105 protein-coding genes and 2 tRNA genes are annotated in these 114,016 nt (G+C 39.9%); 37 read left to right on the forward strand and 70 right to left on the reverse strand.

Translation table 11 applies throughout. The annotated features are described in order from the left end of the window. Positions 1-193 precede the first annotated feature (193 nt). The 6 genes from CWC30_RS09980 to seqA all read right to left on the reverse strand — a co-directional run bounded on the left by CWC30_RS09980 (position 194) and on the right by seqA (position 7,592). Positions 194-1,762, reverse strand: a complete 1,569-nt coding sequence (locus CWC30_RS09980; protein ID WP_138627007.1) for a dihydrolipoyllysine-residue acetyltransferase — start codon at positions 1,760-1,762, stop codon at positions 194-196. Positions 1,763-1,770: 8 nt separating this feature from the next. After that, on the reverse strand, positions 1,771-2,748 hold the full coding sequence (locus CWC30_RS09985) for an alpha-ketoacid dehydrogenase subunit beta (protein ID WP_013464999.1): 978 nt from the start codon (positions 2,746-2,748) through the stop codon (positions 1,771-1,773). Next, on the reverse strand, positions 2,748-3,962 hold the full coding sequence (locus CWC30_RS09990; RefSeq protein ID WP_138627008.1) for a thiamine pyrophosphate-dependent dehydrogenase E1 component subunit alpha: 1,215 nt from the start codon (positions 3,960-3,962) through the stop codon (positions 2,748-2,750). The genes CWC30_RS09985 and CWC30_RS09990 overlap by 1 nt, the downstream gene beginning before the upstream one ends. A 265-nt stretch (positions 3,963-4,227) precedes the next feature. Continuing rightward, on the reverse strand, positions 4,228-5,280 hold the full coding sequence (astE, locus tag CWC30_RS09995; protein WP_138627009.1) for a succinylglutamate desuccinylase: 1,053 nt from the start codon (positions 5,278-5,280) through the stop codon (positions 4,228-4,230). 80 nt (positions 5,281-5,360) lie between these two features. Further along, positions 5,361-6,998, reverse strand: coding sequence for a phosphoglucomutase (alpha-D-glucose-1,6-bisphosphate-dependent) (pgm, locus tag CWC30_RS10000; RefSeq protein WP_013465002.1), 1,638 nt, complete (start codon positions 6,996-6,998; stop codon positions 5,361-5,363). Positions 6,999-7,007: 9 nt separating this feature from the next. After that, positions 7,008-7,592, reverse strand: coding sequence for a replication initiation negative regulator SeqA (seqA, locus tag CWC30_RS10005; protein ID WP_138627010.1), 585 nt, complete (start codon positions 7,590-7,592; stop codon positions 7,008-7,010). Between the two features lie 226 nt (positions 7,593-7,818). Here seqA and CWC30_RS10010 point away from each other — a divergent pair, with 226 nt between their 5' ends. From CWC30_RS10010 to fur, 5 genes are all read left to right on the forward strand, one after another. Beyond that, the gene (locus CWC30_RS10010; protein WP_138627011.1) at positions 7,819-8,586 is read left to right on the forward strand and encodes an alpha/beta fold hydrolase; all 768 of its coding nucleotides are present in this window, start codon (positions 7,819-7,821) and stop codon (positions 8,584-8,586) included. 95 nt (positions 8,587-8,681) lie between these two features. Further along, positions 8,682-8,903, forward strand: coding sequence for a DUF2788 domain-containing protein (locus tag CWC30_RS10015; protein ID WP_008113777.1), 222 nt, complete (start codon positions 8,682-8,684; stop codon positions 8,901-8,903). 2 nt (positions 8,904-8,905) lie between these two features. Next, positions 8,906-9,184: a LexA regulated protein gene (gene ybfE, locus CWC30_RS10020; protein ID WP_008113775.1), complete on the forward strand. Its 279-nt coding sequence runs from the start codon at positions 8,906-8,908 to the stop codon at positions 9,182-9,184. Positions 9,185-9,197: 13 nt separating this feature from the next. After that, on the forward strand, positions 9,198-9,725 hold the full coding sequence (gene fldA / locus CWC30_RS10025; RefSeq protein ID WP_008113772.1) for a flavodoxin FldA: 528 nt from the start codon (positions 9,198-9,200) through the stop codon (positions 9,723-9,725). A gap of 182 nt (positions 9,726-9,907) precedes the next feature. Beyond that, positions 9,908-10,351 carry a ferric iron uptake transcriptional regulator gene (gene fur, locus CWC30_RS10030; RefSeq protein ID WP_013465004.1) on the forward strand — a complete coding sequence of 148 codons (444 nt, stop codon included), beginning with the start codon at positions 9,908-9,910 and terminating at the stop codon, positions 10,349-10,351. A gap of 72 nt (positions 10,352-10,423) precedes the next feature. Here fur and glnS read toward each other — a convergent pair whose 3' ends face one another. After that, the gene (gene glnS, locus CWC30_RS10035) at positions 10,424-12,088 is read right to left on the reverse strand and encodes a glutamine--tRNA ligase (protein ID WP_138627012.1); all 1,665 of its coding nucleotides are present in this window, start codon (positions 12,086-12,088) and stop codon (positions 10,424-10,426) included. A gap of 214 nt (positions 12,089-12,302) precedes the next feature. Here glnS and CWC30_RS10040 point away from each other — a divergent pair, with 214 nt between their 5' ends. Continuing rightward, complete coding sequence (locus CWC30_RS10040; protein ID WP_138627013.1) at positions 12,303-13,373, forward strand: DUF3083 family protein; 1,071 nt, start codon at positions 12,303-12,305, stop codon at positions 13,371-13,373. Positions 13,374-13,451: 78 nt separating this feature from the next. Here CWC30_RS10040 and sucD read toward each other — a convergent pair whose 3' ends face one another. The 8 genes from sucD to sdhC form a co-directional block, all read right to left on the reverse strand. Further along, complete coding sequence (gene sucD, locus CWC30_RS10045) at positions 13,452-14,324, reverse strand: succinate--CoA ligase subunit alpha (protein WP_138627014.1); 873 nt, start codon at positions 14,322-14,324, stop codon at positions 13,452-13,454. Beyond that, a complete protein-coding gene (gene sucC, locus CWC30_RS10050) occupies positions 14,324-15,490 on the reverse strand; it encodes an ADP-forming succinate--CoA ligase subunit beta (RefSeq protein WP_008464053.1) in 1,167 nt (388 codons plus the stop codon). Before sucC ends, sucD begins: the two co-directional genes overlap by 1 nt. A 176-nt stretch (positions 15,491-15,666) precedes the next feature. Next, positions 15,667-17,184, reverse strand: a complete 1,518-nt coding sequence (gene odhB, locus CWC30_RS10055; RefSeq protein ID WP_138627015.1) for a 2-oxoglutarate dehydrogenase complex dihydrolipoyllysine-residue succinyltransferase — start codon at positions 17,182-17,184, stop codon at positions 15,667-15,669. Between the two features lie 3 nt (positions 17,185-17,187). After that, on the reverse strand, positions 17,188-20,007 hold the full coding sequence (gene sucA / locus CWC30_RS10060) for a 2-oxoglutarate dehydrogenase E1 component (RefSeq protein WP_138627016.1): 2,820 nt from the start codon (positions 20,005-20,007) through the stop codon (positions 17,188-17,190). 87 nt (positions 20,008-20,094) lie between these two features. Next, positions 20,095-20,811 carry a succinate dehydrogenase iron-sulfur subunit gene (locus CWC30_RS10065; protein ID WP_008112091.1) on the reverse strand — a complete coding sequence of 239 codons (717 nt, stop codon included), beginning with the start codon at positions 20,809-20,811 and terminating at the stop codon, positions 20,095-20,097. Positions 20,812-20,821: 10 nt separating this feature from the next. Next, the gene (gene sdhA / locus CWC30_RS10070; protein WP_138627017.1) at positions 20,822-22,594 is read right to left on the reverse strand and encodes a succinate dehydrogenase flavoprotein subunit; all 1,773 of its coding nucleotides are present in this window, start codon (positions 22,592-22,594) and stop codon (positions 20,822-20,824) included. Further along, entirely contained in the window at positions 22,595-22,942 is a 348-nt protein-coding gene (gene sdhD, locus CWC30_RS10075) for a succinate dehydrogenase, hydrophobic membrane anchor protein (RefSeq protein WP_013465012.1), read from the reverse strand. Next, positions 22,933-23,310, reverse strand: a complete 378-nt coding sequence (sdhC, locus tag CWC30_RS10080) for a succinate dehydrogenase, cytochrome b556 subunit (protein ID WP_138627018.1) — start codon at positions 23,308-23,310, stop codon at positions 22,933-22,935. The genes sdhD and sdhC overlap by 10 nt, the downstream gene beginning before the upstream one ends. Before the next feature lie 406 nt (positions 23,311-23,716). On the opposite strand from sdhC, the gene CWC30_RS10085 reads away from it, so the two are divergent. From CWC30_RS10085 to CWC30_RS10095, 3 genes are all read left to right on the forward strand, one after another. Beyond that, complete coding sequence (locus CWC30_RS10085) at positions 23,717-25,003, forward strand: citrate synthase (RefSeq protein ID WP_036982594.1); 1,287 nt, start codon at positions 23,717-23,719, stop codon at positions 25,001-25,003. A 111-nt stretch (positions 25,004-25,114) separates the two neighbouring features. Continuing rightward, the gene (locus CWC30_RS10090; RefSeq protein WP_138627019.1) at positions 25,115-26,341 is read left to right on the forward strand and encodes an aminotransferase class V-fold PLP-dependent enzyme; all 1,227 of its coding nucleotides are present in this window, start codon (positions 25,115-25,117) and stop codon (positions 26,339-26,341) included. A 12-nt stretch (positions 26,342-26,353) separates the two neighbouring features. Then, positions 26,354-26,770, forward strand: coding sequence for a SufE family protein (locus CWC30_RS10095; RefSeq protein WP_036982589.1), 417 nt, complete (start codon positions 26,354-26,356; stop codon positions 26,768-26,770). A 36-nt stretch (positions 26,771-26,806) separates the two neighbouring features. On the opposite strand, the gene tcdA is transcribed toward CWC30_RS10095, so the two are convergent. The 7 genes from tcdA to CWC30_RS10130 are packed head-to-tail and all read right to left on the reverse strand — an operon-like array spanning position 26,807 to position 34,267. Continuing rightward, positions 26,807-27,604, reverse strand: a complete 798-nt coding sequence (tcdA, locus tag CWC30_RS10100; protein ID WP_069439505.1) for a tRNA cyclic N6-threonylcarbamoyladenosine(37) synthase TcdA — start codon at positions 27,602-27,604, stop codon at positions 26,807-26,809. Further along, positions 27,605-28,285 carry a TIGR01621 family pseudouridine synthase gene (locus CWC30_RS10105; RefSeq protein WP_058154677.1) on the reverse strand — a complete coding sequence of 227 codons (681 nt, stop codon included), beginning with the start codon at positions 28,283-28,285 and terminating at the stop codon, positions 27,605-27,607. Then, positions 28,278-29,042 carry a 3-deoxy-manno-octulosonate cytidylyltransferase gene (gene kdsB / locus CWC30_RS10110; protein WP_069439506.1) on the reverse strand — a complete coding sequence of 255 codons (765 nt, stop codon included), beginning with the start codon at positions 29,040-29,042 and terminating at the stop codon, positions 28,278-28,280. The genes CWC30_RS10105 and kdsB overlap by 8 nt, the downstream gene beginning before the upstream one ends. Further along, entirely contained in the window at positions 29,030-29,227 is a 198-nt protein-coding gene (locus CWC30_RS10115; RefSeq protein WP_008112074.1) for a Trm112 family protein, read from the reverse strand. Before CWC30_RS10115 ends, kdsB begins: the two co-directional genes overlap by 13 nt. Beyond that, entirely contained in the window at positions 29,217-30,197 is a 981-nt protein-coding gene (lpxK, locus tag CWC30_RS10120) for a tetraacyldisaccharide 4'-kinase (protein ID WP_138627020.1), read from the reverse strand. Before lpxK ends, CWC30_RS10115 begins: the two co-directional genes overlap by 11 nt. Then, on the reverse strand, positions 30,194-31,939 hold the full coding sequence (msbA, locus tag CWC30_RS10125; protein ID WP_138627021.1) for a lipid A export permease/ATP-binding protein MsbA: 1,746 nt from the start codon (positions 31,937-31,939) through the stop codon (positions 30,194-30,196). The genes lpxK and msbA overlap by 4 nt, the downstream gene beginning before the upstream one ends. A 60-nt stretch (positions 31,940-31,999) precedes the next feature. Next, complete coding sequence (locus CWC30_RS10130; RefSeq protein WP_138627022.1) at positions 32,000-34,267, reverse strand: DNA internalization-related competence protein ComEC/Rec2; 2,268 nt, start codon at positions 34,265-34,267, stop codon at positions 32,000-32,002. Here CWC30_RS10130 and CWC30_RS10135 point away from each other — a divergent pair. Then, positions 34,247-34,753, forward strand: a complete 507-nt coding sequence (locus CWC30_RS10135) for a DUF2062 domain-containing protein (protein ID WP_013465022.1) — start codon at positions 34,247-34,249, stop codon at positions 34,751-34,753. The two genes, CWC30_RS10130 and CWC30_RS10135, sit on opposite strands and share 21 nt — an antisense overlap. Positions 34,754-34,850: 97 nt before the next feature. Here CWC30_RS10135 and CWC30_RS10140 read toward each other — a convergent pair whose 3' ends face one another. From CWC30_RS10140 to CWC30_RS10240, 21 genes are all read right to left on the reverse strand, one after another. Continuing rightward, positions 34,851-36,590 (reverse strand): DUF3466 family protein, encoded by a 1,740-nt coding sequence (locus tag CWC30_RS10140; protein WP_138627023.1) that lies wholly within the window; start codon positions 36,588-36,590, stop codon positions 34,851-34,853. 11 nt (positions 36,591-36,601) lie between these two features. Then, on the reverse strand, positions 36,602-38,512 hold the full coding sequence (gene uup / locus CWC30_RS10145) for an ATP-binding cassette ATPase Uup (RefSeq protein WP_138627024.1): 1,911 nt from the start codon (positions 38,510-38,512) through the stop codon (positions 36,602-36,604). 15 nt (positions 38,513-38,527) lie between these two features. Then, positions 38,528-38,767: a glutaredoxin family protein gene (locus tag CWC30_RS10150; RefSeq protein ID WP_016900376.1), complete on the reverse strand. Its 240-nt coding sequence runs from the start codon at positions 38,765-38,767 to the stop codon at positions 38,528-38,530. Continuing rightward, positions 38,760-40,877, reverse strand: a complete 2,118-nt coding sequence (rlmKL, locus tag CWC30_RS10155) for a bifunctional 23S rRNA (guanine(2069)-N(7))-methyltransferase RlmK/23S rRNA (guanine(2445)-N(2))-methyltransferase RlmL (RefSeq protein ID WP_036982576.1) — start codon at positions 40,875-40,877, stop codon at positions 38,760-38,762. The genes CWC30_RS10150 and rlmKL overlap by 8 nt, the downstream gene beginning before the upstream one ends. A gap of 90 nt (positions 40,878-40,967) precedes the next feature. Then, positions 40,968-41,498, reverse strand: coding sequence for a cell division protein ZapC (locus CWC30_RS10160; protein WP_138627025.1), 531 nt, complete (start codon positions 41,496-41,498; stop codon positions 40,968-40,970). A gap of 131 nt (positions 41,499-41,629) precedes the next feature. Then, positions 41,630-42,640, reverse strand: a complete 1,011-nt coding sequence (gene pyrD / locus CWC30_RS10165) for a quinone-dependent dihydroorotate dehydrogenase (RefSeq protein ID WP_138627026.1) — start codon at positions 42,638-42,640, stop codon at positions 41,630-41,632. A 106-nt stretch (positions 42,641-42,746) separates the two neighbouring features. Then, the gene (locus CWC30_RS10170; RefSeq protein ID WP_013465030.1) at positions 42,747-47,588 is read right to left on the reverse strand and encodes an NAD-glutamate dehydrogenase; all 4,842 of its coding nucleotides are present in this window, start codon (positions 47,586-47,588) and stop codon (positions 42,747-42,749) included. A 210-nt stretch (positions 47,589-47,798) separates the two neighbouring features. Continuing rightward, complete coding sequence (locus tag CWC30_RS10175) at positions 47,799-50,120, reverse strand: efflux RND transporter permease subunit (RefSeq protein WP_138627027.1); 2,322 nt, start codon at positions 50,118-50,120, stop codon at positions 47,799-47,801. Next, entirely contained in the window at positions 50,120-51,115 is a 996-nt protein-coding gene (locus tag CWC30_RS10180) for a WD40/YVTN/BNR-like repeat-containing protein (protein WP_013465032.1), read from the reverse strand. Before CWC30_RS10180 ends, CWC30_RS10175 begins: the two co-directional genes overlap by 1 nt. Positions 51,116-51,239: 124 nt before the next feature. Further along, complete coding sequence (locus CWC30_RS10185; RefSeq protein WP_008112052.1) at positions 51,240-52,604, reverse strand: DUF1329 domain-containing protein; 1,365 nt, start codon at positions 52,602-52,604, stop codon at positions 51,240-51,242. Between the two features lie 13 nt (positions 52,605-52,617). Continuing rightward, on the reverse strand, positions 52,618-54,714 hold the full coding sequence (locus CWC30_RS10190) for a DUF1302 domain-containing protein (RefSeq protein ID WP_138627028.1): 2,097 nt from the start codon (positions 54,712-54,714) through the stop codon (positions 52,618-52,620). A 253-nt stretch (positions 54,715-54,967) separates the two neighbouring features. After that, positions 54,968-55,189 carry a DUF2835 family protein gene (locus tag CWC30_RS10195; protein ID WP_016900377.1) on the reverse strand — a complete coding sequence of 74 codons (222 nt, stop codon included), beginning with the start codon at positions 55,187-55,189 and terminating at the stop codon, positions 54,968-54,970. A 3-nt stretch (positions 55,190-55,192) separates the two neighbouring features. Then, positions 55,193-57,787 carry an aminopeptidase N gene (gene pepN, locus CWC30_RS10200; protein WP_138627029.1) on the reverse strand — a complete coding sequence of 865 codons (2,595 nt, stop codon included), beginning with the start codon at positions 57,785-57,787 and terminating at the stop codon, positions 55,193-55,195. Between the two features lie 50 nt (positions 57,788-57,837). Then, positions 57,838-59,322 (reverse strand): Na+/H+ antiporter NhaC, encoded by a 1,485-nt coding sequence (nhaC, locus tag CWC30_RS10205; protein WP_016900378.1) that lies wholly within the window; start codon positions 59,320-59,322, stop codon positions 57,838-57,840. A 158-nt stretch (positions 59,323-59,480) separates the two neighbouring features. Further along, positions 59,481-61,505, reverse strand: a complete 2,025-nt coding sequence (prc, locus tag CWC30_RS10210; RefSeq protein ID WP_016900379.1) for a carboxy terminal-processing peptidase — start codon at positions 61,503-61,505, stop codon at positions 59,481-59,483. 27 nt (positions 61,506-61,532) lie between these two features. Further along, entirely contained in the window at positions 61,533-62,171 is a 639-nt protein-coding gene (gene proQ, locus CWC30_RS10215) for an RNA chaperone ProQ (RefSeq protein ID WP_008112041.1), read from the reverse strand. A 16-nt stretch (positions 62,172-62,187) separates the two neighbouring features. Then, positions 62,188-62,466, reverse strand: coding sequence for a hypothetical protein (locus CWC30_RS10220; RefSeq protein ID WP_008112039.1), 279 nt, complete (start codon positions 62,464-62,466; stop codon positions 62,188-62,190). Next, entirely contained in the window at positions 62,466-62,924 is a 459-nt protein-coding gene (gene msrC, locus CWC30_RS10225; RefSeq protein WP_008112037.1) for a free L-methionine (R)-S-oxide reductase MsrC, read from the reverse strand. Before msrC ends, CWC30_RS10220 begins: the two co-directional genes overlap by 1 nt. 128 nt (positions 62,925-63,052) lie before the next feature. Next, a complete protein-coding gene (locus CWC30_RS10230; protein ID WP_008112036.1) occupies positions 63,053-63,433 on the reverse strand; it encodes a hypothetical protein in 381 nt (126 codons plus the stop codon). Between the two features lie 174 nt (positions 63,434-63,607). Continuing rightward, positions 63,608-63,698 (reverse strand) — tRNA-Ser (locus CWC30_RS10235). Positions 63,699-63,749: 51 nt separating this feature from the next. Beyond that, positions 63,750-63,840, reverse strand: a tRNA-Ser gene (locus CWC30_RS10240). Positions 63,841-64,092: 252 nt separating this feature from the next. Here CWC30_RS10240 and CWC30_RS10245 point away from each other — a divergent pair. The 6 genes from CWC30_RS10245 to CWC30_RS10270 are packed head-to-tail and all read left to right on the forward strand — an operon-like array spanning position 64,093 to position 66,793. Beyond that, positions 64,093-64,758, forward strand: coding sequence for a Bax inhibitor-1/YccA family protein (locus CWC30_RS10245; RefSeq protein ID WP_008112034.1), 666 nt, complete (start codon positions 64,093-64,095; stop codon positions 64,756-64,758). 55 nt (positions 64,759-64,813) lie between these two features. After that, entirely contained in the window at positions 64,814-65,167 is a 354-nt protein-coding gene (tusD, locus tag CWC30_RS10250) for a sulfurtransferase complex subunit TusD (protein ID WP_036954613.1), read from the forward strand. Continuing rightward, positions 65,164-65,520: a sulfurtransferase complex subunit TusC gene (gene tusC / locus CWC30_RS10255; protein ID WP_008112028.1), complete on the forward strand. Its 357-nt coding sequence runs from the start codon at positions 65,164-65,166 to the stop codon at positions 65,518-65,520. Before tusD ends, tusC begins: the two co-directional genes overlap by 4 nt. Next, positions 65,517-65,783: a DsrH/TusB family sulfur metabolism protein gene (locus CWC30_RS10260; protein ID WP_028835169.1), complete on the forward strand. Its 267-nt coding sequence runs from the start codon at positions 65,517-65,519 to the stop codon at positions 65,781-65,783. Before tusC ends, CWC30_RS10260 begins: the two co-directional genes overlap by 4 nt. Before the next feature lie 3 nt (positions 65,784-65,786). Continuing rightward, positions 65,787-66,116, forward strand: a complete 330-nt coding sequence (locus CWC30_RS10265) for a TusE/DsrC/DsvC family sulfur relay protein (RefSeq protein WP_008112024.1) — start codon at positions 65,787-65,789, stop codon at positions 66,114-66,116. Continuing rightward, complete coding sequence (locus tag CWC30_RS10270; protein WP_138627030.1) at positions 66,116-66,793, forward strand: pseudouridine synthase; 678 nt, start codon at positions 66,116-66,118, stop codon at positions 66,791-66,793. The genes CWC30_RS10265 and CWC30_RS10270 overlap by 1 nt, the downstream gene beginning before the upstream one ends. A 57-nt stretch (positions 66,794-66,850) precedes the next feature. On the opposite strand, the gene CWC30_RS10275 is transcribed toward CWC30_RS10270, so the two are convergent. Next, entirely contained in the window at positions 66,851-68,125 is a 1,275-nt protein-coding gene (locus CWC30_RS10275; RefSeq protein ID WP_138627031.1) for a sensor domain-containing diguanylate cyclase, read from the reverse strand. A gap of 467 nt (positions 68,126-68,592) precedes the next feature. Here CWC30_RS10275 and mnmA point away from each other — a divergent pair, with 467 nt between their 5' ends. The 5 genes from mnmA (at position 68,593) to CWC30_RS10300 (ending at position 73,388) form a co-directional block, all read left to right on the forward strand. Further along, positions 68,593-69,693, forward strand: a complete 1,101-nt coding sequence (gene mnmA / locus CWC30_RS10280) for a tRNA 2-thiouridine(34) synthase MnmA (RefSeq protein WP_008113585.1) — start codon at positions 68,593-68,595, stop codon at positions 69,691-69,693. Further along, a complete protein-coding gene (gene hflD / locus CWC30_RS10285) occupies positions 69,693-70,295 on the forward strand; it encodes a high frequency lysogenization protein HflD (protein ID WP_096038467.1) in 603 nt (200 codons plus the stop codon). The genes mnmA and hflD overlap by 1 nt, the downstream gene beginning before the upstream one ends. 31 nt (positions 70,296-70,326) lie before the next feature. Continuing rightward, a complete protein-coding gene (gene purB / locus CWC30_RS10290) occupies positions 70,327-71,697 on the forward strand; it encodes an adenylosuccinate lyase (protein WP_138627032.1) in 1,371 nt (456 codons plus the stop codon). A gap of 80 nt (positions 71,698-71,777) precedes the next feature. Then, positions 71,778-72,920 (forward strand): ribosomal protein uL16 3-hydroxylase, encoded by a 1,143-nt coding sequence (locus CWC30_RS10295; RefSeq protein WP_028835166.1) that lies wholly within the window; start codon positions 71,778-71,780, stop codon positions 72,918-72,920. Between the two features lie 9 nt (positions 72,921-72,929). Further along, complete coding sequence (locus CWC30_RS10300; protein ID WP_013465047.1) at positions 72,930-73,388, forward strand: GNAT family N-acetyltransferase; 459 nt, start codon at positions 72,930-72,932, stop codon at positions 73,386-73,388. A gap of 33 nt (positions 73,389-73,421) precedes the next feature. Here the strand turns inward: CWC30_RS10300 and CWC30_RS10305 are convergent, their stop codons facing one another. Together CWC30_RS10305 and CWC30_RS10310 are read right to left on the reverse strand one after the other, a co-directional pair. Further along, positions 73,422-74,639: a pyridoxal phosphate-dependent aminotransferase gene (locus tag CWC30_RS10305; protein ID WP_016900382.1), complete on the reverse strand. Its 1,218-nt coding sequence runs from the start codon at positions 74,637-74,639 to the stop codon at positions 73,422-73,424. A gap of 128 nt (positions 74,640-74,767) precedes the next feature. Continuing rightward, positions 74,768-75,112 (reverse strand): Hpt domain-containing protein, encoded by a 345-nt coding sequence (locus tag CWC30_RS10310; RefSeq protein WP_013465049.1) that lies wholly within the window; start codon positions 75,110-75,112, stop codon positions 74,768-74,770. Between the two features lie 132 nt (positions 75,113-75,244). On the opposite strand from CWC30_RS10310, the gene CWC30_RS10315 reads away from it, so the two are divergent. After that, a complete protein-coding gene (locus tag CWC30_RS10315) occupies positions 75,245-75,838 on the forward strand; it encodes a tRNA-uridine aminocarboxypropyltransferase (RefSeq protein WP_138627033.1) in 594 nt (197 codons plus the stop codon). Between the two features lie 25 nt (positions 75,839-75,863). Next, entirely contained in the window at positions 75,864-76,649 is a 786-nt protein-coding gene (locus CWC30_RS10320) for a CLCA_X family protein (RefSeq protein WP_138627034.1), read from the forward strand. Between the two features lie 17 nt (positions 76,650-76,666). On the opposite strand, the gene dcd is transcribed toward CWC30_RS10320, so the two are convergent. Continuing rightward, complete coding sequence (gene dcd, locus CWC30_RS10325) at positions 76,667-77,251, reverse strand: dCTP deaminase (RefSeq protein ID WP_013465052.1); 585 nt, start codon at positions 77,249-77,251, stop codon at positions 76,667-76,669. A gap of 2 nt (positions 77,252-77,253) precedes the next feature. Beyond that, positions 77,254-78,330 (reverse strand): iron-sulfur cluster carrier protein ApbC, encoded by a 1,077-nt coding sequence (gene apbC / locus CWC30_RS10330; RefSeq protein ID WP_138627035.1) that lies wholly within the window; start codon positions 78,328-78,330, stop codon positions 77,254-77,256. Positions 78,331-78,507: 177 nt separating this feature from the next. Between apbC and metG the strand changes: the two genes are divergently transcribed. Next, positions 78,508-80,532 carry a methionine--tRNA ligase gene (gene metG / locus CWC30_RS10335; protein ID WP_138627036.1) on the forward strand — a complete coding sequence of 675 codons (2,025 nt, stop codon included), beginning with the start codon at positions 78,508-78,510 and terminating at the stop codon, positions 80,530-80,532. A 113-nt stretch (positions 80,533-80,645) separates the two neighbouring features. On the opposite strand, the gene CWC30_RS10340 is transcribed toward metG, so the two are convergent. Further along, positions 80,646-81,287 (reverse strand): hypothetical protein, encoded by a 642-nt coding sequence (locus CWC30_RS10340; RefSeq protein WP_249929850.1) that lies wholly within the window; start codon positions 81,285-81,287, stop codon positions 80,646-80,648. Positions 81,288-81,511: 224 nt separating this feature from the next. Next, a complete protein-coding gene (locus tag CWC30_RS18390) occupies positions 81,512-81,685 on the reverse strand; it encodes a hypothetical protein (RefSeq protein WP_013465056.1) in 174 nt (57 codons plus the stop codon). Between the two features lie 135 nt (positions 81,686-81,820). Here CWC30_RS18390 and CWC30_RS10345 point away from each other — a divergent pair, with 135 nt between their 5' ends. Beyond that, entirely contained in the window at positions 81,821-82,363 is a 543-nt protein-coding gene (locus CWC30_RS10345) for a Tll0287-like domain-containing protein (RefSeq protein ID WP_138627037.1), read from the forward strand. A gap of 14 nt (positions 82,364-82,377) precedes the next feature. Here CWC30_RS10345 and CWC30_RS10350 read toward each other — a convergent pair whose 3' ends face one another. From CWC30_RS10350 to CWC30_RS10360, 3 genes are all read right to left on the reverse strand, one after another. Further along, positions 82,378-82,899: a DUF2937 family protein gene (locus CWC30_RS10350; RefSeq protein WP_138627038.1), complete on the reverse strand. Its 522-nt coding sequence runs from the start codon at positions 82,897-82,899 to the stop codon at positions 82,378-82,380. A gap of 91 nt (positions 82,900-82,990) precedes the next feature. Next, positions 82,991-83,467: a nucleoside deaminase gene (locus tag CWC30_RS10355; RefSeq protein ID WP_138627039.1), complete on the reverse strand. Its 477-nt coding sequence runs from the start codon at positions 83,465-83,467 to the stop codon at positions 82,991-82,993. Positions 83,468-83,525: 58 nt separating this feature from the next. Continuing rightward, a complete protein-coding gene (locus CWC30_RS10360) occupies positions 83,526-84,056 on the reverse strand; it encodes a GlcG/HbpS family heme-binding protein (protein WP_138627040.1) in 531 nt (176 codons plus the stop codon). A 240-nt stretch (positions 84,057-84,296) separates the two neighbouring features. Between CWC30_RS10360 and CWC30_RS10365 the strand changes: the two genes are divergently transcribed. Then, the gene (locus tag CWC30_RS10365) at positions 84,297-84,797 is read left to right on the forward strand and encodes a fasciclin domain-containing protein (protein WP_138627041.1); all 501 of its coding nucleotides are present in this window, start codon (positions 84,297-84,299) and stop codon (positions 84,795-84,797) included. Positions 84,798-84,952: 155 nt separating this feature from the next. Then, positions 84,953-85,666, forward strand: a complete 714-nt coding sequence (locus CWC30_RS10370; RefSeq protein WP_013465062.1) for a flagellar brake domain-containing protein — start codon at positions 84,953-84,955, stop codon at positions 85,664-85,666. 73 nt (positions 85,667-85,739) lie between these two features. On the opposite strand, the gene lepB is transcribed toward CWC30_RS10370, so the two are convergent. The 4 genes from lepB to aceK form a co-directional block, all read right to left on the reverse strand. Continuing rightward, positions 85,740-86,390: a signal peptidase I gene (lepB, locus tag CWC30_RS10375; protein WP_138627042.1), complete on the reverse strand. Its 651-nt coding sequence runs from the start codon at positions 86,388-86,390 to the stop codon at positions 85,740-85,742. A 123-nt stretch (positions 86,391-86,513) separates the two neighbouring features. Beyond that, positions 86,514-86,768, reverse strand: a complete 255-nt coding sequence (locus tag CWC30_RS10380; RefSeq protein WP_008113615.1) for a DUF2999 family protein — start codon at positions 86,766-86,768, stop codon at positions 86,514-86,516. An 86-nt stretch (positions 86,769-86,854) separates the two neighbouring features. Next, positions 86,855-87,817 carry a zinc-binding dehydrogenase gene (locus CWC30_RS10385; RefSeq protein ID WP_028835153.1) on the reverse strand — a complete coding sequence of 321 codons (963 nt, stop codon included), beginning with the start codon at positions 87,815-87,817 and terminating at the stop codon, positions 86,855-86,857. A gap of 395 nt (positions 87,818-88,212) precedes the next feature. Beyond that, the gene (gene aceK / locus CWC30_RS10390) at positions 88,213-89,994 is read right to left on the reverse strand and encodes a bifunctional isocitrate dehydrogenase kinase/phosphatase (protein WP_138627043.1); all 1,782 of its coding nucleotides are present in this window, start codon (positions 89,992-89,994) and stop codon (positions 88,213-88,215) included. 117 nt (positions 89,995-90,111) lie between these two features. Here aceK and CWC30_RS10395 point away from each other — a divergent pair, with 117 nt between their 5' ends. Together CWC30_RS10395 and CWC30_RS10400 are read left to right on the forward strand one after the other, a co-directional pair. Then, positions 90,112-91,059: a LysR family transcriptional regulator gene (locus CWC30_RS10395; protein WP_138627044.1), complete on the forward strand. Its 948-nt coding sequence runs from the start codon at positions 90,112-90,114 to the stop codon at positions 91,057-91,059. Between the two features lie 109 nt (positions 91,060-91,168). Then, positions 91,169-91,615 carry a hypothetical protein gene (locus tag CWC30_RS10400; RefSeq protein ID WP_013465068.1) on the forward strand — a complete coding sequence of 149 codons (447 nt, stop codon included), beginning with the start codon at positions 91,169-91,171 and terminating at the stop codon, positions 91,613-91,615. An 11-nt stretch (positions 91,616-91,626) separates the two neighbouring features. Here the strand turns inward: CWC30_RS10400 and icd are convergent, their stop codons facing one another. From icd to CWC30_RS10430, 7 genes are all read right to left on the reverse strand, one after another. Further along, on the reverse strand, positions 91,627-92,877 hold the full coding sequence (gene icd / locus CWC30_RS10405; RefSeq protein WP_029610006.1) for an NADP-dependent isocitrate dehydrogenase: 1,251 nt from the start codon (positions 92,875-92,877) through the stop codon (positions 91,627-91,629). 262 nt (positions 92,878-93,139) lie between these two features. Continuing rightward, on the reverse strand, positions 93,140-93,880 hold the full coding sequence (locus CWC30_RS10410) for a glycosyltransferase family 2 protein (protein ID WP_013465070.1): 741 nt from the start codon (positions 93,878-93,880) through the stop codon (positions 93,140-93,142). Positions 93,881-93,977: 97 nt separating this feature from the next. Next, positions 93,978-96,662 (reverse strand): 7TM diverse intracellular signaling domain-containing protein, encoded by a 2,685-nt coding sequence (locus CWC30_RS10415; protein WP_013465071.1) that lies wholly within the window; start codon positions 96,660-96,662, stop codon positions 93,978-93,980. 15 nt (positions 96,663-96,677) lie between these two features. After that, entirely contained in the window at positions 96,678-98,948 is a 2,271-nt protein-coding gene (locus tag CWC30_RS10420) for a TonB-dependent receptor (protein WP_138627045.1), read from the reverse strand. Between the two features lie 87 nt (positions 98,949-99,035). After that, the gene (locus CWC30_RS10425) at positions 99,036-100,853 is read right to left on the reverse strand and encodes a hypothetical protein (protein ID WP_349654451.1); all 1,818 of its coding nucleotides are present in this window, start codon (positions 100,851-100,853) and stop codon (positions 99,036-99,038) included. A 219-nt stretch (positions 100,854-101,072) separates the two neighbouring features. After that, positions 101,073-101,282, reverse strand: a complete 210-nt coding sequence (locus tag CWC30_RS19130; protein ID WP_069439537.1) for an NAD(P)-binding protein — start codon at positions 101,280-101,282, stop codon at positions 101,073-101,075. 20 nt (positions 101,283-101,302) lie between these two features. Continuing rightward, positions 101,303-101,551 (reverse strand): hypothetical protein, encoded by a 249-nt coding sequence (locus tag CWC30_RS10430; RefSeq protein WP_069439538.1) that lies wholly within the window; start codon positions 101,549-101,551, stop codon positions 101,303-101,305. Between the two features lie 413 nt (positions 101,552-101,964). Here CWC30_RS10430 and CWC30_RS18395 point away from each other — a divergent pair, with 413 nt between their 5' ends. Then, positions 101,965-102,132 carry a hypothetical protein gene (locus tag CWC30_RS18395; RefSeq protein ID WP_007375427.1) on the forward strand — a complete coding sequence of 56 codons (168 nt, stop codon included), beginning with the start codon at positions 101,965-101,967 and terminating at the stop codon, positions 102,130-102,132. 122 nt (positions 102,133-102,254) lie between these two features. Beyond that, a complete protein-coding gene (locus CWC30_RS10435; RefSeq protein ID WP_069439539.1) occupies positions 102,255-103,088 on the forward strand; it encodes a transporter substrate-binding domain-containing protein in 834 nt (277 codons plus the stop codon). A gap of 50 nt (positions 103,089-103,138) precedes the next feature. Here CWC30_RS10435 and CWC30_RS10440 read toward each other — a convergent pair whose 3' ends face one another. From CWC30_RS10440 to rnm, 5 genes are all read right to left on the reverse strand, one after another. Beyond that, a complete protein-coding gene (locus CWC30_RS10440; protein WP_069439540.1) occupies positions 103,139-103,720 on the reverse strand; it encodes a YceI family protein in 582 nt (193 codons plus the stop codon). A gap of 1 nt (position 103,721) precedes the next feature. Further along, positions 103,722-104,273, reverse strand: coding sequence for a cytochrome b (locus CWC30_RS10445; RefSeq protein WP_024603087.1), 552 nt, complete (start codon positions 104,271-104,273; stop codon positions 103,722-103,724). Between the two features lie 147 nt (positions 104,274-104,420). After that, positions 104,421-105,263 (reverse strand): segregation and condensation protein A, encoded by an 843-nt coding sequence (locus CWC30_RS10450; RefSeq protein WP_036982487.1) that lies wholly within the window; start codon positions 105,261-105,263, stop codon positions 104,421-104,423. A gap of 2 nt (positions 105,264-105,265) precedes the next feature. Then, the gene (locus CWC30_RS10455; RefSeq protein ID WP_013465078.1) at positions 105,266-105,886 is read right to left on the reverse strand and encodes an L-threonylcarbamoyladenylate synthase; all 621 of its coding nucleotides are present in this window, start codon (positions 105,884-105,886) and stop codon (positions 105,266-105,268) included. Beyond that, positions 105,883-106,737, reverse strand: a complete 855-nt coding sequence (rnm, locus tag CWC30_RS10460) for an RNase RNM (RefSeq protein WP_013465079.1) — start codon at positions 106,735-106,737, stop codon at positions 105,883-105,885. The genes CWC30_RS10455 and rnm overlap by 4 nt, the downstream gene beginning before the upstream one ends. Before the next feature lie 445 nt (positions 106,738-107,182). Here rnm and CWC30_RS10465 point away from each other — a divergent pair, with 445 nt between their 5' ends. From CWC30_RS10465 to trpA, 6 genes are read left to right on the forward strand one after another with little or no spacing between them, the layout of a single operon-like run. Further along, positions 107,183-108,751, forward strand: a complete 1,569-nt coding sequence (locus CWC30_RS10465; protein WP_013465080.1) for an anthranilate synthase component 1 — start codon at positions 107,183-107,185, stop codon at positions 108,749-108,751. Between the two features lies 1 nt (position 108,752). Then, positions 108,753-109,355, forward strand: a complete 603-nt coding sequence (locus CWC30_RS10470) for an aminodeoxychorismate/anthranilate synthase component II (RefSeq protein ID WP_013465081.1) — start codon at positions 108,753-108,755, stop codon at positions 109,353-109,355. Between the two features lie 10 nt (positions 109,356-109,365). Then, on the forward strand, positions 109,366-110,403 hold the full coding sequence (trpD, locus tag CWC30_RS10475) for an anthranilate phosphoribosyltransferase (RefSeq protein WP_013465082.1): 1,038 nt from the start codon (positions 109,366-109,368) through the stop codon (positions 110,401-110,403). Next, positions 110,396-111,760: a bifunctional indole-3-glycerol-phosphate synthase TrpC/phosphoribosylanthranilate isomerase TrpF gene (trpCF, locus tag CWC30_RS10480; protein WP_013465083.1), complete on the forward strand. Its 1,365-nt coding sequence runs from the start codon at positions 110,396-110,398 to the stop codon at positions 111,758-111,760. The genes trpD and trpCF overlap by 8 nt, the downstream gene beginning before the upstream one ends. A 7-nt stretch (positions 111,761-111,767) precedes the next feature. Beyond that, positions 111,768-112,952 carry a tryptophan synthase subunit beta gene (gene trpB, locus CWC30_RS10485; RefSeq protein WP_010390233.1) on the forward strand — a complete coding sequence of 395 codons (1,185 nt, stop codon included), beginning with the start codon at positions 111,768-111,770 and terminating at the stop codon, positions 112,950-112,952. Then, positions 112,949-113,770: a tryptophan synthase subunit alpha gene (gene trpA, locus CWC30_RS10490; protein WP_013465084.1), complete on the forward strand. Its 822-nt coding sequence runs from the start codon at positions 112,949-112,951 to the stop codon at positions 113,768-113,770. The genes trpB and trpA overlap by 4 nt, the downstream gene beginning before the upstream one ends. Positions 113,771-113,843: 73 nt before the next feature. On the opposite strand, the gene CWC30_RS10495 is transcribed toward trpA, so the two are convergent. Continuing rightward, positions 113,844-114,016: DJ-1/PfpI family protein (locus tag CWC30_RS10495; protein WP_171034708.1), on the reverse strand; the 173-nt coding region annotated here is incomplete at its 5' end.

The following is a 114,016-nucleotide window of genomic DNA, read 5'->3' on the forward strand; positions in this document are numbered from 1 at the left end:
TATTCATTACGATGAGTTACTGACAACACTTAGATTGTTTATCTTACCCGATAGGTTACCAGATAGGCATTATCCAAGGGTGATAAGAAAGAAGCCGAATAAGTACCCCTATAAAAGAAAATGCCAGTCAGTTCTTAACTGACTGGCATTAAGCTAGTTGCTGGTTTTTTAATTTATAAATGAATATGAAGAGTTAGCGCATTGCCATCATCATTTTAGCTGGCTGCTCTAGGTATTCTTTCCATAAATTATTAAAGCGCGCGATAGTGCCGCCATCAATTACGCGGTGATCCCCTGACCAACTTACTTGCATAATTGCACGCGATACCACTTGCCCTTGCTCGTCAAAGCGCGGAAGGTGCTGTAATTTACCTAAGGCAACAATCGCCACTTCTGGCTTATTAATAATTGGCGTAGCTATAGTGCCACCAATCGCACCAATATTGGAAATACTAATAGTACCGCCTTTTAAATCATCTTGTGCTACGCGGCCTTCTCGAGCTGAGTCAGTTAATTGCGTTAAATTATTAGCTACCTCTACAATACTTTTAGTTTGGCAGGCTTTAATATTTGGTACTAATAAGCCCACTTTAGAATCCACTGCAACCCCAATATTGTGATCATCGTAGTAGGTAATTTCACTGCAATCATCGTTTACTTTTGAGTTAAGTACCGGGAATTCAGTCATTGCCAAGGATAACGCCTTAATAAAAAACGGCATCATCGTAAGTTTAACGCCCTGTGCTTTATATTGCTCTTTAAGATCAGTTCGAAGTGCAATTAAAGCAGTTAAGTCAATTTCATCACTGTAGGTAAAATGTGGAATAGTAGAAACCGACGCCACCATTTGTTTTGCCATGGCCGCTTTAATCCCTTTAATTGCTTCTGTTCGCGTTCCACCCGAACTAGTTGCGTGTCCAGTACTACGAGTGCTTTTACTCTGAGTCGTTTGTGGCTTGTTAAGCTCAGAGGTATCCATGCCCGATGGCACTTCATTTTTTATAAACGCTTCAATATCTTCTTTATAAATACGGCCATTTTTACCACTACCTGGTACGCAGGTTAAATCAACGTCAAGCTCACGCGCTTTACGCCTAACCGCCGGTGATGCAACCGCTTTTTCGTTAACTATAGCAGTTTGCGTTTGCTTAGCGGGTGAGTCTGACGTTGCGTTACTTTGTGCTTTTACAACAGCTTGGTTAACATCAACATCTTCTTTTGCTGCTTGCCCTGCAATCGTCATTTGAAATAGTGGGCTATGCACCTTTGCAATTTCACCTTTTTGATAATACAGCTTTTGCACTGTACCTGTGTATTTAGCCGGTATTTGTACTAGCGCTTTATCGGTCATTACATCACAAACGGCTTGATCTTCTTCTATTTCATCACCCTCTGCCACTAACCATTCAACAATTTCACACTCAACAATACCCTCACCAATGTCGGGTAAAATAAAGTCTTCTAAGTGTTCACGAGCACTTGTTGGTGAAGAAGATGTTTCAGCCTCTTCACTGGGTGCTTCTCCAGCCACATCCATTGCAAATAACGGCGCATGTACTTTAGCTATATCGCCTTTTTTACAATGCAGCTTAGTGATCACCCCATCGTGTACCGCTGGAATTTGCACTAAGGCTTTATCTGTCATCACATCACAAATAGGCTGATCTTCTTTTACAGTGTCGCCCTCTTGTACCAGCCATTCGACTACTTCGCATTCAACTATGCCTTCACCAATGTCGGGTAATATAAAATCTTTAGCCATGGAAACCCCTAAAAGTTCACTGATTGTTTAATTGCGGCCATTACTTTTAATGCATCTGGAACATATTCTTTTTCGAGCGCCAGCGGGTATGGCGTATCTAGACCACACACACGTAAAATAGGCGACTCTAAATGCAGAAAACACTCTTGAGCGATGGTTGCGGCTATTTCTGCGCCAAAGCCGTTGGTAATAGGTGCTTCATGACTAACAATAAGTCGGCCTGTTTTAGTGACTGATTTAGCAATCGTTTCAACATCCCACGGTAAAATACTGCGAAGGTCAATTACTTCACAGCTAATGCCCTGTTCACTGGCTTGTTTTGCCGCTGCTTCTATAATTTCCATTTGTGCACCCCACGCTAATAAAGTAACGTCAGTACCCTCTTGAACCACTTCAGCTTTACCAAGTTCAATGCTGTAATCTTCTTCAGGCACTTCACCAGTTGAAGCGCGGTATAAACGTTTGGGCTCAAAAAATAGCACCGGGTTGTCGTCTTTAATACACGCACGCAGTAAGCCTTTAGCTTGGTACGGGTTACGCGGCACGACAATTTTTAACCCTGGCGTGTGAGCAAAGTACGCTTCTGGCGATTGCGAGTGATACAAACCACCAGCAATACCGCCACCGTAAGGTGTACGAATCGTTAGATTACCCACATTAAACTCATTACCACTACGATAACGAAACTTAGCCGATTCATTCACTATTTGGTCAAACGCAGGAAAGATGTAATCAGCAAATTGAATCTCTGCCAATGCAGGTGCACCAAAGGCAGCCAAACCATTAGCAAAGCCTAAAATACCTTGCTCTGTGAGCGGAGTATTGAATACGCGATGCTTACCGTACTTTTCTTGTAACCCTGATGTTGCTCTAAAAACACCGCCAAAATAACCCACGTCTTCACCAAAAATACACGCTTGAGGATGTTCATTCATGGTGATATCTAAAGCAGAATTAATTGCATGTAGCATGTTCATTTTAGCCATTACTTAATTCTCCCTGCTGTTGTGGGGTAGGCGTCTGGATGTGCTTTTATATGCGTTTTAAGTTCATCATATTGACGTTGTAAAGATGGAATTGGCGTATCGTAAACATCTGAAATTAGCTCTTCTAACGCCGGCTTATCAATTACTTCAGCGCGTTTTAGTGCCGCTAAAATATCATCACGAATTGTTTCTTTCGCTTTGATATCTTCTGCGTCATCTAACCAATTTTGTTTTACTAACCATTTTCTAAAGCGCTCAATTGGGCATGTTTTATAGTTTACTTCTTCATCTTTTGAACGGTAACCGCTTGGATCATCTGATGTTGAATGCGCACCTAAACGATACGCTATCGATTCAATTAATACCGGTTCACCTTGTGTTGCAGCAATTTCGCGGGCTTTTTTAGTAGCCGCGTAAACGGCGAGCGCATCACTGCCATCAACACGAATAGTTTTAATACCATAACCCACACCACGCGATGCAATCCCATCGCCTTTAAATTGCTCATCGGCTGGGGTTGAAATAGCATAACCATTGTTACGTGCAAAAAAGATAACCGGTGCTTTATGTACTGCAGCCATATTTAAGCCTGCATGAAAATCACCTTCTGAAGCAGCCCCTTCACCAAAATAACAAATAGTAACGTTATCAATAGTACTTGCTAGTTCACCTGTTTTAGCATCAATGTGTTTTACTTTTTGACCATATGCGTAACCCGTAGCCTGTGGAATTTGTGTTCCCAAAGGTGATGAAATGGTCATGTAGTTAAGTGCATTAGAGCCATAATGGATCGGCATTTGACGGCCTTTACCTAAATCTAATTCATTAGAAAACATTTGGTTCATAAATTGATCAAGGGTAAAACCACGATAGTGTAAGGCTGCTTGTTCACGATATTGCGCCATGATCATGTCATCTTGTTCAAGGGCTGCAGCAGAGGCTGTTACCGCCGCTTCTTCTCCTAAACACTGCATGTAAAAGCTAACACGCCCTTGGCGTTGAGCACCCTGCATACGTTCATCCAATAAACGAATAAAACGCATGGTTTCGTATAATTTAATAGCGGTCTGTTTAGAAATATCAGGTGCAGGAGCACTAGGATGAATGTCGCCGTCCTCAGTTAAAATACTCAGGGTTGGAATATTAAGTGCGTGGCCGTCAATAAACTCAAGCTCATGATTAATATTCAGCGATACGTTATTGGGATTACTCATAACCTACCTTCTTTTGTTGTCGGTATCACAGCGCCCCTTTGGATTATTATTATGGGTGATAGTTGCTGAATAAACTTTGCAACATCTGCACTGTATTTAATTAAAGCTGCCAACACTTTACGTTAACGTAAAGTGTTATTCAACAAAACTGTGACCAAACAAAAGTAAATAATGAGCAAAAAACTGGCAAGTTAACTATACATATAATTAACCACTTATTAATCAATTGGTTAAATTTTCACAACAAGTGGTCTGATGTGTTGATTTAGCTAAAGCGGCTATCCACTTGCATAGGGACTACTGTAAGTAATGCACGTTGCCCAATGGCAACCTGTGCGTTAGGAAAAATAATTGCTTCCCCTTCTACGTCGGCATATATGGCATTGTCGCCATCGGTGGCTAAAAGCTCACCCTTTGCAAACCCTGTAAAATTCTCGGCATCGTTAGAAAACGGAAAACTAAAGTTTTGCGCTGTGCGGTTAATAGTACGATGAACAGAAAACAACTCAAAGTCGCTTGCATTAAATTCTGGGTATTTTACTTCTTTTTGGCTAATTAATGCAGTTAGAGTTTGTTTTGTTTTTGCAAAACGTGACATGTCGTTTTCACCAAAGGGTTTCACTTGCCCAAGCTCTACAGTAAATGAGTCAGCCCCATGCACAAACGACGAATAGTAGCTAAACGTGGTGGCTGGAGACTTCATCATCAATACTGTATTTACACCACAGCTTAATAAGAACTGCAGTTGCGACTTTTTCCAAGGCTTGCCATGTAAGAATGGGTAAACAGCAAATTTTTCGTTTTTAGAACCGCGAATAGCGGTATGTAAATCATAATGACAGCGATACGTACCCTGCTCTGAACGGGCGTAAAAATCGCTAACATATTGCTCAAGTTTATCAGCGCGAACGCGTTCGTCGTTCATCGCTATACCATCAACAGTGTGGTGGCCGTTAAACAAGCGGTTTAAGTTCTCTTCTACAAATCGTTTACCAATATTAATTGACTTAGGATTACCAAAAATAAATAAAACACGTTGTTGTAATTCAAGTTGCCCACTAATAATGTGTTTAATGAGTTCATCGCAAATTTCAATGGGGGCTGTCTCATTGCCATGAATGGCACTGGATAGCACCACATCTTTTGAGGTAACACAATCAGGCTCAAACTCAATCACACCGGTGTCATGCACGGTTACTTTAGTCTGGTTGTTAAGCGTAAACTGACCTGCCTCTAAATGCCATTCATGGTTTCGCGAAAGCGTTAAAAAATCACCATCTTGTTTTAATTGATTAATATATTCTGCAGTGGCTGACATACCGATAAAAGCCCTTTTTTTGTAAATTATAGATACAAAAACGGCTGATAAAATCAGCCGTTTTTAGTTGTAATTGCATATTAGCTAATCACTGAATCAACCAGTTTTTTAGCTTCTTTTTCTAATAAGGCTAAGTGCTCTTCGCCTTTAAATGATTCTAAGTAAATTTTATAAATATCTTCCGTACCTGACGGACGCGCCGCAAACCAGCCGCTTTCAGTTACCACTTTTAGCCCACCAATAGCTGCATTATTACCTGGCGCATGAGTTAGCTTTTGTAAAATAGGCTCACCCGCTAAGGTATCTGCTTTTACGTCATCAGCACTGAGTGCTTTTAATCGCGACTTTTGCTCAGGCGTTGCTGGCGCATCTAGGCGTTTATAAAGTGGCGCACCAAACTCTTGCTCTAGTTCTTTATACAGCGCAGACGGGGTTTTACCCGTAACTGCAAGAATTTCAGCAGCAAGTAGCCCCATAATAAAGCCATCTTTATCTGTACACCAAACCGTGCCATCAAAACGTAAGAAAGCCGCACCTGCGCTTTCTTCACCACCAAAGGCCAATTTGCCTTTGTTTAAACCCTCAACAAACCATTTAAAGCCAACGGGTACTTCTTTTACTTTACGCTTGTTGCGCTCAGTTACCTTGTCAATCATTGAGCTAGAAACAAGGGTTTTACCGATTTCAACACTGGCATCCCAATCACGATGCGTTAGTAAATAGTCAATCGCTACGGCTAAAAAGTGATTAGGATTCATTAACCCATCTGGTGTTACTATGCCGTGACGGTCATAATCAGGATCATTACCAATCGATAAATCAAAATCATCTTTAAGGGCAATTAAATTAGCCATTGAATAAGGTGATGAGCAATCCATACGAATTTTGCCATCTTTATCAAGCGGCATAAATGCAAAACGTGGATCAACACTGTCATTAACGACCGTTAAATCTAAATTATATTTTTGCGCAATCACTGGCCAAAAGTTAATGCCTGAGCCACCTAATGGATCAATACCAATCTTGATGCCTGCATCGCTAATCGCTTTTAAATTAATAATGTTTTTTAAATCATCAATATAAGGCGTCATTAAATCTTCGTAGCGAATAAAACCAGAACGTGAAGCTTTAGCAAAAGGAAACAGTTCTACTTCAACTAAGTCTTCTAATAATAATTGATTGGCTCTGTCTTCAATCCATTTTGTAACGTCTGTATCTGCAGGACCGCCATTGGGCGGGTTATATTTAAAACCGCCATCTTCTGGTGGATTATGAGATGGAGTCACTACAATGCCATCGGCAAGCTCGTTAGGATGATTTTTATTATAACTAACAATAGCATGGCTAATAACTGGCGTTGGAGTAAAGTCACCATTTTCTTGGGTGATCACTTGCACTTCATTAGCAACCAACACTTCAATTGCTGAGTTAAAGGCCGCCTCGCTCAGTGCGTGGGTATCTTTACCTAAAAATAACGGACCAAATATATCGTTCTGTTTTCTGTAATCACAAATAGCTTGGGTGATTGATAATATGTGCGATTCGTTAAATTTTACATCGTAGGCACAGCCTCGATGCCCTGAGGTGCCAAAAGCAACACAATGCTCGGGGTTTTGCTCTAAGTCAGGCTCATTTAAATAATACGCAGACACTAACTTTGGTACATTCACTAAAGCCGATTGTGGTGCAGTTTTACCTGCGCCGGAATGAATTGCCATGGTCTTTCCTTAAAGATAATCACGAATTTTTTCAGCTTGCTCGTTGCTATAGCCTAAACTAAGTGCAACTTCATGCAGCATCATTTTTTTACGCGTGGTATTAGAATTGGTCATCACCCAATATTCACTGTCAGTGATATTTTTTGGGTTCATACTACTACCGCTATTCACTAAGTCTTCTTTACTGGTCGCGAAGTAAACACGATCTCGACCTTTAATATCTAGCACCACAGAGAAGTCTGTTTTATGCGTTCGATAAAATGCACTTAAAATAAATAAGAAACGACCTACAACGCCTTTTTGCATTGCCAGCTCTTCTTTATTTAAAATATTAAATACGTTTGCATTTTTTTTATTTACCGGCGGTTTTGCTACTTGGGTTGGCTGTTCAACGTCTGCTATAGGTTGTTCTAGTGATGAATTAGACACACTAACGGTTTCATTTTTATGATCAGTGTCTAATTTAGTGGTGTTAATTTTTTCGCCGTTGAGATTTAATAAACGACGTAAAATAGTGGATGCACTCTCACCAATACTCTGTGTATTGCTTGCAATGTACTGATATAACTCGTCGTCTATGTCGATTTGTTTCATGTTCTTCCTGTCATTACGGGTCACATTTTTCTTTCTAGCTGATTATACCCAATCCAGTTAGAAATGCGAGTTACAACCCACGCGACTCTAAACATAGTAGTAATTAATAATGACCAAATAATCAGGAAGCTAGGTATTTTTGAGTCCAACATACAAATAATATCTGTATTTTTTGCTTTTTAGGGTAATGCTCGGCAAACTATGCGCAAAATTGAAGGAGACGTCTATGCAATTAAATTACAAACAAATTGGTCAAGGTCCAAATGTTATTTTGATCCATGGACTGTTTGGCTCTTTAGAAAACCTTAATGTGATTGCAAAGCCATTAAGCGAGCATTTTTGCGTAACCAATGTTGATTTACGTAATCATGGCCTTTCGCCCCACAGCGATGAAATGGATTATACTGCAATGGCCAATGACATTGTGGAATTAATGGCGAAATTAAAAATACAAAAAGCCCACCTTGTAGGGCATTCCATGGGCGGCAAAGTGGCGATGCAAATAGCACTGAGCCATACTGATTTAGTCGATAAACTAGTGGTTCTTGATATTGCGCCTGTGAGCTACCCTGCGCGCCATACTCAAATACTTGAGGCTTTAAATGCAGTAAAAAATGCAGATATTAATGATAGAAAGCAAGCTGATTTAATAATGCAACCGTATATAGAGGAGTTAGGTGTACGTCAGTTTTTATTAAAAAGTTTATATAAAAATGATGATGGGTACTTTGTTTGGCGCTTTAATTTACCTGTGCTCGATGATAAATATTCAACTATTACCGCAAACATTAATGCAAATAATTCTTGTTTGTGCGAAACTCTGTTTATTAAAGGTAATGACTCTGACTACATTTTAACCGAGCATCGCGAAGCGATTAATGCGCTGTTTAAAAACGTCAGTGCAAAAATCATTCATGGTGCGGGTCATTGGTTACATGCTCAAAAACCACAGGCTGTAAACAAAGCAATCAATGATTTTTTAACTGCAGTTTAATGTTATTTTTATGGCGTGTTTTTGATTTATCACACTAAATAATTAAAGATTTATGTGCTATAGTACGCGCCGTTTAATTTAAAGGTTATACGTCGATGGTCAGTCAGTTTATTAACGAATTTGATACCTTAGGGTTGTATTTTGGCTTAGCAGGTATTTTTATTTTTATCGGCTTGGCAATTAAAGACGTACTGAAAAGCGGCAATGTGCCTAAATTTGGTCGTTATATTGTGTGGCTGGTACTCTTTTTAGGTTGCTCTGGCTTTATTGCCAAAGGACTTATTCAGGTATTTTGGCAAGGTGCGGGTGTAGGTTAAGCATGGCCAAGTCAGAAACAGATAGAACAACGCTTGATTTATTTGAATACGAGAAACGTCCAGGAAGACCTAAAACAAATCCCCTTCCTCGGGATATGCAGTTAAAGGTTAATAAACGTAATCAAATAAAAAGAGATAAGGCACGTGGTTTAAAGCGTGTTGAATTTAAAGTTTCGTCACAGCTGTATCAGGCACTGAGTGATATGGCAGATGCACAAAATATTAGCCGCAGTGCGTTGATCGAAACAATTTTACAAGAAAGATTGGCTATTGATAGATAAAAGGTTTAAATCCATGGCAAGTGTAGGCATTTTTTTCGGAAGTGACACAGGTAACACAGAACACGTAGCAAAAATGATCCAAAAAGAATTGGGTAAAAAGCTCGTTGCTGTGCATGACATTGCAAAAAGCTCTAAAGAAGAGATTGCTGAGTTTGATCTGATATTATTCGGTATTCCAACTTGGTATTATGGTGAAGCGCAATGTGATTGGGATGATTTCTTTCCTGAGCTTGAAGAAGTAAGCTTTGAAGGTAAACTAGTGGCTATTTTTGGCTGTGGCGACCAAGAAGACTATGCAGAATACTTCTTAGATGCTATGGGCATGATCAACGATATCGTAACAGAACGTGGCGCTATTGTTGTAGGCCATTGGCCTACAGACAGTTATGATTTTGAAGCATCAAAAGGCATGGCTGATGACAAGCATTTTGTTGGTTTAGGTATTGATGAAGACCGTCAGCCAGAATTGACTGAGCAGCGTGTTAAACAGTGGTGTGCTCAGGTGTATGATGAAATGTGCTTAAGTGAGTTAGCAGATTAATCCCCCCTTTTTAATGCTAACTGTTTAAAATATTATCAAACAGTTAGCATTTTCCGCGTTAATATTGATATAGATCAATTGTTCTTTGCACTTCCTGCTAAGGCACGTTATCCTAACTGTTATTGTGACGAGTACATCTTGCAAGATGTCTAGTATAACTAAATAAAATTGAGACAGATTTAATGACTGATCATAACTTGGAACTTAAAAAAGCCGGGCTAAAGGTAACTTTACCGCGTATTAAAATTTTAGAGATTCTTCAATCTCCAGATAACCAACACATAAGCGCTGAAGATGTTTACAAGGTTTTATTAGATCTAGGCGAAGAAATTGGTCTTGCGACTGTTTACCGTGTTTTAAATCAATTTGATGATGCAGGAATTGTAAGCCGTCACCACTTTGAAGGCGGTAAGTCAGTATTTGAACTTTCTGGCAGCACTCACCATGACCACTTAGTGTGTTTAAAATGTGGCAAAGTTGTTGAGTTTGAAGATGATTTAATTGAACGTCGTCAACTTGAAATAGCTGAAGAAAACGGTATTAAGCTGACCAATCACTCTCTTTACCTATATGGCGAATGTGAAGATAAAGACGCGTGTAAAGCGTTTGCGCAAAGCAATAGTTAAAAGCCTATTTAGTTTAATAAAAAAAAACCTGCGATTAAGCAGGTTTTTTTATAACTAAAAAATAGAGCAATATTATTTGTGCTCTATTTTAGCCCACGAATCACGTAAGCCTACCGTTTGGTTAAATACCAGGTTTTCTGATTTAGTATCACGTGAGAAATAACCGGTACGCTCAAACTGAAAACCTTGTGCAGGTACAGAATTAGCCAATGAAGGTTCAAGTTTAGCATTAGAAATAACCACTAATGAGTCTGGGTTTAACGTGCTTTCAAAGTCCTCTGCGGCTGCAGGGTTAGGCACACTGAATAAACGGTCATATAAACGTACTTCAGCTGTCACTGACTCAGGCGCAGATACCCAATGAATAACCCCTTTTACTTTACGACCATCGCTTGGATTTTTACCCAATGTTTCAGGATCGTAAGTACAGTAAATAGTGGTAATTTCACCATTGTCGTCTTTTTCAACACGCTCTGCCTTAATCACATAAGCACCACGTAAGCGTACTTCTTTATCAAGCACTAAACGTTTAAATTTATTGTTCGCTTCTTCACGGAAATCTTCACGTTCGATAAAAATTTCACGCGTGAAAGGCACTTCACGGCGACCCATTTCTTCTTTATTTGGGTGATTAGCCACAGAAAGTGTTTCTACTTTATCGGCTTCATAATTCTCAATCACAATTTTCAGTGGATCAAGTACAGCCATTGCACGCGGAGCATTTTCGTTTAAGTCATCACGGATACACGCTTCAAGCATGCCCATTTCAACCATATTTTCCTGCTTAGTAATACCGATACGCTGACAGAATTCACGCACAGATGCCGGTGTATAACCACGACGACGCAGACCCGCAATGGTTGGCATACGCGGATCATCCCACCCTTCTACGTGCTTATTAACTACTAAGTCATTAAGCTTACGCTTTGACATAATTGTGTATTCAAGGTTTAAACGTGAAAACTCAATTTGTTGCGGGTGACATTCAAGGCTGATGTTATCCAATACCCAGTCATATAAACGACGGTTATCTTGGAACTCTAGCGTACATAATGAATGAGTAATGCCTTCAAGTGCATCAGAAATACAATGCGTGAAGTCGTACATTGGGTAAATGCACCACTTATCCGCTGTTTGATGATGATTAGCAAAACGTATACGGTATATAATTGGATCGCGCAGCACCATAAATGAGCTGGCCATATCTATTTTAGCGCGAAGGACACATTCACCTTCTTTAAATTCACCGTTACGCATTTTTTCAAATAATGCGAGGTTTTCTTCAGGTGATGTTTCGCGGTATGGGCTGTTTTTACCAGGCTCTTTTAATGTACCACGGTATTCGCGAGCTTGATCAGCAGTTAAGAAACAAACATACGCTAAGCCTTTATTAATAAGCTCTACCGCATAACCATAAAGTAGATCAAAATAGTTTGACGAATACTTAATCTCACCATCCCAATTAAACCCTAACCACTGTACGTCTTCTTTAATTGAATTAACGTAGTTAATATCTTCTTTTTCTGGATTTGTATCGTCAAAACGAAGGTTACATAAACCGTTATAGTCTTTGGCGATACCAAAATTTAGGCAAATTGATTTTGCATGGCCAATATGTAAAAAGCCATTAGGTTCAGGTGGAAAACGGGTATGCGTTGTGGCATGTTTTCCACTTGCTAAATCTTCATCAATTCGGGTTCTAATAAAGTTATTTGGGCGATTCTCGATTTCCGCCATAGGATTATAAACCTCTGTATATTGCGTGATAACAAAACTACTGCATTATTACAAAAACCAACCTTAACATACAGTAATAGATGCGGGTTTATGCAGTTATTACCAAAGTTTGTTAGATAAGGGATAGTTTATGAGCAAAATTTGTTTTAGCGCAATATTAAAGTCATTAAAGCGATTTATAGTAAACGAATAACCCCAACTTAAAGGAACGAAGATGGCCTCATTAAATCAACACCGCATATATATTCCAAGTAATGCACGTGCAAATCATTACTTATTAGCCGAAATTACACCTAATGAAGATTTTTATAAAAACTTCAGTAATATTAATGCTTGCTATGAACGAATTGCGCGTCAGTTATTTGCATTATGTGATGAATATGAACTGCATAATGTCCATTTACTTGCAAATGATAAACTCCCCGTGGTGAGATTTCATGATGAGTCTTACCAACTTGAAACCGATAAGCAAATGTTGTTTTTTTATAACCCTCGTTACCATGAAGCGCATAAACTACATCACACACAAAATCAGCAAAGTAAAAAAATACGCCTATTGTTTTTAGCTACTGGTGAAGATATACGTGCCCACTCTGCGCAATTTCATACCAATGTACAAAAAGTATTGAGTCATTTACAAGATCAGTTATTTTTAGACCAGCCAAGCTTTAAGCTGCGCGATCATCAACATTTAACCTATGATTTATTCGCTAAAGAAAAAGCTAATAAAGAAAGCTATGGATATAAACTAAGAAGTTTATACCCTCGTTATCAATCCAGACAATGCGCGATACCTAGTAGCCATGCTGAAATGACTTATGTCACCTTCTCTATTCCCGTGTCACGTAATATTAAAACGCAGTTTCAGAGTGAAATTAACAGCCAGACTTACCAGCCATTCTACTCTCACTTTTCAAAACTATTTACCCAGTTATGTGAAGATAATAAACTCACGCACGCTGCGATGGTTGCTAATGGCGCAATGCCAATAATTCGCAACAGCCAAGTAGATCGGAATGAGGGAAATGTGGAACTACAAAAAATTAGTTTTGATATAGAAGATTCAGCGCCACAAATGAAAGTATTTTTTGATGAAAATAAACTAGTAGAGACGCTGCATTTTGTCATTGTGGCAGCTGAGCATAATAAACATGAAATTGGCTATGGTCGCTTTATGAACCAAGTAGAAAAAACTATTCATGGCTTATGTGATGAGCTAGCAATTAATAAACAACGCCAAGATTTAGCTGTACGCTTTTTTCAGCATATCAGTTACCCGTTTTAAAATTAAGGGCTTTATACTCTTGCTATAAATAACAAAAAGGCTCGCAATTGCGAGCCTTTTTTAAAGAATAACCGCTGATTACCAGCCTGTTTTTTCTTTAAGTGCTTTACCGATATCAGCAAGTGAACGTACAGTTTTTACGCCCGCAGCTTCTAATGCAGCAAATTTCTCATCAGCAGTACCTTTGCCGCCTGCGATGATTGCGCCAGCGTGACCCATACGCTTACCTTCTGGTGCAGTAACACCAGCAATGTAAGAAACAACAGGTTTAGTTACGTTAGCTTTGATGTACTGTGCAGCTTCTTCTTCTGCAGTACCACCAATTTCACCAATCATTACGATTGCTTCAGTTTGGTCGTCTTTTTCGAACATTTCTAAAACGTCGATAAAGTTAGTACCTGGGATTGGGTCGCCACCAATACCAACACACGTAGACTGACCAAAACCAGCATCTGTAGTTTGCTTAACCGCTTCGTACGTTAAAGTACCAGAGCGAGAAACAATACCTACTTTACCAGGCTTGTGGATGTGACCAGGCATGATACCAATCTTAGTCTCACCAGGAGTGATAACACCTGGACAGTTAGGACCGATCATACGTGTACCTGTTTGATCTAGTTTAACTTTAACGTCAACCATATCAAGTGTAGGAATACCCTCAGTGATACAAACAATTAGCTCGATGCCAGCATCGATTGCTTCTAAGATTGCATCTTTACAAAAAGGTGCTGGTACGTAGATAACTGATGCAGTTGCGCCAGTTGCTTCTACAGCGTCACGTACTGTGTTAAATACTGGAAGACCAAGGTGCGTTTGACCTCCTTTACCTGGGCTTACACCACCAACCATTTGTGTACCGTACTCAAGCGCTTGCTCTGAGTGGAAAGTACCTTGACCACCAGTGAAACCTTGACAGATAACTTTTGTATCTTTATTGATTAATACAGACATTATTTGCCCTCCGCAGCAGCAACAACTTTTTCAGCCGCGTCTGTTAATGATTCAGCAGCGATGATGTTTAGATCAGACTTAGCAAGTACTTCACGACCTAGTTCAGCATTAGTACCTTCTAAACGTACAACTACTGGTACTGTTACACCTACTTCTTTAACTGCGCCAATGATGCCTTCTGCAATCATGTCACAACGAACGATACCGCCGAAGATGTTAACTAAAACAGCTTTAACGTTGTCATCTGAAAGGATAATTTTGAATGCTTCAGATACACGTTCTTTCGTTGCACCGCCACCAACATCTAAGAAGTTAGCTGGCTTGCCACCGTGTAGGTTTACGATGTCCATAGTACCCATTGCTAGGCCTGCACCATTAACCATACAACCTACGTTACCATCAAGGGCTACGTAGTTAAGCTCGAAGCTTGCTGCGTGAGCTTCACGCGCATCTTCTTGAGATGGATCGTGCATTTCACGGATTTTAGGTTGACGGTAAAGTGCATTACCATCGATACCGATTTTACCATCTAGACAATGAAGGTTACCTTCATCTGTGATTACTAGCGGGTTGATTTCAAGTAATGCAAAATCGAAATCGTTGAACATATTACCAAGACCCATGAAGATCTTAACAAACTGTTTCATTTGCGTTGGGTTAAGACCCAATTTAAAACCAAGCTCACGTGCTTGGTAAGCTTGAGGACCTACTAATGGATCGATCTCAGCTTTGTGGATAAGTTCTGGTGTTTCTTCAGCAACAGTTTCAATTTCAACGCCGCCTTCAGTAGACGCCATGAACACAACTTTACGAGAAGCACGGTCAACAACAGCACCTAGGTACAGTTCGTTAGCGATGTCAGTACAGCTTTCTACTAAAATTTTAGCAACTGGCTGGCCTTTCTCATCTGTTTGGTAAGTAACTAGGTTTTTACCTAACCAGTTAGCTGCAAACGCTTTAACTTCGTCGATAGTTTTAACTAGCTTTACACCGCCAGCTTTACCACGTCCACCTGCGTGAACCTGAGTTTTAACAACCCACATATCGCCGCCAATCTTTTCAGCAGCTGCTGCAGCTTCTTCAGGTGTATCGCAAGCGAAACCTTGAGAAACTGGTAAACCATATTCGGCAAAAAGTTGTTTTGCCTGATACTCATGCAAATTCATGATGCTTTATCCAATTTTTTATATTAAAAGAGTTGAATATTTATGCAAATAAACAACTATCCCAAATTGCATGCCTAGTATAGATCTCATGGCGCTACATGAAAACCCCAGTATGACCATAGGCACAAAAAAAAAGCTGTGATTTTAACTCACAGCTTATATTTCATACTACTTAATTAAACATCCAGCAGTAAACGTGTTGGATCTTCAAGTAACTCTTTAATTGTTACTAAGAAACCAACTGATTCTTTACCATCGATTTGGCGGTGATCGTACGATAACGCTAAGTACATCATAGGTAAGATTTCAACTTTACCGTTTACAGCCATTGGACGATCTTGGATTTTGTGCATACCCAAAATTGAAGACTGCGGTAAGTTAATAATTGGAGTAGATAGTAACGAACCGAATACACCACCGTTAGTAATAGTGAAGTTACCGCCGGTCATATCGTCAAGCGTTAGCTTACCATCACGGCCTTTAAGCGCTAACTCACGAATCCCCTTTTCGATTTCTGCAACAGATAGCTTGTCACAGTCTTTAAGTACAGGTGTTACTAAGCCACGAGGTGTAGAAACAGCAATGCTGATGTCAAAATAGTTGTGGTAAACAATATCATCGCCATCAATTGATGCATTTACATCTGGGAAACGCTTTAACGCTTCAGTCACTGCTTTCACGTAGAAAGACATGAAACCTAAACGGATACCGTGGCGCTTTTCAAATACTTCTTGGTACTGCTTACGAAGATCCATGATTGGCTTCATGTTAACTTCGTTAAATGTAGTTAACATTGCAGTAGAGTTTTTCGCTTCAAGAAGGCGATTCGCAATGGTTTTACGTAAACGTGTCATAGGCACACGTTTTTGCGTACGGTCACCCATAGGTGCTGCTGGCGCTTCTTCAGCTTTTGCTGCTGGCGCAGGTGATTTTAAGAATTGATCAACATCTTCTTTAGTCACACGACCATTTTTGCCTGAACCTTTGATTTTTGATGCATCAAGGCCTTTCTCAGCAATTAAACGACGAACAGATGGCGTTAACACATCTGAACTGTCGCTTGAGCTTTCTTCTTTGGCAGCTTTAGCATCTGCTTTAACGTCAGATTTAGCGGGTGCAGCGCCTGCTTTTACTTTACCAATTACTTGCTCACCAAGAACAGTGTCGCCTTCGTCATGAATGATTTCACCCATAACGCCGTCTTCTTGGGCAACCACTTCAAGTACAACTTTATCTGTTTCGATATCTACCAAGTTTTGATCGCGTGTTACCGCGTCACCTGGTTGAACATGCCAAGTAGCAATTGTTGCATCTGCAACTGATTCTGGAAGTACAGGTACTTTAATATCCACTTCTTTACCTTCTGATGCTGGTGCTGATTGCGCCGCCGGCGCGTCTTCTGATTTTTCTGATGCTGAGCTATCTTCTTTTGGCTCTTTATTAGGTGATGCTTCTTGCGCATCACCAATTAAACCGATCACTTGGTCACCAAGTACCGTAGCACCTTCTTCTTGTGAAATTTCAGTGATCACACCGTCATTTTGTGCAACCACTTCTAAAACCACTTTGTCTGTTTCAATATCTACTAAGTTTTGGTCACGGCTTACTTTGTCGCCAACACTTACATGCCATGTAGCAACGGAAGCATCTGCAACCGACTCAGGAAGAACAGGAACTTTAATTTCTGTGCTCATTGCTTATCCTTTCTTTTCTATAGTAAGCGCGTCGGCAACGAGCGCTTGTTGTTCTTTAGTATGTACTGACATATATCCACATGCAGGAGATGCTGACGCCTTACGACCTGCATATTTCAATTTTGCACCTTGAGGTATTGCATCAACAAAGTGATGTTGTGAGCAGTACCAAGCGCCTTGGTTTTGCGGCTCTTCCTGACACCACACAAAATCAGTAACGTGCTGGTAACGTTCAATAATTGCTTTCATTTCGTCATGTGGGAACGGATAAAGCTGTTCAACACGAACAATTGCAATATTGTCTTGCTCAAGTTTACGACGCTCTTGTAATAGTTCGTAATAAACTTTGCCGCTACAAAATACAACACGTTCTACTTTCTTAGCATCAATCTCATCAATTTCATCAATGATATTGTGGAACACACCTTGAGATAACTCTTCAAGTGTCGATGTTGCTAATGGATGACGTAATAACGATTTCGGTGTCATTACAATCAGTGGACGACGCAGTGGTCTAACTGATTGACGACGTAACATTGCGTACACTTGCGCCGGTGTTGATGGCACACATACTTGCATATTGTGATCAGCACAAAGCTGTAAAAAGCGTTCTAGACGAGCCGAGCTGTGCTCTGGACCCTGACCTTCATAGCCATGAGGTAACAAGCAGGTTAAGCCACATAAGCGACCCCACTTTTGCTCACCTGAACTTAAGAACTGGTCAAATACCACCTGTGCACCATTAGCGAAATCACCAAATTGTGCTTCCCACAATACTAATGAAGTCGGCTCTGCAGTTGCATAACCATATTCAAATGCTAATACCGCTTCTTCAGACAGTACCGAATCAAAAACTTCAAACGTACCTTGGTCTTCACTAAGGTTCTGTAATGGTAAATACGTTGCACCATCTTTTTGACTATGAACAACCGCATGACGGTGGAAAAAGGTACCACGGCCTGAATCTTGTCCAGTTAGACGAATATCAGTGCCTTCAGCTGCAATAGTTGCATACGCTAAAGTTTCTGCCATACCCCAATCAAGTGGTTTTTCGCCAGCAGCCATTGCTTTACGATCATCGTATATTTTTTTAACACGAGATTGTGCTTTGTACTCTTCTGGGTAACTTGCAACTATGTTACCAAGCTCTTTAAGCTTTTCTACCGAAACGCTAGCATCGTAATCAACACTCCATTCATGGCCTACATACTTAGCCCAATCTGAAGAGTGTGATGTTTCTGGCTGTATTTCTTCAACAACACAGTTGCCATCGTCTAAACCATTACGGTAATCGTCTGCAAGCGCTTTCACTTCATCTTCTGTGAAAGAACCTTCAGAAATCAGCTGATCCGCGTAGATTAAGCGAGGTACTGGGTGTTTTTTAATTTTTTGGTACATAATTGGCTGTGTAGCGTTAGGCTCATCAGCTTCGTTATGACCATGGCGACGGTAACAAACAAGGTCAATCACAACGTCACGTTTAAACTGATTTCTAAAATCAAGCGCGAGTTGCGTTACAAAAGCAACCGCTTCAGGATCGTCAGAGTTTACGTGGAAAATTGGTGATTGAACCATTTTCGCGATATCAGTACAGTAATCAGTTGAGCGTACGTCGTCTTTTTTGCTTGTTGTAAAACCAACTTGGTTATTAACAACAATACGGATACTACCGCCACAACTAAATGCATTAGTTTGCGATAAGTTAAACGTTTCTTGAACAACACCCTGACCTGCAATTGCTGAGTCGCCGTGGATAGTGATTGGAAGTGCTTTGCTACCTGTTTTGTCATTAAGACGATCAAGACGTGCACGCACAGAGCCCATAACCACCGGGTTTACGATTTCTAAATGCGACGGGTTAAACGCAAGTGCCATGTGCACGTTGCCACCTTTAGTCGCAAAATCTGATGAATAACCCATGTGGTATTTAACATCACCTGAGCCTAACGTTTCTTTGTGCTTGCCAGCAAACTCATCAAAAAGTTCTGATGGATTTTTGCCTAGCACATTAACAAGAACATTTAAGCGACCGCGGTGAGCCATACCAATAACGGCTTCTTTCTGGCCACTTTCACCGGCACGGTGAATAAGCTCTTTTAACATAGGCACTAACGCATCGCCACCTTCAAGTGAGAAACGCTTAGCACCCGGGAACTTAGCCCCTAAATATTTTTCAAGACCGTCAGCCGCTGTTAATCCCTTGAGGATTCGTAGCTTTTCATTTTTATCAAATTTTGGCCTAGACTGAACAGACTCTAAACGCTGTTGTAACCAACGCTTTTCTTCTGTTGATGTGATGTGCATATACTCGGCGCCAATAGAACCACAATAAGTGGTTTTTAGTGCTTGGTATAACTCACCTAAAGGCATAGTATCGCGGCCAACGGCAAACGATCCTACGTTAAATTCGCGGTCAAAGTCAGCATCCGATAAGTCGTGGTACTCTAGCTCTAAATCTCGTACACGTTCTCGTTGCCAAATACCTAGTGGATCTAGGTTTGCATTTTGGTGTCCCCGAAAACGGAAAGCATTAATAAGTTGCAGTACTTTAACCTGTTTAAGGTCGCCACCACTGCCCTCTGCTACCACTACTTCTCTATGCTTGTTTTTAGCAAGCGCCGCAAATTGTGAACGAACTTCTGAATGTTTTACTTCAACATCCACACCATCTACTTTTGGTAACTGTTCGAACACTTCTCGCCATTCTTCTGGCACCGAAGTCGCATCGTCTAAATACGCTTCATAAAGCTCTTCAACATAAGCAACGTTACCGCCGTTTAAATGTGAAGATTCTAGCCATGCCTTCATCACACCTTCGTGCATTTATAAGCCCTTTTTTTTAGCGCAGAAATTAATAGTTATATAACAAGATGGCTAATAAATTATTAGCCATCTTTCGTCTACTAGAAATTAAACCGAGCGGTTTAATAACATAGATTTTATTTGTCCAATTGCTTTGGTCGGATTAAGACCCTTAGGACAAACGCTAACACAGTTCATGATACTGTGGCAACGGAACACACTGAATGCATCGTCTAAGTCAGCTAAACGCTCTTCTGTTGCTGTGTCTCGGCTATCAGCTAAGAAACGGTAAGCATGAAGAAGGCCTGCTGGACCTATAAACTTATCTGGATTCCACCAGAAAGAAGGACACGATGTAGAACAACATGCACATAAAATACACTCGTAAAGCCCATCTAATTTATCACGTTCTTCGATAGATTGAAGACGTTCACCTGCAGCAGGCTCATCATTAATTAGATACGGTTTTACTTTTTCGTATTGAGTGTAGAACTGACTCATGTCAATAACAAGGTCACGAACAACAGGAAGTCCAGGTAATGGACGCACTACGATTTTACCTTTGCCATTTTTTTGCAGCGTAGATAAAGGAGTAATACATGCTAAACCGTTCTTACCATTCATGTTTACGCCGTCTGAACCACACACGCCTTCACGGCATGAACGACGAAACGATAGTGTAGGATCTTGCTCTTTTAATAGTAAAAGTGCATCCAATACCATCATGTCTTGGCCTTCCTCAGTTTGCAAAGTGTAATCTTGCATACGAGGTGCATTATCAACATCCGGATTGTAACGATAAACTGAAAATTGTACTTGTGCCATCGTCTCGCTCCTAGTAGGTACGTGCTTTAGGTGGGAAAGCTTCACGTGTTTTAGGCTCGTAGTTTACTTTACGCTTGCTCATTTCATCCGATACCGGATTAAATATTGAGTGACATAACCAGTTTTCGTCATCACGATCTGGGAAGTCAAAGCGAGAGTGTGCGCCACGGCTTTCAGTACGGAAGTTTGCAGCTACTGCAGTTGAGTAAGCTGTTTCCATTAAGTTGTCTAGTTCTAAACATTCAATACGCATGGTGTTAAAATCTGATGATTTGTCATCAAGACGCGCGTGCTGTAAACGTTCACGGATTTCTTTAAGTTCAGTAAGACCTGTAGCCATTGAATCACCTTCACGGAATACCGAAAAGTTAAGCTGCATACATTGTTGTAGGTCTTTCTTGATTTGAACTGGGTCTTCGCCTTGACCAGTTGTTGAGTTTTCCCAACGGTTAAAGCGCGCAAGAGACGCTTCTAGGTCAGACTCTGAAGCCGCTTTAGAAATTTCAACGTCATTTAGGTATTCACCTAAGAAGTTACCTGCTGCACGGCCAAATACAACTAAATCAAGTAATGAGTTACCACCTAAGCGGTTAGCACCATGTACAGATACACAGGCGATCTCACCAACAGCAAATAAACCTTGTACTACTTTTTCGTTGCCAGCAGCATCGATGTTAAGTACTTGACCATTTACGTTTGTTGGAACACCACCCATCATGTAGTGACATGTTGGGATAACTGGAATCGGTTCTTTTGCAGGGTCAACGTGAGCAAATGTTTTAGCAAGATCACATACACCTGGAAGACGTAAGTTAAGCGTTTCTTCACCTAAGTGGTCAAGTTTCAACTTGAGGTGAGGACCCCAAGGACCATCACAACCACGACCTTCACGAATTTCTGTCATCATTGAACGAGCAACAACGTCACGAGACGCTAAATCTTTAGCATTTGGTGCGTAACGTTCCATGAAGCGTTCGCCATCTTTATTTAAAAGATAACCACCTTCACCACGACAACCTTCAGTTACTAGCGTACCAGCGCCAGCTATACCTGTCGGGTGGAACTGCCACATTTCCATGTCTTGCATAGAAATACCAGCACGTGCAGCCATACCAACACCGTCACCGGTATTAATGTGAGCATTGGTTGTTGATGCGAAAATACGACCTGCACCACCTGTAGCTAACACAACTGCTTTTGATTTGAAGAAGGTGATTTCACCTGTTTCAATTTCAATCGCTGTACAGCCTACTACATCGCCATTATCGTTTTTAACTAAATCAAGTGCATACCATTCTGAGAATACATTGGTTTTGTTTTTAACGTTTTGTTGATAAAGAAGGTGTAATAATGCATGACCCGTACGGTCAGCTGCTGCTGCAGTACGCGCAGCCTGTTCACCACCAAAGTTTTTCGATTGACCACCGAAAGGACGTTGGTAAACACGGCCATTTTCAAAACGCGAAAATGGTAAGCCCATGTTTTCTAATTCAGTAATAGCTTCTGGGCCAGTTTGACACATGTATTCGATAGCGTCTTGGTCACCGATAAAATCGGAACCTTTAACGGTATCATACATATGCCATTCCCAGTTATCTTCATGCGAGTTACCTAACGCGACTGTAATACCGCCTTGAGCAGATACAGTGTGTGAGCGTGTCGGGAAAACTTTAGAGATTAGCGCACATGTTTTGCCAGATTCAGTAATAGCAAGAGCAGCGCGCATACCTGCACCACCGGCACCAATTACTACGGCGTCAAATTCACGAACAGAATATTTCACTTAAACACCCCATAAAACGATTAAACCCACAGCTACGTAAGCAACAGCCATTAGGTTTAGTACAAAGCCTAAAAAAGCACGCAATTTAGCGTTCTTTACATAGTCGGTAAGAACCTGCCAAAGGCCGATACGGGTATGAACCATAATGCAAACTAGGGTGATTAACGTTGCCCCTTTCATTGCTAGGTTTGAGAATAGGCCTGTCCAGGCTTCATATGTGACTTCTGGCATTGCTAAAAAATAGCCAATAATAAAGATTGCATACGCGCTTATTATTAATGCCGTTGTGCGTAAAGATACAAAATCTTGTACGCCATCACGTTTAAGAGTTGCTTGATTTAAGACCATATCCACACCCCTGCCAATACAGCAAACACAACGCCAAGTGCCATCGCAATTTTAGCGCTAGTATTGCCTGATTCAAGTTCTTCCCAATGTCCCATATCCATAATAATGTGACGGATACCACCGATAAGATGATAACCCAATACAGAAAGGGTGGCCCAAGCTATAAATTTGGCAATGAATCCGTTAAACAGACTCTTGACGAATTCAAAACCTTCAGCTGAAGAAAGAGACTCTGACCAAGCCCAAATGACAAACGTTAAAGCAAAAAATAATGCAACACCGGTGACGCGGTGAAAAATTGAAGCTTTAGCCGTTGCCGGCATAGATATAGTTGTTAGATCTAGATTTACAGGTCTTTGCTTTTTCACAGTTACTTGCCCATCTTGCCCACAGTGGGGCTCATCTACTTGTTTTTCTAAAACCCACCAAATGTTTCTGGTGGAACTATCAAAATAAACGTATTGATACTAATAAAGTTCACTTTTTATGAAAATTATTATGTAAAAAAAAGTTTACCCAAATACAAATTGGTTAAAAACCTCCATTAGTATATATAGCCGGAGACTCTTTTACAATTCTTGTTTACTTTGAATCGTTTGCGAATTAGCCAATGGTATAATATTCAATCTATACCGAATATTTATTATACATATGTGCATAATACTTATAAAAATTGACTTTATACCCCTCTTTCACGTTAAAATGTAGGGATGTGCTTAGAATAGATTTTAGAATATAAAAATCAGAATAGTTATCTTAATAGGAGATACATAGATGGCAGATAAGAAAGCCACGGTCCATATTGATGGGCTAGATCCAATCGAACTTCCAATTTATCAAGGTACTGCTGGCCAAGATGTAATTGACGTACGTACACTCGGCTCACATGGTCACTTTACTTATGACCCAGGTTTCATGTCGACTGGTTCTTGTGAATCTACCATCACTTACATCGATGGTGGCAAGGGTGTTTTATTACACCGTGGTTACCCAATCGAACAGTTAGCAGAAAGCTCTAACTACGTTGAGTTATGCTACTTACTATTAAATGGTGAGTTACCAACTAAAGAGCAATACGATGATTTCGCTACAAAAATCACTCGTAGCACTATGCTAGATGAAAAAATCGCAAACTTCTTCCAAGGTTTCCGTTTTGACGCTCACCCTATGGCGATGCTATGTGGTGTGGTTGGTGCTTTATCTTCTTTCTACCATGAAGATCTGGATATCACTGATGCAGTTCAACGTAAAACAAGCGCTATTAAATTAGTTGCTAAGTTACCAACAATTGCAGCAATGGCGTACAAAACAAACATCGGTCAACCATTTGTATACCCACGCAATGACTTAAGCTATGCAGAAAACTTCTTACACATGATGTTCTCTGTGCCTGCTGAAGAATACAAAGTAAACCCTGTCACAGCTAAAGCAATGGATAAAATCTTCATGCTTCATGCGGACCATGAGCAAAACGCATCAACCTCTACAGTACGTTTAGCAGGTTCTTCTGGTGCTAACCCTTATGCATGTATTGCTGCGGGTATTGCATCACTTTGGGGCCCTGCTCACGGCGGTGCTAACGAAGCATGTTTAAACATGTTAGAAGAAATTGGCTCAGTTGATCGCATTGACGAATACGTAGCAAAAGCTAAAGATAAAGCGGACCCGTTCCGTCTTATGGGCTTTGGACACCGTGTTTACAAAAACTTCGATCCTCGTGCAACAGTAATGCGTCAAACATGTCATGAAGTGTTAGCAGAGCTAAACATTCAAGATCCATTGCTTGATATCGCAATGAAACTAGAGCAAATTGCACTTGAAGACCCGTACTTTGTTGAGAAGAAACTTTACCCTAACGTAGATTTCTACTCAGGTATTATCTTAAAAGCAATCGGCATCCCTACCAGCATGTTCACTGTAATCTTTGCAATGGCACGTACTGTAGGTTGGATCTCACACTGGGACGAGATGCTTTCTCAACCTGGCCACAAGATCAGCCGTCCACGTCAGCTTTACACAGGTAAAACACACCGTGATTATAAAGCAACTGACAAGCGTTAAGCATTAAGTTAGTTTAAAAGGCCGCCTCTGCGGCCTTTTTTATTAACTGCTACTTGAGAATTATCTTAAACAGATTACAATTCCTGCCCACTTGATTAACTTTATGAGCCTATGTCTGTGTCCTCGTTTGATCCTAAAACAATCCGTAATGATTTCCCTACCCTAAATCAGACAATTAATGGCTACCCTCTTGTTTATTTAGACTCAGCAGCAACAACACAAAAACCACAATGCGTGATTGACGCTACGTCACAGTTTTACACCTCGCAGAATGCAAATGTTCACCGTGGACGTCATACGCTGAGTGAGCAAGCTACAGCGGCTTATGAGCAAGTACGTCAACGCGTTGCCGATTATTTTCAGGTAACCAGTAACGAAATTGTCTGGACCAAAGGTGCCACTGAAGCGATTAACTTAGTTGCTCATGGCTTAAGAAATACATTAACAGCTGCTGACACTATTTTAATTAGCCCAATCGAACATCACGCTAATATCGTGCCGTGGCAAGAACTGGCAGCGCAAACCGGGGCAACATTAAAAACTTTACCACTTAACGCAGATGCTACGTTTGATATAGCACAGTGTTGTGAAGTGATTAAGCGCACCGACCCTGCACTACTGGCTATTACTCACGCTTCTAATACGCTAGGCAATATTACTGATTTAGTCCCCTTAATAGCCTCAGCGAAGGCGGTAGGCGCGCTAACCTTAGTCGATGGCGCACAAGGGGCGCTGCATTTAAGACCGAATTTAAAAAAGCTCGATTGTGATTTTTACGTGTTTTCTGCTCATAAAATGGTGGGGCCAACAGGGCTAGGCGGTTTATATGGCCGTTATACAGCCCTTAATGCACTATCGCCTTATCAAACAGGCGGTGAAATGATTGAAAAAGTAACCTTAACGCACAGTACTTATCGTAATGCACCGGCTAAATTTGAAGCAGGAACGCCAAATATAGCCGGTGTTTTAGGTTTTGGCGCTGCACTTGAGTATTTAATGGCGCTTGATCTGCAAACATTACAGCACTATGAACAGCAGTTGTTTATTTATGCAGCGAACGCATTGAGCAAAATAGACGGTATTATTATTTACAGCGACCTCAAATCGAATATTGGCACACTTTGCTTTAATTATAAAAATGAACATCCTTATGATCTGTCAACTTTACTTGACGGCTATGGTGTTGCTGTACGAAATGGTCATCATTGTACCCAACCTTTAATGAGTCATTTAAACCTAAATGGCTCATTGAGAGCGAGTTTTGCTTTTTATAATACGACTAAAGATGTAGACCAATTTATTGCCGCACTCAAAGAATGTATTGCTTTATTAGACTAATTTGGATAAATAATGACACACACATATCAACTCGTAACTAAAAGTATTCAAAGCAGTAGTAACTGGCAACAAAAGTACCGTGAAATTATGTTACTCGGTAAAACGCTGCCACCTTTAGCCGATATATTAAAAACAGATGATGCGTTAGTGCCAGGCTGTGAGAGTAAAGTATGGATGTTTGTCGAGTTTGACCTAACCGAGAATGCACTGGTTGTAATTGGAGACTCTGATACTCGCATAGTAAAAGGTTTATTGGCGTTAATTTTAGCCCTTTATAACGGTTTAACACCCGAGGAAGTGTTAGCAGTAAATGCTTATGATGAATTTGAAAAGTTAGGCTTAATCAGTCATTTGAGTGCGTCAAGGGGCAATGGAGTAAAAGCCATGGTTGAAACAATACAAACCATGGCCAAACAAAAAGCGCTTTAAGCGCTTTTTAAATACTATTAAACCAAAACACTTTATCTAAGTATTTAGACGCACACGCTTGTCTAAGTATTTTTGAACCGCTTTAGCGGCAACAAAAAAACCAAAACTACCGGTGATCATCGTCACTGAGCCAAAGCCATTATTACAATCCATGTTCATACTGCCATCAGCATTTTGCTTCGCATGACACACACTGCCGTCACTACCTGGGTAAACAAGCTGTTCAGTGGAATATACACAGTCAATATTAAATTTACGTTTTGGGTTTGAACTAAAATTATATTGTTTACGCAAAATGTAACGCACTTTTGCAAGTAATGGATCTTGAGTGGTTTTTGCCACATCGCCAAAGGTAATTTGACTCGGATCGGTTTGACCACCTGCACCGCCAGTTGTAATTATAGGCATTTTATTACGTTTACAGTGAGCTATTAACGCCGCTTTTTCTTTAACCGCATCAATACAATCTATTACATAATCAAAACCTTGAATATGTTCTTGAATATTATCAAGGCTAATAAAGTCATCAATTACATTCACCACACACTCAGGGTTGATAAGCTTGCAGCGAGTTTTCATCGCATCAACTTTAGCTTCCCCTATTGTGCCTGTTAAGGCATGAATTTGACGATTTACATTAGTTGCACAAATATCATCTAAATCTATTAAGGTGATTTTACCTACGCCGGTACGCGCTAGTGCTTCAGCAGTCCAACTGCCTACACCACCAATACCCACAACACAAAAATGTGCTTGCTGTAACCACTCAAATTGCTGTTGACCATACAGTCGTTTAATACCACCAAAGCGGATATCAGTTACTTGTTCACTCATTTACCAATCCAGTTTCCACGGCGTTTGCCAAGAATTAAAATCTTGATGTTTTATCAATTGCGCATACTCTTCACCAGATTCTGGCAACAGGGTATGTTGTATTTTTTGCCCTTTCCATAAAAAATCCAGCGCAAATGCATGTAAATAGGTACGCTCTGCGGGGCTGCCTGCATAACTCGCATCACCCATTATGGGGGCACCCAAACTCTTTAAAGCAACTCTGAGCTGATGGGTTTTACCCGAATAGGGTTTTAATAGGTAAGCTCTAAAACCACTTTTAAAACTAAATGAATAAAACCGCGTAATTGCGGGGTTTATTTGCGAGTTTAATAGTTTAAAAGTACCCCGACGTGACTTCGCCATGTCTCCTTTAACCCAACCTTGCTTTTTTTTAGGCTTAGAATCACTTACAGCTAAATAAAATTTATTAATAGTATGCTCAGTAAACATCTGGGTAAACTTTGCCGCAGCGTCTTTATGCCGCGCTAATATGATCAGCCCTGAAGTCACTTTGTCTAGACGGTGAACCGCAAACAACTTTTCGTTTAGTTGTTGCTCAGCAAGAAACACAAAACCAGGGCTTTCTTCTGAATGAAAATTAAGCCCTGCAGGTTTAGTTATAATATAAAAATCATCGTGCGTGTATTGCACCTTTAACACAGGCGTATCTGCTTTATTCACGCGCTTTACTTTGAATATGCGCAACGACTTTAGCTAAATCCTCTGGTGTATCAACCCCAGCATGAGGGGTCACCACCGCTTGCTCTATTTTAATCGCATAGCCATGGTAAAGCACCCTTAGCTGCTCTAGTGATTCTAAAACTTCTAATGGTGATACCGATAATTGAATATATTGCTTTATAAAGCCAGCGCGATACGCGTAAATACCCACATGGCGTTGAAAAGGCGCTAAATTAAGTGGTTGCTGCTCTGCCATCATGGCGCTTCTATCAAATGGAATGCTGGCTCTTGAAAAATATAAGGCATTTTTATTGATATCGCTGACCACTTTAACCGCATTAGGGTTAAACACCTCTTCACGCTCTTCAATGGCAACACTGAGGGTTGCCATTGGCGCGGTTGATTGCGCTAATAATGTTGCTACTTGTGACACGTTATCAGGGGATAATAACGGTTCATCGCCCTGCACATTAACCACGATAGTATCATCTGATAAATCAAGTAAATCAACGACTTCTGCTAACCGTTCAGTCCCTGATTGATGATCTTCTCGAGTCATCAATACATCATTGGTAAAGTGTTTAGCCGCATCAAATACTTTTTGATGATCGGTGGCTATAACCACTTTACTCGCTCCCGACAAACACGCTTTTTCATAGACATGTTGGATCATTGGCTTGCCACAAATATCAGCAAGTGGTTTACCTGGCAAACGAGTAGAAGCGTAACGTGCAGGAATAACTACTACGAATTCCACTTTTCTACCTCTTCAAGAGACAATTCTCGGGCTTCATTTTCAAGTAATACCGGAATATCATCGCGTACCGGGTAAGCAAGCTTTGCAGCTGTACTGATCAGCTCTTGGTTTTCTTTATCAAAGCGCAACTTACCTTTACACACGGGGCAAGCAATAATTTCGAGTAACTTCGTATCAAAGGCCATGATGGATCCCTTTTTCTTTTAATAGTAAATTTAATGTGTTTATTACCGCCGCTGTTGGTTGAGCATCAACAGGCAGGTAATACCAATTAGGCTTTGCAAAATCACGGCATTTAACCGCATCTTTTTCTGTCATTAATACACAGTCATCGCCAAATTGAGCGAAATCATCAGCGCTATAAGCATAATGATCGCGAAAATGATGTGTAGACAGTAATTTAATACCTTGTGCTTGCAGTGAAGCCTCAAAACGACCTGGGTTACCAATAGCACTCACCGCATGCGCAGCCTTTAAAGGCGTCGCTATATCCGTGTTATCGGCAACGCGTTTAATAACCGATGGCTGCAAGCGATAACTAAACTCATCCTCAGAGCCATTTTCAATTACTAGGTCTACGCTCTTTAATCGAGAGACGGTTTCGCGCAGTGGCCCTGCGGGCATTAGCAAACCATTACCAAATTTTCTTTCGCTATCAACAATACAACATTCTATGCTGCGTGCCATTTTGTAATGCTGCATGCCATCATCAGAAATGATCACATCAAGCTTAAAGTTTGCGTTGAGCTTTTCTATATTGTGTTGCCTATTAGGGCCAACCACTAATGGGCACTGTAAACGGTTAAATAAAAGCACCGGCTCATCACCAGCCTCTAAAGTAGTCGTATTAGCAGTCACTAATAATGGGTAATGAGTTGCTTGCCCGCCGTAACCCCGACTAATTAAACCAACAGATAAGCCTTTAGCAGTTAAATAATCATAAAGCCACAACACAAACGGCGTTTTACCATTGCCGCCAACGCTTATATTGCCAACTACAATAACCGGCGTATTGCTCACAAATGACTTAAAAATACCGAACTTATAGCAATATCTACGCAGCAAAGAAATACAGCCAAAAATAGCGGACAGTGGTAATAACAATAACGTAATTAAGCTAAAAGGTTTATACCAGCTTTGCTCTATTTTACTCACCCTTGCTCACCAAACTGCATTTTGCATAACGCAGAATAAGTGCCATCGTTAGCAAGTAAGTCTGTATGGGTACCACTTTCAATAACTTGACCACTGTCTATTACATAAATGCGGTCACTATTTTCTATAGTCGATAACCTATGCGCAATTACAATAGACGTTTTGTCTTTCATTAATGTATCGAGGGCATGTTGAATAAGTTTTTCTGATTCAGTATCGAGCGCCGAGGTCGCTTCATCTAAAATTAAAATTGGTGCATCTTTTAATATTGCGCGAGCAATCGCGATACGTTGACGTTGACCACCTGAAAGCATCACCCCATTTTCACCAACCATAGTGTTAAGTTGCTCCGGTAAATCTTTAACAAACTCCCACACATGAGCTTGTTTAGCCACAGTATGAAGCTCTTCCATCGATACATCGCGTTGGAGGCCATAACAAATATTATTTGCAATCGTGTCATTAAAAAGCACTACTTGCTGCGATACTAAAGCAAATTGACGACGTAAATCGGTGAGCTTATATTCATTTAAAGCAATACCATCCAGTAATATTTCACTGGGCGTTTCTAAATCATAATAGCGAGGTAATAAGTTTGATATGGTGGATTTACCCGAGCCTGAGCGGCCAACTAGCGCAATGCTCTCGCCCGCTTTAATAGTCATAGACAAATTATTTAATACCGGCTCGTCTTTGGTTGGGTATTTAAAGGTGACATTTTTTACCTCAATATGACCTTTAACTTTATCAACCGATAAGGTGCCCGTGTCTTTTTCTATTTCTTCATCTAGCACTAAAAATACACTCTGCGCAGCTGAAATACCGCGTTGTAAATCACTGTTCACATTGGCAAGCTGTTTTAACGGGCGTAGTAACATCATCATCGAAGAAATGAGCACTACAAAATCCCCAGAGCTAATACTGTCTATCATTGAGGGCATAGACACCACCCATAAAATAACGGCCATTGCGCTGGCTGCTAAAATTTGAATGATAGAGACACTTAACGCCTTAGTCGCATCCATTTTGATACGTTGCTGGCGATTATGATTATTAATTTTAGAAAATTGATCGATTTCTTGAGTTTGACCACCAAAGCCATGGATCACTTTGTGACCACTGAGCATTTGCTCTGAGCTGCGGGTAACTTGCCCCATCGCAGACTGAATATTTTTAGATATATGACGAAAACGTTTAGATACCACCGCCACTATAATAGCCACTAATGGAATAATAACTAAAAAGATTAACGATAATTGCCAGCTGGTATAAAACATAACTGCAAGTAAAAACACCACAAAAGCGCCTTCACGAACTACAATAAGCAGTGCTTTGGTAATCGCTTGCTGTACTTGCTCTGTATCAAAGGTAATTTTTGAAATAAGGTCGCCACTCGAGTTTTTATCATGAAACGATACCGGCAAATGTAATATATGCTCAAATAGTTCTTGGCGAAGCGCACGCACTACCTGCGAACCAACATAGCTTAAACAGTACGATGACATAAAATTAAATACGCCACGCCCAATCACCAACGCAATAACCACTAATGGCGCATAAGTAAGTACCTGACTATTACGCTCATTCAAACCTTCATCGATAAACGGCTTCATCAGTTGGATGAATAATGCATCCATACCTGAATAACCTATCATTCCAATAATTGCGACGATGGCAACCGACTTATAGGCACCAACGTAAGAAACAAGCCGTTTATAAATTTGTGTAGTACTTTGATCCATAACACTCTCTAAAACCACTGACAGCCTCTATTGTATCCTTAGCAACAGCAAAACAAAACGTCAATCTTTGATAAACCAATAACTTTCCTGCGCCCTCGCTGTAGTAAGCTCAAGGTGCTTAGTATAAAAATCAACCCTAACTTGTCCTACATCACCGGTACTATATTGTTTGGCGTTTATTTTATTGTAACGCTCAACTACCGCTTTACTTGGAAATTGCCACTGACCTTGATAGGCACTTGAATGAATCACAATCGTTGGGTTTACTGCCTTAATAAACTCATCACTCGAGGAGCTGTCACTGCCGTGATGTGGGCTTATCAAAACGGTACTTTGTAAATCATCTTTCTTTTTAATTAATTGTGACTCTCGCGTTTTTGATATGTCACCGCTAAGTAGCACACTATAGTTTGCCGCTGAGATTTTAACGATACAGGAATTATCATTACTATTATTAAATTCCTCTTTAGCAAAGGTTTGAATACTCAACCCATTAAAATCGAGTGTTGTTGCTACACAGTCGTTATATACACCATTTGGATGAAAATAATCAAAACTCCATGCATAACCGGCCGCTTTAAAATGCGCAACACCTCCGGCATGATCGTTATCTTGATGACTAACAATCGCGGTACTTACCGTTAAATTATGGGCGTCAATATAGGGTAGCAATACACTAGGCACACGACTAAAGCGATTAAAGTAACTCGGGCCAAAATCATAAATAAACGCATGTTTGTCTTTTTTTATCAACACCATTAGGCCATGGCCTACATCAAATACGTTCAACTGCCAAAGGCTAGATTGCGTAAAATAATAATTAGACAGTAAAGTCAAAAGCGGAATACACGCTAGTACGCGAAGCTTAATAAAGTAAAGTAAAGGAACGACACTATAAAGCAGCACCACAGTGGTTATACTTACCTGACCAACATTAAGCCAACGTATGTGCTGCGGTATTGCCAGCAACATTTGATAAATATAGGTCAGTGGAAAATCATATAACACAATAAACGCATGCCAGTCGGTTAATAACCCTAGCAACACACTTAAAAATAAAGCAGGCATTAATACAAAAGATAAAATGGGAATAGCGACAAGATTTAAAACTAAACCTGCTAAACTCACGCCATTAAAAAAATATAATGACAGCGGTAATAAGCCAATAAATAATCCCAGTTGAATAACAAAAAGAGTGCGAATATTGGCTAACAATGTATGACCTAGCAGCGGAAACTGTTTTAAAACCATAAAAATAATACATACCGCTAAAAAAGAAAAATACAGGCCAGGATTAAGCAAACTAAATGGATTAACTGCTAGAATAATAACCAACGCATATAAAATACTTCGCCATCTAAGCGATTGCTTCGCTAAATAATAAAGCAACAAATAACAACCCAACATAATTAAGGCGCGGGTTGCCGAAATAATAAAATCACTCAAGTAAACATAAATAAAAGCGGCAACAAAGCCAGCAGCGCTATAAAACATAGTAATATTTAATGATTGATTTAGTTCAGGCTTAATCAACTTAAGAAAACAGCGCACTGCAAAATAACAAAAGCCGAAAACCAAAGAGATATGCAATCCAGAAATAGCCAGTAAATGACTTAACCCAAGACTTTGCATTAATTGTTTATGCTCAAAGGTCATTAACGACTTGTCTCCGGTTAAGAGCACGTAATATAACCAATTAAGTTCAGCACTACTTACGAGCTTTTTGACATAAGTCCGATAAGCCGCGATATGATTATTTTGTTGGCGGTTGTAAATCGCTAACTGCTTATTTAATACTGTGCCTTTAAACGCTATTTTTTGTGTAAAGGCATAGAGTTGACTGTCGAACACAGTAAAATTTTTAATCCCCCTAAAATTTTTTAACCTAACTTGAGCAGTAAAAGCATCACCTGGCTGAATAGGTTGTGTTGAATTAATACTTAATAAGGCTTTAGGTGCTCTAAACTGACTATATTCGCTATCTTCCAAACGGGTTATTTTTACTTTTACGTATTGTGGAGGTGTTGAAGAAATAACCTCTTCGACAACAGCATTGACTGAATAAGCATATTTTTCGTGCTGATCAGGTAATTCAAATGAATAAAACAAGATAAAATGTGCTGCTACACAGCAAATACCGCAAATAAAGCCTAACAATACAGTTAAAAACGGCTTAAAATACGTGCTCACAATGAGGATTGAAATTGTGATAACTGTAAATTCAAGGGTTTGGTAATAAAATACGGTAACAACAACTCCGATAACAAACCCAAGACTCATCCACACAGAAGTAAATGGTTGCTTTAAATGGCTAAAAAAACGATCCAACGGTTTTTACCCGATCCAAATAAAATTAGACATCACAAATCGCTAAGAATATTTGGCCGTCTTTTACATGATGCTAACCTTTGGCATTTAAATAGACGTTCGGCACGAGGTGCTTTTGCTGTTGGGCTCTTTTTTGCTTTCATCCCTGTTCCTTTTCAAATGGTGCTCGCGGCTGCCGCAGCGATAATTTTGAGAGTTAATTTACCCATTTCTGTTGCGCTAGTATGGATCACTAATCCACTGACTATGCCGCCAATTTTTTACGGCTCCTACCTTGTTGGTACATTAGTACTTAATCAACCTGAACAACACTTTGCGTTCGAAGCCAGTTGGGCATGGTTTATAGAAAGCTTAACGACAATTGGCCCTGCATTCTTAGTCGGTTCTTTGGTATGCGCCTCTATCGCCAGTGTTATTGGCTACTTTGGAATAGATCTAATTTGGCGCCGCTCTGTAAGGCGGGCATGGGGAATGAGAAATAATTAGCCTCTCTTCCCTTAAATGCTTACATTACTATAGACAAAAAAAACCCAACTTAACAAGTTGGGTTTTTTAGTCCTTCTTTTTAACGATTTAAGCTCATTTAAAATCTAAATACACGTCTTAAACCAACAAGTGGTAGTAATAATAAACCAAACCAAGAAAAACTCGCTGAACTGCGTTCGTAAAATTCAGCATCTGGGGCTTTACAATTCTCAACTTCACCATTAGGGATAGGCGAAAGTTTTACCGCAACGGCTACACTTTCATATTCAATATTACCATTTACATCGGTAACAACTCCGCCCAATGAATTTCGTTTTTCAACTGTTTTAGTCGCAACACCAAATACTTCGTTGTTTTCATTAATCGATTTAGCTTCTACCATTTTATAGCTGAAACTGGTTTCACCATCACTGTCATAACAAGGCAGCAATTTATTTAGGTTAGTGATCTTGTCATCGCCAATTTTATAAATGAAGGCTTCTGAACGGCGGGTGTTCTCAGATTCACCAATTTCACCTTCACCAACAATGTAACCTTGATTATTAATGTCATTTGCATATGAGCTTGAGCTTATAAAGTAACCTTTAGGAAACACGGTCGTGTTTGTATTTATATCATGGTAAAAAAGTTTATTTCTTAGCGTTCCTTCTATTCGCTTGGTCGCATAACCTACAACAATATCGTTATCGTTGATAGCAAATGCTTTACCACTTTGCCAGTCATCTCTTTGTTCAATAAAATCAACTACTTCACCATCTTTAAAGTAAACTGGCATCGTTAAAATTGTGGAATCTCTATCAAAGTAACGGGTATTAGAAAAACCGGCAGCAACGCCATTTTTATTAACCGCTAATGCATTACTAATAAATGGGTTACTGTCTTCATCTTCTTTTGGTGTCAGCGCTAAACCTAACAATTCTGTTGAGGTTACATTATAGGCACTGTCTAGTGTCCACTTAACCGCTGTTTTATTAAATAAACCACGTGTGTTACGACTATTAATTGATTCAATACACGTCATTACAGGTTCATCAAGACCATCACAATTATCAGCAATTAAGGTTTGTCTCTCTGTAGGGATACTCACTGATACATTACCAACAACAACGTAACCCGTGTCAGTGGCAACAATATCAGACGCTTTACTCGTCCCACCATGTTCAGTAAATTCTGGAACAAGCGGCACATCGACACCGCCTTCAGAAATTAAAATACCACGTTCTATAAACTCTCGGGTAAACCAAGTTTGTTCTTCAGTTTCACCATCTGGTGTAAAAGTGATTTTATCAAACGGTGCACTGCCCCAACCTACGGTCGTACCGTCCTGTGAAACAGCATTATAAAAATTGCTGGTCGATCGCGTTAACCCATCATAATCAACCGAAGCCACATCAAACAAAGATTGCTCTGTAATTACACCACTGTTGTAATTTGTAGCAACAATTGAGCTAATTTTTTGATATTCAAAGTTAGCAGATAAGTTTGACAAAAAACGAACCATAAAAGTATGCGCATCAGCATTGGTATAAATAGCGTCGTTGTTTTCGATGTCATCAAGTGTAAACGTAATTTCTTTGTCACTTAGTTCAAATGAATTTACTTCATTAGTATAAGCGTTCTTAATTAAACTATCGGTAAAATCAATATAACTAATATCAATTGGGATATTGTATAAGCCATTAGCAAGCCCAATGACATGTCCGTTTTCACTCACATCGGTAACATAAGTATGTTTTGCGTTTTCAAAGTTACCTAACTCTGTTAACGCATAGGTAGCACTTAATGCCGATGTACTCAGTGTTGCTAAAACACTGGCCGCGAGTAATTTATATTTCATTTTATTCCTTACTACTGATTCTTTAATTCTTCAAGTTCTTCCCAACGCTCAAAAGCGGCTTCAAGGTCAGACTCGAGTTGGGCTAAATGGTTCAATTCCTTAGCTGTTACATCACTGTCTTGCTTGAAAAAGTCTTCGTGACTTACTCGTTCTTGTTGTTTTTCAAGCTCAGCTTCAAGTTGTTCCATTTTATTAGGTAGTTGCTCTAGTTCAAGTTTTAATTTGTAAGAGAGTTTATTTGCTTTGTTATTACTTTTAACGGGTGCCGGCTCTGGTTTTTCAACCTTTTTAACTGGCTGTTGCTGCTTCTTTTCTTGCTCTTCTAAATAGTTGGTATAGGCTTCATAATCGCTGTAGCCGCCAACGATATCTGTTACCTTGCCGTTACCCTCAAAGGCCCAAACACTCGAACACGTATTATCAATAAACTCACGGTCATGGCTAACTATCAGCACAGTACCTTGGTATTGATTGATGATATCTTCTAGTAACTCTAACGTTTCTATGTCTAAGTCGTTGGTAGGCTCATCAAGAACCAATATATTTGATGGCTTTAAAAATAACTTAGCCAGAAGTAATCTATTTTTTTCACCACCTGAGAGCGCTTTTACGGGGGTACGAGCACGTGCTGGCGGGAACAAAAAGTCTTGTAAATAACCTAATACATGACGAGAACGCCCGCCCATCATGACCTCTTGCTTACCCTCAGCTACGTTGTCCTGAACGGTCGCTTCTTCATCAAGCTTTTCACGATACTGATCAAAATAAGCAAACTCTAAGTTAACACCTTGCTTTATTTCGCCACTGTCTGCTTTTAAATCACCAAATAGAAGCTTTAATAAGGTCGTTTTACCAATGCCGTTAGGGCCGACTAATCCAATACGATCACCACGCATAACCAAAGTAGAGAAGTCATCAGCAATGATTTTATCTTTAAATGCATGGTTTAAGTGTTTTGCTTCAAACACTAATTTACCTGAACGATCAGCCGTTTCAATATTGAAATCGGTTTTGCCTACTTGATCAACGCGTTTTTTACGCTCATTACGTAATTGTTTAAGCTCACGAACTCGCCCTTCGTTACGCGTACGACGCGCTTTAACACCTTGGCGGATCCACGCTTCTTCTTCTGCTAAACGCTTATCGAACAATGCATTTTGCGTTTCTTCCACTTTTAAATCATGCGCTTTTTGTTCTAAGTAAGTGGCATAATCACCTGGATAAGAAATTAGTTTACCGCGATCTAAATCTAAAATACGTGTTGCAACGGCGCGAATAAAAGCACGGTCATGCGATATAAATACAATCCCACCTTTAAACTCTTTTAAAAATTGCTCTAACCACATTACACTTGTCATATCTAAGTGGTTGGTAGGCTCATCGAGTAATAATAAATCAGGCTCGCTCACTAGCGCACGCGCAAGTGCAACTTTACGTAACCAACCACCAGAAAGTGATTCTAGTTTTGCATCGGGGGTTAATTCTAGTTGGGTTAAAACCAGTTGAATACGACTATCAAAACGCCAGCCATCAGCTGCTTCTAACTTATTTGATAAGCGCTCTAATTTATTGAGTAACTGATCAGTACAATCTGATTGCAATTGTGTACTTACATGATGAAAATCAATCAGTAAGTTAGCAATTTCAGGCATACCTTGGGCAACATAATCAAATACAGTGCCGCTTGCGCCTTTAGGCGGATCTTGTTCTAAACGCGATATTTTTAAACTACCGACTTGGTTTATTTCGCCGTCATCGAGTATTACTTGGCCATCTAAGACTTTTAGAAGCGTTGATTTTCCTGCACCGTTACGCCCTACAATACACACACGTTCACCGCTTTCTATAACCGCATCGGCATTATCTAATAATGGGTGCGTACCGTAGGCTAATTGTGCTTTTGAAATTCTAATTAAATCCATAATTAATCTTTACTCTTATTCTGCTTGCGCTAAAAACTGCTGCGCCTGAGGTGCAGTAAACGGCCAAAACAATTGCTGGCCTTGTTGATTTTTTAAAACCGGAATACTGATTTGATACTCTAAAATTAAGGAGTCATCGCTCATAATATCAATAAGTTGTAATTCATCAGCTGATGAAAGTAACGGTTTTAACAGTTGCTCTGCTTGCTCACACAAGTGGCAACCGTCTGTGTGATATAAAACCCACTTAGCCATGTTTAATTAACCAGCTATTATGAATTTTTTTATTACGTTTAAAATCGGGAGATAAGGTTTTTTCTGAAATATTTTCCGCTTTTAAGCCTAAGCCCATTAACCCTACTTCGTCCATCACAAAGCCGCGTTTATTGTTAGAAAATATAAGCGTACCCGATGGGCTCAATATTTTTTTAACCCAAGTTAACAGCTTAATGTGATCATTTTGTACATCAAACGCATCTTTCATTCGCTTAGAGTTAGAGAATGTTGGAGGGTCTAAAAAGATCAAGTCGTATTGGCCTTGTGCATGCTCTAGCCATTTTAAACAGTCGGCTTGCTCAAACCGATAACGCGTATTGCTAATATCGTTAAGTGCAAAGTTATCTTGCCCCCATTTTAGGTAGGTTTTTGATAAATCAACGGTAGTAATCGCTTTTGCACCGCCTAATGCAGCATGAACCGACGCTGTTCCCGTGTAGGCAAACAGATTTAAAAAGCGCTTATCTTTTGCATTTTCTTGAATGTAACGACGTGCAAGACGGTGATCTAAAAATAGTCCGGTGTCTAAGTAATCAAATAAGTTAACTTTAAACTTAGCACCAAACTCCTCTACCACCATAGTTCTGTTTTGCTTAGCCATGGGGGTATATTGTTCTTCACCTTTTTGCTTTTTACGTACTTTTACCGCAATGTTTTCAGGTGAAATATCCAATTGTTGCGCTGTTAAGCTAATAACATCTTGCAAGCGTTTCTCTGAGGTCTTTTCATCAATTTCTTTTGGTGCTGCGTATTCAAAAATAACCGCTGAATCTCCATAAATATCAACCGCAACGTTATATTCAGGAATATCTGCATCATACACGCGATAGGCATGTACTTGATTTTGCTTAAGCCAATTTTTTAAGCCTTGCTTATTCTTTTTCAAGCGATTAGCAAAGGCCATTGAACCTTCAAAGTTTAAAGCCGGTTTGTCATCCGTGGTAAGACTCACTTGCTTGTCATCAAGTTGATACAAGTTTAATTCAACATCAAGTGGGCCATTTTTAAATTTATAACGTTTTTGCTTCACCAATTTAAGCAGTTTAAACAAGCTTTCATCCATGCCTAATAAAGCTAGTTTCCAGTGGTTGAAGTGTTTTTTAAAGCCAACACCTAAACTGCGATGTAAGTTAACCAGCTCAGCCATAGAGCCAATTCGCTCACCGTAAGGTAAATTAGAAATAACAACACCCGGCAATTTAGCAACCGCAGTCAATTTAGTTGCATCGCTTTGTTTAAACTTAATTACCGTATCAAGTTCTGCGCGCTGCGCATTTGCAATGGCTTTATCAAGGACATTTGCATCGTAATCATGGCCAATCAACCACAATTTAGGGTCGGTAATATTTGCTAAAAGCTGCTCTTTAAGTTCTTTGAATTTTGCCACTCTAAAGCTAGGTAAACGCTCAAACGCAAATCCTTCACGAAATAGACCTGGCGCTTCATTACGCGCCATTCCAGCGGCTTCAATTAAAATAGTACCCGCACCACAACAGGGATCAAATAAAGGCTGATTAACATTTTCAAGCCAGCCACTACGCTTAATAATTGCTGCAGCTAAATGTTCTTTAATTGGTGCTTTACCTTGACCTTGACGGTAACCACGCTCTGATAAACGCGGGCCAGAGTAATCAATATAAAGTGAAACACCATGGCGATTTAAACGTGCAACCACTCGTACATTCGCATCTTGCTTATCAACATTTGGGCGCTGTTCATACAGATCATTAAAATAATCAACAATCGCATCTTTAATCACTAAGCCTGAAAACTGTGTATTTTTAAGCGAGTCGTTTGTGCCATTAAAGTCAACTGCAAAGGTTTGCGTAGGCCCAAACCACTCTTGCCAAGGTTGTAAGCGTGCAAATTTATACAAGCTGTCTTTGTCATTTACGCCTTCTTTTTCTTCAATAAGCATAAGTACACGCGTAGCAAAGCGTGTTGATAAACACACCTTTTGCGCTAGCAATGAGTCAGCCTCAAAGCGAACAGAACCCACAGTTTGTTTTGACACCGTAGCGCCAAGCTCTGTAAGTTCATCAACCAATAAATTTTCGATTCCGATAGAAGTAAGTGCGATAAATTGCAAAGTAAAAACCCTTAATAGCTAATTGCGCGGGATTATAACATAGGTTTGCGTACAAATACGCCATAAACACGGTGGGAAAACTAAATTAGATTAAGCGGTTTGACTATCGTACTGTGAGATAATAAGCGGGTGAACACGGTTGTTTAATACGCGGATCACTTCAAACTGTGAGAGTGATAAATTATCGTCAAGCGCAAAGGTTTCGCTTAAATTAATACACACAGAAGCATCAGGGCAATGCTCCACAATTAAAAACTCGCCAGTTTGAGATTCAGAGCTCAAGTTGATAACGGCTTCAGTACTAGGTGTTGTACCCGTGTAGGGTTTAAAAAACCAACTCTTAGCTAAAACGGGCTTTAATTGAAACTTAACCGCGGTGGCATTGAGCGCTATTTGACATAATTGCGCAGGACTCCATAAGTTAAACTGCTCGAGGTAATAATATACCTGCTCATAAAAAGCGGCGTCTTCTAAACTAAAGTAAGGGTTTTTAAAGGTGCAATCTGTTAATTGCCTTAGTTTATAAGGGGTGCATAGTTGCATATCGTCATTTAAATCAAGCAGTAAGCGGTTTTTTTCAGCACACGCTATCCACTGCCATTGCTTTGACGCTTGTAACATTTGCTCCTCCCTACTTAGTACTTAAAAAAATAAAATAAGACAATAAGCTTAGAGTATAGCTGCTTTTGACCATTTTTAAAACGTCTTTTTAGAACATTTATCGAACGATCAAAAGCTTACATAACTGATCCTTATAAGTCGTTAATGATCGACTTGACCAATTGTGGTCCTTTATAAATAAATCCAGTGTAAACTTGAATCAAATCAGCCCCTGCGTTCATCTTCTCTTTAGCCGATTGAACGTCATCAATACCGCCTACACCAATGATAGGTAATTGATTATTAGTTAAACGTTTTAGTTCAGAAACAATATGAGTTGAACGCTCTCTAACCGGAGCACCCGATAACCCTCCTGCTTCATCAGCATACTGCTGACCTTGCACTAGGCTACGCTCAAGGGTGGTATTTGTGGCAATCACACCATCAATTTTATTCGTTAATAGTGATTCGCTCACTTGTTCAATTCGAATAGGATCTAAGTCTGGCGCAATTTTAACCAGCATAGGTACATTTTTATTATGCTTGGCAATTAAATCTAACTGCTCATTTTTTAAACTTTGCAATAGGTCATCTAATGCTGCGCCATATTGTAAGTCACGCAATCCTGGTGTATTCGGCGATGAAATATTGACGGTTATGTAAGATGCATACTCAAACACTTTTCGCATACAGTGAATGTAATCATCTTTGCCTTGTTCATTCAGCGTATCTTTATTTTTACCAATATTAATACCTAAAATGCCATCATACTTTGCTGCTTTTACGTTATTTACTAGATTATCAACGCCTTTATTATTAAAGCCCATGCGATTAATAATTGCATTCGACTGTGGCAATCTAAACATACGAGGCTTATCGTTACCTGCTTGTGGACGCGGTGTTACTGTGCCTACTTCGACAAAACCAAACCCCATTTGGGCGAATGCATCAATACACTCGGCATTTTTATCAAGACCAGCGGCAAGCCCTACGGGATTTTTAAATTCGAGGCCTAAAAAGTTCACAGGCTTATTTGCCACGCTTTGTGACCACGCGGCACTTAACGGTGTATTAGCAAAGCGACGTAAGTTATTAAGAGCAAAATCATGGGCCCACTCCGCATCACGGGTAAACATAAAACGGCGAGCTAAATCGTAAAACATGAATATAATCCTCTTAAAGTTGTAGACAAAAAAATACCTCAGACAAGGCTGAGGTATTATATAACAAAAAACTGTTTAACGATTAATTTTAATCAGTTGCAGTTTATTACTTTGCAGAGGTATCACAGTTGTGGCCTAGTAACATAAGCTCTCTAAGTGCAACTGAGAATTTTGCAAAGTCATGACTTTGCGATGTTTTAAATTCAGTTAGCATTTGTTTCCAGCGCTGTAACAACAGATCTTGGCTATCCATCCACTGTTCAATTTGGCCATCAACATCACTACTATCACCTTCAAAGCTGTTTAACACTACTTCAGATAATGTACGTTGTTGCCAATCTAACTCTTCACGATATGAAGCACGCGCAAGTGCTTGCCAATGGTTTGAAACAGGTTGATTAGTAATTTGGTCTAAGAACCAATGTAGCCCCATTTGCGCACCAAGTTTGAAGTAAGTGTGCGATACCATATCGATTTTACGATTAGAGTTTTGCGCAATTTGTGTCAAGTCCATTACAGAGAACAAGCTTGATAACGATACAATACGCTGAGCAATCTCAACCGGAACACCGCTTTGCGTTAGCTCTTCACGTGCACTTTCTATACGATCGCTTTCTGTTTTCACGATGTATTTAGTTAAGTTTTCACTTAAATCGGCAAACGTTGGTGCAAATGCTTCAATTGATTGCTCAATGGTTTGTGCTTTCGTACGATGACGTAAGAACCAACGAGTTGCACGACGAACAGTACGACGTAACTGGTACAACATTTCTGTTTGTACGTTAGACGGTATCTTGTTATCTAAATCACTAATCGATAACCAAGTGTCACGCATTTGGAATATTTCACTTGCGATTGAATAACATAATGCAATCTCAGCTTCGTTTGCACCTGTTTCTTCATTCATACGCACCATAAAGTTTAAGCCCATATCGTTAACAATATTATTTGCTAACTTAGTGGCAATGATCTCTTTGCGTAGTGGGTGATTATTCATAGCATCGTTAAACTTCTCACGTAATGGACGTGGGAATGATTTAACCAATAACTGACGATAGTAAGGGTTTTCGGTAATTTCGTCGGTTACTAATGACTCTTTAAGAACCATTTTCGCATAAGAGACCAACACTGAAAGCTCAGGACGTGTTAAATCTCTGCCTGCGGCAGCACGCTCTGCTAACTCCTCATCCGTCGGAATAAACTCAATCGTACGGTCTAATTTGCCCTCTTTTTCAAGCGCATGAATAAAACGAATTTTTTCTTTAAGCGTTGAAGTCCCTTTTGATTGGGTAATCGATAAAGTGTGTGTTTGACGATAACAGTCTTTAAGCACTAATTCAGATACTTCGTCGGTCATTGAGTAAAGTAACTCATCACGTTGCTTACGTGTTAAATCACCTTCGGCAACTAAACCATTAAGTAAGATTTTAATGTTTACTTCGTTATCTGAACACGCAACACCGCCTACGTTATCGATAAAGTCAGTATTAACACGGCCACCTTTAGCTGCAAATTCAATACGACCTAACTGGGTTGCCCCTAAGTTACCGCCTTCGCCAAAGACTTTAGCGCCAAGGTCTTTACCATTAATGCGCAGTGCATCGTTTGCACGGTCCCCTACATCCGCATCTGTTTCTTTAGAGTGCTTAATGTATGTACCAATACCGCCATTCCACAATAAATCAAACTCCATCATAAGTGAGGCTTTGATCAATTCATTAGGCGTCATGCTGGCTTTTTTAGTGCCCAACATTTTTTTCATTTCTGGGCTTAGCGTAATCGACTTGGCTGCACGAGAGAACACACCACCGCCGCTTGAAATTAACTCTTTGTTGTAATCTTCCCATGATGAACGTGGCAAATTAAATAAACGCTCGCGCTCTGGGTAAGAAGCAGCTGCATTAGGGTTTGGATCCACAAAAATATGTAAGTGGTTAAACGCCACTTGCAAACGAATGTGCTTTGATAACAACATACCATTACCAAATACATCACCGGCCATGTCACCAATGGCAACGGCAGTAAAGTCTGTGGTTTGACAGTTAATATCCATTTCACGGAAATGACGCTTAACAGACTCCCATGCACCACGCGCAGTAATACCCATTTTCTTATGGTCGTAACCTACTGAACCACCTGATGCAAACGCATCACCTAGCCAGAAGTTATATTCGATTGCGATACCGTTCGCAATATCAGAGAAAGTCGCAGTTCCTTTGTCCGCTGCAACCACTAGGTATGCATCGTCTTCATCATGACGAGTAACATCAACAGCAGGTACAACTTCGCCGCGCTCAATATTATCTGTGATATCTAATAAGCCACGAATGAAGATTTTGTAACATTCTTGGCCTTCTTTGATAAACGCTTCGCGCTCACTAGGCAGTTGTTTACATACAAAGCCACCTTTTGAACCAACCGGTACAATTACGGTGTTTTTAACCTGCTGCGCTTTTACCAAGCCCAAAACTTCAGTACGGAAGTCTTCACGACGGTCTGACCAACGTAGGCCACCACGCGCAACTTTACCAAAGCGTAAATGCACACCTTCAACACGCGGCGAGTAAACGAAAATCTCAAACGCAGGCACAGGCAGTGGTACTTCTGGAATTAAACTTGGTTGAATTTTAAGTGAAATGTATGACTTAAACTTACCTTCAGCATCTTTTTGGAAGTAGTTTGTACGCAGCGTTGCAACAATCATATCAACGTATAAACGGATAATACGGTCATCATCAAGATTCGCTACGTTTTCTAACTCTGCATAAATTTCTAAGCCTAGTTTTTCAAGTGTTTTAGCACTTGCAGGACTTTTAACTGAGAATTTTTTAGCAAATAAATTAACGATTTTAGCCGCGATGTGTGGGTAATTAGCAAAGGTACTTTCGATGTACGTTTGCGAGAAAGTAACCCCAATTTGGCGCATGTATTTAGCGTACGCACGTAAAATTGATGCTTCGCGACCGGTTAACCCACCCATTAACACTAAACGGTTAAAACCATCGTTTTCTAAACGATTTGCCCACACACTGGTTAGTGCGGCACGAAAACGTGCGGAAATTTTATCAAAATCGGCCATCCCTTTGCTATCAATCAGCATTGAGAAGTCCATGATCCAATTAATGCCACCATCACTGGTTTTAACTGAGTAAGGTGTTTCACCTACAACACGTAAACCAAAGTTTTCCAGCATTGGCATCACATCTGATAAGTGAATTGGCTCATCTTTGTGGAATAAGCTTAAACGAACAATATTGCTGCTCGCCTCTTCTTGTGGACGATAAAACAACATCTCAAGTTTGTTGTCATCGTTTAGCATTTCTAGCTTTTCAATATCAACAACAGCGGCACTTGGAAGTACTTCTTCTTTGTATGAACGTGCAAAAGCGTTGCAGTATTTACGGTTTAATTCGTTACCACGTGCTTCACCAGCAGATTCTAGTAAGGCTGATTGGAGTTTATCTTCCCAGGTACGAGCGGCTTCTATTAGATTATTTTCTATGTCTTTCACGTTATATTCAATATTGTTATCGGTCACACGAACGGTGTAATGAGTACGCGCCAGTGTTGACTCTGAGAAATAGGTAGTAAATTCGACTTTAACGTCAGAATTAAATGCATTTGCTAAAATAGCCTGCGTTTCGCGGCGCAGCGCCGTGTTATAACGTTCACGTGGTACATACACCATACAAGATAGGAAGCGACCGTATGCATCTTTGCGAACAAATAAACGACACATATCGCGTTCTTGAATTTGTAACACGCCCATAGCAACTTCAAGTAGCTCATGTTCGCGAGCTTGCACTAATTCGTCACGTGGGTAGGTTTCTAAGATGTTTAATACCGCTTTGTATGCATGTGTACCCTTAGCAAAATCACACATATCCATAATGCGATTAATCTTGCTTTTAAGAACTGGGACATCAGCAGCGCTGTTATTATAAAAGTTAGATGAGAATAAACCTATAAAACGGTCTTCACCAATCACATTACCTTTGTCATCAAAACGCTTAACACCCACATAATCAATATAGGCTGGGCGATGAACTCGAGATAATGAATTGGTTTTTGTTAAAATTAATAAGTTACTACTACGTGCTTCTTGACGAGCCACTTCAGGTAACTCAGAAAGCAAACGTGTATGCTCAGCATCTGAGTTTTTCATTAACCCTAAGCTGGTATCCATTTTACCTTTTAATTGATAATCACCTTGGACTGGCGAAAGCTCATATTGGCGGTAACCCATTAATGTAAAGTTGTCTTTTACTAGCCAATCTAAGAACTCAACGGTTTCATTTATTTCGTTATCATTTTTATCTTTGTGGCTTTTAGGTAAGCTTTTGCTAACTGCGATTAGTTTTTCGCGAATAGGCTGCCAATCTTCAACCGCAACCGATACATCAACGAGTACAGATTCAAGTTCTTTTTTGAAAGACTCAATAACAGTAGCATCTGTTTGACGGTCAATTTCTATGAAGAATACTGTTTTTGTTGATGTTGATTCTTGCTCTGCTTTTAAGCTTGATAACCCTGATATTTTATCGTTTTTATCACGTTGAATTTTCAGTGGGCTATGTAGAAGTAAGTGAGAGGCAATGTTTTCTCGTGTCATGGCCATACGCACAGAGTCAACTAAAAATGGCATATCTTTAGCAATGATCTCTACAATGGTATGCGATGACTGCCAGCCATCTTTTGCCACTTCAGGGTTGAAAACGCGAATAACTGCGTCATCTGATGTATTTTTTTCTAGCGAATTCCAAAGGCTAAGTGCAGCACCATATAAGTCACTGTCGTTGCGATTTGCCAAATCCTCTTTAGACATATTGCTGTACAAGGCTTTGGCGAATTTCTCAACGAGTAACACATTATCAGCGCGAACTTTTTTCTGGATAAGCTTACAGACGTTATCTAAAATAACCGAGGCTTGGCCTTCATTTCGTGTCATTGTATGTTCCTTAATCTATCACTGCTAGTTTAGCAGAGTATTTGTACAGCCATTTATTAGCGTGGAGTCAGTTAAATTCTAACCCTTTTGAAACTAATAAACAGCCTTTTCGATGAAAACATTTTAAGCATTTCAGCTATTTGGTCATCTATTCACAAAATATAGATATAAATGGCCATTACTGGCCATTTTGGAGCAAATTTATTCACCTTATTTTTTCTGGTCAGTCCAGAGCAAGCTGCCAATTGCAGGTAAAAGTAACACTGCGCCCAACATATTTACTAAAAACATGAAGGTAAGCAGAATTCCCATATCAACTTGGAACTTCAAATCAGAAAAAATCCACGTACTTACACCAATCGCTAATGTAATACCGGTAAATAACACCGCACTACCACGTTCAACTAATGCATTACGATAAGCAATACTCAATGGTACGTTTTGTTTTAACTGCCCCATCATCGATGACAAAATATAAATACCGTAATCAACACCAATACCTACACCCAGAGCAATCACTGGTAACGTTGAAACAGTCAGACCAATCTCAAGCTGTACCATCAGTGCTTGTGCAAGGGTTGATACTATGTACAAGGGTAATACCACCGCAATTGTTGCTTTTACACTCTTAAAACTAAGTAAGCATAAAATAATAACCGCACCGTAAACATAGAGCATCATGGGTATTTGTGCTGCTGAAACAGATTCATTCGTTGCAGCCATAACACCAACTGGCCCTGATGCCAATTTGAAAGCAAGCTTGTCTGTGCCCTCTTCATCAGCAAATTGTTTTACTTTTGCAATCACGTTATCAATTGTTTGTGCTTTGTGATCGTCTAAAAAAATAATCACCGGCATTACCGAGCAATCACCGTTTAATAACCCTGTGCTTGTTTCCACACGTGACGTTGATTGCACTAAGCTGGCAGAATTGCGCGGCAAACTTTGCCACTTTAAATTGCCCTCGTTGTAACCGGCATTGACTGATTGTGCCACTGAACTTAAGCTCACTGCTGACTGCACACCTGCTAAGTTTTCAACTTTATATTGAAAACGCGATATACGTTCCATTACATCGTGCTCTGTACAGGCCGCAGGGTATGCTTCCACAATCACTTTTAAAATATCAGACGAAATGGTGTATTTGTCCGATATTAAAAAGGTATCTTGGTTGTAACGTGCATCTTGGTGCAACGATGGCGCACCTGCGTGTAAATCACCGATTCGCATTTTATCCGCTTGCCAATAGCCCAGTGCAAATAAAACCAAGGTAAAACCTATGATCATTTTTGCTGTTTTAGGCTCGGTTGCTTTAACTAATAAATCGCGCATTGCATCGAGTATATTCGGTTTGTTGGCATCACCCGATTGAATATGGATGCTGTTTTCAAAACGCATATACGATGCCCATACAGGCAATAAAATAAGATTAGTAAATATAATAACAGCCACCCCTAAACTTGCTGTAATAGCCAGTTCACGAATGATGCCGATATCTATAGTTAAAAGTGTTAAAAAGCCAACCGTATCTGATAACAACGCAATCCCACCTGGTACCAGCAAAGCTCTAAAGCTAGATTGACAACATACGGCGGTCGTTTTGCCCTCAGTGACTTTTTTACCAATGGCGTTGATCATCTGCACACCGTGACTTACGCCAATAGCGAAGACTAAAAATGGCACTAAGATAGACATAGGATCAAGACCGAAGCCTAAGCTAGAAAGCAATCCTAACTGCCAAATAACGGCAATAATAGAACACACAATCGGTAAAATAGTGAGTTTCAAGCTGCCACAAAATAGCCATACCATGACGAATGTAAACGCAATCGCGATGGCAAAAAATAAAACAACCCCTTTTGCACCTTCAGCGATATCGCCAGCCATTTTTGCAAAACCGATAATATGAATACTGATATTATCAGTACTTAAGGGTTCACGAATTTCGGTTTCTAATTTTTTTGCAAAAGCGAGAGTGTCTAATTTTTCTTGTGTTTGCGGATCAGTCTCTAACAGTTGGGCGGTGACCATGGCACACGAATAATCGCTTGCTATCATACGACCAACTACTTTTGCCTTTTCAATGTTTTCTTTTACAACGCCTAACCCTTGCTTGTCTGCTTTAAAGTTAGCTGGAATGATAGGGCCACCGGCAAAACCGTCTTCAACGACTTCAACAAAACGGGCACTGGGTGAAAAGATAGAATTTACTAAAGGACGATTTACCCCAGGAATAAAATAAAGCTGATCGTGCACTGCTTTTAATTGGGTAAAAAATTCAGGATTGAAAATATCTCCGCTGTCGTCACATACGGAAATTAAAATACTATTTGCACCACCAAACTGTTTCTCATGTTTAGTGTATACCTTCATGTATTCATGATTGAGCGGAATATTTTTATTAAATGACGCATCAAGTTGAATCTGTGTTGCTTTAAAAACCAATAAACAGGTGATCAACACAAAACTTATGAGCACCACTAAGCGGTGTCTAAAAATCGCTTTTTCTAAAAAATCTAAAATTGCTTGCATTAAGGGGTCAACTCCTTCACTTTAATGCCATTTTCTGTCGCCAGAATAAGTCTATCTTTAACAATTACACCATCAAGTATTGCCTTACCATCGGCCAATTGCTCGTATGACAACTCATCATCTTTTAGATGAAAAATAACACCGCTATTAGCCAGTAATAGCCATTGTTTATTGTTGTAGTTGATAATGCTATTAATAGTGGCGGTTTTGTCATTTTCTAAATGCTGCCATTGTCCACTGTCGGTTTTATTTACGAAAATATTACCGCGTAGCCCTGCGACGATTTGTTGCGATGAATCAGAAGCAAAACCAAAAAACGAGCCAGGGTAAATTTCATCTAAACGTTGCCAAGTTTGGCCATCGTCATCACTTTTTGCCATTAAGCCCATCTCACCGACCAGCATTAAACCCGTGCTAGTCGGTTCTATGCGGTTAAAATGTGGCAAAATAGACGAAGTTTCTATTTCATACCCTTCGGGATCGGTTTGTTTTAAATCGTTTAAGTACGCTCTATCTTCACTAAATAACAGTGAATCTAAAAAACGTTTTTGCCAATGTTCGCCGCCATCACTGGTTTGATAAAACATACCGTAGGCGCCCACGGCATAACCATGTAAATCGTCTTTAAAATAAATATCTAAACAGGGTTTATCAAGTGAGGGCTTTGCTTGTTGTAACTGCCAGTTTTCACCACCGTCGGTGGTATTTATAATTGTGGCGTCATGTCCACATGCCCAGCCGTGAGAATCATTAGTAAATTCAACCGCCGTTAGTAATACTTGTGTAGGCACTGATTGTGCTTGTTGCCAATTGTTACCATCAACACTTTTAATGACCGTACCGTGCTTACCCACAGCAATGAGCCCTGCTGAGGTTTGTGTGATATCGGTAAGGAGTGCTTTATCTGCATTAATCGCGCTAATCGCACTTAAAGGTGCGTCTTGTGCAAAACTCGCACCGCTTAGGATCAGGCTGGCATAAACCAAATACTTCATAAATTAAATTCGCCTTGAACTGAGGATTTGTTTGTCTGTTATAAAGAGGAAAACCTGTGCGTTAATAGACAAACGCGATGTGAAAGAAGAAAGGCACCTAGGAAACTAGGTGCCTGCTTTTATACTATCTGCCAGCGCGACGTAAAGCGCTCGATGTGAACTCATTATCATTAAATGACTGAGAAAAATCATACATCTTTTCTTGGTTATCTAAACCAATGGCTAAGTAGCGACGTGAGTTAAGGTCGTGGTAAACCTCAAGCGTACTCCACTGAGTCGGTACTTCGTAGTAGTTAAGGCCATAAGCCATTGCTACACGATACAGTTGGTCGCGATTATCGTAAATATCGGTAACATGTACTTGCCAGCTGTCTTCATCAATATAGAACACACGTTTTTTATAAATATGGCGTGTGTCATCTTTTAAGTTCGCTTCAACAACCCACACACGGTGCTTTTCATAACGTGTATGCTCTGGGTTGATGTGGCCCGGCTTTAAAATATCATCATAGGTTAGCTTATCGCTGTGAAGCTTGTAGCTATTGTATGGGATGTAAAGCTCTTGCTTGCCTTTTAGCGTCCAGTTATAACGATTTGGTGAGCCGTTAAACATGTCAAAATCATCGGTAGTACGTAAGCTATCTGCTGCTGTACCCGGAGCATCATACGCTACATTAGGTGCACGACGAACACGACGCTGACCTGAATTATACGTCCACGCTTGACGTGGTGTTAATATTTGATCCATGGTTTCATGTACTAACAATGCCGTACCTGCTAAACGTGCTGGCTCTGTCACTTGCTGTTTAAACTTAAACAAAATATTAGAGTCTTGTAGTTCAGCCGGCGTTGCACTTGGATCAGAATATTTAACTAAGAGTTGCTCATCAAAGCCAACATAGTTGTACGACCCCGATGCTGTTGGCGCTGCTTGACCACCGAAGCGCTCAATTGATTGACCACGATAGCGAAGTAAATGGTTCCAAATTGCTTCTAAACCTGTTTTAGGAATTGGAAATGGAATACCAATTGCTGTGTTCTTAATCCCGTTACCACCTTCAACTAATTCAGCTGTAGTAGCAAATTTCTTTGTCGCATCGTATACAAACTGTGGGTATGACGCTGAACGACGTGTTTTGTAAATAGGCATTTTAAACGTATCTGGGTACGCTTCAAATAATGCTATTTGCCCTGGGCTTAAATTTTCTTTGTACTTATCAATATTGCTTTTATCTATAGTAAACAATACTTCATCAGTTGCGTAAGGGTCTAAGTGGTGCATACCTGGCTCATAACCTGCTGGTGCAGCAGTAATACCACCGTTCCACGCTGGGATTGAACCATCTGCATTAGCTGCTTTTTCTGCCCCAATTGGGCTTAGGTCTTTACCAAGACGCGCAGCTTCTTCTGGACTAATTTTAGCCAGTGCTGTGTGACTTGCAAACAAACTACAAAACGCTGTAGCAATGAGGGTAGGTTTTTTAATCATAATAATGTTACCCCTAGATAGAATATTTTAAGTTAAAAGAAACGTAATCTCGGTCAGAGAAAGTGTTGGTGTCGCCACCACCCCAAAATGAGTTGTAACTTACATCTAAAGACCATGCATTTTGGTAATTAAAGCTCATAGTAGCACCTAGTGACTTACGATCTTCAATGAATAAGAACATTGGATCAGGCGTATTACCATTAACATCATGCGAGAACACAAAACGAGGTGAGAAGTTAATACCATTGTAAATATTAAAGTAATCACCTTTGGCAATTAAGCGATAACCCCAAGACGACGCCGTAGCAAACGATTTTTGTTCAGGACCATTTGATAAAGCCATATGCAATGCAGAATAGTCTGAACTACCTGGGCCTTGCATAATACCGCTTCGACCAGTACCAGAAACATTTAAACGCATTTCATCGTATTCAGGCATATTGTTGATGCGAACACCACCAATTTCACCGACAACTGCCCAGCTATCAGCACCTAATGAAGGGCCGAATAAATGCGTTGCCGTAAACTGTAGCTGTGAAGTATTACGTTCAATGTAACCTTTAGCCAGCTCGCCTGGACCTACAACACTTGCAGCATCACCTTTACTCATTTGCGAAATACCCGCAAATTCAGGGCGTAAGCCGGCAATCGCTAATTGCTCAGGCATAGCTGCATAAAGTAATTCTACGTCATCGATTTGCAGTGGTTCGTCTTCACGGAAAGTGAATTCACCTGCAAACGCGGTTTCACCCAGCGAGGTATTAAAACTCAAACCATATAGTTTAATATCTTCAGGGTATTCGTTTGTCGCTTTAGCAAATGCTTTTAAGTCAGAGACGTTATCAGAGGTAATTTCAGTGGTGGCAATCATCGCTAAATCTTGTTGCAATGATGCTTGCGTGAAATTAGATACGCGGCCCGAAATAAGTGGACGGCGGCTGTGATAATTTACATGATAAAGTGCCACTTCTGTATCGTTCCACTCTGGTAAAAACATACCTAAGCGCAGACCATATTGACCGCCATCATCAGGCTCTGTTTTTCCATCATAACCTTTACCTTTAAGGGCAACCTTAGTTGGGTACGCTAAGTACATATTGGCCAGTAATTGTTGTCCAGCTGCACTTGAAGGGTCAATACCTTGGCTCGCAGCCACTTGGCCATAAGTTGCCATCAGGTTATTCAAGTTATCTGTTAAAAACGCTAAGTCAATATCAGGATTTGAGGTAAAACCAAGCTGTACATTTTGTTGATAACCGTTTTCAGCCGCAAAATCATTGGTAGAAAAATAAGTCCCTGCTGCAGGTAAACGTGTTTCATGCCATTGATACTGATAAAAGCCCTCTAAGGTCATGTTTTCTGTAAGCCCTAATGAGGCCCACAACATACCAACCGGAATAAACGCTTCTTTTAGTTCAGCACCAGGTGCTTTTAATCGGTCAATATCAACCGGGTTTACGTTAATACCATGAGAGATTAATGTACTTTCCCCCCAGTTAACCACTTGTTGACCAACTCGAATAGAAAGCGGGTTTTTGCCTTCATTTAAATCAAAGTTTGCCCACACATACGCATCAAGTAAGCGAATGTCAGCACAGCTTTGCTCTTTAGTATCATCATCATCACACGGATCTACACCCTGACCAGATGTTGGATTAACGTAGGCACGATCGCCGTCCATTAATTCAAAATCATAAAAATACATAAAACGAGTAAATAAGCCGTAGTTATCTTTACTTATTGATAGGTCATGCGTGCCTTTTAATAGCTTTGAAAAAGTTTCGCCGCTATCAAAGTTTAAATCGCCTGCATCACCATTATTTGAGTAAGAGCCCGGTTGAGCCCAGACATCTTGAGATGAATAAATTGTATTGATTGCTGGGTTATAACCTGTCCAATCAAATGATGGGTTATTACTTTTACCAATGAGGTTAAAGTCACGGTCTTCTACGCGAATACTTTGCCCATAAGAAAAAGTAGAGTCGAAAGCGATATCAAAACCGCCTACCTCAAATGTTGCAGCCTGTGTATGTGCTGCTGATAAACCGATAGCCGCAGCTGTTAAGCCGAGTACTATTTTATTTTCAACAAAAAGCGATCTTCTTATCATTTTGGTTCCCCCCTGTCGCGGGTATTTTTTGTGTGATCAAGTTATTGTTTTTAGTGTAATCGTAACGATAGAAGCGAATTAAACAAATTACAAATGGTCGCCTTCAATCAGTTATAAGTTTTTTATTTGTTTAACGTTTACGTATTGGTAAGACGTCATACCAGATAATTTATACACGTAAATTAACAATAGAACAAATCGAAATTAACAAAAAGGCAATATTTGTGTATATCTATATCACAAAAAACAACAGCTAGGCTACTCGTTCGAGACGGATGAACTTGTTTTCATTACTTAAAATAAGTCTAAACCGACCACGAATACCTAAACTAGACATGAAGGGCCGAAGATAATGCGCAGCAAAACGAATTGTTTTGCCGCTATCAGCTGTTACTTGAATTGAGCTATACCGGCCATGGTAATAATCCATGCACTCGTTATAGCTCAAATTTATATAAAAATAATGTTCTATCATGATTTATTGTAAAGCTTTTTCAACCTTTTCAAATAAATCATCGCTTAAACCTTCTAAATTCGAAAGGCGCTCTAATTGCGCTTTCATTGCAATTGCACGGGTTTCATCATAGCGGCGCCATGACATAAACGGCGTTAACATACGTGATGCATTTTGCGGGTTAATCGCATTAAGCTTAATTAATAAATCGCCAAGTAATGTATAACCTTGACCATCTAAGCGATGAAATTGTGCGGTATTAAAGTGCGAAAAACTCCCCACTAATGCACGAACTCGATTCGGATTTGAAAAATCAAAACATGGATGTGTATACAAGGCCTTAATTTTCTCAATGGCATCATCAGCGCTATTCATTGCTTGTAAAGCAAACCATTTATCCATTACTAGCACATCATGGCGCCATTGGCTGTCAAAATGCGCAAGTAATTGATTTGATAATGGGTGCGCAGCTTTAACTACACTGCTCAAAGCGCCAAGCACATTAGTCATATTTGTTGATGCTGCTGCCTGCTCAATTAAGCTTGCCGCCTCAGCACTGTCTGTTTTTGCTAAATAGTGCAAGCAAAGTTGTTTTAAAGCGCGAATAGCCACCGCTTTGGCACTCACACTACCATCATCGGTGATTGCCTGATAACAACTTAAAAACTCAGTATGTAGTTGTTTGGCAATTTGTTTTTCGAATAGCTCAATATTGGCAATAATGTCATCAACCGGAATAACGTCAAACTCCGCAGCTAAAGTATCAAAACTAGGCAGTTTTAAGAGTTCAGCAATCAACGCTAAATCACCCTCTCGTTGCGATATTAGCACCCTAAGTGCATCAATAACGGCATCGCTTAGTGGTGCATTACTAGCTGAAATAACGTTTGCCTTGAGTGCATTAATAAACAATTGTTGTTGTGCATCCCAGCGTGAAAAGTCACTGCGTGCAAAACGCATAATATGTAATAAATCAGCTTCAGTGATCTGTTGATTCAAAATACACGGTGCTGAAAAATCTTCTAGCAATACGGCGGTTGGACTGTGTTCAATATTATCAAAATGAAATGTTTGTTTAGCTTGAGTAACATTTAATACGCTATCAACCTTTTTACCTTGGTATCGCAATGCAATACTTTGGCCTTGCTGATCTAAAAGTTCAATCGCAAAAGGAATATGTAACATCGCATTATCAGGCTGATTCAATGGCGCAAGTTGCTCTATAGTGAGCGTGAAGATTTGTGCACTTTCATCATACGCTTTGGTAACGTTTAAACGTGGTGTCCCACACTGATTATACCAACGCTTAAATTGTGATAAATCAATTGATGATGCATCACTCATTGCCGCAACAAAATCATCGCAGGTAACCGCTTGGCCATCATGACGCTGAAAATACAGTGTCATGCCTTTTTGAAAATTTTCCTCACCCAACAATGTATGCATCATACGAATAACTTCAGCCCCTTTGTCATACACTGTAACGGTGTAAAAGTTATTCATTTCGATGACTTTTTCTGGGCGTATTGGGTGTGCCATTGGGCCGGCATCTTCGCTAAATTGATGAGTGCGCATCACTTTTACCGCGTCAATTCTATTTAGCGCACGAGAGCCTAAATCACTGCTAAACTCTTGATCTCTAAATACCGTTAAACCTTCTTTTAAAGACAGCTGAAACCAATCACGACAAGTTACACGATTTCCGGTCCAGTTATGAAAGTACTCGTGGCCAACAATAGACTCAATGGTGTGGTAATCTTTATCGGTTGCCGTTTCTTGATTTGCCAGCACGCATTTGCTGTTGAAAATGTTTAACCCTTTATTTTCCATTGCTCCCATATTGAAGAAATCAACGGCAACAATCATATAAATATCAAGGTCATACTCTAAATTAAAACGTGACTCATCCCAAGCCATCGCTTTTTTAAGCGACGTCATAGCATGCTCTGTTTTAGGTAAGTTTCCTTTATCGACAAATAACGCTAGGGTGACATCCTTACCACTGCGGGTAGTGTATTTATCGTGTAAAACATCAAAGTCCCCTGCCACTAGAGCAAACAAATAACTCGGCTTTTTGAACGGATCTTGCCATTTTACAAAATGGCGTCCATCTTGCGTTTCACCACTGTCCACTTGGTTACCATTAGAGAGCAAATGCGGAAATGCCGTATCGGCAATAATAGTGACATCAAAAGTTGAAAGTACATCAGGACGATCCATGTAGTAGGTTATTTTTCTAAACCCTTGCGCTTCACATTGAGTACAATAAGCGCCTCCCGATAAGTACAATCCCTCAAGTGATGTGTTTGTTTGCGGTGAAGTTTGCGTCACTATGCTTAACTGACATTCATCAGGCAGATTATTAATGATTAATTGCTGATTTATAATTTTATAATCTGTGAGCTCTGCACCGTCAATCGATAAAGAGATCAAAGTTAAGTCAATGCCATCTAATACCAGGGGGGCATTTGAATCACCCACGCGTTTAAGCGTTAATAAAGCATTTACTTGAGTCGTTAATGGCTGTAAGTCGAAAGTCAGCTCAGTATGCTCGATTGAAAAATCGGGGGCTTTATAGTCTTTTAAATATTCTGCTTGAGGTTTTTGTAGTTCAGTCATGATCACTCCAAAAAAATAGCCCCTTTTAGTGATAAAAGGAGCTACTTAAATTAAGCCGTTTGCTTAGGCTTGATACGCAGTATCTTAATACCTAAGTAAGCATAAATAACGGCTAAGAAAGGATTTATAAGGTTGAAAAATGCATAAAGTGCATAATCAAACGGATTGATTAATAGGACACTTTGCATATACGCACCACAGGTATTCCATGGTATGAGCGGGCTGGTAATTGTGCCACCATCTTCTAGTGTGCGTGACAAATTAACCGGCTTTAACCCGCGCTTTTTATATTCTTCTTTAAACATACGCCCGGGTACAACAATAGCAATATACTGATCGGCTGCGATAATATTGGTACCAATACAGGTAGCAATAGTTGAAGCAATTAATGAACCGGTACTTTTTGCGATTTTAAGAATACTTTTAACAAATATATCAAGTAGACCCGTTTTTTCCATAATCGCACCAAACATAAGTGCCGTCATGATCAACCATGTGGTTGTTAGCATGCCTGACATGCCACCGCCACTGAGCAAAGAGTCCATTTTTTCATCACCGGTACTAATAGTAAAACCGTCAAAAAAGGTGGTCCAAACCAGTTTAAAGTAACCAACAAACTCGCCTTGAGTCATATCTATTTGGTTAGCAATTAAATCAGATTGAAATAACAATGCCCATACAGCCCCTATTACAGCGCCAATAGAAATAGCCGGAAACGCTGGCATTTTTCTTATTGCTAAGACTAGTAACACAATTAAAGGCACCAACATTTCTAAACCAATATTAAAGTTTTGTTGAAGAATTGATGTTATTTCATCAATTTGACCCGACTCGCCTGCCGCGGTCGCATTGAAGCCCATAAATACAAAAATGATTAATGCAATCACAAAGCTTGGAACAGTTGTCCATAACATATGGTGAATGTGTTCAAATAAATCAGCGCCAGCAACAGCCGGTGCTAAATTGGTTGTTTCTGACAATGGGCTAAGCTTGTCGCCAAAGTAAGCGCCTGATATAACTGCACCGGCGGTAACTGTCGGCTCTAGGCCAAGTCCAGAAGCAACGCCAAGTAATGCGACACCTATGGTCGCTGCCGTGGTCCACGAACTACCAATACTCATTGCTACAATGCCACAAATTAAACAACTCGCGGCGTAAAACCAGCTAGGGTTGATAATTTGTAAGCCGTAATAAATTAAGGTCGGAACCGTTCCTGATAATAACCATGTTCCGATAAGTGCCCCCACCATGAGTAAAATTAAAATAGCGCTAAGAGATAAGGTAATTCCCTCAATCATTGCATCTTCTAATTTTTTCCATGTGTAGCCATTTTTTAAACCAATCAGTGCTGCAGCAAAAGTTGCAAACAGTAATGCAATTTGATTCGGGCCTGATGATGAATCATCGCCAAATAAGTACACGGCGGCACCTAACAAACAAATTAATACAGCAATTGGAATGAGTGCATCAAAAAGTGTGGCACTTTTAAGTGGTTTTTCTTCAATGGGCTTCAAAATATAGACTCCTACACACATTCGATGCATGTTGATTATTTTTATTAGCACGTACGCGCATTTATTGAGCAGTGTTGATCTAGCTCAACTTTTGGTAATCCGCGATTATAACAATTTAGCAAATTATCGATAGTAAAAAAGGCGCCTAAGCGCCTTTTTTTTAACGAGCAAAGCCTTAATTAGCGCTTAGCCATACGACCGTATCTAATATAATCTTGCGTTATTAGTGCCGCTTCTTCAAGGAATGGGTCGAGCTTTTCAATCACCTCTGGTACATCGTCAAGGTTTTCTACTGGCTCTTTACCTAAACGTTTTAAACGCTCGTTAGTACGAGCTAATGCACGTGCCTCATTTTCTTCTTTTTCTTTAATACGTTTTTTCTCAACTAAAGAAATCGTTTTACGATCTTTTTCTTCGTTGTAACGGGTAATATCTTCAAACACATAATTAAATTCAGGCTCTGTTTTAATTCGCTCATCATGTTGTTTTTCAAGATGACTGATGACCGGATCTAAACGCCCTATTTGTTTATACTGTGCTTTTACTATGCTATCCCATGGCAATGCATTGTCTTGTTTGCTTTCGCCCCACTCAGCTGGGTCAATGGCAGATGGGAACGTAATATCTGGGATCACACCTTTATGCTGCGTACTGCCGCCATTTATACGGTAAAACTTAGCAATGGTGTATTGCACACTGCCTAGCGGGTTATCGTATAAATCATAAGCGCGTGCGAGGCCTTTATGCTGCTGCACAGTGCCTTTACCAAAGGTTTGTTCACCTATGATAACTGCGCGGCCATAGTCTTGCATTGCCGCTGCAAATATTTCAGATGCAGACGCGCTGTATCTATCAACAAGTACCGTCAGTGGGCCATCGTAATAGGTAATGCCATCACGGTCTTTTTGCTCTTCAATGCGATTATTTAATGTATGAATTTGTACCACTGGGCCTTGATCAAAAAACAAGCCTGACAATTGCGTCGCTTCATATAGCGAACCACCGCCATTTTGACGTAGGTCTATAATAATACCGTCAACTTTTTGCTCTTTTAATTTAGCAAGTTCTACTTTTACATCTTTAGAAAGGTTGTTGTAAAAGCCAGGGATTTCGATTACCCCTATTTTACTAGTCAGATCTGAATAGCTGGCTTCAAATACTTCTGATTTTGCTGCTCGGTCTTCCAGACGAATTTTATCACGGGTTATCTCAACTACCTTTGGCGTACCGTGAGCATCTGCACCCTTTAAATATTGTAAACGTACTTTAGTGCCTTTAGGGCCTTTTATAAGATCAACCACGTCATCTAAACGCCAACCAATAACATCAACAAACTCTTCGCCCTCTTGAGCCACACCAATAATGCGATCATCGGCTTTAATCTGCTCAGATTTGTCTGCAGGGCCTCCTGGAACTAGACTACGAATAACCGTGTAGTCTTCATCAGGCGTTAATACTGCGCCAATCCCCTCAAGCTCTAAGTCCATGTCCATTTTAAATTGTTCAGCACGACGAGGTGACAAGTATGAAGTATGCGCTTCAATACTGCGTGCTAGCGAGTTCATTACAATTTGAAATGCGTCTTCAGATTTTGACTGAACAAGGCGTTTTTCTGCGTTTTTATAGCGCTTAGTCAACACCTCTTTAATGCCTGGCCAATCTTTGCCAGTCATTTTTAAACGCAGTGCATCATATTTTACCCGTTCGCGCCAAATTTCATCAAGCTCAGCTTGGGTAGTTGCCCACGGTGCATCTTCGCGGTCATAAAAATATTCATCTTCTTCGTCAAACGTCATTTCGTTTTCAAGTAGCGACAGTGAAAATTCATAACGTTCAAAACGGCGTTTAAGGCTTAAGTTGAAAATATCAAACGTAAACCCTAACTGGCCGCTAAGAAGCGCGTTATCAAAACGGTTACGATATTGCTCAAATGAGTCTACATCGCTTTTTAAAAACACGCTTTTATTAAAATCAAGGGACTCGATGTAACGATCAAATACTTTACTCGAAAGCTCATCATTAAATCGAACGGGTGTGTAATGTGAACGAGTAAATAGATTAGCCACTCGTTTGCTGGCTGTACCGTGCTGACTTTCTTGTTTTAACAAGGGTAAGTCTTCTAATGTTACCGGCTCTACTGCAGCAAATAACGAACCTGAAAACAGCGCAGCAACTAACGGAATGAGCGTAAACTTTTTACTCATACACAACTCCTTAATTTTTTTCGCAACTTAAATAATGTATAAGCTGTCGGCTTTGGTTTTTACTTGCATACCTGTCACTAGTTCAACGTGAACATCGTCTTTGTTTACTTCAGTGATTACTGCATTAACAAGTGCTTGGCCAAGTTTAACTTTAACCTTGTTATTAACCTTGACCTCGCCTGCAGGTAAAGGTTCAACTTTTCCTGAACGCTTAGGCGCAGCGGCTTTGGCAGGTTTTGCTGCAGCTGATGGATTTTTAGCTGAATGCGCTGGCTTCTTCTTAAAAGATTTTGCATCTGAGTCTTGACGTGGGCGTTGCTGCTTTTTGCGCTTTGCCATTTTAGCACGGCTTTCTTCCAACGCTTTTTGTGCGTGGTCGATATGCTCTTGCTCAACTTTCTCGCCTTGATTTCCGTCAAGATCAATACGGAACTCAGATTTAGTAACCGCTTCAAGATAGCGCCAGTTAGATGTGTATTTTCTAAGTGCTTGGCGTACTTGTGTTTTACTAACTTTTTCAGACCCTTCAATACGCTCAGCGATATCTTTAAAGATACCTACTTTAAGCGGCTGAATGCCTTCTTTTTGTTTAAAACATTGTGGAAATTCTTGGTATAAGAACTCCAATACTTCATTAATATCTTTTAGCTTGTTTGTGGTTTCCATTTTAGAACCTATTTAATCACATCTTTTCATCAAGGGCAGAATCAACATAGTGGATGCTCCAATCAACTAACTCTTCAAAGTCAGTTTCAATCACAGCCATATCACCACGTAAATGTTCCCAAATACCATTTATAATTTCATCAATTGAATCACAGTCTAAATCATCAGGTAGACGATCCCAGGCCATGTGAATCAAATCATTGAGCGTTTCCGCTACATGTTCTTCTTCACCTTCCCAATCACCTACATCTTGAACGGCGAATAGGTAATCTTGAACATTTAGCAAATCTTTCATTACAGGCTAGCCTCTAAGCATTTTACAAGTGCTTCAAGCCCTGCTTGGTCATCAGTATCAAATCGGCCAATACTTGGGCTATCTATATCAAGTACCGCAAATACACGGCCGTTTTTCATGATAGGTACAACTATCTCAGAATTTGACGCCGCATCACAGGCTATATGACCGTCAAACGCATGCACATCTGAAATTAACTGGGTTTGCTCGGTTGCCGCAGCAGTGCCACATACCCCTTTCCCTACCGGAATACGAATACAAGCTGGATTGCCTTGAAATGGACCAAGTACCAATTCTGTCGGTGAATCCATAAAATAAAAGCCCGCCCAATTCACATCTTCTAAAGAAGTAAATAACAGCGCGCTAATATTTGCCATATTGGCAATTATGTTTGATTCACCGCCTATCAGCGATTCAGTTTGCTTAACTAATGACTGGTAAAAATCGTGCTTTTGCATACCAAACTACTTCTTATTAAACATACAGTAGCTAAAGGTACTCTTTGTCACTAAAAATTGAAACCTTTTGCGGGTAAAAAAAAGGAAATTACATGGTTTTACGACACACTTGATTAAATATTCTGCAATTAGCTTTGTACCGATTTACGCAAGCCAAATAAAAACAGTCCTGCAGCAAATCCCGACATCACACTATTGATTAAAAATATCTCGCCAGTAGTCGCACTAAGCAGATAGCTAAAAATAGCGCCACCCAGTAAGCCAAGAGTTAATACCCCAGAATAATTCACCTTAGAATACTTAAACATAAGTAAGTAGCCTGGCACCACAAACGCAGCCATCGTTAACCCTACTATGTGGGCATTAGCAATGGCCGTCATCAATAGCCCTAAAAAGATAGACACCGCGTCACCACGCATAGTCAATGCGTAATATATTCCTAGCATACTGCCGATAATAACAGGAGATAATAATGAAAGTGCGACGCTTTTAGCAAGTTGATGTTTCATAGTAAGAACCTTAAATACACAAGCATAAATCTTATTTCTTAGCATGCCCTAAGAGCTGTAGCTTATAAATAGAGACTATGGTCGTATTTTTTAACTAAATATACTTGGTTTTGAGGTTAGGTATAGCGAAAATTAGACACAAAAAAGCCCGCTAATAAGCGGGCTTTAATATAATGGTGGAGAGATAGGGATTTGAACCCTAGAGGGGCTATAAACCCCTGCCGGTTTTCAAGACCGGTGCATTCGACCACTCTGCCATCTCTCCGAAAGTGCATAAACTACAAGTAAGAGAGTACTCATAGTTATTTTAATAAGGTGGTGGAGAGATAGGGATTTGAACCCTAGAGGGGCTATAAACCCCTGCCGGTTTTCAAGACCGGTGCATTCGACCACTCTGCCATCTCTCCGCACGGCCTGAATAATAGGGAAACCCATGGGCTTTGTGAAGCTTTTTTTTCAATTATTTGTTCAAGTGATTAAAAAACAACTAATTTGTTTAAACATAAAGCAAAAAGGGCGATTCCTATACGCCGAGTGAACTTTTATTTAAATTTAGTTGTCTATTGATCTACAAAGGTTTGCCCAAACATATAAGAGTTGGTAATCTAATTTTAGTTAAATTACAGGAACTACTTAGTTTCACTTACAGGAGCTCTACAATGGCATTTAATCAATCGTACAATACTGCAAAGCCGGTAATGTCGACCATTGAAACAAACAAAGTGCTTAAAAACACTTATTTTCTACTTGCAATGACACTTGCATTTAGTGCCGTCACCGCCGGCATTTCAATGGCACTGCAATTACCTTATTTCATGGGACTAGTGTTCACTCTGGTTTCGTTTGGCCTTCTTTTTGTTGTAAACAAAAAAGCCGACACAGCATCTGGTGTATTTTGGGTGTTTGCGTTTACAGGATTAATGGGCGCTGGTTTAGGCCCACTCCTTAATCACTATGCACAATTACCTAATGGCCCTATGCTAATTATGCAAGCGCTAGGTTCTACGGCGTTAATCTTCTTTGGTTTATCTGCTTATGCACTTAACACTAAAAAAGATTTCTCGTTCATGGGTGGTTTTTTAACTGTGGGCTTAATTGTGGTTATCGTGGCAAGTATTGTAAATATTTTCCTAGGTAGCTCTTTAATGTTTATGGTACTAAACGCAGCTGTGGTACTAATCATGTCTGGCCTAATTTTGTTCGATACGAGCAGAATCATCAATGGCGGCGAAACGAATTATATCCGCGCAACGGTTTCTTTATACCTGAGTGTGTACAACTTATTTACGTCTTTACTTGCGTTACTTGGCGCAAATAATGACTAATTAAATAGTTCTGTTAAAATAGCCCCTTTATTGGGGCTTTTTTATTGGAATAGTTTTGGCACGCTTTGTACTTTCTTTACATACTCCACCATCGGATCACGATACCACACAGCGAATTGTTAAATTTGCTCACGCCTGTTTAGCACAAGGGCATAGTGTTGATGCAATATTTTTATACCAAGATGGTATCTATCATGCTTCTACTCATTTTGAGCTTGCCTCAGATGAGCTCAATTTATCCTCACTTTGGCAGCAGCTAGCCGACAAAAATATTAATTTAATGCTGTGCGTTACCGCAGCTGAAAAGCGTGGCTTAGATATGCAAAATACTGGTGTATTCGCTGTAGCAGGCCTCGCTGAATTTGCTATGTTAGCCAGTGAAGCAGATAAATGGATACAATTTAAATGATTAATGTACTCGTTATTAGTCAATCAAGTCCATTTGATGACATGCATATTCGCGATGCACTCGATATGACGCTTATTTTTGCCGCAGTTGATCAAAATATAAGTTGGTTGTTTAGCGGTCCTGCGGTGTTAGCTCTTAAAAAAAATCAAAGCCCGAATAGTTTGGGGCTTAAAGATTTTTTTAAAAATATTAAAACCCTAGAAATATATGATGTTGACAATATCTACGTGTGTGAGAAGTCACTCATTGACTACGGTTTAAGTAAAAATGAGCTACTTATTGAAGTAAAAACCGTTAACTTTAATGCCCAAAAACAGTTAATTCAAAATCAGCAGCACGTGGTAACGCTATGAGCACTTTACATATATTTTCAAAACCACTGAATTACTACAGTGCAAACAGTCTCGATAATCTGATTATGCTAACAGACTCGGTTTTATTAGTGGGTGATGCCTGTTTTGCTAAAGGGCAATACAGACAATTTGCCGATTCGCTTTATATTTTAAAGGACGATGCAGCGGCGCGTGGTATCTCTTTAAATTTGAATGATAAAGCGATTAGCTATGATGAGTTCGTTACCCTAAGTTTATCATCTAAACAATCAATTACTTGGTGATTTATGCTGGAATTTAATAATCAAACAATAGACACAGATAAGCAAGGTTACCTGCTAGATCATACTGATTGGTCAAAAGAGTTAGCCGATGTTATTGCACAACATGAAAGCATTATATTAACCGAGCAGCATTGGGAAGTTGTTAACTTTGTGCGCGCATTTTATCTAGAATACAACACCAGTCCAGCCATTAGAATGTTAGTCAAAGCGATGGCTAAAGCGCTCGGTGAGGATAAAGGTAATAGCATGTACCTGTATAAGCTTTTTCCGAAGGGACCGGCCAAACAAGCCACTAAAATTGCGGGCTTACCTAAACCTGCACGGTGTATTTAATGAAACACAAAGCTACAAACACGTCATCTTCAACAAGTAAACGCAATACAGGTCGTACATATTCGCGCAGTGCTGTAAAAAAGAGCCCGATAAAAAGAGCAATTAAGCCGCAGATAGCCCAAAGCGATAAAAAAGTTATTTTATTTAACAAACCTTATGATGTCCTTTGCCAATTCACAGACGAGCAAAATAGACAAACACTGGCTAATTTTATTCCTATTAAAGATGTTTATGCTGCGGGTCGCTTAGACAGAGACAGTGAAGGCTTGTTATTATTGACCAATTGCGGAAAATTACAAAATACCTTAACCGCTCCTGGTAAAAAAACCAACAAAACGTACTGGGTACAAGTTGAGGGGGTGCCTAAAGAAGCATCTATTGATGCGCTCAGTCAAGGGGTCGAACTCAAAGATGGATTAACCTTACCTGCACAGGTAAAGTTAATCGATGAACCAGCGCTTTGGCCACGCACTCCCCCAGTGAGAGAACGTAAATCAATTCCAACATCTTGGTTGAGTATCACTATAAACGAGGGGAAGAACCGTCAAGTTCGACGAATGACCGCACACATTGGCCACCCAACGTTACGGTTAATTCGCTATAGTATTGGTAAATACACACTCGATGGAATTGAAACAGGTCAATATAAAATCAGTGGGCCACCAACCAACAGTTAATACTTTACGTTAGCCTTTGCTTATCTGGTATTAAAAGCAAAGGTTAAACATGCTGTGTTATTCATGCCTTCCTAAGGCAATACAATTTCTGCCCTGCCTTTTTGCATAATACAGCGCACTATCCGTTGCTTTAAAAAAATCGACATGGTTAGTTTTTTCGCCATGTTTTACCGTATGAACTCCCATACTCACAGAGAGAAAGCCAGTAAAACTATCTTCATGAGCTATCGCTAAATCTTCAATAGATTTTTGTATTTGTTCTGCAATAAAGAGTGCACCTTGATTATCTGTTTGTGGGAGTAAAACAACAAACTCTTCTCCGCCATAGCGCGCTACAAAGTCCTCAGGACGACTGACTGTTTCTGCTAGCTTTTGCGCTACGCTACGTAAACACTTATCCCCTGCAATATGACCATACCTATCATTAAATTTTTTGAAATTATCTATATCAATAATGATCATAGAAAGTTGAGTATTTACTTTTATCAGTTTTTTAAATTCAGCATGTAATTTTTCGTCAAAACGGCGTCTGTTGGCAATTTTAGTCAATGAGTCTAAAAAGGCCATATCGCTGAGTATCTCTTGGGTTTTCAAACGCTCCGTCGCATCGTTAAATACAGCAATAAATTCACTTTCTACACTAATACCTGACACTTGCATTATCACTTTCGAACCATCTTTACATACAATTTGATAGTCATTAGCAGGAATATCGTCATTATTTTTATTTGCCTGCGCTAAAGACTCACCCCACATCGTTTGAGCAGACTCTCTATAACTAGGCTCAGGATACGCGACCTTCCACCACTGTTTTAAATTAGGGATATCATCAATTGTATAGCCAAATACATCTACAAAGCGTTGATTAAGCTTTAAAATATCGCCGGTTACCATACAAACATTACACACGGGCAAAGGCAAAATAGTAAATAATTTTGCATAATGGCTCAGCTCATGTTTTCGCATTGGATGTTCAGTTGCACTACTAACAAAACGCTGCTGTTCAACGTGTTTCATTTCAAGAGAAGCATTCATAGTGGCAACAAAATGCCATTCTAACCACCACTTTTCTAGCTGCTTTAAAATGACTTGTTGAAAGGGATTAATAAAGTCTAAAGAATGTTCAATGAGTCTAAATAGCGCTGAAATAGGGTTGGGTTCTTCAAAGCGGTAAGGACGAGGAACCCTAATGGTTTGATAAAACAGTTGGTAAGCTGATTCTTTAACGTTATGTGGTAATTGTTCTGCTACTAAGCAATCATCGCGTTGTACCTTTGTTGATAACTCAACAACGTAAGATTTTACCTTTTGTGCTTGAGAAGCATAATTCATATATTCATTCCATTGACTATATTATAAATACTTATTTGAGTGTTTATTCAATTTAAACTCATCTAAAGGTATTGCATAATCATTTGGTTGTAAAGGTTTGTTAATGAACAATAATAAATATATTCTTTGATTTTCTATAAACAGTACTAACACCTTAAATAAATAACATTTACTCATCATTTATAACTTAAATGAGTGTTTATAATTTAATGGCCTGACATCTAGGACCTGTTGTTCTTTGCAAATTAAAATGTGTTCAAACAAAGGGGCTATAATATCACCGCAAAATGTGTAATCAAATCGGCTAAGTAAAAATCGACTAACAAAGAGTAAATCATCCCTAACCAACATAAAAAAAAGCAACAAAATCTATTCAATAGCCCTTCCTCTCTTTAAGCACTTACAAAATACATGCTATAATCGCGGCCTTTCCAAGTTAACAGTAATCTGTATAAGCGAAATTATTCATGAGCGAAAATAGTCACATTAAAGTCATCGTTGGTATGTCCGGCGGTGTTGATTCTTCTGTATCTGCATATTTATTAAAACAACAAGGCTACCAAGTAGAAGGCTTGTTTATGAAGAACTGGGAAGAAGATGACAATGATGAATATTGCGCTGCCGCTGAAGATTTAAAAGATGCCCAAGCTGTCTGTGACAAATTAGGTATTGAACTTCATACCGTTAACTTTGCAGCGGAATACTGGGACAACGTATTCGAATACTTTTTAGCAGAGTACAAAGCTGGTCGCACACCTAACCCAGACATAATGTGTAACAAAGAAATTAAATTTAAAGCCTTTTTAGAATTTGCGGCTCAAGCACTTGGTGCTGACTTTATAGCAACGGGCCACTACGTGCGTCGTGAGCTCAGAGATGATAAATATGTTATGTGCCGTGGCCTAGATGATAATAAAGATCAAAGCTACTTTTTGTACACATTGAGTCATGAACACATCGCGCAAACGCTGTTCCCTGTCGGAGATATTGCCAAGCCAGAAGTGCGCCGTATTGCTGAAGAGCAAGATTTAATTACCCACGATAAAAAAGACAGTACTGGTATTTGTTTTATCGGTGAGCGTAAATTTAAAGATTTCTTACAAAAATTCTTACCTGCTCAACCTGGTGTTATTGAAGACACAGATGGTAACAACGTTGGTGAACATGAAGGGTTGATGTACCACACCTTAGGTCAGCGCAAAGGCTTGTTAATTGGTGGTATGAAAGAAGGCTCAGGCGAACCTTGGTATGTTGTAGACAAAGATGTTGAACGCAATGTATTGATTGTGGGCCAAGGTAAAAATCACCCTCGCCTTTACAGTAATGGCCTAAATGCCAACCAATTACACTGGGTAGATCGTGTTGGTCCTCAAGGTACTACTCGTTGCACCGTAAAAACACGCTACCGTCAAGAAGACCTAAGCTGTACCTTGTTAGTCGGTGAAGATGGTATGGCACGCGTATTATTTGATGAGCCACAAAAAGCGGTAACACCAGGACAATCTGCCGTATTTTACGCTAATGAAGTGTGTTTAGGTGGTGGTATTATTGACTCGGTGATCAAATAATGAATCAACATCAAGTCATGGCGCTTGCAGCCATGTGTCAAGTGGCTAAGCAAGTTCAGAAGGTTGCTCAATATGGTCGCGTTGATGAACAAGATTTATCGATTTTATTATCAAGTATTGTGCAAACCTCGCCAGCTTCCCCAGAAGATGTTTATCAAGGTGAACATAACTTACGTGACGGCTATAAAACATTGATGGCACAATTGAGTGCCGGTGCTCAAAAAGATGTAGAAATAGTCAAATATGTGGGTGGTTTAATGCAGTTAGAGCGTGCGCTTAGTGCTAACAGTAAAAGCCTCAATGAATTAGGTAAACGTATTGATGATATTCATCGTCGTTTAGATCATTTTGCTATTACCGATGACAGTGTTGTCGCCGGTTTAGCAGATATATACTCGTCGGTGCTAAGCCCCCTTGGGCACCGAATTCAGGTTTATGGTAAACCCGAGTTATTAAAACAGCAGCTCACGCAAAATAAAATCCGCGCATTACTTTTAGCCGGAATTCGCAGTGCAGTATTATGGCGACAAATGGGCGGCAAACGTCGTCATTTCTTTTTTGCGAAAAGAAAAATTCTCGCCATAGCTAAAACAAAAATTTAATTATCGTTCAAACTAAAATTTAGGAGTTATTATGGAGCTTTCAGCGTTAACGGCTATCTCTCCGGTTGATGGTCGCTACGGCAGCAAAACCACTGAACTACGCAGTATTTTTAGCGAATTTGGATTAATCAAATACCGCGTAACCGTTGAAGTGCGTTGGTTGCAAGCGTTAGCTGCAGCAAGCGAGATTAAAGAAGTCCCCGCTTTTAGCGACGAAGCAAATGCGCTGTTGAATGCAATTGTAGATAACTTCTGTGAAGCTGATGCTCAGCGAGTTAAAGACATCGAACGCACGACAAACCATGATGTTAAAGCCGTAGAGTATTTACTAAAAGAAAAAGTAGCTGATAATGCTGAGCTACACGCAATTAACGAATTTATTCACTTTGCCTGTACTTCTGAAGATATTAATAACCTATCTCATGGTTTAATGTTAAGTGAAGCGCGTAACCACGTCGTTTTACCTTATTGTGATGAGTTATTAAGCGCCATTAAAGAAAAAGCAATTGAGTACAAAGCCATTCCAATGATGACTCGTACACATGGACAGCCTGCAACGCCTTCGACTATGGGTAAAGAGTTTGCAAATGTTTACATGCGTTTAAAGCGTCAACGTGACCAAATTGCACAAGTAGAAATGCTAGGTAAAGTAAACGGTGCTGTGGGTAACTACAATGCACATCTAAGTGCGTACCCTGACTACGATTGGCATACCCACGCCGATAAGTTTGTAACTAGCCTAGGTTTAACACTCAACCCGTTTACCACGCAAATTGAACCGCATGATTACATAGCAGAGCTTTTTGATGCAATTGCACGCTTTAATACCATTTTGCTCGATTTTGACCGCGACATGTGGGGCTACATTGCACTTAATCACTTTAAGCAAAAAACCATTGCCGGTGAAATTGGCTCATCAACTATGCCACACAAAGTGAACCCGATTGATTTTGAAAACTCAGAAGGTAATTTAGGCTTAGCCAATGCTATCTTTGGTCATTTAGCACAAAAACTACCTGTGTCTCGCTGGCAACGTGATTTAACTGACTCAACCGTATTACGTAACTTAGGTGTAGGTATGGGTTATGCGGTAATTGCATACCAATCAACCCTTAAAGGTGTAAGCAAACTTGAAGTAAACGAGCAACGTTTAGCAGATGAGCTTGACCAAAACTGGGAGCTGCTTGCTGAACCAATTCAAACCGTTATGCGTAAATACGGTATTGAAAAACCATATGAAAAGCTAAAAGATTTAACCCGTGGTAAACGTGTAAATCAAGAAATTATGGCTGATTTCATCGATGGTTTAGACCTACCAGAAGCTGCAAAAATTGAAATGAAAAAACTAACGCCGGCTAACTACATTGGTCGCGCTGTTGAGTTTATTGATGATTTAGTTTAATCACTCAAATCTACTAATAAAAAGCGAAAGGTACCTGCCTTTCGCTTTTTTCATTTAGGTCTTAACGTTATAGGCATTCTATGTATCAATTAAAAATAAATGAATTATCAGAGCAAGCGTTTTTAAGTCAATATTGGCAAAAAAAACCACTGTTGATCAAAGCTGGTTTTAAAGATTTTCAAGATCCACTTGATGCGAATGAACTCGCAGGCCTTGCTATGGAAGACAGCATAGAATCGCGTATTATTACTAACCACAATCAACAATGGCAATCGCATCAGGGACCATTTGACGATTTTGAAATACTCACTGATCAGCACTCGACACTACTCGTGCAAGCAGTGGATCATTGGCATCCAGAGGCTGCTCAGTTACTTGAACCTTTTCGTTTTATACCTAATTGGCGAATAGATGATTTGATGATCAGCTACTCAACCCCCGGTGGCGGTGTTGGCCCACACCTAGACCAATACGATGTATTTATTATTCAAGGTGAAGGTAAGCGCCATTGGCGGGTAGGATTACCCGACCCAACACTAAAACAGTTTGCTCAAAATAAAACATTACTGCAAGTTGAAGCTTTTAGTGCAGTAATTGATTGTATTTTGGAGCCCGGTGATATTTTATATATACCACCCGGTTGTCCTCATGAAGGCTATGCGGTTGAGAATGCACTTAACTATTCAGTCGGTTTTAGAGCACCTAATCAACAAGATTTACTTTCAAGTTTTGCTGATCATATTATCGACACAGAAAGCGGCCAAAAAAGGTATACCGACCATACCCTCGCCCTGCGTGATTCTAAAGGTGAGCTAACACAAAGCGAAGTCGATAAAGTAAAAACGTTAATGCAAGCATTGCTAGAAGACGAGAGTTTATTTAAACACTGGTTAGGTAATACCCTTAGCCAACCTAAGCATGATATGGACTTAGCCCCTGAAGAAGACCCATTTAGTGTCGAACAAATACAACAACTGCTTGAAAACCAAGTAACATTTGAGCGTTTAGGGGGCACACGTGCTATTTATCAATGTATGGATACAGAGTTACTTCTAAGTATCAATGGCGAAAACTACGCTTTACCCTTATCTGATTTAGAAGCGGTAAAACAGCTTACTGATTTTATTGAATTTGATAGTAGCGTGCTTAATGCAACCACACCTAGCCTAGATTTTATCGAAACTTTTACTACACTGGTTAATGAGGGTATTTGGTTTAGCTAGGAGGAGGTCATGGTTTATACCGTTGACAAAGTTGATTGGCAAAGTGAAAAAAGTCAACTGCAACATATAAGGGAGCGAGTGTTTGTATATGAGTTACATATTCCTAAACGTATTGAGTTTGATAACTTAGATGCACTCGCTCAACATATTCTGGTCACCGATAATATGCACTCACCTGTTGCCACAGGTCGATTATGTAATGATGGTTTAATTGGTAGAATCGCCGTATTGCCGCAGCATCGCAACCGCAATGTTTATAAGTCACTGCTTAATTTCATTGTTAAATTAGCAGCGGAGCAAGGTATTGAAGCAATCAGTATTAATTGTATTTTAAACGAAGTAGAACGATTCAAAAATAATGGGTTTACTGTGCAAGGCCACGTCTTTATGGAAGCAGGTATCCCAAGGCAACGTATGCAGTGCCCTATTGCATGCTTTGAAACACGACCATTTACCTTAGTGCATTAACGAAAAAACGAGCCACTTGGCTCGTTTTTTTCTTTATTCTTGTCGGTAATCTTTGAAAAAACGCTGCATTTTCATCATTGCACTCGATAAATCATCTTTATTAGGTAAAAACACCAATCTAAAATGATCAGGCTCTGGCCAGTTAAAGGCGCGCCCATGTACTAACAATATTTTTTCTGCTTTTAACAAATCAAACATCATTTGTTCATCGCTTTTAATATTGAATTTAGCGGTATCCACTTTAGGGAAAGCATAAAGCGCCCCTTTAGGCTTTTTACAACTAATTCCATCAATCGCATTTAAGCCGCGCCAAGCAATATCACGTTGCACATATAAACGCCCACCGGGGTCAATTAAGCTATCAATTGACTGAACGCCACCCAATGCTTGCTGAATTGCATATTGTGCGGGCACATTGGCACAAAGACGCATTGAGGCAAGAATATCTAAGCCTTTAATTAAATCTGTCATTAATGCGGTGCGACCACTTAACACCATCCAGCCCATTCTAAGCCCAGCAGCACGGTATGTTTTAGCTAAGCCATTAAAGGTGATGATAGGGAGATCATCGCATAATGAACCAATAGAAGTATGGGTAACACCGTCGTATAGAATTTTCTCGTATATTTCATCGCTTAACAGCAAAAGCTTGTGCTCTCGAGCAATATTGATCAATTCTTCAAGTAAAGCGTCACTGTACACAGCCCCGGTTGGGTTGTTAGGATTAATTAGCACCAATGCTTTGGTTTTAGAGGTGATTTTACTCTTAATATCATCAATGTCAGGAAACCAATCTTGCTCTTCATCACACAAGTAGTGAACCGGATTACCACCTGCTAATTTTACCGAGGCTGTCCAAAGCGGATAATCTGGAGCGGGAATTAACACTTCATCATCATTATTCAACAGTGCTTGAGTAACCATTTGGATAAGCTCACTCACACCGTTGCCAATGTAAATATTATCAACGTCTAAATTGTGTAAGCCACGCTGTTGGTAGTGCTGATAAATAGCAACACGCGCAGAATAAAGACCTTTAGAGTCACAGTATCCTTGAGCTGAATATAAATTACGGATGATATCGCGATGCATATCTTCAGGCATATCAAAGCCAAATGCGGCGGGGTTACCTATATTAAGCTTTAATACCTTTTGGCCCTCATCCTCCATTTTTTTAGCTTGCACTAAAACGGGACCTCGGATGTCATAACAGACGCCGTCTAATTTATGACTCTTTTTTATTTCTGACATTGTTACCTCTAAAGAGCAAGTTAGCCATTAGACTAACGCAGTAAAGCCGTGAATTACTAGGAAAATTAAGCGCTTAAAACTGAAAAAAATTCACGTTAACACTCTTTTTTATTACTATTGAAACGCGTTTAGCGCCCAGCTAACCATGCATTTAGTTTTGCTTGTGAACCAGTAACTTGCGCCATTAATCCATCGGCTGCATTAACAGCCTGCTCGTCATTCCCGTTATTTAAATTATATTCAATTAAACGAGCAACTTCGGCTAAACTTGCCGCACCAAATTGAGCGGCGTTTGATTTAAGGCTATGAGAGTGGCGAATAGCAGCCTCTTTATCTTGCCCAAGCGCAGCAATTGCTTCGTTCCCCAATCGCTCAAATTCCGCACAACAAAACTCCAGCGTATCTGGAAATTGTTCACCTAATAGCGATTCCATACTTTCTAAAGCGGATTCGTCAATATTGATCTCTGTCATATTCATGCCCTTCAATACGGTCCATCGATTTTCTTCTTATCTCTTACTCTATATCTAAGCACAAAAAAAACCAACTTTATTAGTGCAAAAATGTATAATTACGGCAAATGTACCAACGAAATAGTGTATTCTATGGCACGTCCTCTTTGTAAACAGTGTAACTTTTCGCTAAGCACTTGTATTTGCAGCGCAATTACCCGTGTTACTAACCAAACTCAGGTTATTATTTTGCAGCACCCCAATGAAGCAAAAGTTAGCAAAAATACGGCGCAGCTATTAGCTTTAGGTTTAACCCACTGTAAAATTATTAAAGGCGAAAATAATCAAGACTTCGCCTGTTTACAGAACCTGCCTATTGAATCGAGCGTATTACTCTACCCAAGCGAGCACGCCGTAAAATTAGACCGACCGAATAGTAAAGAAAACCTTCCAGAGATTACGCATTTAATTGTGATTGATGGTACATGGAATAAAGCCTTTAAAATTTTGCAATTAACCCCGTTATTACAACAGTTTAAAACGGTAAGCTTTAGCCATATTCCCACCAACCGTTATGCTATTCGTAAAGCCCCTAGAGCAGATAGTTTATCGACACTAGAAGCAGTAGCACATAGTTTATGGCTCATAGAAGCACTAAGCCCTGCGCCCTTGTATGGTTTATTAGAGGAATTAATAAAAAAACAAACCCAACACATGCCCGCTCACGTAAAAGCACGTTACTTGTAATGTATGAGCTGAAATAAAATAACCGATGCGTAATACCACATCTCGATTAAAACGCGGATTTTCTCGCCAAGGCCCCGACTATCGTTTTGACGATCAAGTCGATTTTAATGATATAAGAACCACTTTTGGTTTTCGTTCTATGGTGGTTGGTAAATGGGTTACTAAAGAAGAGCGCTTTATTAGTGCCAACTTAATTTATGATGCGCTGGCTGATTTAGCGCAGATTTTGCATTTACCACCCACTGCCATTGGCCTGCGTGGCAAACTTAATTTCGCTTTTGGTCACGGTGGACAAAAAGGCGTGCAAGCACATTATAATGCGTATGACCAAACCTTAGCACTGGCTAAAAATGCAGGCGGTGGCGCTTTAGCCCATGAATGGTTTCATGCTTTTGATCATCATATTAGTAAGCATTTGTTTAAATCAAAAACCCGCTTTGGTTTCGCTTCTAAGTTATGGTTATCACACTCTCCCGACTTAAGCCATCCACTTAATGATGCACTTAATCAATTTTATAAACAGGTGTTTTTAGAGCAAAGCGGTGAAAATGCCAATGAATTTGTAAATAAATGCATTGCGTTTGATAAAGCGCATAATCAGCAGTATATGAGTATGCCAGAGGAGCTTGCTGCTCGGTGTTTTGAAGCCTGTATCAACGAGCATCAAACAATCAAAAACAGTTTTTTAGTCGGCGGTTTGAGTAATAATAACTTAATTTATCCTGAGCTAAAGCAAACGTTACACGCCAATGAAGCGCTTAACCATTATTTTCAACTATTAGGTTATGCGCTTCATCAACTAGAAAAATAAGCTATTGTTTAGCTCAGTTATTTATCGTCACTGATACGACTTGCTACCGCACTATTCTGATCTTTATATTTTGCATCAATGCGGGTGTTATAAGGGCTTTCACACGGACCGGTAAGTGTTTCAAAACTCATTGCGCCAATTTTCATCATAGGTCTGAGCGCAAGCGGCAGCTTACCCGAGTTATAAAACTCTAAAACAATATTACCACTCCAACCAGGATCGATTCTGTGTGCTGTAACATGCACCATTAAACCTAAACGTGCCAGCGATGAACGCCCGTCTAACCAACCAACAATGTCTGCAGGTAGGGTTACTTTTTCATAGGTTATTGCCAACGCAAGCTCGCCAGGATGTAGAAAAAACGCTTCGCCTTCAGCTAATACAATTTCGTCGCTCATGATTGATTCTAACGCTTTATTAAGCTGATCTTTTGGACCACTTAAATCAACATAAGCGGCATTATGGGCATGAAATGTTCTAAACTTATTACCTAAGCGAAGATCAGCGGTAACCCCTGAAATCATTTCACTCGTTGGCGCGGGCTCGATAACAATGCGCCCATCGTTTAAGTATTCTTTAATATGTGTATCTGAAAGTCTCATTTTTAATCTTCCGTAATCACAACGTCAATCGCGTTGTGATGTTGTTGATAGTAAAGCGTGCTGGCAATCAATCGTGCGGCCGCGCTGTAAGTTTTGCTAATAACCGCATCTGTATCATCGGCAATCAACTTACCTTGCTCAGAGGATTCTCTGATATCAATCGCAAGCGGAATATGCGAAAGCACAGGCACACCATGCTTAAGGGCTAATTTTTGTGCACCGTCTTTACCAAATACATGATTGGCCTCGCCGCAATGCCCACAAATGTAATGGCTCATATTTTCAATCAAACCGAGCACTGGCACATTTACTTTATTAAACATAGCAATACCCTTTTGCGCATCAGCAAGCGCTAAGTCTTGTGGCGTCGTGACAATCACGGTGCCACTGGCTGGCACTTTTTGGCTCATGGTTAATTGAATATCACCGGTACCTGGCGGCATATCTACAATTAAATAATCAAGTTCACCCCAATCGGTTTCATTTAAAAGCTGACTAAGCGCGCCTGAGGCCATTGGGCCGCGCCATACGGTGGCATCATCGCTGGGGACTAAAAAACCGATAGATTGCGCTTTAATACCATTGGCATCAAACGGTTGTAATTGTTTATTGTCTTTTGTAACCGGCTCACTGCCAACTAATCCTAACAACATAGGAATTGACGGACCGTAAATGTCGGCATCTAGTATGCCTACTTTTGCGCCTTCATTTTTAAGCGAGCCTGCCAGATTAACGGCCGTAGTAGATTTACCCACCCCACCTTTTCCTGAGGCAACTAAAACAATATGTTTAATGGCTTTAAATTTCGCAGGCTCTTTAAGGTGAACACTGGCCGTTACGTTTACATCAATCTTTAAACGCTCAGTCAAAAATTGAGCCACATGCGGCATTTCAGATTGCGCCGCAAAAGGGAGATTGAGTTTAACCGTAATTGATTTATCGGTGTTTTGAGTGATATCAGCAATGAAATCTTGCTCAATACCCACAGCGAAAGCGGCACTGCGATAGGCCGCTAGAGCAGAAATAATCGGTTGTTTTTGCACCGATTTTGCAGAGAATAGTTTCGACAGTCCAAACATAGCAATAAAATAGCGTTTCTTTGATGAAAAGTGCCACGGAATTATGTAACATTCAGGGCATTAACACCAGTCAATTAGTAAATATCGATAAGCAGTGTGCTCTGTTATCACTTTGCTTATCGATAATGTAATAATTTTCATCTGTTCCTGACTAGGAACGCTTAATTCGGAATGATTATGGCACAGCGAAAGATCCTGATTACTAGCGCATTACCTTATGCCAATGGCCCTACCCATTTAGGGCATTTATTAGAGTATATTCAAACTGATATTTGGTCGCGTTTTCAAAAACTACAAGGCCACGAAGCGTACTATGTGTGCGCCGATGATGCTCATGGCACACCTATTATGCTTAATGCGCAAAAGCAAGGGATCACGCCTGAGGAAATGGTAAAAAACGTTAGCATCGAGCGCCAACGCGACTTTGCTGACTTTAATATCAAATTTGATAATTACCACAGTACCCATAGCCAAGAGAATAAAGAATTTAGTGAGCTTATTTATAACCGCCTTAACGATGCAGGTCATATCAAAAAGCACACTATTTCACAGTTATTCGATCCAGAAAAAGGCATTTTTCTGCCAGATCGCTTTGTTACTGGCACGTGTCCTACATGTAAATCGGAAGATCAGAACGGGGATAGCTGTGATGCCTGTGGCGCAACCTATAGCCCAACCGAGCTAATCAACCCACGCTCTGTTATGTCGGGTGCTGAGCCTATCTTAAAAGATTCTGAGCATTACTTTTTTGATTTACCCGCCTTTGAAGACATGCTTAAAGAGTGGCTACACTCAGGCACAATTCAACAAGAAATGGCCAACAAGTTAGATGAGTGGTTTGCAGATGGTCTCCAACAATGGGACATTAGCCGTGATGCACCTTATTTTGGTTTTGAAATTCCAAACGCACCAGGTAAATACTTTTACGTATGGCTAGATGCGCCTATTGGTTATATGGCGAGCTTTAAAAACTTATGTGATAAACAGGGCATCGACTTTGATGCATTTTGGCAAGAAGGTTCAGACGCTGAGCTTTATCACTTTATTGGTAAAGACATCATCTATTTCCACAGCCTATTTTGGCCTGCTATGTTAGAAGGCGCTCAATTTAGAAAGCCAACTAATGTATTCGCCCATGGTTTTGTTACGGTCAATGGCGCAAAAATGTCTAAATCAAAAGGCACGTTTATTAAAGCGCGTACTTATCTAGATAACCTAGACCCAGAATTTTTACGTTACTACTACGCAGCTAAACTTAATAGTGGCATTACCGATTTAGATTTAAACCTTGAAGATTTTGCACAACGTGTAAACTCAGACTTAGTGGGTAAAGTAGTGAATATTGCCAGTCGTTGTGCTGGTTTTATTACTAAAAAGTTCGACGGTAAGCTGAGCAATACAGTTATGCAACCTCAATTGCTTGCAGAATTCCAGAACGTATCAGCGACAATCACCGAATATTACGAGAACCGTGAATACAGCCGTGCAATTCGTGAAATAATGGCACTTGCTGATAAAGCAAACCAGTTCATTGATAATGCCGCGCCTTGGGTACTTATTAAAGATGAGTCAAAGCAAGAAGAAGCGCATCAGGTTTGTTCACTAGGACTTAACCTATTTCGCGTGTTGATCACTTACTTAAAACCAGTGCTACCAGGCATGGCAAGTAATGTTGAAGCCTTTTTAAATGATGAATTATCTTGGCAGGGTGTGCAAACAGCGTTAGTAAACCACCCTATCAATAAATTTAAGCCGTTAATGCAACGTGTAGAAATGGATAAAGTGAATAAAATGGTTGAAGAATCAAAAGAAAGTTTAGTTGCTGAAAAAGACAAAATCGATCCTAATAGCCCGCTTGCGAAAGAGCCTATTAGCGAGGAGATTGAGTTTGATGACTTTGCAAAGGTAGACCTGCGTGTTGCTAAAATTGCCAAAGCAGAGCACGTAGAAGGCGCTGACAAGCTGCTTAAATTAACCCTTGATTTAGGCGGTGAAACTCGCCAAGTGTTTGCTGGAATTAAATCGGCTTACGCACCAGAAGACATTGAAGGTAAATTAACGGTAATGGTTGCTAACCTCAAACCACGTAAAATGCGTTTTGGAATGTCTGAAGGCATGGTACTTGCGGCAGGCCCTGGTGGTAAAGAAATTTACATTCTTAACCCAGACGACGGCTCTGAGCCGGGTATGCGCGTAATGTAATTATTATCGCTTAAAGCCGCTAATATTTAGCGGCTTTTTTTTCATCTGTTATTTAGCTATTCTAATAAGAATTTTTAACGCCGCTATTCTCTGGTTTGCTCCCTGAAAAATAATTAAGCATTATTGCGATTTGGTATTACTGCAACAACTTTTGCTAAGTGAATCACCAAGCTTTGCGAGCTAATATACACAAACCAGTTTATATAGCGCACTTGAGGGTAAAAGCCTTGCCCCTGATTACCATAAATCCAAAAAGCACCAATAATGGCATCAGCCAATGCAGCAAGGAAAAGCCCTAAGCTCACCCACACTATTGATTTGGGTGCGTTAATCCCACCATAGGCAACAACTAATACCAGACCCATAAGCCCAACAGCCGTTATCACTAAGCTATAAACCCCTGTCATAGCTAAAATAGTATCTCCTGCCCCCTCAAGATACATAGAAGAGAACGACGCACTACTTAGCACCAACACAACAACAAAAAAAAGTGCACTTTTTATAAGCGACACCCGGCGTTTTATATTAAAAGCTAACACACAGGCTATAAATAAAAGGCTGTAACCAGGTGCAAAAAATAAGATTGAATCCACTAAGTAATCATGTTTTATCAAGGTACTATAGCGATAATAGTGTTGGGGTAAATTAAAATTAACCACATCACCCGCGATACACAACATAAAAGCGCCACTGCCTAAAAGAGCAATAAAGCGTAATTGTTGGTCTTTAAAACGTTTAAATACCCAAGCTGACATCGTTACACTATTAAACACAAGTAAGCAGAGCGAACTCAGTGTCAATAGCATTAAAACACGTTTATTTTCAGGCGCAAGTAGCCCTATTAACATCACAGCTAAAGCGCACAGCCAAGCTATAAAAGTAATAATTTGATGCGGATGTTTTATAGATAACGGATTAATTGCACTATCCAGCCTTTAAAATTAATAACGTTAACTTAGCAAGTTTTTATCGCCCAAGGCTATTTTTTGTTTTGCATGTGCTGTATTTCTTTTTGTGTTTTAAGCAGACATTGCGCTAACTGTTCGAGTCGAATTGCTTTAATAGCGGCTAATGGATCTTGTACATTAAGTCCACCAGCATCATGGTTATTTTGTTGGTTTATTATTTTATTCTCATCGTGCTTATTGTGCATATCTTTTCTCTTAGAACTGTTTATCGATTTTAGGCGCGGTACCTTAAGTAAAAAAATGCTTTAACGCTAAACGATTTACTTGAAAAACACCTGGCACCCTGTATATTAGAACCTCCTAATGTTTAGAGGTGTATTATGCGCATTATTTTGCTTTTTTCCAGTTTATTTATTTCATCCGCTGCTTTTGCTAGCAATACCTACGATGCACGACAAACCATCAAAGCATTTTCAAGTGATTTAAAACAGGTACTGGTTAGTACTATGAAACAAAGCGGCCCACTAGCGGCAATAAGTGTATGTAATACAGCTGCACCCGCTATCGCTTCACAACACAGCAATAGTCCTTGGCAAATTAGCCGCAGTGCTTTGAAAACTCGTAACTCAGATAATCAACCCGATGCATGGCTCAAAAATGTTTTATTAAACTTTGAACAACGTAAGCTCAATGGCGAGCCGTTAGCAAGCATAGAATATCAAGAGCAAAGACCCGATGGCTGGTATTTTGTAAAAGCGATTCCCACTCAAAAAGCGTGTTTAGCGTGTCATGGCAGTCAGATTGACCCCACAGTTTATAAAAAAATAGCGACTTTATACCCTAATGATCAGGCAACTGATTTTAAACTGGGTGACATTCGTGGCGCATTTGTTGTTAAAAGGGCCAGTGAAAATCACCAATGATAACTTATTGACGATCAGCTATTAAATTTTACCGCATCGGATGCAATACGCTTTTTACGCCTAACATATAAAGTATGTGGCAGCATAAGTAATTGATTTAATAAAATAGCTAATACCAATGCAAACAACACTGCACTCGTGGTTAAAGGAATACCTAACTTAAAGTTATCAAGTGTACTTTGTAATCTGTCAACGCGCTCAGGGGAGAACATATACAGCATTTTTTGCACTAAATTACCTTGTTCAAAAATAGCCATCCCTTTTTTTAAATCGGCAAATTGCAGTAATGTTTGCTGTTTTTGATTTGCATCGGCTCTAACGCTAGGTTCAGCGTTAGCTAAGTGGCGGTTTATCATCGCTTGCGTGCTAGAAAAGTTATATTGCTTGGCCGTTTGTGCATAGCCGTCGACTTGCCATTTTGTTGCATGGTATAAGCCCGCTAAATGTTGTTGGTAATGATCACTCAGCTGCGGTAGTTGCAATGAAACAATAAAAGCGCAAGCAAATATTAACTTATCGAACAGGTTAACGATCATAATAATCCCTTGTGCTGCGTTTAATAAAAGTGACTACCGTTAACTATAACAGGTAGTCGCTTTAGTCTAAATACCATGCGCTGCTGCGCTGTTAATCTGCTTGGTGAAATTGACGATGTAGGGCGTGAACCTGCTCAACAAGTGCTGGTACGGGCCCATAAACAGCGACATTAGGAGCAACCGCTTCAATAGGTAACGGGTTAACGGGCGACTTAGTCATTTTGAGCTCGCTATGCCAGCTAGTTAATTGCGCAGATGAACTGACATACATAATTCGACCTAAACCTACCCATGCGTGTGCTGCGGCGCACATAGGGCAATGTTCCCCAGAGGTATACACAGTAGCCCCAGCGCGTTGCTCTGGGGTCATATTGTTGGCTGCCCAACGAGCAATTTCAAACTCAGGATGACGAGTATGATCGCCACCGGCAACACGGTTGCGAGCTTCCATACATACATGCCCATTAGCATCAACAAGGACAGAGCCAAACGGTTCATCACCGGCCTCTAACGCTTCTTTAGCTAGCGCTACGGTGCGTTTTAAGTGCGCTAAATCAGTCTCGTTCATAATCTGTAAACTCCTTTACTATCACTTTTGAGGATATTTAGTAACGGGATCTGTTTTTCTACTGCGCTAACCATAACGCTTTGATCCCTGCTTTTGCAACACGTACATCCTCACTGCCATGAGCACCGCCAACTCCCACTGCCCCCACCACAGTATCGTTAATATAAATAGGCACCCCGCCATCCAATATTAAAATGTTTTCATCTAAATAACGAAGGTCTGCTGGAATAGTGCCCTCTTTTATGCCTTTTGCTATAACTGCGGTTTCTCGCTTTTGCGAATTGGCGGTATAGGCTTTTTTATAACTGGCACGAATAGTATGAACACCGGCACGATGATCGCGAAGTACCGCCAGCGTTTGTCCAGATGCATCCACAACGGTTATTGATACAGCTAAATTGTCCTTGAGCGCCGCTGCAGACGCTGCATTGACTATACGCTGTGCCATTTCACCCGTTAATTGTGCCACCATAGCCACATTTTCAAGCTGTTGATTATAAGTATTTATCTGCATTTCAGTTTGTCCAGCAACAGACGCTAATGAAGAAAGTGATGCAATGAGCGCTGTAAAAATAGCCCGTTTTTTCATGGTTTATTTCCTATTGTTAATTAATGTCGTTATATCGCTGAACTGGATATAAAAAATTGAAGATAAACAGACCGTGTTTACTCATAAAAGCTTTCACTAGGAGGGTTAATAGCTGGCTTTGCTTTTTATTAAATACCTTTTTTGGGATAAGGCAATGACTCACCCTTTTTTAAAATGATCGTAAGCTAGCAAGCCTGCGTAATATTTAACCGATATCTAATCAATTTAAAGGAAAGTAACATGTTTAAGAAAATAGCGTCTGTTCTGACTTTTGTGTTAGCAAGTTTAACCCTATCTACAGCAGCTCATGCCGATCACCATGGTATGAAAAAAGATATCGTTGATGTAGCTGCTGCCAATGGATCGTTTTCAACACTCGTTGCTGCCGTCAAAGCAGCAGGCCTTGTTGATACGTTAAAAGGAGATGGTCCTTTTACTGTATTTGCGCCAACTGATGAGGCATTTGCTAAACTACCAGCAGGTACCGTTGAAAACCTTCTTAAGAGCGAAAATAAAGACAAGTTAACTGCAATTCTTACCTACCATGTGGTATCAGGTAAAGTAATGGCTTCAGACGTTGTAAAATTAGACAGTGCAACGACCGTGCAAGGCCAGTCTGTGAATGTAACCACCAATGATGGCTCTGTAATGATCAACAATGCAAACGTAGTAATGGCAGATGTAAAAGCCAGCAACGGCGTGATTCATGTCATTGATACTGTTTTGTTGCCAAAAGAGTAACAATCTAATCTCCACAGCGGAGTAAAATACTAACTCCGCTCACTATTACAAGCACAAAGTATTATTTTCTTTTACTAAATGCCCTCTTTTATACTAGTGATTTTTACACTATATTAAAAGATAATTAAGCGTCTGTTAATATTGAGAAAGTGTTTGTGGAAACAAATAAAAATAATACTACTGTTGAAGATAAACCAACTGAAGATCAAAAGAAGTTTTTCCTCGATTTACTCCCGGGAAAGCTAATTGATATACAATTTAACAATCCCATTCAGGTTCGCTTTAAACTCACTTTAATCGGCTACGACACCGGTAAATATTTAATATTAAAATACCCTGCTCAAGCAGGTAAAAATGATTACAGCGACATTTTAGTTGAAGGTAATGGGGCTATTGTACGGTATATTATTGAAGACGAACGGGGCGAATGTGTTGCTTTTTCAACCAGCATATTAGCGATTTCATTTCGCCCTGAACGATTAATTTATTTAGCTTACCCTAAAAAAATTGAAAGCCGACAATTACGTGAAACTAGCAGGTTGCCTACACACATTCCGGCTAAAATTAGTTTACATAAAGGCGATATTGATGCTGATAATAAAAGCTTATTGCACGGTTTAATTATTGATATTTCTCCGAGTGGTTGTCGCTTTGCTATTCACGTAAGCTCTGGATTTGTTGCACTAAAAAAACGTCAAGTTTTTGTGCATATACTTTCTCCATTAGACAACGAGCCTGTTATTATTACGTCTTACATTAGGAATAACCAAATGAAAGGCAACCGCCTTAGCGTTGGTATAGAGTTTGATGCTTCAGAGCAAGTTAAGCTTAACAAGCTGTTAGAAGCTTACTCGATTGATATTGATTAATGCCTTAAATAATCCTACCTGCAAAAACAGCAATGGCTAACCAATCTTGCTTAGCCATTGTAATAGTTGTTTTTTATTCTAAACGCTTCAAAAACCGGTCACTTCTTGGCAAGTAGTAATCATCATAATCAAGCGAGACAATCACTCGCTTTGCCCGACCAAGCAACTCATCACGTGGAACTAATCCAATGACCCGCGAATCCGCACTGTTATCGCGGTTATCACCCATAACAAGATAATGATCTGCTGCTATTGGTGTTGCCGGAAACTCTACTAAGCTTGCTACCGATTTGGTAAGCCGTATGGTATGAGCATGCCCCTTTAAGTGCTCAGTTTTATCTAGCCACCGAATACTCTCGTTTAAAGTGCTATAACTTACTTTCTCGCCATTAATGGTCAATTCGTTATTTTGCAACGAAACTATATCACCTGGTGTGCCAATAACGCGTTTTATTAAACGGTTCTCCGCCACTTTAGAATCAAATACAATAATATCGCCGGTTTGTGGTTCTGCCAGTCTTAACAGGGATACATGCGTAAATGGTATACGTAAATCATACGCCATTTTATCGGTAAGGATTCGGTCGCCTTCTTCAATAGTCGGTTTCATTGAACCTGTTGGTACTTCGTACCAATCGGCGACGGCACTACGAAACACACTCATTAAAATAATAAAAACGATTAAAGAACAGTTATTTTTCCAAAATTTATAAAGTCGCTTCATGTTTTGTCTCTGCTATAGGTTAAGTATTTATTTGACTGTATAAATGCAGAGCCGTTCAAATGAGTGTGTAACAAAACATGTTTAGAGATAGAGACATGCATAAAACATGTCTCTAAAGATAGTTTACTGCTGGTTTAACTTGTCTTTCGCTTCTTGTACTTTTGCAAAATCTAAACCTAACTCATCCGTTGCTTCTTTAATTAAATGAGGTTGGGTCATTACTACCGCCATCAATTGCTGAAGTTTTTCAGGTGGTATGCCCAGCTCTTGTACTAATGCCATAGCCATCATTGGGTTTTGGGTAAATGCTTCAAATAATGCCGCTACTTTTTCATCGCTGACATTGTGCTCTTTTAATATTGCAATAATTGGATTCATTATTAACCTTAAAATCGAAATAGTTTTTTAAAGTATATGGCCTCATACAGGGATTAACAATATTAATCCCTGTGGCATTACTTGTTTCACTCTACCAACAATACAACTTTACCTGAGTTTTCATTACCCTCTAAGATGGCATGTGCCTCACTAGCTTGTTGCCATGGCATGGTTTTATAAATATTAAAGTCATACTTTTGATTGGCAATATCATCATAAAAGCGCGCTACAAATGCATCTCTTAACGCGCGCTTAAACGCGATACTGCGATTACGTAATGTCGAGGCATGAAACGAAATGCGCTTTTGTAATAAGCGTGCAAAATCGACTTCGGCAAAGCGACTATCTAAAAATGCGAGCATCACAATCTGACAATCCATTGCGGCCACTTTGGCATTTTTATTCAAATAGCGGCCAGAAACCGGATCGACTATGGCGTTTGCACTTAAGTTATGTGCCTTCATATATTCAACAAAATCAGTGGTTTTATAATTAATCACATGGTCAGCACCCAAGCTTTTAGCGTGTTCACATTTTTCATCAGACCCTGCTGTTATTACCACCTGTGCACCGGCACTTTTTGCCATTTGAATAGCCGCTCCGCCCACGCCACTGGCACCGGCATGAATAAGCGCCGTTTGCCCTGATTGTAGTTTTCCTAACTCAAAGAGTGCGCCAAAGGCAGTTAAATACACTTCACTAATAGCAGCACCTTGTGCCATAGAAATATTATCTGGCAATTCCATTAATTGCTGCGCATCTACCGCGACATATTCACTGTACGCACCACCGGCACATAGAGTAAAAATACGCTTATCTTGCCATTTAGGGTCTACCTCACTGCCAAGCTCACACACGGTACCTGCACATTCGAGTCCTAGAATAGGGCTATCCCCTTCAGGAGCAGGATACTTACCTTGGCGCTGCATACAATCGGCGCGGTTAACGCCAATCGCTGCTACTTTTACCAATACTTCATTACTGCTAATCTGCGGCTTATCGGTTTGTTCAAACGTTAATTGCTGATCTTGATGTGAAATGTACTGCATAAATCTCCTCGTATTTTATTCTATTTGATTTTCGCCATACTTCGGCTTCAACTAACTCGTTATTTTCTGTGTAATATATTTAAAGTGTGTAGTGGTTAGTAATTTTATTGATGTAACCTCGGGGTTTTAGCACTGGCAAACACAAAACCTGACAAAAAAGCGAAGCCAACTAATTTAAACTCATAATACTCCTTTTGGAGTTAACAGCGCCTTAAGCACAAAAATTCAGTGCTGATTTAATCAGTTTATTGGCCTTTGTGGACTAACCTTTGTTCAATTTAGACCGAACTCGTTGGGCAGTACATGTTCTGCATTTATGCTGCGTTAGCAGCAATTGCAGGGGAAGCCTTGCCTAAAAACACAACTTCGAATTTAACTATGAAAGATAAACAAAACTATAAATTATTAAAGCGCCAGCTTTGTTTATAAGGATATACATCAGGAAGCTGACCTTGCTCAATACCTTGCTGGGTCATTTGCCAGTACTTTGCCGTAAATAAATCGCTATGATAATGATTAAAATGGCTAAAGGCACTGCTACTGGCACTAAAAAAAACCTTAAATTGACTAGGAAATATATCATTTTGGTCTATATCAAAATAAGAATGTGAGCTTATTTCCTCTAACGCGTTGTCAGTATTTGGCACTTCTCTAAAATTACAATCAGTAAGAGGGCAAATTTCATCGTAATCATAAAATACCACTCGCCCCCAACGTGTCACGCCAAAGTTTTTCATTAGCATGTCACCGGCAAAAATATTTGCACTGGCAAGCTCTTTAATCGCTTTACCATAATCAACCATCACCTGCTGCAGTGATTTACTGGTACATTGACCGATATATAAATTAAGCGGTGTCATTTTTCGCTCAACATAGACATGTTTGAGTATTAACGCTTTGCCCGAAATAATTAAGCTATCACCAATGTGTTTTTTCATTTGTGTAAGCAATTCATCACTAAAACGACTTAAATCAAAGGCTAGGTATCTAAATTCATGAGTATCAACTAATCGCCCTACTCTATCAGCCTGTTTTACAAAGTTATATTTATCTTTTACCTGCTGTTTTGTCGCTGTTTTTGGTGCACTAAATTTATCTTTTATTACTTTGTACACATAGTCTAGGCCATCAATTGTAAAAACAAGCATCACCATACCTGGTGTACCTGGCGCTAAATGATATTTATATTGCTCGGGGCTACTTTTAGTCGTATCCACCTTATAGCGATAAAATTCTGTTTTCGCATGTTTAATAAAACCTATCGCATTAAACAATTCAAACCGTTGTTTGTGAGGCATTAACACACTTAAGTAATCTACATACCGTGCAGGTTGGTCGGTATCTACCATAAAGTACGTGCGCGCAAAGCCAAATAACAAGCTCAGCTGATCAGCGCCCATCATTACAGCATCAATTGTAAGCCCGTCTGGGGTATTTAAAATGGCAATTGCAAAGGGCATATTGTCGCCATTTTTAGCAATACATCGTCCTATTACATAACACGCTTTATTTCGGTAAAAGTGTGAGTTAGCGTACTCAATATAGCCGTCATTTAAACTTATTAGCTCATACACTTGTCTGCATTGTTGCTGCGCCCCTTGGGTTAACGTTGCTTGTAGTTTAGCTAAGTCCTCGTTTAAATTTTTAAATGGCACTCTAAACACTTGTTCATTGACTAAAGTTTTAACTGCGCTATCAAAGCCTTCTTTTAAGGAAATACGACTCACAAGCCCTTCATAAGAACGTGGTTGCCCCCGGTACTTTGCTTTTAAGACAAATAAATGCACCGTACGAATTTTTTTATCATCCCAAATAGCGCCAAAAGTAGAATTAAAAAACGTATGTGCAATTGGCTGGTTTTCATGCTCTTTAACCATTTCGCCATAAATATTTTTTGCACGTTGCCATGTTTGTGGACAGTTTAGTTCATCATAGGCAATCACTTTAACGGCCTCACTCACCTGCTTTACTTGACGCTCATACACTTGCAAGCGCGCTCGCATTGCCGCTTGCACCTCATGATATTGGCGTTGTTCAAAGCGACTTTGCGCCCCTAAGGTAATATTTAAAAACTGTGCAAACATAGCTTCAAAGCCAGCAAATACAGCGCGTGCTAACTTAGTGGCTATGAGTTCTTGTATAGGATTGTGGGTAGACGTTAACGACGTGCTAGGCATAGTATAGGCGCTTCTATTTTTAGCAATTATGCTGATTATTTTTTATTAGAGGTTTACACCTTAGCAAGCACGCTTTAATTTAGATAATTAATACAGCAAATAAATAAAATTGATCATATGAATATAAGAAATGTCGATCTCAACCTACTCGTCTATTTAAATGTATTAATAGATGAAAAAAGTGTGTCTAAAGCGGCCAATAAACTCGCATTAACACAACCGGCTATGAGCAATGCGTTAAAACGCCTAAGAGATTTATTTGACGATCCTTTGCTGGTACGAGCTGCGGGCTCCATGACCCCAACAGCTAAAGCCCTTGCCCTTAAGCCCGAAATTGAATCGCTGTTAAAAATGGCAGAAGAGATCACGCAGCCCAGTGAGCAGTTTAATCCGGCTACTGCCCACGTGACGTTTCGTATTATGGCAAACGATTATTTAGAATCGACGCTAATTGCTCCCTTTATTTGCGAGCAGCTAGCTAAAAATCCGGGCATTGACTTCGATGTACTTAGCCCCAGCGACGTTAACCTACAGGATATGGAAAAAGGCACTATCGATTTGGCAATAAACCGTTTTAACGGTCTGCCGCGCTCTTTTCATCAAGCTACTGTATGGCGAGATAACTATTGTTGTTTAACCCATCCACATAATCCATTTTTAAACGATGCAAACTTAGACCAATACTTAAAAAGTGAACATATTTGGGTTAATCGAGCCGGCTGGGGCCCCGAACCCGCTGTGACCAATAAATCAGGTAAACAAAAATTAGGCTGGGTCGATGAAGCATTATGGCAATTAGAACAAACACGTAAAATACGCGTATTTACTCGTCATTACATGATTGCCAGTTTACTGTGTCAATCTGAGCAACTCATTGCAACCCTTCCGCGTCGTCAAGCAAAGCTTTTAACTAGCCATACTAATTTAGTGATTAGCCCTGTGCCATTTCAAATCGTCCCCATAGAAGTAAAAATGATATGGAGCCCGTTATTACACCATACACCAGCGCACCAATGGCTTAGACGCGAGTTGTTGGCGTTTGCAAATACAGTGATTGATAGGTAAAGAATTAAAATATTGATCAAATCAATATCAGTTATTGAAAACAACAATTTCATTAATATTACACTTAGCGCTACAGTGAAGTTAAGCCAACAAACTAAGAGTAATAATTATGCAAACATCAGCAAGCTTCACACAACAAGACGGATTATTCATTGATGCAAATTTACATCAATTCATTGAACAACAATTGTGTCGTAAAACAACACTTCAAACGCAACACGTTTACCAAGCGTTAGCCACGCTAGTTGATGAGTTTGGGTGTGCATGTCGTAAAACAAAACACCAAGAAAACGACATTCTCGACGTGAATACTTTATTAAATGCATATCAACGTAAAAGTCATCCACATTGTCATGTAGATGCACAAACAACCGCAGCCGTTCTAGATGAATACTGTTGCCAAGTGCCTGCAATTATTGTGGTTGCTTTAATGGATACGCTTAGTGGCACACTCTGTGATGAGCCAAGCGCCCATAAACTTTACCACAGAGCTGCAGAGCTGACAGAGCGTCCATGCGTTCATCGCGAGCAAACAGCTAACGCCTCTGCAGCGTAAAATGCTGCCCTTTAAAAGTGCTCGATAACCTTGTTGGCAAATTGTTTGCAACTTAAGGTTGTCGAGTTATGATTTGATTGAGCTAAATCAAATGTAACCTGTCCACTGGCAAATGTGCTTTCAAGCGCGTTTTCAATTAAACAAGCAGCCTCACTCCATCCCATAAACTTAAGCATTAACACCGCACTCAATAAGCTACTGCTCGGATTTGCCTTATCTTGTCCTGCTATGCGCTCAAATGTACCATGTGTGGGTTCAAAAAACGCAACTTCGGTATTTAAGTTTGCCGCCGGCATAATCCCTACTCCACCGACTTGTGCACTGAGCATATCGGCTAAAAAGTCTCCGTTTTGATTAGTGGTGGCCACCACATCAAATTGAGCAGGATCCATTAAACACTGCTGAAGCATATTATCGGCAATCACTTCTTTAATAACCAGCGGCGGTAAATCAGCACGTTGTATTTCAAGCCAGCGCCCGTTTTGATGCTCAATGGCAGCATATTCACGTTTGGCCAGCGCAAATCCCCAGCGCTTAAATGCGCCATCGGTAAACTTAAGTACATTGCCTTTGTGAACTAAAGTGAGTGATTCACTATTATTTTTTAGGGCATAATTAATTGCATAGCGTATTAATCGCTCTGATCCCTCTTTAGAGATATTTTTAATACCTAAACCACACTCTTGGGTAAAACGAAGCCGAGTTACGCCCATTTCTTCACATAAAAAATCGAGCATTTTTTCACTTTCAACACTGCCCGCTTGCCACTCAATTCCTGAGTACACATCTTCACTGCTATCACGCAGCACGGTAATATGCGTGGTAAATGGGTTTTTTAATGGTGACGGTAATGCACTAAATCCTTTAATGGTTCGCATATTTACATACAAATCCATTTCATGGCGAAGCGCGACATTTAGCGAGCGAAATCCGCCTCCAAGCGGTGTTGTTAAAGGGCCTTTAATCGCGATTTTACAATCTCGTACTGCATTAATCGTTTCTTGAGGGAACCAATCACCGTCATAAAGTTTGGCAGCTTGCTCACCATTATAAACTTGCATCCAATGAATTTTGCGTCTTGGGCCATAACTATGCTCTATGGCGGCATCCACTACTTTTCGCATCACTGGCATCACATCGAGGCCGACGCCATCACCATCAATATAAGCAATAATAGGGTGTTCGGGTATATGCCACTGTCCTTGTTCATCAATAAGTATATGTTCACCATTTTCTGGCACAGTAATATGTTGATATTGCATTGTTAACACCTAAAAAACATCCTCTTTCCATTAAAGCATGTTCGTTAATAGGTGTCTGTAATTGCATTTTTATAATTGATATCACCGCAGCGAATAACTGCACGGTATTCACTATTAGTAAAAATGAGGGAACGGTTTTTTAATAAAGGTGGCATCAGGCATTTTATTTAACGCCCGACCAAATAGAACATTACTGAGTAGAGCATAACTGCAGATTAATTTTAACCACCGGATGATTATAAAATTAACCTGCTAAGTGAGATTATTTATAATAGGCAAATAAGTATTTATTAAAGCTATATTGACTTTGTATGACCGCAATAACAAATCCTGCCTTACCATCTAAAAAGCCACGTCTTAAAAAATAATGGCGGATAAAAGCAAAAAAAGCGGAACTACTTGCCTTCAAGAGTGATGGTTTTTTACCCTTTTTTTCCATTTGCTCTGCACCTATGTGCGCATAATGGTTTCTTTTATTCATATAGCCAAAAATATCTTCATGCTGAAAATGTAATATATTTTCTTTCAGCTCAATTGGTTTACAATCAAGCATTACAACAGACTCATGCACTAAGTTTTGGTTATAACCTGTTATTTTTTTATTGTAAATACGCGCAATACGATCAGGATACCAGCCGCTGTGTCGAATAAATTGGCCACAAAAATACGTTAAACGGTTAAGCTTTAAAATATTTTTCTCATTGCATTTTGCCAATGTCGTTATTATTTCTTCCTTTAAACGCTCACTGACAACTTCATCACAGTCAATTGCAAAAATCCAATCGTTAGTTGCTAATGCTTCTGCTCTACGTCTTTGCTCACCAAACCCTTGCCAGTCATCACGCACAAATACTTTATCTGTGTATTTATTTGCAATAGCACGTGTTTCATCAGTGCTGCCTGAATCAAGTACAATAATTTCATCTGCCCACTTTACTGACTCTAAACAACGCTCAATTTTATCCTTTTCATTTTTACATATAATACAAACAGATAGCTTCACAAAATTTCCTTTTTAATAACACTGTATTTTAAAAATTATCTTACTATTATAAACAGATCATAACAACACAGGAAACAAGGCTTTAAAAAGTATGGTTTTAAGCTTCTAAAATAACGTCAATTGTATTGAGTAAAGCCTCTACTTGATGTCTATCAAGCACGGCGTTAGCGGATTTTAATCGTTTTTCAAACTCAACAGCTTGTTGATACAGTGCTTGGCATTCAAACATCCCTGCCGTTCCCTTAATCATATGTACGCTGCGTGCAAAACCGGTTATATCACCCTGCTTAAATTGCGACTGTAATGTGTGTTTTTGTTTTTTTAATCCTTTAATGTATTCTTGCTTGAGCAGTGCAAACTCATCATCAGGCAGCTTAATATTTTCGCATATATCAATATCAAGATAACTTGCGATTTTACTACTAAAACACCGTCTATCGATGGGTTTGGCAATATGATCGGTAAAACCTTGTTTTAAATAACGATCGACTTCATGCTTCATCGTGTTCGCAGTAAGCGCCACAATCGGTGTTGTTACACCCGTGGCTTGCATAATATTAATTGCTTGTTCACCATCCATAATTGGCATTTGAATATCTAATAAAATTAAATCAAATTGTTCATCAAGTGTCGCTTGTGCAGCATCTCGGCCATTTTCTACTGCCACCACAGTTAAACCCATTCGCTCTAAAATCCGCTTAATCAGCTGTCGGTTTTCTGGGTGATCTTCAGCCACGAGTACCCTACCAATCAAATTTCGCTGGTTACTATTTAAAGGGAGCTCTTTGTTTTGTGACTTACAGATATCGTCAAATGCGTAAACCCATTTTGTATGTTCCGTTGTATGCAGTGCCATAGTAAAACAAAACTCACTGCCGCTACCGAGTACAGAATAAACCGTAATATCCCCATCTAGTTTAGTTGCTAAGCTTTTTGATATGTTTAATCCAAGTCCAGTGCCACCGTATTTACGAGAAATCGACGAGTCAGCTTGATGAAAGGGAGTAAATAGATCTTTTTGCTCACTGTCGGTCATACCAATTCCCGTATCTTTCACTTTAATAATTAGTTGTTTTTTATTACAGCTAACCGTTAGCTTTATATAACCTTGGCTGGTAAATTTAAGCGCATTGGTTGCTAAATTTAATAATATTTGTCGCAATCGAGTTGGATCTGAGACTATCCAATCAGGTAGCGGAAATTGATAATCAACTTTAAATTTTAAGCCTTTATCACGAATTTGTTTTCCTAATAACGATTCGATTTCAGCAATAGTGGCAAACAAGTCCGTTTCAACTAGCTCTATCTCTAGACGATTAGCCTCAATTTTTGACATATCCAAAATGTCATTAATTAAGCCAAGAACATGACGACTATTTTGCAAAATCACCCGAATGCCATGGTTTCTCTCATGAGGCTGTATATCACCTAAAATAATACCATCAGCATAACCAATGATTGATGTCATTGGGGTGCGAATTTCGTGGCTCATATTGGCTAAAAATCGACTTTTAGCTTCACTTGCATCACGAAGTTCTTCAGCTAATTGTTGTAACTCTTGAGTACGCAACTGTACTTTGTGTTCTAAATTTTTAGTCAATTCAACATTCTCATGGTGTAAAATGCTAAATTTATTTGCCACGGCAAAAGCAAGTAGCACTGCATCGAGTGCGGTACCAATGAGCCCAAGTAAATAGAGATCTATCTTTATAGGTTCAATTAGCCCTAAATTAGTTAAATTGCCGACCATATTAGGAATGGCCATCGCCAAATACGCTAAAACAAAATAGCGAGCGGGCTTAAAGCCACTTAACCAACTTCGTATACCAACAATCATACCCAGGCACAAAGTAGCCCCCGTTACTAAAGTAGCCCATATAAAGCCAAAACCTGGCCAAATGATTGCAAATGGAGTACCTGCGGTAGCAATAATGCCCAAGTAAATTGAAAACCGTGATAATTGAGGAGACGTTTCCTTTAATTTAAGTAAGCTGTTAAAAAATAGGATATTTGTGATGGGAATTAAGGTAAAACCTAGCCAATGAAAATGGGCGTTGTAAAAACCAAAAATTTGATCTGGTATATGAAAAAACTGACTCCAAGCTAATACCCAGCACGCGGTAAACAGGGCGTAATGCAAATGGGTTTTATCTCTATCACCCAAGTAAATAAGAAAATTGTATAAACCTAATGCAATACCAACCCCAAAGCACAGCAGCATAATCATGTTATATGATGTTTTTTTCACAAAAAAATCATCATAAGGTGAAAGCACTAATTTAGGTGGGGTGTAAAAGTATTCACTTTGAAATTTTGCAATTAACATATAGGGACGATTAGGCGTCAGCTCAATTCTATTACCATAATGAAATGCAAACTCATTAGGGTAAATGCCACCCGTTGTATAACGATTTATTGGCTCATCAAAATTCGACATATCATAAATACGCGTCTCAATTTTTGAAAGCAGCGTGTTATAGGGATATAACACAAGTTCATTTAAATCAGTTTTGTTTTCCAGCTTAATCACAAACCAAAAACTACCACCAAAAAACGATGTTCTCGATTGTGGTTGCTTTTTTTCAAGCCACGTTTCTATATCGCTATGGTCTCGGGGAAAAGCGCCATCAGTGACTTGAAATACACTGCCTTGATTAAGCAAATCAGTATCTTGTTGTTTCAAAGTATAAGCAAAAGGCTCAAGTGCATTTGCCACTGCTAAATTGCTAAAGCATATAAATACACAATATATAAATAGCTTTAGAGCTGCCTTTATTGGCATACTTTGCACCTTAAATTAAAACTGATAACTAATATCCAAGCCAAAACGCCGGCCTTCACCCTTAAAATCTTCAAGCATGCCAAGAAAAGAACTTAAATCAAATTTTAAGTGACTGTATTGAGTACCAAACAGGTTTTTACCCCAAATGGCAACCCCCCAGTTATCGTGTTGATAGTGTATATTGGCGTTAAAAATACTATAGCTGTCTTGCATCGCATAGGGGTTTTGATTCTGATCAAAATAGTAATCGGATTGATAATCAACTAATAATTGAGTAGTTAGTGGGTGATTAACCACCTCAAAAGTGTATTCAATACCCGCACTGAGATTCCATTTTGAGGTAAACGGCAAACGATTATTAGTTAACGCATTCCCTAGTGGATCAACATATTCTTCAAACTCTGCATGAGGTATATAACCCATAGCAAACTTAACATTCAAATTATCGGTCAGCCAATACTCAAGATCAGCTTCTAAGCCGTAAATAATGGAGTCAGCCACATTTTCTAATAATTGAATTGGCGGGCTCTGCTCAGATGTTGAAGGCTGATTCATAAAGACTTGTTGATCATTATAATCATAATAAAATGCAGCCCAGTTAAATCGAATACCCTGCTGTGGCCACCAGGACTTTGATCCGATTTCATGTGAGTTTAACCGCTCTTTTTGATAGTCAGCGAGTTGGGCCTGTTCAACCGATGATAAAAATCCACCGTTATAGCCTCCGCTTTTGGCGCCATTAGCAAAACGATAATAGGCGTAAGTTGAATCATCGACTTTAAAGTTCACTCCTAACTGCCCTGAAATGCCATTATCTGACTGCTCTCCTTGAACACGATAAAATGGAACCTTAACCCCTGTTAAATCGTCAGCATCTATTAAAACGTTAAGCTGAGATACTGAGTCGTAGTCTAACGATTCATAAGAGTAACGAAGCCCTGCAGTGATCAACCAATCTTGGTTTAATTGATAATCGAGTTGCGTAAACGCAGCCATACTCTTTGTGTTTATTTTATTATTATAAAAAAAAGTAGCGGTTAAATCTGTCGATAAAACTCCCCGATAGTCGCGTAAAATATCATTTACATTATCTTGAACAATAGACTCATCAGCATAATATATTCCCGTCGTTAAAAAATGCTCACCCAACTGAGATTGCAATCGCAATTCTTGCGTCACCAAATCAGTATTTAACCCTAAGTTGCCCTCACATAACTGTGCGGGAGAGCCATCACAATTAAAAGCATGGTCCCGTTTTAATTTGTTATAACTGCTTAAAAAAACAAGCTCATTGTGTGTGTCTAATTGCCAATTAGCATGGGCGCTAATGCCCTTACCATCTGTTTTATGAGGCGAATTATTATTTACGCTGACTGTATAAAAATCATCACTGGCATCATTAAAGCCAAAATTATCAAAACAGCTGGTTGAACCCGCTTGTGCTGGCGAGCATCGCTCTCCTGTTAGTGGATTAGCAACAATTCCAATACTGCCAACCGGCTGTACTATGCCATCCCAATCGGCAATATGCCCTTTTATCAATAGCTGTACCGTGTCAAAATCAGCTAAAAAGGAAACTCGGCCATTCGTTTGTCGCATGCCAGCTTTCGGTGAGTCGGCAAAAATATTGTTAGTGGAATAATCATAATCTTGATGATTAAGCGCTATACGAACGGCAGTGTTTTCACTAAGTCCTGAATTAAACATAGCATCAACACTGGTCGCATTGTTATTAGCAATGCCAGTGCTTAAATAACCACTTTGTTCAAACTCAGGGCGTTTAGAGCGGATTAAAATAGCGCCCCCAGTAGAGTTGCGACCAAATAAAGTGCCTTGAGGACCACGCAAAATATCAATTTGTTCAATATCAAATAAATTAACAATTTGGTTACTTGCAGAGCCAACAGCAATGTCATCAACATACATCGCCACAGGGGATGTATTCGCCGTATTGTAATCAACTAGCCCTACACCACGAATGTTAACCGCTGGCGGTGTGCCTTCCGCTGCGTTTTGACTAATTTTTAGATTAGGCGCAAATACAGACAACTCTGTCGAATCTTTAACGTGTTGCACTTGAAGATCATTACCTTTAATGGTGCTTACAGAAATGCCAACTTCTTCAATTTTTTGCGCTCTTTTTTGCGCATAAACTTCTATGATTTCCATATTACGCGCATTCGCACTTTCATCATCTACAAGTACTTTCGCCTGCAGTGGCAGTAAAAAGCCTGGTAAGCATATCAACCCTATTTTCTTATTGAGAAGCTTGCCTTTATTTTTCATTTCTTGTGACCTTTACGCTAGACAAATGTAAACAGCATGTTTAATTATATACTAATCAATCGATAATACGGTTATATGAATAATATTTTAATGTTTGAGGGCTGCAAATGCATCTTCGCCACTAATGTGTTGTGGGTAACCCACCATTGCTCTTGCTGTTTGCATACCAGCCATGACAGCCGCTTCAACACAACCGGCATTAACGCCTGTTTTTATCCAGTCACCGGTAATAAAAAGATTGGTAAATTGTGTTTCATCAGTTGCCAGACGATATTGACTTGAGCCCGCAACTGACAAAACATAGCGCTCACTGGGATCCACATTTACTCGCCAGTATTGAGCATTTAATCGTTCATCCCCTGATAACTGAGAGCCATGCAAAACAGACCAGTCAAATTGATTATTTTGAAACGCAAGCGGCCATAAAGACTGCATATTATTTTCTAGCATACCTTTAAGATTAGCTTTTACTTGCGATTTTGCTTGAATAACAAATTGATGTTCACTTTGTGACGGGTAATAGTCACAAGGAAAAACACTGCAAAAGTAAGCAATGTTTTTAGGAGGACAATCGATAGGCCATTGCTCTTTGTCGATTAAATTCATCATCGCAGCCCATGTAACAAATGGTTCGCTAAAGCCACTGAGAATGGGGCCTTCTTTGCTAGGTGGCCTATATTGCCAACCTAATTGCTCGTCAGTCTTACTAAGCCATAATTGGGCTGCCTGCGTTGTCACCGTTTTGACTTGTTTTGCTTGAGCTGCAAAATTTGTATCCCATACTAATAACGAAGGGCATACATGCTCAAGTGAGGCAACAGATACGCCAAGAATCATCCTGTCAAAGTCATCTTTGTAGCGTAATTCTTTTATTGGCAGGGGCTGCCCAAAATGGTTTTCATATTGAGCTGGCCAGTCAGACCAAAAAGATTCTAAATTAATATTATGCTGTTTTAATAGTGCGGCTTGTTCACTATTAATTTGCGCATAAAGCGGCTCACTTGGCCAACAAGGTAGTTTTTTCACATCAACAAGTGGTTGATATTCAGCATCTGAGAGCAAAGTAACTTGTTGCTGTAACTTAATTACCTCAACAAAACGTTCACCCTGCTCATTTAGGCTGGGTTCCAGGTTTTGCAATTGATGGAAATATTCAAACTTAACCCCTCTTTTTTTTAGTAGCTCATACAGTGGAGCAAAAATGACATCGCCCATCCCCGCTTGCATTTTCCACATGACGCCACCGCGATAACACAGCGCAATACGTAACATAGCAAGTGATGCAACACCGGCTTCAACATTAGGCTTACTGATGTCTCCATCAGCGTAAGCAAATACTAAATCATAAAATCCCCGTATTGGCGCAGAGTTAGCACTGTACTGCTCATTTGCCCCATTTCTTATCAGCCACTGTCTAAAATCAAATTTGTTTATGACCCCAAACCCATCTCGATATACTTTGTCTTTGACCAGGCCAACCAACATTGCAATAGCAAGGTCTGCACAAATATATAATCGTCTAAGCTGCGCATTATTGTCTAATAACTCAATCATTTCGCTATTTAGCCAACGCTTTAGTTTTCTAACTATATACCAAATGACAAGGCCATCTTTTTTCTCTTGTACTTGGGGTTTTAATGTATTGTCAGCGTGAGCAAACTGATTTAATTTACTTATTAATAAGCTGGGAGTAGAGGCTATTTCACTCGAGTATTGTTTTATATCATCAGCAAAGTGTTGCCAAGTTTCCTCTGTATCATCAACCAAGTCCGCTATTTGTTGATGTAAATGGCGTAATAAAGACTGATCACGAGATTTTTTTGTGCTCAGTTTTATATTTTTATTGGCTTTTTTTGCGGCTAATTGTAAATCCAGTATCCACTTTTTTAGCCAAGCTAGGGTCATTTTAATAAAGTCCCATGGCGTAATATCTAAACTGCCCTCCGCAGGATTTCCAGGTAATAAAAGGAAATCTATTGGCCATGTTTGCCATTGATCATTAATATATTCTTCTAGTGCTATAAAACTATGCGGCTTTAATGCTTGTTGCCATGTAGATAAAGGTGAATCGACTGGGCATTGTAACTTAGTGTAAACCGTTTCTATTGTTTTAAAACTATTTACCTAGGCACCAAACCAAACATGTAAGCCATGCTCTTCAATACGCTGCCCACGAGCCGCATTACGACCACTTGCGCCTTTACCACCTAAACGCCAACCTTGTTGGTATACAGTAATAGTTCGATGCTGTTGCCAATCACGCTGCTCAGTTAAATACAGTGCAGCAGTCATAGCCGATACACCACCAATTATCACAATTTTTTCTTGGCCCATGATAAATCCTTCTAAGCAATTTAAATTTTAGTTGTGGCTAACTGGTCAAAATCCATTTGAACATAAAATGGTAGTGCAAACTCGCCAAGTATTTTAAAACGAATATTACCTTTAACGCCTACGTTTAGCGTTGAATCAATATATCTTTGTGATTTAGCTAATTCTATCTCAGCAAAAAAGCCATACATATTCGCAATGTGCATACGACAAGGCGGCTTTGCTATTGGATCAGATAAAAAATGTTGATATGGCGTAGATAGTGAGCTCATTTGACCCCCTCAGTTAAAAACTGAGTATAGTCAGATATATTCTGGTCTGTTGACCTTTGCAAATTAATATTTATGGCTATATGCGAATTCCACTCGATTCAAAGTATTTTAATAAATTACTTGCAAAGTAAAATGTTGTGAAGTAGTATCGCTGCTTGGCTATAAAAAGCCCTAGCGGTTAACCTCTTTACCCTGATCCAGTAAGCCCCGCAAAACGTATATTCAAAAGCTAAGTTATTGTACGGCGAGAACCCCTATTAATACCTTGATGATTTATTTTTAATATCATCGTAAAAGTGTCATAAAGATCGTCAACACTGTAATGAAGCTAAACACAATGTGATTATTTATCATCTGTAATGTGCTTTAAGAAAAAGCCCAGAATAAATAACAAAAATAAAGTGAGTTTTATTATGTCATACAAATATAACGGATCTATGATCCAAATAGCACATCCAGTGCAATCAATTTCGGTTAACAAACATCGTGTAATCTTTAGCGATACACAAGGTTTGAAAAATGCATTGTTTCAAAAAGCAAGTGATGCACGTCAATTTGTAAAGTGGCTCAAAGCCAGCTAATTATCATTGATAAGTTAAACACTTATAAATAAATCTAAATGCCAGCGTGAAGCTGGCATTTTACTTTTTGGTGTATTATTGACTACACTTAAATCCTTGTTTATTTATTCGTTGTAGTGCCAATGCGGTTTTCGTGGTTAATACTGTTAGTCTGTGTATTTTTAAGCACAAAGTGTAATGCCAGAACAATAAAATGGTTAACACATGATTTTGCGCCCTACTACATTATAAGCGGGCCCAACAAATCCCAAGGTCGTGACGAAAGTATTATTTCGCTTTTAGAACAACAGCTGCCGCATATTACCTTTGAAAAAGTGATCATCCCCTCAGGTAAAGTGATTCAGGAACTCGCAAACCTGCAGTCTAATGCCTGTGCTTTGTCGCTCTATAAGAATAAATACCGCGAAGAGCGTGTTTATTTCACACATCAAAGCTCTACAGCAGGGCTTTCGCCATCAATTGCCATGCATACCAAGCTAAGTAGTGCGCTTGAGATTGAAGACGCAAAACCGGTGTCATTAACCAATTTATTAGTTAATAAAAAGCTTACCTTAGGTGTATCTATGAATCGCTCCTATGGCAGTGAAATTGATAAAATAATCAACACCACACCCGGTATAAATCTGATCATTCGGCCAACCCGCGATTCCCTCAGTACGTTAACATATATGCTTAACCTTAAAAGAATTGATATTTTATTAGGTTACCCAAGTGAACATTATTATTTAGCAAAAACAATGGGCTTTACTGATAATTTAACCCAGCGGGTGCTCACTGAAGCACCAGAAATAAGTTACGGTTACATTGGCTGTACTAAAAACGAGCAAGGTGCAGAGGATATTGCTACGCTTAATCAACAACTCAAACTGATTAAGCAGACTGAAGACTATAAACAGATATTAACTCGGTGGTTACCAAGTCATTTCAAACCCAAATTAGAAGCGCATTTACAATAATAAAAAGCTAAGCGTGTTACTAATTAACGCTTAGCTTTTTTAAAATAGTCTTACTGGCGAACACCTTCAATAAATAAACCAATATCAACATGGGTAGATGCTGGGCCTAAGTTATAGTCAATACCGTAGTCGGCCAGTTTTAAGCTAGTTTCTCCTTCAAAACCAACACGGTAACCACCCCATGGATCTTTACCTTCACCAATTTTATCTATTTCAAAGGTAATTGTCTTCGTAACACCGTGTAGAGTAAAGTCACCGGTTACTGTGGCTTCTTCACCGTCTTCGTCAAACTTAATCGCTGTACTCTTAAAGCTTGCCTGTGGGTATTTGCTTACATTTAAAAAGTCACTACCACGTAAGTGTTTATCACGTTCTGCGTGATTTGAATCTAGGCTTGCCGTATCAATATTTACACTAATTTGAGACGCATTTGGATTTTTAGCATCGTAGTTAAATTTGCCGTCAAAGGAATTAAAACGCCCGTGCAGCCAGCTATAGCCTAAATGTTTAATCTTAAAGTTTACAAAAGCATGCGCACCTTTTGTGTCAATAACATAATCTGCGGCATTCGCAGTGGTCGCTGTCATAAACATCGCTGCTGATAACGCTGAAGTTAAAAATAATTTTTTCATTTTAATCATCCTTTTGTAATGTGATCATTCTAATTAATGTTTTATCTTTATCGATAAAGTGATGTTTTAGCGCACCTAACACGTGCAATACTACAAATCCAATTAATAAACATGCGCTATAGAAATGGATTTGCCCAGCTATATCAGCCTGAGAATCAAACGCAAAGTCGATAGCTTTTACATAAAAAAAGCCAAATACTTCTATGGGTCGTCCATCAGCCGTCGAAATTAAATACCCTGACACCATAATGATCAGTAAAAACAGATACATTAAAATATGTGCTGTTTGGGCTAATTGATTTAACTGCTTGTTACTGCCAATCGGACTTGGTTTAACACTAAAGTGTCGCCATAACAGCCTAAAAACAAAAACCGCTGCTAAGCTAAGGCCAATGCTTTTGTGTAGGTCTAATGATCCTTTATACCAACTATCATAATAAGTCAGCTCAACCATATATAAACCTAAACCAAACAGACCAAACACGGTCAGCGCCATTAGCCAGTGTAAAAATATAGCCACCACGCCATAGCTGGTTTTTGAGTTTTTAAACATTCCCTACTGCCAATCTCTTATTTAGTAATAACACTACGATATAATGATTAAGTGGTGATTAAAATAGCATATGTAAACACTTATCGTGCGTATACGCACAGTAAATGATATAAGGTTAGTATAATTGCAAATAACGTTGAGAAGGAATTAGCTAGCAGCTGACTCGTTAAGAGACACGTATATTTGGCTATTAGGTTCAACCTGTAAGCAGGCAATCAGGCCCTCTTTTATTAGTTCTAACATAGCGATAAAACTAACAACAACCCCACTGCGTCCCTCTTCAAAGGTAAATAGTTGAGTAAACGCAACCGGCGTTTTTGATTGGGATAAGGTATTTAAAATCAAGCTCATGCGCTCACGCGTTGAAAGGCTTTCAGCGCTAATTAAATGATGCTCGAATGTTTTTGCACGCGCCATGACATCGCTTAGCGCTAACAATAAATCTTTAATTGCCAGTTCAGGTAATGGCTGGTTTTTTTCTGCTAGTTCTGGCACGCTTGCCTGCGCTATAAAGATATCGCGGCCAACACGAGGTAGGCTGTCTATATTTTCGGCCGCTTTTTTAAATTGTTCGTACTCTTGTAAGCGTTTTATAAGTTCGGCGCGGGGATCGTCTTCTTCTTCTAACTCTTCATGAACAGGCAGTAACAGCCTAGATTTAATTTGGGCCAGCAATGCCGCCATTACTAAATATTCACCCGCGAGTTCTAGCTGGAACTCGCTCATCATTTCTACATATTTTACATACTGCTCAGTAATGCTAAAAATAGACAACTCAAGAACATCTAGCTTATGCTTTTTAATTAGATAAAGCAGCAGATCCAAAGGCCCTTCAAAGGTTTCTAAAATAACTTCAAGCGCATCAGGCGGGATATATAAATCTTCGGGTTTATCAACAACGGCTTTACCATGTAAAAAAGCCAGAGGCAGCTTTTGCTGCACTGGCATATCAGGTGTTGGCGTTGATGATAGCGTCTCAGACTGTTTCATTGTTATTCAAATGGCGTTGTATCACCGCAACCAACACGAAGAATTTGAATATCATCTTCTGATAAATCAATCACTGTGGTCGCCTGCTCAGGTAAATACCCACCATGAATAATTAAATCCACATGTTTATCAAGGCGCTCTAAAATGTCATCGGGATCAGCTTGAGTAAACTCTTCGCCCGGTAAAATAAGTGAGCACGACATTAAGGGCTCACCCAGCTCAGCTAATAAAGCACACGCTATTGGGTGCTCTATAACACGTATGCCTATGGTTTTTTTCTTGTCGTTTAATAACCGCTTAGGCACTTCTTTTGTACCTTTAAAAATAAACGTGTAAGGCCCTGGGGTATTATTTTTAATAAGCCTAAACATTTGGTTATCAACACGCGCATAAGTAGACAGCTCAGATAAATCACGGCATACCAAAGTAAAATTGTGATGTTTTTCAATACCACGAATACGTTCAATGCGCTCTTTAGCTTGCTTATTACCTAAATTACAGCCTATCGCGTATCCTGAATCTGTAGGATACACAACTACGCCGCCTTGTTTAATAATATCAACAGCTTGAGAAATTAATCTAGGCTGTGGATTATCTGGATGTATATGAAATAATTGACTCATAATGCAACTCCTTCGTGCTTTTCCCATGTTTGCCAAACCCCTTGGCAATCTTTAGGTAAGTATAAATTTTTTCCAAGTTCTAAATAGCTAGTCGGAAAATGAAAATCAGAGCCTTGTGAGCAAAGTAGCTCGTATTCTTGGCTCAATAGCCCTAAAAACTGACGTTCACTTGGCGCCTGCTGCGGCTGAGCAACTTCCATTGCATCTCCGCCTACTGATTTAAATTCCACTAACAATTTACGTAGCCACTTGTTCGACATTTTATAGCTACTTGGGTGCGCTAAAACGGCCACCCCACCTGCGGCATGAATCGCCGCAATAGCTGTTTGCATATCACACCAATTACTTGGCACGTAACCGGTTTTACCTCGCCCTAAATACTTTTTAAATACCCCAGGAAAGTTTTTAGCTACACCACGCTCAATCAATGCTCTGGCAAAGTGAGCGCGAGTAATTTGTGCATTTTCGGCCAGCTCGCGAGCTTGTTGGTAAATACCATCGAATCCGTTTTTATTTAGTCGATGGCCAATCTCTATTGCGCGAGTTTCACGTTTTTGCTGCTGCTCGCTCAGTAATGTATGCAAGGTACTATCGTTGGTATCAATATTTAGTCCAACAATATGAATTTCAAAACTTTCCCACTTGGTTGATATTTCAACCCCATTAATAAGTCTAAGCGGCAAGTTTTCACGTTTGATAAAAGCCTGTGCAGGTTCAATAGCAGCCACCGTATCGTGATCGGTAATAGCAAATACATCAATATTTTTATCGACTGCTCGCGCTAATAATTCCTCAACGGTTAAGTGGCCGTCTGAGTGCGTGGTGTGACTATGTAGGTCGTATTTTATCAAATGAAAACTACTTAAATTTAGGGTTTAACGGTGTTTCACCCAGTATAACAAGTTTTTTAACTAAATTGTTTTAAATAAACACTTGACACAAAAGCAGTTGATACGTTTTACTGTAGCCACTTTTAGACATTAAAGAATTAACAACAATGAAAAATACAATTCACAACATCATTTGGTGGTGGCACTCTTAAAATCAAGGGTGATGAATTGTCGTGTCTAAACAAAAAATTCTAACCCGCTACCATGCGGGTTTTTTTATCACTAAATTTTGCAATACAAGATTAACAGGAATTAAAAACATGAATAACGTAAATACTCTTACACATCATTGGTGGTGGCGCCTGGCATAGCGGGACGGTAATGGTCTATCTATAATTTAGACATCGTTATTCAAACCCCGCACTGCTTAGCATTGCGGGGTTTTACTTTTTTTAGGGGATGAGGTTTGATTTTTAGTCATATAACAACAACACCAGGTGAAGTGACCAGCATAACGCAAGTACGAGACTACATAAGTAGCCCACTTGCATTGTATGCCGCACTTGATAAACCTAACTCACTATTACTTGAATCTGCAGAGATAGATTCTAAAGATAGCGTAAAAAGCTTAATACTCGTTGATTGTGCACTGCGTATTGTCTGCCAAGGCAATCAAGTGAGCGTAACAGCACAATCAAATAATGGTCAGCAGTTACTCAGTTATTTACAAGCTAATGTAAAAAACTGCGCATCACAGTTATCCGATACCACATTAACACTGGAGTATCACCCAGTAGATGACACCATTGACCAAGCCAGTAAGCTGATTGCAGATAACGCTTTTAGTGCATTACGCAGCTGTTTAAATAGCATTAAAAGTACCACCAACAATCCATTCTCGGTGTTTTTAGGCGGCGTATTTGCCTACGACATGGTGGCTAATTTTGAACAACTCACCGATGTACCCGACGGGGAAAACACCTGTCCAGACTATGTTTTTTATTTAGCAGAAACACTGGTTGTTATTGATCATCAAAAACAAACAACGGAATTAATTGGTAACGTATTTAATGGCCCTGATGTACATGCAAACTGCTTTGAAGTAGGCAAACAATTAGAGCGTTTGAATACATTATGCGACCATGCTGCTGACTTTAACGCACCAAGCCAAACTGGCGACTGCCCAGTGAGTGTTGATATTAGTGATGAGCAATACTGCCAGCAAGTAATTAAGCTCAAGCAACACATAGTCGATGGCGATATTTTTCAAGTGGTGCCTTCTCGTACCTTCTCACTACCCTGTCCTGACTCTTTACATGCCTACAGCCAGCTAAAAAAACAAAACCCTAGTCCGTACATGTTTTATATGCGCGATGAAGATTTCTCATTATTTGGCGCATCTCCTGAGTCCGCGCTTAAATACGAAGTTCAATCTCAACAGGTCGAGGTTTATCCGATTGCCGGCACACGCCCTCGCGGCAAATTTGCTAATGGACAAATCAACCCTGATTTAGATAGCCGTATTGAGCTTGAGCTTAGAAACGATCAAAAAGAACGTGCAGAGCATTTAATGCTGGTTGATTTAGCGCGTAATGATGTGGCCCGCATTAGCGTGCCGGGTACGCGCCATGCCAAAGAGCTATTAAAAGTAGACCGTTACTCACAAGTAATGCACTTAGTGTCGCGCGTGGTGGGGAAATTAAAACCCGAACTAGATGCCCTACATGCTTATCAAGCCTGCATGAACATGGGCACATTAGTGGGCGCGCCAAAGGTAAGAGCTGCAGAGCTTGTGCGCCAAACCGAAGGAAAACGCCGCGGCAGTTATGGCGGTGCAGTTGGCTATTTAACTGGTGATGGTGCAATGGACAGCTGTATTGTTATTCGTGCAGCCTTTGTTAAAAATAATATTGCTTATGTGCAAGCTGGCGCTGGGGTTGTATTTGATTCAGACCCAATGTCAGAGGCTAACGAAACCCGCGCTAAAGCACAGGCGGTGATCACCGCGATTAAATCGACATATGAGGCTGTATAAAATGAGTGAAGCACACCCTATTAAAATTTACTTTTTAGATAACTTTGACTCATTTAGCTACAACCTTGTTGATGAACTAACAATGCTAGGTGCTGAGTTAGTTGTTTACAGAAATAACATTAGCGCTGAAGTAATATTCAATAAAATGCAGGCAGAGCACAAGCAGGTATTACTGGTTTTATCTCCAGGCCCAGGGGCACCGAGTGATGCGGGCTGCCTAATGGAATTAATTAGCTTGTGCAAAGGTAAATTTCCAATGCTAGGCATTTGTTTAGGCCAACAAGCACTGACACAAAGTTACGGCGGAGTAATCGGTCATGCTGGTGAAACCGTACATGGTAAATCATCAATTATTGAGTTAGACGATCATCCGGTGTTTAATGGGATGGGTAGCACTATGCCAGTGGCGCGTTATCACTCATTAATGGCCACAAAAGTACCTGATAACTTAGCGGTTATTGCAAAGTATCAAGATATTCCAATGGCTATTTATCATCATCAAGATACTGCGCTGGGTTATCAATTCCACCCAGAATCTATTTTAACGCCCAATGGCGCTATGCTGCTGCAGCAAAGCGTTGCCTATTTAACGCGTGCCAAATAAAGGGAACATTATGACTACACAATTACAAAACTCGCTTAATGTTCAACAGGCTATTGAGCACGTTATTGCCAAGCAATCATTGAGCTATGCACAAGCAAAAACACTTTTTGATCAAATAATGCAAGGGAATATGAGCGATATTGAGCTCTCTGCACTGTTAATTAGCCTTAAAATGAAAGGTGAAATAAGCGATGAAATCGCTGGTGCTGCGGCCTCAATGCGTGAAAACGCCGTGGCATTTACAACCATTAAAACTCAACTTGCCGATAGCTGTGGTACCGGTGGCGATGGTTCAAACACTATCAATATCAGTACAACCGCGGCAATTGTGGCAGCCGCTGCCGGTGTTAATATGGTAAAACATGGCAATCGCAGTGTATCGAGTAACTCAGGGTCTGCTGATTTACTCAAAGCCTTGGGGATCAATATTGATATGACTCCCACACAAGCGGCTAAATGCCTTGAACATACAAATTTTACCTTTTTATTTGCACCGCACTATCACAGCGGCGTGCGCCATGCGATGAACGTACGAACCACTTTAAAAACCCGTACTATTTTTAATATTCTTGGGCCGCTAGCTAATCCCGCTGCTCCAGATGTTCAATTACTGGGGGTATACGATGAATCTTTGTGCCTACCTATGGCGCAAACTCTTCATACTCTGGGCACTAAACGCGCTATGATAGTTCACGGGTCTGGCACCGACGAAATTGCCTTGCATGGCCCAACACAGGTTGTTGAGCTGAATAACGGCAAAATCACCCAATACACGCTCAACCCTAGTGATTTTGACTTTGCAAACTATTCACTTGAACAATTAGCCGGTGAAGGCCCACAATACAATGCTAACGCCAGCCTTGCCATTTTACAGGGCAAAGGTAGCGAGGCACATAACGCCGCTATTATTGTTAACGTTGCTGCATTGCTGTACTTAACTGGCCAAGCACAATCGTTAAAACAAGGTGCACAAATAACACACTCATTATTACGTTCAGGCAAGGCCATGGACACACTAAATGCAATTATTGAGGTAAGTCATGGCTAATGTATTAGATAAAATTATTGCCGATAAAAAAATAGAACTCATTGAACGCAAAGCAGCGCGCCCACTTGAGAGCTTTAAGCATCAAGCTAAACCCACCACACGTAGCTTTTATCAAGCGTTAGCGGCACCTGGCACGCAGTTTATTTTAGAGTGCAAAAAGGCATCGCCTTCTAAAGGGTTAATTCGTCAGCCGTTTGATTTAACAGAAATCACCCAAGCGTATAAGCAGTATGCCACTTGTATGAGTGTATTAACTGACGAAAAGTACTTTCAGGGTAGCTTTGATTACCTTGCGTTTGTGCGCAGCCAAGTAGAGCAGCCACTTATTTGTAAAGACTTTTTTATTGATGAATACCAAGTTTACATGGCACGTATTTATGGTGGTGACGCTATTTTACTGATGCTATCAGTGCTTGACGATGAGCAGTATAAAGCGCTGCATGCCGTCGCCGACTCGTTAAATATGTCGGTACTAACTGAGGTGAGTAACGAAGAAGAAGTGCATCGTGCACTAGCACTCAATGCACAAATAATTGGGATTAATAATCGTGACTTGCGCGATTTAAGCACTGACTTAGCCACAACCGAGCGACTACGTAAGCTTATTCCTAACGATAAAGTGGTTATTTCAGAGTCAGGTATTTATACCCATCAAGATGTAAAGCGTTTAGCGCCTTTATGTAATGGATTCTTAATTGGCAGCTCATTAATGGCTGAGGCTGATTTATTACAAGCGTGTCGCCACGTAATCCTAGGCGAAAACAAAGTCTGTGGATTAACCCGTAATCAAGATGCCATTGCGGCTTACAACAACGGTGCCCTTTATGGCGGATTAATTTTTTATCCAAAATCACCGCGCTTTGTCGATTTAGATTGCGCCAAAGAAATCAGCCAAAGTGCCCCTTTAAAATTTGTTGGGGTGTTTGTTAATGCCGCCATAGCAGAGGTTACTGAGCACGCTAAACAACTAAAACTGTCTGCTGTTCAATTACATGGACAAGAAGATGAACATTACATTGCATCGTTACGTAATGAACTACCACGTCATTGTGAAATATGGAAAGCACAGGCCATCAAAGATGCTTTGCCTCAACCGATTATAGGAGCCGATCGCCATTTATACGACACTCACAGTGATTCACAGGCTGGCGGCACAGGCAAAACATTTGATTGGTCGGTACTTCGCGATACCACGACCCCATTTATGCTTGCTGGCGGCTTAAACCCAGACAATATTAGCGATGCACTTTTTCAAGGTGCTCTTGGGCTTGATTTAAATTCAGGTGTTGAAGAGTCTCCAGGTAAAAAGTGTGCAAACAAACTACATCATGCTTTTACAAGTATCAGAAATTATTGAGGTTAAAATGCAAAATCCAGCTTATTTTGGCGAGTTTGGCGGTATGTTTGTACCCGAACTGCTTGTCCCTGCGCTTAAGCAGTTAGAAAACGAATTTAATAAAGCACAAAAAGATCCTGAATTTCAGGCAGAACTAAGTAAATTACTTAACGAGTATGCAGGTCGTCCTACCCCGCTTACTTTAACGCGTAACTTAGTTAAAAACCCAAAAGTAAAACTGTACTTAAAGCGTGAAGATTTACTCCACGGTGGTGCGCACAAAACAAACCAAGTTTTAGGCCAAGCTCTGCTTACCAAACGTATGGGTAAAAAAGAAGTCATAGCTGAAACAGGCGCCGGCCAGCACGGCGTTGCAACGGCACTTGCCTGTGCGTTACTTGGACTAAAATGCCGCATTTATATGGGTGCAAAAGATGTTGAACGCCAACAACCAAATGTATTTAGAATGAAACTCATGGGCGCTGAAGTTATTCCGGTAACCGCAGGCTCGGGTACATTAAAAGATGCGGTTAACGAGGCATTGCGTGATTGGTCTGCCAATTATCAAGAGGCTCATTACCTTTTAGGTACTGCAGCAGGTCCTCACCCATTCCCGACTATTGTACGTGAATATCAAAAAATTATTGGTGAAGAAGCAAAACAACAAGTACTTAAAGCCGAAGGCCGTTTGCCTGATGCGGTTATTGCGTGTGTAGGCGGTGGGTCTAACGCAATTGGTATGTTTACCGATTTTATTGATGAGCCAAGCGTTAAACTCATTGGCGTTGAACCTGCAGGTAAAGGGTTAGACACGCACGAACATGGCGCAACTATCTGTAAAGGAACAAAAGGTATTTTGCACGGTACTTACACTTATATTATGCAAAATACAGATGGCCAAATTGAAGAGTCTTACTCTGTATCGGCGGGACTAGATTACCCCGCAGTTGGCCCTCAACATGCCTTTTTGCACGAAACTGGCCGTGCTCAATATGTCGGTATTACCGACACCAAAGCACTTGATGCCTTTCAAGCATTAGCTAAACACGAAGGGATTATTCCTGCGCTTGAATCAAGTCATGCGCTAGCCTATGCCCTCGAATATGCAGAAGAGCAAACGCAAGACAGTATCATTGTTATTAATTTAAGTGGTCGTGGAGACAAAGACTTAGCCCACGTACACAAGGTATTATCAGAGGAAGGTCAACTATGAGCCACGTAAAAACTGACCGTTATGGACAAATGTTTGCCGCGCTTAAAGAGCAAAACCAGGGTGCTTTTGTACCGTTTGTAACCATTGGCGATCCAGGTAAAGCGCAAAGCATCGAAATTATTAAAAGCTTAATTGATGGCGGCGCTGACGGGCTTGAATTAGGTATTCCGTTTTCCGACCCGATTGCCGATGGCCCTGTCATTCAAAAAGCCAATATTCGTGCCTTAAACGTGCATATTAATACGCAAGACTGCTTTGATATTATTAAAGAGATCCGTGAATATAACGCCGACATTCCAATTGGTTTGTTATTGTATTCAAACTTAATATTTAAACGTGGCTTAGAAAAGTTTTACACCGATGCAAAAGCAGTGGGTGTTGACTCTATTTTAGTGGCTGATGTGCCATTACATGAGTCTAAAATGTTTAGAAAAGCCGCCATGGCCAATGGTATAGACCCGATTTTTATCGCTACACCGAACGCCAGTGACGATACCCTGCGTGAATGTGCATCATACGGCCGTGGCTACACCTACTTGCTTTCTCGTGCTGGGGTAACAGGTACAGACACCAAAGCACAAATGCCAGCAACCCATGTGGTTACGCGCTTACAAGAGTACCACAGTGCACCTGCATTATTAGGCTTTGGTATTTCAACGCCTGAAGATGTAAAAGCGGCACTTAAAGCCGGTGCTGCGGGTGCTATTTCGGGCTCTGCTGTGGTAAAAATTATTGAAGCAAACTTAGATGATTTAGATGCGATGACCTCGCAGCTAAAAACATTTGTAAGCGATATGAAAGCCGCTACTGCGCTTTAATAGCGAGCTGTGTTTTATCATTATCAATAAAAAAGGGCATGTAATATGCCCTTTTCTATTTAAAAGCCCAGAACTAGTGCGCTTGGTGCTTACCTTCGAGTATTTCTTCAATAAATTTTGCATTAAATGCATCTAAATCTGCAGGGCTGCGGCTAGTGACTAAGCCGTTATCAACACACACCTCTTGCTCTACCCAATGAGCTCCGGCGTTAATTAAATCGCTTTTAATACTAGGGTCTGTTGACC

It is taken from the genome of Pseudoalteromonas sp. S4741, assembly GCF_005886135.1.
Lineage (GTDB): Bacteria > Pseudomonadota > Gammaproteobacteria > Enterobacterales > Alteromonadaceae > Pseudoalteromonas > Pseudoalteromonas tetraodonis.

Excerpts from the sequence above, each read along its gene's own strand:
- CWC30_RS09980 (WP_138627007.1), bottom strand. The coding sequence starts at position 1,762 with ATGGCTAAAGATTTTATATTACCCGACATTGGTGAAGGCATAGTTGAA.
- CWC30_RS09985 (WP_013464999.1), bottom strand. The coding sequence starts at position 2,748 with ATGGCTAAAATGAACATGCTACATGCAATTAATTCTGCTTTAGATATC.
- CWC30_RS09990 (WP_138627008.1), bottom strand. The coding sequence starts at position 3,962 with ATGAGTAATCCCAATAACGTATCGCTGAATATTAATCATGAGCTTGAG.
- astE (WP_138627009.1), bottom strand. The coding sequence starts at position 5,280 with ATGTCAGCCACTGCAGAATATATTAATCAATTAAAACAAGATGGTGAT.
- pgm (WP_013465002.1), bottom strand. The coding sequence starts at position 6,998 with ATGGCAATTCATTCCGGCGCAGGTAAAACTGCACCACAATCGGCTTTA.
- seqA (WP_138627010.1), bottom strand. The coding sequence starts at position 7,592 with ATGAAACAAATCGACATAGACGACGAGTTATATCAGTACATTGCAAGC.
- CWC30_RS10010 (WP_138627011.1), top strand. The coding sequence starts at position 7,819 with ATGCAATTAAATTACAAACAAATTGGTCAAGGTCCAAATGTTATTTTG.
- CWC30_RS10015 (WP_008113777.1), top strand. The coding sequence starts at position 8,682 with ATGGTCAGTCAGTTTATTAACGAATTTGATACCTTAGGGTTGTATTTT.
- ybfE (WP_008113775.1), top strand. The coding sequence starts at position 8,906 with ATGGCCAAGTCAGAAACAGATAGAACAACGCTTGATTTATTTGAATAC.
- fldA (WP_008113772.1), top strand. The coding sequence starts at position 9,198 with ATGGCAAGTGTAGGCATTTTTTTCGGAAGTGACACAGGTAACACAGAA.
- fur (WP_013465004.1), top strand. The coding sequence starts at position 9,908 with ATGACTGATCATAACTTGGAACTTAAAAAAGCCGGGCTAAAGGTAACT.
- glnS (WP_138627012.1), bottom strand. The coding sequence starts at position 12,088 with ATGGCGGAAATCGAGAATCGCCCAAATAACTTTATTAGAACCCGAATT.
- CWC30_RS10040 (WP_138627013.1), top strand. The coding sequence starts at position 12,303 with ATGGCCTCATTAAATCAACACCGCATATATATTCCAAGTAATGCACGT.
- sucD (WP_138627014.1), bottom strand. The coding sequence starts at position 14,324 with ATGTCTGTATTAATCAATAAAGATACAAAAGTTATCTGTCAAGGTTTC.
- sucC (WP_008464053.1), bottom strand. The coding sequence starts at position 15,490 with ATGAATTTGCATGAGTATCAGGCAAAACAACTTTTTGCCGAATATGGT.
- odhB (WP_138627015.1), bottom strand. The coding sequence starts at position 17,184 with ATGAGCACAGAAATTAAAGTTCCTGTTCTTCCTGAGTCGGTTGCAGAT.
- sucA (WP_138627016.1), bottom strand. The coding sequence starts at position 20,007 with ATGCACGAAGGTGTGATGAAGGCATGGCTAGAATCTTCACATTTAAAC.
- CWC30_RS10065 (WP_008112091.1), bottom strand. The coding sequence starts at position 20,811 with ATGGCACAAGTACAATTTTCAGTTTATCGTTACAATCCGGATGTTGAT.
- sdhD (WP_013465012.1), bottom strand. The coding sequence starts at position 22,942 with ATGGTCTTAAATCAAGCAACTCTTAAACGTGATGGCGTACAAGATTTT.
- CWC30_RS10085 (WP_036982594.1), top strand. The coding sequence starts at position 23,717 with ATGGCAGATAAGAAAGCCACGGTCCATATTGATGGGCTAGATCCAATC.
- CWC30_RS10090 (WP_138627019.1), top strand. The coding sequence starts at position 25,115 with ATGTCTGTGTCCTCGTTTGATCCTAAAACAATCCGTAATGATTTCCCT.
- CWC30_RS10095 (WP_036982589.1), top strand. The coding sequence starts at position 26,354 with ATGACACACACATATCAACTCGTAACTAAAAGTATTCAAAGCAGTAGT.
- tcdA (WP_069439505.1), bottom strand. The coding sequence starts at position 27,604 with ATGAGTGAACAAGTAACTGATATCCGCTTTGGTGGTATTAAACGACTG.
- CWC30_RS10115 (WP_008112074.1), bottom strand. The coding sequence starts at position 29,227 with ATGGCCTTTGATACGAAGTTACTCGAAATTATTGCTTGCCCCGTGTGT.
- msbA (WP_138627021.1), bottom strand. The coding sequence starts at position 31,939 with ATGGATCAAAGTACTACACAAATTTATAAACGGCTTGTTTCTTACGTT.
- CWC30_RS10135 (WP_013465022.1), top strand. The coding sequence starts at position 34,247 with ATGGCTAAAAAAACGATCCAACGGTTTTTACCCGATCCAAATAAAATT.
- CWC30_RS10140 (WP_138627023.1), bottom strand. The coding sequence starts at position 36,590 with ATGAAATATAAATTACTCGCGGCCAGTGTTTTAGCAACACTGAGTACA.
- uup (WP_138627024.1), bottom strand. The coding sequence starts at position 38,512 with ATGGATTTAATTAGAATTTCAAAAGCACAATTAGCCTACGGTACGCAC.
- CWC30_RS10150 (WP_016900376.1), bottom strand. The coding sequence starts at position 38,767 with ATGGCTAAGTGGGTTTTATATCACACAGACGGTTGCCACTTGTGTGAG.
- CWC30_RS10160 (WP_138627025.1), bottom strand. The coding sequence starts at position 41,498 with ATGTTACAAGCGTCAAAGCAATGGCAGTGGATAGCGTGTGCTGAAAAA.
- pyrD (WP_138627026.1), bottom strand. The coding sequence starts at position 42,640 with ATGTTTTACGATTTAGCTCGCCGTTTTATGTTTACCCGTGATGCGGAG.
- CWC30_RS10170 (WP_013465030.1), bottom strand. The coding sequence starts at position 47,588 with ATGACACGAAATGAAGGCCAAGCCTCGGTTATTTTAGATAACGTCTGT.
- CWC30_RS10175 (WP_138627027.1), bottom strand. The coding sequence starts at position 50,120 with ATGCAAGCAATTTTAGATTTTTTAGAAAAAGCGATTTTTAGACACCGC.
- CWC30_RS10180 (WP_013465032.1), bottom strand. The coding sequence starts at position 51,115 with ATGAAGTATTTGGTTTATGCCAGCCTGATCCTAAGCGGTGCGAGTTTT.
- CWC30_RS10185 (WP_008112052.1), bottom strand. The coding sequence starts at position 52,604 with ATGATTAAAAAACCTACCCTCATTGCTACAGCGTTTTGTAGTTTGTTT.
- CWC30_RS10190 (WP_138627028.1), bottom strand. The coding sequence starts at position 54,714 with ATGATAAGAAGATCGCTTTTTGTTGAAAATAAAATAGTACTCGGCTTA.
- CWC30_RS10195 (WP_016900377.1), bottom strand. The coding sequence starts at position 55,189 with ATGATAGAACATTATTTTTATATAAATTTGAGCTATAACGAGTGCATG.
- pepN (WP_138627029.1), bottom strand. The coding sequence starts at position 57,787 with ATGACTGAACTACAAAAACCTCAAGCAGAATATTTAAAAGACTATAAA.
- nhaC (WP_016900378.1), bottom strand. The coding sequence starts at position 59,322 with ATGTGTGTAGGAGTCTATATTTTGAAGCCCATTGAAGAAAAACCACTT.
- prc (WP_016900379.1), bottom strand. The coding sequence starts at position 61,505 with ATGAGTAAAAAGTTTACGCTCATTCCGTTAGTTGCTGCGCTGTTTTCA.
- proQ (WP_008112041.1), bottom strand. The coding sequence starts at position 62,171 with ATGGAAACCACAAACAAGCTAAAAGATATTAATGAAGTATTGGAGTTC.
- CWC30_RS10220 (WP_008112039.1), bottom strand. The coding sequence starts at position 62,466 with ATGAAAGATTTGCTAAATGTTCAAGATTACCTATTCGCCGTTCAAGAT.
- msrC (WP_008112037.1), bottom strand. The coding sequence starts at position 62,924 with ATGCAAAAGCACGATTTTTACCAGTCATTAGTTAAGCAAACTGAATCG.
- CWC30_RS10230 (WP_008112036.1), bottom strand. The coding sequence starts at position 63,433 with ATGAAACATCAACTTGCTAAAAGCGTCGCACTTTCATTATTATCTCCT.
- CWC30_RS10245 (WP_008112034.1), top strand. The coding sequence starts at position 64,093 with ATGGCATTTAATCAATCGTACAATACTGCAAAGCCGGTAATGTCGACC.
- tusC (WP_008112028.1), top strand. The coding sequence starts at position 65,164 with ATGATTAATGTACTCGTTATTAGTCAATCAAGTCCATTTGATGACATG.
- CWC30_RS10260 (WP_028835169.1), top strand. The coding sequence starts at position 65,517 with ATGAGCACTTTACATATATTTTCAAAACCACTGAATTACTACAGTGCA.
- CWC30_RS10265 (WP_008112024.1), top strand. The coding sequence starts at position 65,787 with ATGCTGGAATTTAATAATCAAACAATAGACACAGATAAGCAAGGTTAC.
- CWC30_RS10270 (WP_138627030.1), top strand. The coding sequence starts at position 66,116 with ATGAAACACAAAGCTACAAACACGTCATCTTCAACAAGTAAACGCAAT.
- CWC30_RS10275 (WP_138627031.1), bottom strand. The coding sequence starts at position 68,125 with ATGAATTATGCTTCTCAAGCACAAAAGGTAAAATCTTACGTTGTTGAG.
- mnmA (WP_008113585.1), top strand. The coding sequence starts at position 68,593 with ATGAGCGAAAATAGTCACATTAAAGTCATCGTTGGTATGTCCGGCGGT.
- hflD (WP_096038467.1), top strand. The coding sequence starts at position 69,693 with ATGAATCAACATCAAGTCATGGCGCTTGCAGCCATGTGTCAAGTGGCT.
- purB (WP_138627032.1), top strand. The coding sequence starts at position 70,327 with ATGGAGCTTTCAGCGTTAACGGCTATCTCTCCGGTTGATGGTCGCTAC.
- CWC30_RS10295 (WP_028835166.1), top strand. The coding sequence starts at position 71,778 with ATGTATCAATTAAAAATAAATGAATTATCAGAGCAAGCGTTTTTAAGT.
- CWC30_RS10300 (WP_013465047.1), top strand. The coding sequence starts at position 72,930 with ATGGTTTATACCGTTGACAAAGTTGATTGGCAAAGTGAAAAAAGTCAA.
- CWC30_RS10305 (WP_016900382.1), bottom strand. The coding sequence starts at position 74,639 with ATGTCAGAAATAAAAAAGAGTCATAAATTAGACGGCGTCTGTTATGAC.
- CWC30_RS10310 (WP_013465049.1), bottom strand. The coding sequence starts at position 75,112 with ATGACAGAGATCAATATTGACGAATCCGCTTTAGAAAGTATGGAATCG.
- CWC30_RS10315 (WP_138627033.1), top strand. The coding sequence starts at position 75,245 with ATGGCACGTCCTCTTTGTAAACAGTGTAACTTTTCGCTAAGCACTTGT.
- CWC30_RS10320 (WP_138627034.1), top strand. The coding sequence starts at position 75,864 with ATGCGTAATACCACATCTCGATTAAAACGCGGATTTTCTCGCCAAGGC.
- dcd (WP_013465052.1), bottom strand. The coding sequence starts at position 77,251 with ATGAGACTTTCAGATACACATATTAAAGAATACTTAAACGATGGGCGC.
- apbC (WP_138627035.1), bottom strand. The coding sequence starts at position 78,330 with ATGTTTGGACTGTCGAAACTATTCTCTGCAAAATCGGTGCAAAAACAA.
- metG (WP_138627036.1), top strand. The coding sequence starts at position 78,508 with ATGGCACAGCGAAAGATCCTGATTACTAGCGCATTACCTTATGCCAAT.
- CWC30_RS10340 (WP_249929850.1), bottom strand. The coding sequence starts at position 81,287 with ATGTCAGCTTGGGTATTTAAACGTTTTAAAGACCAACAATTACGCTTT.
- CWC30_RS18390 (WP_013465056.1), bottom strand. The coding sequence starts at position 81,685 with ATGCACAATAAGCACGATGAGAATAAAATAATAAACCAACAAAATAAC.
- CWC30_RS10345 (WP_138627037.1), top strand. The coding sequence starts at position 81,821 with ATGCGCATTATTTTGCTTTTTTCCAGTTTATTTATTTCATCCGCTGCT.
- CWC30_RS10350 (WP_138627038.1), bottom strand. The coding sequence starts at position 82,899 with ATGATCGTTAACCTGTTCGATAAGTTAATATTTGCTTGCGCTTTTATT.
- CWC30_RS10355 (WP_138627039.1), bottom strand. The coding sequence starts at position 83,467 with ATGAACGAGACTGATTTAGCGCACTTAAAACGCACCGTAGCGCTAGCT.
- CWC30_RS10360 (WP_138627040.1), bottom strand. The coding sequence starts at position 84,056 with ATGAAAAAACGGGCTATTTTTACAGCGCTCATTGCATCACTTTCTTCA.
- CWC30_RS10365 (WP_138627041.1), top strand. The coding sequence starts at position 84,297 with ATGTTTAAGAAAATAGCGTCTGTTCTGACTTTTGTGTTAGCAAGTTTA.
- lepB (WP_138627042.1), bottom strand. The coding sequence starts at position 86,390 with ATGAAGCGACTTTATAAATTTTGGAAAAATAACTGTTCTTTAATCGTT.
- CWC30_RS10380 (WP_008113615.1), bottom strand. The coding sequence starts at position 86,768 with ATGAATCCAATTATTGCAATATTAAAAGAGCACAATGTCAGCGATGAA.
- CWC30_RS10385 (WP_028835153.1), bottom strand. The coding sequence starts at position 87,817 with ATGCAGTACATTTCACATCAAGATCAGCAATTAACGTTTGAACAAACC.
- aceK (WP_138627043.1), bottom strand. The coding sequence starts at position 89,994 with ATGCCTAGCACGTCGTTAACGTCTACCCACAATCCTATACAAGAACTC.
- CWC30_RS10395 (WP_138627044.1), top strand. The coding sequence starts at position 90,112 with ATGAATATAAGAAATGTCGATCTCAACCTACTCGTCTATTTAAATGTA.
- CWC30_RS10400 (WP_013465068.1), top strand. The coding sequence starts at position 91,169 with ATGCAAACATCAGCAAGCTTCACACAACAAGACGGATTATTCATTGAT.
- icd (WP_029610006.1), bottom strand. The coding sequence starts at position 92,877 with ATGCAATATCAACATATTACTGTGCCAGAAAATGGTGAACATATACTT.
- CWC30_RS10415 (WP_013465071.1), bottom strand. The coding sequence starts at position 96,662 with ATGCCAATAAAGGCAGCTCTAAAGCTATTTATATATTGTGTATTTATA.
- CWC30_RS10420 (WP_138627045.1), bottom strand. The coding sequence starts at position 98,948 with ATGAAAAATAAAGGCAAGCTTCTCAATAAGAAAATAGGGTTGATATGC.
- CWC30_RS10425 (WP_349654451.1), bottom strand. The coding sequence starts at position 100,853 with ATGACCCTAGCTTGGCTAAAAAAGTGGATACTGGATTTACAATTAGCC.
- CWC30_RS19130 (WP_069439537.1), bottom strand. The coding sequence starts at position 101,282 with ATGGGCCAAGAAAAAATTGTGATAATTGGTGGTGTATCGGCTATGACT.
- CWC30_RS10430 (WP_069439538.1), bottom strand. The coding sequence starts at position 101,551 with ATGAGCTCACTATCTACGCCATATCAACATTTTTTATCTGATCCAATA.
- CWC30_RS18395 (WP_007375427.1), top strand. The coding sequence starts at position 101,965 with ATGTCATACAAATATAACGGATCTATGATCCAAATAGCACATCCAGTG.
- CWC30_RS10435 (WP_069439539.1), top strand. The coding sequence starts at position 102,255 with ATGCGGTTTTCGTGGTTAATACTGTTAGTCTGTGTATTTTTAAGCACA.
- CWC30_RS10440 (WP_069439540.1), bottom strand. The coding sequence starts at position 103,720 with ATGAAAAAATTATTTTTAACTTCAGCGTTATCAGCAGCGATGTTTATG.
- CWC30_RS10445 (WP_024603087.1), bottom strand. The coding sequence starts at position 104,273 with ATGTTTAAAAACTCAAAAACCAGCTATGGCGTGGTGGCTATATTTTTA.
- CWC30_RS10450 (WP_036982487.1), bottom strand. The coding sequence starts at position 105,263 with ATGAAACAGTCTGAGACGCTATCATCAACGCCAACACCTGATATGCCA.
- CWC30_RS10455 (WP_013465078.1), bottom strand. The coding sequence starts at position 105,886 with ATGAGTCAATTATTTCATATACATCCAGATAATCCACAGCCTAGATTA.
- CWC30_RS10470 (WP_013465081.1), top strand. The coding sequence starts at position 108,753 with ATGAGTGAAGCACACCCTATTAAAATTTACTTTTTAGATAACTTTGAC.
- trpD (WP_013465082.1), top strand. The coding sequence starts at position 109,366 with ATGACTACACAATTACAAAACTCGCTTAATGTTCAACAGGCTATTGAG.
- trpCF (WP_013465083.1), top strand. The coding sequence starts at position 110,396 with ATGGCTAATGTATTAGATAAAATTATTGCCGATAAAAAAATAGAACTC.
- trpB (WP_010390233.1), top strand. The coding sequence starts at position 111,768 with ATGCAAAATCCAGCTTATTTTGGCGAGTTTGGCGGTATGTTTGTACCC.
- trpA (WP_013465084.1), top strand. The coding sequence starts at position 112,949 with ATGAGCCACGTAAAAACTGACCGTTATGGACAAATGTTTGCCGCGCTT.